Origin of the sequence: Pigmentiphaga sp. NML080357 (genome assembly GCF_002188465.1) — a bacterium.
Lineage (GTDB): Bacteria > Pseudomonadota > Gammaproteobacteria > Burkholderiales > Burkholderiaceae_B > Pigmentiphaga.
On sequence record NZ_NINW01000058.1, the window covers coordinates 55,934 to 160,365 of the forward strand.

General features: G+C 66.5%; 89 protein-coding genes, 1 tRNA gene and 1 pseudogene (1 of these 91 cut by a window edge). 34 read left to right on the plus strand and 57 right to left on the minus strand.

The annotated features are described in order from the left end of the window. Positions 1 to 629, plus strand: the final stretch of a protein-coding gene (locus CDO44_RS26490) for an alpha-hydroxy acid oxidase (RefSeq protein ID WP_087783271.1). Its footprint begins 634 nt before the window's first position; 629 of the gene's 1,263 nt are visible here — the last part of the coding sequence; its start codon lies beyond the left edge, outside the window; its stop codon occupies positions 627 to 629. Between the two features lie 125 nt (positions 630 to 754). Beyond that, positions 755 to 1,432, plus strand: a complete 678-nt coding sequence (locus CDO44_RS26495; protein ID WP_087783272.1) for an SDR family NAD(P)-dependent oxidoreductase — start codon at positions 755 to 757, stop codon at positions 1,430 to 1,432. Between the two features lie 11 nt (positions 1,433 to 1,443). Here the strand turns inward: CDO44_RS26495 and lon are convergent, their stop codons facing one another. The 7 genes from lon to CDO44_RS26530 all read right to left on the minus strand — a co-directional run bounded on the left by lon (position 1,444) and on the right by CDO44_RS26530 (position 11,068). Next, positions 1,444 to 3,876, minus strand: a complete 2,433-nt coding sequence (gene lon, locus CDO44_RS26500; protein ID WP_087783273.1) for an endopeptidase La — start codon at positions 3,874 to 3,876, stop codon at positions 1,444 to 1,446. Positions 3,877 to 3,908: 32 nt separating this feature from the next. Further along, positions 3,909 to 4,313, minus strand: a complete 405-nt coding sequence (locus CDO44_RS26505) for an Hsp20/alpha crystallin family protein (protein ID WP_087783274.1) — start codon at positions 4,311 to 4,313, stop codon at positions 3,909 to 3,911. A gap of 174 nt (positions 4,314 to 4,487) precedes the next feature. Next, entirely contained in the window at positions 4,488 to 6,023 is a 1,536-nt protein-coding gene (locus CDO44_RS26510; RefSeq protein ID WP_087783275.1) for an efflux transporter outer membrane subunit, read from the minus strand. Positions 6,024 to 6,036: 13 nt separating this feature from the next. Beyond that, positions 6,037 to 7,152: an ABC transporter permease gene (locus CDO44_RS26515; RefSeq protein WP_087783276.1), complete on the minus strand. Its 1,116-nt coding sequence runs from the start codon at positions 7,150 to 7,152 to the stop codon at positions 6,037 to 6,039. Between the two features lie 3 nt (positions 7,153 to 7,155). After that, a complete protein-coding gene (locus tag CDO44_RS26520) occupies positions 7,156 to 8,307 on the minus strand; it encodes an ABC transporter permease (RefSeq protein WP_087783277.1) in 1,152 nt (383 codons plus the stop codon). Further along, positions 8,304 to 10,055, minus strand: a complete 1,752-nt coding sequence (locus CDO44_RS26525; RefSeq protein WP_087783278.1) for an ATP-binding cassette domain-containing protein — start codon at positions 10,053 to 10,055, stop codon at positions 8,304 to 8,306. Before CDO44_RS26525 ends, CDO44_RS26520 begins: the two co-directional genes overlap by 4 nt. Next, entirely contained in the window at positions 10,052 to 11,068 is a 1,017-nt protein-coding gene (locus tag CDO44_RS26530) for an HlyD family efflux transporter periplasmic adaptor subunit (RefSeq protein WP_087783279.1), read from the minus strand. Before CDO44_RS26530 ends, CDO44_RS26525 begins: the two co-directional genes overlap by 4 nt. Before the next feature lie 156 nt (positions 11,069 to 11,224). Here CDO44_RS26530 and CDO44_RS26535 point away from each other — a divergent pair, with 156 nt between their 5' ends. Continuing rightward, a complete protein-coding gene (locus CDO44_RS26535; RefSeq protein WP_233146379.1) occupies positions 11,225 to 11,869 on the plus strand; it encodes a TetR/AcrR family transcriptional regulator in 645 nt (214 codons plus the stop codon). A gap of 18 nt (positions 11,870 to 11,887) precedes the next feature. Here the strand turns inward: CDO44_RS26535 and CDO44_RS26540 are convergent, their stop codons facing one another. Beyond that, the gene (locus CDO44_RS26540; protein ID WP_158213451.1) at positions 11,888 to 12,880 is read right to left on the minus strand and encodes a tripartite tricarboxylate transporter substrate binding protein; all 993 of its coding nucleotides are present in this window, start codon (positions 12,878 to 12,880) and stop codon (positions 11,888 to 11,890) included. A gap of 252 nt (positions 12,881 to 13,132) precedes the next feature. On the opposite strand from CDO44_RS26540, the gene CDO44_RS26545 reads away from it, so the two are divergent. The 4 genes from CDO44_RS26545 to CDO44_RS26560 all read left to right on the plus strand — a co-directional run bounded on the left by CDO44_RS26545 (position 13,133) and on the right by CDO44_RS26560 (position 20,790). Next, complete coding sequence (locus tag CDO44_RS26545) at positions 13,133 to 17,470, plus strand: DEAD/DEAH box helicase (RefSeq protein ID WP_087783282.1); 4,338 nt, start codon at positions 13,133 to 13,135, stop codon at positions 17,468 to 17,470. Positions 17,471 to 17,660: 190 nt separating this feature from the next. Continuing rightward, on the plus strand, positions 17,661 to 18,683 hold the full coding sequence (locus CDO44_RS26550) for an amidohydrolase family protein (RefSeq protein ID WP_087783283.1): 1,023 nt from the start codon (positions 17,661 to 17,663) through the stop codon (positions 18,681 to 18,683). A gap of 290 nt (positions 18,684 to 18,973) precedes the next feature. After that, the gene (locus CDO44_RS26555; RefSeq protein WP_087783284.1) at positions 18,974 to 19,810 is read left to right on the plus strand and encodes a fumarylacetoacetate hydrolase family protein; all 837 of its coding nucleotides are present in this window, start codon (positions 18,974 to 18,976) and stop codon (positions 19,808 to 19,810) included. A gap of 38 nt (positions 19,811 to 19,848) precedes the next feature. Then, the gene (locus CDO44_RS26560; RefSeq protein WP_087783285.1) at positions 19,849 to 20,790 is read left to right on the plus strand and encodes a VOC family protein; all 942 of its coding nucleotides are present in this window, start codon (positions 19,849 to 19,851) and stop codon (positions 20,788 to 20,790) included. 71 nt (positions 20,791 to 20,861) lie between these two features. Here the strand turns inward: CDO44_RS26560 and CDO44_RS26565 are convergent, their stop codons facing one another. Both CDO44_RS26565 and CDO44_RS26570 read right to left on the minus strand, forming a co-directional pair. Beyond that, on the minus strand, positions 20,862 to 22,550 hold the full coding sequence (locus CDO44_RS26565) for an FAD-dependent monooxygenase (RefSeq protein WP_233146380.1): 1,689 nt from the start codon (positions 22,548 to 22,550) through the stop codon (positions 20,862 to 20,864). A gap of 13 nt (positions 22,551 to 22,563) precedes the next feature. Beyond that, positions 22,564 to 23,550, minus strand: coding sequence for a tripartite tricarboxylate transporter substrate binding protein (locus CDO44_RS26570; RefSeq protein WP_087783286.1), 987 nt, complete (start codon positions 23,548 to 23,550; stop codon positions 22,564 to 22,566). Between the two features lie 106 nt (positions 23,551 to 23,656). Here CDO44_RS26570 and CDO44_RS26575 point away from each other — a divergent pair, with 106 nt between their 5' ends. After that, complete coding sequence (locus tag CDO44_RS26575; protein WP_087783287.1) at positions 23,657 to 24,562, plus strand: LysR substrate-binding domain-containing protein; 906 nt, start codon at positions 23,657 to 23,659, stop codon at positions 24,560 to 24,562. 10 nt (positions 24,563 to 24,572) lie between these two features. On the opposite strand, the gene gtdA is transcribed toward CDO44_RS26575, so the two are convergent. The 3 genes from gtdA to CDO44_RS26590 are packed head-to-tail and all read right to left on the minus strand — an operon-like array spanning position 24,573 to position 27,657. After that, positions 24,573 to 25,598 carry a gentisate 1,2-dioxygenase gene (gene gtdA, locus CDO44_RS26580; RefSeq protein ID WP_087783288.1) on the minus strand — a complete coding sequence of 342 codons (1,026 nt, stop codon included), beginning with the start codon at positions 25,596 to 25,598 and terminating at the stop codon, positions 24,573 to 24,575. Continuing rightward, positions 25,598 to 26,788: a 3-hydroxybenzoate 6-monooxygenase gene (locus CDO44_RS26585; RefSeq protein ID WP_087783289.1), complete on the minus strand. Its 1,191-nt coding sequence runs from the start codon at positions 26,786 to 26,788 to the stop codon at positions 25,598 to 25,600. Before CDO44_RS26585 ends, gtdA begins: the two co-directional genes overlap by 1 nt. Beyond that, positions 26,785 to 27,657, minus strand: coding sequence for a fumarylacetoacetate hydrolase family protein (locus CDO44_RS26590; protein WP_087783290.1), 873 nt, complete (start codon positions 27,655 to 27,657; stop codon positions 26,785 to 26,787). The genes CDO44_RS26585 and CDO44_RS26590 overlap by 4 nt, the downstream gene beginning before the upstream one ends. 140 nt (positions 27,658 to 27,797) lie before the next feature. Here CDO44_RS26590 and CDO44_RS26595 point away from each other — a divergent pair, with 140 nt between their 5' ends. The 3 genes from CDO44_RS26595 (at position 27,798) to CDO44_RS26605 (ending at position 29,887) form a co-directional block, all read left to right on the plus strand. After that, positions 27,798 to 28,697, plus strand: coding sequence for a LysR family transcriptional regulator (locus CDO44_RS26595; RefSeq protein WP_087783291.1), 900 nt, complete (start codon positions 27,798 to 27,800; stop codon positions 28,695 to 28,697). A gap of 85 nt (positions 28,698 to 28,782) precedes the next feature. Further along, positions 28,783 to 29,259 (plus strand): hemerythrin domain-containing protein, encoded by a 477-nt coding sequence (locus CDO44_RS26600; protein WP_087783292.1) that lies wholly within the window; start codon positions 28,783 to 28,785, stop codon positions 29,257 to 29,259. Positions 29,260 to 29,407: 148 nt separating this feature from the next. Beyond that, positions 29,408 to 29,887, plus strand: a complete 480-nt coding sequence (locus tag CDO44_RS26605; protein WP_087783293.1) for a bacteriohemerythrin — start codon at positions 29,408 to 29,410, stop codon at positions 29,885 to 29,887. Between the two features lie 27 nt (positions 29,888 to 29,914). Here CDO44_RS26605 and CDO44_RS27910 read toward each other — a convergent pair whose 3' ends face one another. Together CDO44_RS27910 and CDO44_RS27915 are read right to left on the minus strand one after the other, a co-directional pair. After that, positions 29,915 to 30,283, minus strand: coding sequence for a hypothetical protein (locus tag CDO44_RS27910; protein WP_198951460.1), 369 nt, complete (start codon positions 30,281 to 30,283; stop codon positions 29,915 to 29,917). Then, positions 30,238 to 30,744 carry an SRPBCC domain-containing protein gene (locus CDO44_RS27915; RefSeq protein WP_198951461.1) on the minus strand — a complete coding sequence of 169 codons (507 nt, stop codon included), beginning with the start codon at positions 30,742 to 30,744 and terminating at the stop codon, positions 30,238 to 30,240. The genes CDO44_RS27910 and CDO44_RS27915 overlap by 46 nt, the downstream gene beginning before the upstream one ends. A gap of 98 nt (positions 30,745 to 30,842) precedes the next feature. On the opposite strand from CDO44_RS27915, the gene CDO44_RS26615 reads away from it, so the two are divergent. Next, positions 30,843 to 32,786: an FAD-binding monooxygenase gene (locus CDO44_RS26615; RefSeq protein ID WP_087783294.1), complete on the plus strand. Its 1,944-nt coding sequence runs from the start codon at positions 30,843 to 30,845 to the stop codon at positions 32,784 to 32,786. On the opposite strand, the gene CDO44_RS26620 is transcribed toward CDO44_RS26615, so the two are convergent. The 5 genes from CDO44_RS26620 to CDO44_RS26640 are packed head-to-tail and all read right to left on the minus strand — an operon-like array spanning position 32,767 to position 38,539. Beyond that, the gene (locus CDO44_RS26620; RefSeq protein ID WP_158213452.1) at positions 32,767 to 33,930 is read right to left on the minus strand and encodes an acyl-CoA dehydrogenase family protein; all 1,164 of its coding nucleotides are present in this window, start codon (positions 33,928 to 33,930) and stop codon (positions 32,767 to 32,769) included. The two genes, CDO44_RS26615 and CDO44_RS26620, sit on opposite strands and share 20 nt — an antisense overlap. A gap of 13 nt (positions 33,931 to 33,943) precedes the next feature. Further along, positions 33,944 to 35,137, minus strand: coding sequence for an acyl-CoA dehydrogenase family protein (locus CDO44_RS26625; protein WP_087783359.1), 1,194 nt, complete (start codon positions 35,135 to 35,137; stop codon positions 33,944 to 33,946). Positions 35,138 to 35,142: 5 nt separating this feature from the next. Beyond that, positions 35,143 to 35,850, minus strand: a complete 708-nt coding sequence (locus CDO44_RS26630; RefSeq protein WP_087783296.1) for an alpha/beta fold hydrolase — start codon at positions 35,848 to 35,850, stop codon at positions 35,143 to 35,145. 27 nt (positions 35,851 to 35,877) lie between these two features. Next, positions 35,878 to 37,533, minus strand: a complete 1,656-nt coding sequence (locus CDO44_RS26635) for a long-chain-fatty-acid--CoA ligase (protein WP_087783297.1) — start codon at positions 37,531 to 37,533, stop codon at positions 35,878 to 35,880. 22 nt (positions 37,534 to 37,555) lie between these two features. Further along, positions 37,556 to 38,539, minus strand: a complete 984-nt coding sequence (locus tag CDO44_RS26640) for a tripartite tricarboxylate transporter substrate binding protein (RefSeq protein WP_158213453.1) — start codon at positions 38,537 to 38,539, stop codon at positions 37,556 to 37,558. 259 nt (positions 38,540 to 38,798) lie between these two features. Between CDO44_RS26640 and CDO44_RS26645 the strand changes: the two genes are divergently transcribed. From CDO44_RS26645 to CDO44_RS26680, 8 genes are all read left to right on the plus strand, one after another. Beyond that, on the plus strand, positions 38,799 to 39,305 hold the full coding sequence (locus CDO44_RS26645; protein WP_158213454.1) for a flavin reductase family protein: 507 nt from the start codon (positions 38,799 to 38,801) through the stop codon (positions 39,303 to 39,305). 26 nt (positions 39,306 to 39,331) lie between these two features. Further along, positions 39,332 to 40,816: a 4-hydroxyphenylacetate 3-hydroxylase family protein gene (locus tag CDO44_RS26650; protein ID WP_087783300.1), complete on the plus strand. Its 1,485-nt coding sequence runs from the start codon at positions 39,332 to 39,334 to the stop codon at positions 40,814 to 40,816. 47 nt (positions 40,817 to 40,863) lie between these two features. After that, positions 40,864 to 41,739 carry a branched-chain amino acid ABC transporter permease gene (locus CDO44_RS26655; protein ID WP_087783301.1) on the plus strand — a complete coding sequence of 292 codons (876 nt, stop codon included), beginning with the start codon at positions 40,864 to 40,866 and terminating at the stop codon, positions 41,737 to 41,739. Continuing rightward, positions 41,739 to 42,581: a branched-chain amino acid ABC transporter permease gene (locus CDO44_RS26660; protein WP_087783302.1), complete on the plus strand. Its 843-nt coding sequence runs from the start codon at positions 41,739 to 41,741 to the stop codon at positions 42,579 to 42,581. The genes CDO44_RS26655 and CDO44_RS26660 overlap by 1 nt, the downstream gene beginning before the upstream one ends. Further along, on the plus strand, positions 42,578 to 43,342 hold the full coding sequence (locus tag CDO44_RS26665) for an ABC transporter ATP-binding protein (protein ID WP_087783303.1): 765 nt from the start codon (positions 42,578 to 42,580) through the stop codon (positions 43,340 to 43,342). Before CDO44_RS26660 ends, CDO44_RS26665 begins: the two co-directional genes overlap by 4 nt. Beyond that, positions 43,339 to 44,067 (plus strand): ABC transporter ATP-binding protein, encoded by a 729-nt coding sequence (locus tag CDO44_RS26670; RefSeq protein WP_233146381.1) that lies wholly within the window; start codon positions 43,339 to 43,341, stop codon positions 44,065 to 44,067. The genes CDO44_RS26665 and CDO44_RS26670 overlap by 4 nt, the downstream gene beginning before the upstream one ends. A 32-nt stretch (positions 44,068 to 44,099) precedes the next feature. Then, the gene (locus CDO44_RS26675) at positions 44,100 to 45,296 is read left to right on the plus strand and encodes an ABC transporter substrate-binding protein (RefSeq protein WP_087783304.1); all 1,197 of its coding nucleotides are present in this window, start codon (positions 44,100 to 44,102) and stop codon (positions 45,294 to 45,296) included. Between the two features lie 125 nt (positions 45,297 to 45,421). Next, positions 45,422 to 46,468 carry a tripartite tricarboxylate transporter substrate binding protein gene (locus CDO44_RS26680; protein ID WP_087783305.1) on the plus strand — a complete coding sequence of 349 codons (1,047 nt, stop codon included), beginning with the start codon at positions 45,422 to 45,424 and terminating at the stop codon, positions 46,466 to 46,468. 129 nt (positions 46,469 to 46,597) lie between these two features. Here the strand turns inward: CDO44_RS26680 and CDO44_RS26685 are convergent. Further along, positions 46,598 to 46,687, minus strand: a tRNA-Ser gene (locus CDO44_RS26685). A gap of 438 nt (positions 46,688 to 47,125) precedes the next feature. After that, positions 47,126 to 49,105, minus strand: a complete 1,980-nt coding sequence (gene acs / locus CDO44_RS26690) for an acetate--CoA ligase (protein ID WP_087783306.1) — start codon at positions 49,103 to 49,105, stop codon at positions 47,126 to 47,128. Between the two features lie 305 nt (positions 49,106 to 49,410). Between acs and CDO44_RS26695 the strand changes: the two genes are divergently transcribed. Continuing rightward, on the plus strand, positions 49,411 to 50,049 hold the full coding sequence (locus CDO44_RS26695; protein WP_087783307.1) for a YqhA family protein: 639 nt from the start codon (positions 49,411 to 49,413) through the stop codon (positions 50,047 to 50,049). 69 nt (positions 50,050 to 50,118) lie between these two features. Then, positions 50,119 to 51,630, plus strand: coding sequence for a fumarate hydratase (locus CDO44_RS26700; protein WP_087783308.1), 1,512 nt, complete (start codon positions 50,119 to 50,121; stop codon positions 51,628 to 51,630). A 104-nt stretch (positions 51,631 to 51,734) separates the two neighbouring features. Here the strand turns inward: CDO44_RS26700 and CDO44_RS26705 are convergent, their stop codons facing one another. Together CDO44_RS26705 and CDO44_RS26710 are read right to left on the minus strand one after the other, a co-directional pair. Next, a complete protein-coding gene (locus CDO44_RS26705) occupies positions 51,735 to 53,060 on the minus strand; it encodes an MFS transporter (protein WP_369824716.1) in 1,326 nt (441 codons plus the stop codon). Positions 53,061 to 53,085: 25 nt separating this feature from the next. Further along, positions 53,086 to 53,493 carry a heme-binding protein gene (locus tag CDO44_RS26710; RefSeq protein WP_087783309.1) on the minus strand — a complete coding sequence of 136 codons (408 nt, stop codon included), beginning with the start codon at positions 53,491 to 53,493 and terminating at the stop codon, positions 53,086 to 53,088. A 158-nt stretch (positions 53,494 to 53,651) separates the two neighbouring features. Here CDO44_RS26710 and CDO44_RS26715 point away from each other — a divergent pair, with 158 nt between their 5' ends. Further along, positions 53,652 to 54,386 (plus strand): C40 family peptidase, encoded by a 735-nt coding sequence (locus CDO44_RS26715; protein ID WP_233146382.1) that lies wholly within the window; start codon positions 53,652 to 53,654, stop codon positions 54,384 to 54,386. Here CDO44_RS26715 and CDO44_RS26720 read toward each other — a convergent pair. The 3 genes from CDO44_RS26720 to lptF form a co-directional block, all read right to left on the minus strand. Continuing rightward, positions 54,340 to 54,729, minus strand: coding sequence for a DUF2325 domain-containing protein (locus CDO44_RS26720; protein WP_087783363.1), 390 nt, complete (start codon positions 54,727 to 54,729; stop codon positions 54,340 to 54,342). The two genes, CDO44_RS26715 and CDO44_RS26720, sit on opposite strands and share 47 nt — an antisense overlap. Positions 54,730 to 54,900: 171 nt before the next feature. Next, positions 54,901 to 55,848: a CysB family HTH-type transcriptional regulator gene (locus CDO44_RS26725; RefSeq protein ID WP_087783310.1), complete on the minus strand. Its 948-nt coding sequence runs from the start codon at positions 55,846 to 55,848 to the stop codon at positions 54,901 to 54,903. Between the two features lie 160 nt (positions 55,849 to 56,008). Continuing rightward, complete coding sequence (gene lptF / locus CDO44_RS26730; protein ID WP_087783311.1) at positions 56,009 to 57,088, minus strand: LPS export ABC transporter permease LptF; 1,080 nt, start codon at positions 57,086 to 57,088, stop codon at positions 56,009 to 56,011. A gap of 76 nt (positions 57,089 to 57,164) precedes the next feature. On the opposite strand from lptF, the gene CDO44_RS26735 reads away from it, so the two are divergent. The 4 genes from CDO44_RS26735 to CDO44_RS26750 all read left to right on the plus strand — a co-directional run bounded on the left by CDO44_RS26735 (position 57,165) and on the right by CDO44_RS26750 (position 62,575). After that, complete coding sequence (locus CDO44_RS26735; RefSeq protein ID WP_087783312.1) at positions 57,165 to 58,676, plus strand: leucyl aminopeptidase; 1,512 nt, start codon at positions 57,165 to 57,167, stop codon at positions 58,674 to 58,676. A gap of 13 nt (positions 58,677 to 58,689) precedes the next feature. Continuing rightward, positions 58,690 to 59,121, plus strand: a complete 432-nt coding sequence (locus CDO44_RS26740) for a DNA polymerase III subunit chi (RefSeq protein WP_087783313.1) — start codon at positions 58,690 to 58,692, stop codon at positions 59,119 to 59,121. Between the two features lie 19 nt (positions 59,122 to 59,140). Then, the gene (locus CDO44_RS26745) at positions 59,141 to 59,578 is read left to right on the plus strand and encodes a hypothetical protein (RefSeq protein ID WP_087783314.1); all 438 of its coding nucleotides are present in this window, start codon (positions 59,141 to 59,143) and stop codon (positions 59,576 to 59,578) included. A 147-nt stretch (positions 59,579 to 59,725) separates the two neighbouring features. Further along, positions 59,726 to 62,575, plus strand: a complete 2,850-nt coding sequence (locus CDO44_RS26750) for a valine--tRNA ligase (RefSeq protein ID WP_087783315.1) — start codon at positions 59,726 to 59,728, stop codon at positions 62,573 to 62,575. 78 nt (positions 62,576 to 62,653) lie between these two features. Here the strand turns inward: CDO44_RS26750 and CDO44_RS26755 are convergent, their stop codons facing one another. The 4 genes from CDO44_RS26755 to CDO44_RS26770 form a co-directional block, all read right to left on the minus strand. Next, on the minus strand, positions 62,654 to 63,766 hold the full coding sequence (locus CDO44_RS26755) for an SGNH/GDSL hydrolase family protein (RefSeq protein ID WP_158213455.1): 1,113 nt from the start codon (positions 63,764 to 63,766) through the stop codon (positions 62,654 to 62,656). Between the two features lie 135 nt (positions 63,767 to 63,901). Continuing rightward, the gene (locus CDO44_RS26760) at positions 63,902 to 64,144 is read right to left on the minus strand and encodes a sulfurtransferase TusA family protein (RefSeq protein ID WP_087783317.1); all 243 of its coding nucleotides are present in this window, start codon (positions 64,142 to 64,144) and stop codon (positions 63,902 to 63,904) included. Positions 64,145 to 64,166: 22 nt separating this feature from the next. Then, the gene (alaS, locus tag CDO44_RS26765) at positions 64,167 to 66,782 is read right to left on the minus strand and encodes an alanine--tRNA ligase (protein WP_087783318.1); all 2,616 of its coding nucleotides are present in this window, start codon (positions 66,780 to 66,782) and stop codon (positions 64,167 to 64,169) included. A gap of 205 nt (positions 66,783 to 66,987) precedes the next feature. Further along, positions 66,988 to 67,179 (minus strand): YqaE/Pmp3 family membrane protein, encoded by a 192-nt coding sequence (locus CDO44_RS26770; protein WP_087783319.1) that lies wholly within the window; start codon positions 67,177 to 67,179, stop codon positions 66,988 to 66,990. A gap of 216 nt (positions 67,180 to 67,395) precedes the next feature. On the opposite strand from CDO44_RS26770, the gene CDO44_RS26775 reads away from it, so the two are divergent. Beyond that, entirely contained in the window at positions 67,396 to 68,436 is a 1,041-nt protein-coding gene (locus tag CDO44_RS26775; RefSeq protein WP_087783320.1) for a CAP domain-containing protein, read from the plus strand. A 696-nt stretch (positions 68,437 to 69,132) separates the two neighbouring features. On the opposite strand, the gene CDO44_RS26780 is transcribed toward CDO44_RS26775, so the two are convergent. The 8 genes from CDO44_RS26780 to CDO44_RS26815 are packed head-to-tail and all read right to left on the minus strand — an operon-like array spanning position 69,133 to position 78,557. Then, complete coding sequence (locus CDO44_RS26780; protein WP_087783321.1) at positions 69,133 to 70,698, minus strand: type II secretion system protein; 1,566 nt, start codon at positions 70,696 to 70,698, stop codon at positions 69,133 to 69,135. Positions 70,699 to 70,705: 7 nt separating this feature from the next. Beyond that, the gene (locus CDO44_RS26785; protein WP_087783322.1) at positions 70,706 to 71,290 is read right to left on the minus strand and encodes a type 4 pilus major pilin; all 585 of its coding nucleotides are present in this window, start codon (positions 71,288 to 71,290) and stop codon (positions 70,706 to 70,708) included. 10 nt (positions 71,291 to 71,300) lie between these two features. Next, a complete protein-coding gene (locus CDO44_RS26790; protein WP_087783323.1) occupies positions 71,301 to 72,404 on the minus strand; it encodes a general secretion pathway protein in 1,104 nt (367 codons plus the stop codon). Then, positions 72,401 to 74,284, minus strand: coding sequence for a GspE/PulE family protein (locus tag CDO44_RS26795; protein WP_233146383.1), 1,884 nt, complete (start codon positions 74,282 to 74,284; stop codon positions 72,401 to 72,403). The genes CDO44_RS26790 and CDO44_RS26795 overlap by 4 nt, the downstream gene beginning before the upstream one ends. A 30-nt stretch (positions 74,285 to 74,314) precedes the next feature. Further along, a complete protein-coding gene (locus CDO44_RS26800) occupies positions 74,315 to 74,836 on the minus strand; it encodes a hypothetical protein (RefSeq protein ID WP_144389602.1) in 522 nt (173 codons plus the stop codon). Beyond that, positions 74,829 to 76,139: a type 4b pilus protein PilO2 gene (locus tag CDO44_RS26805; RefSeq protein WP_087783325.1), complete on the minus strand. Its 1,311-nt coding sequence runs from the start codon at positions 76,137 to 76,139 to the stop codon at positions 74,829 to 74,831. Before CDO44_RS26805 ends, CDO44_RS26800 begins: the two co-directional genes overlap by 8 nt. Before the next feature lie 9 nt (positions 76,140 to 76,148). Next, on the minus strand, positions 76,149 to 77,756 hold the full coding sequence (locus CDO44_RS26810; RefSeq protein WP_233146384.1) for a hypothetical protein: 1,608 nt from the start codon (positions 77,754 to 77,756) through the stop codon (positions 76,149 to 76,151). A gap of 3 nt (positions 77,757 to 77,759) precedes the next feature. Then, the gene (locus tag CDO44_RS26815) at positions 77,760 to 78,557 is read right to left on the minus strand and encodes a TcpQ domain-containing protein (protein ID WP_158213456.1); all 798 of its coding nucleotides are present in this window, start codon (positions 78,555 to 78,557) and stop codon (positions 77,760 to 77,762) included. A 159-nt stretch (positions 78,558 to 78,716) separates the two neighbouring features. On the opposite strand from CDO44_RS26815, the gene CDO44_RS26820 reads away from it, so the two are divergent. Continuing rightward, positions 78,717 to 79,460, plus strand: coding sequence for a metallophosphoesterase (locus CDO44_RS26820; RefSeq protein ID WP_087783328.1), 744 nt, complete (start codon positions 78,717 to 78,719; stop codon positions 79,458 to 79,460). A 7-nt stretch (positions 79,461 to 79,467) separates the two neighbouring features. Here CDO44_RS26820 and ugpQ read toward each other — a convergent pair whose 3' ends face one another. From ugpQ to CDO44_RS26880, 12 genes are all read right to left on the minus strand, one after another. Further along, on the minus strand, positions 79,468 to 80,244 hold the full coding sequence (gene ugpQ / locus CDO44_RS26825) for a glycerophosphodiester phosphodiesterase (protein WP_087783329.1): 777 nt from the start codon (positions 80,242 to 80,244) through the stop codon (positions 79,468 to 79,470). Beyond that, the gene (locus tag CDO44_RS26830; protein ID WP_144389603.1) at positions 80,241 to 81,689 is read right to left on the minus strand and encodes an extracellular solute-binding protein; all 1,449 of its coding nucleotides are present in this window, start codon (positions 81,687 to 81,689) and stop codon (positions 80,241 to 80,243) included. Before CDO44_RS26830 ends, ugpQ begins: the two co-directional genes overlap by 4 nt. A 42-nt stretch (positions 81,690 to 81,731) precedes the next feature. Continuing rightward, positions 81,732 to 82,982 carry a D-amino acid dehydrogenase gene (locus CDO44_RS26835; protein ID WP_087783331.1) on the minus strand — a complete coding sequence of 417 codons (1,251 nt, stop codon included), beginning with the start codon at positions 82,980 to 82,982 and terminating at the stop codon, positions 81,732 to 81,734. 195 nt (positions 82,983 to 83,177) lie between these two features. Beyond that, positions 83,178 to 84,392: an NAD(P)/FAD-dependent oxidoreductase gene (locus tag CDO44_RS26840; RefSeq protein ID WP_087783332.1), complete on the minus strand. Its 1,215-nt coding sequence runs from the start codon at positions 84,390 to 84,392 to the stop codon at positions 83,178 to 83,180. Further along, positions 84,389 to 84,961: a MarR family winged helix-turn-helix transcriptional regulator gene (locus tag CDO44_RS26845; RefSeq protein ID WP_087783333.1), complete on the minus strand. Its 573-nt coding sequence runs from the start codon at positions 84,959 to 84,961 to the stop codon at positions 84,389 to 84,391. Before CDO44_RS26845 ends, CDO44_RS26840 begins: the two co-directional genes overlap by 4 nt. Before the next feature lie 33 nt (positions 84,962 to 84,994). Beyond that, positions 84,995 to 85,315 (minus strand): 2Fe-2S iron-sulfur cluster-binding protein, encoded by a 321-nt coding sequence (locus tag CDO44_RS26850; RefSeq protein WP_087783334.1) that lies wholly within the window; start codon positions 85,313 to 85,315, stop codon positions 84,995 to 84,997. Between the two features lie 11 nt (positions 85,316 to 85,326). Further along, entirely contained in the window at positions 85,327 to 86,526 is a 1,200-nt protein-coding gene (locus CDO44_RS26855) for a cytochrome P450 (protein ID WP_087783335.1), read from the minus strand. 33 nt (positions 86,527 to 86,559) lie between these two features. After that, positions 86,560 to 87,261: an ABC transporter ATP-binding protein gene (locus CDO44_RS26860; protein WP_087783336.1), complete on the minus strand. Its 702-nt coding sequence runs from the start codon at positions 87,259 to 87,261 to the stop codon at positions 86,560 to 86,562. 251 nt (positions 87,262 to 87,512) lie between these two features. After that, on the minus strand, positions 87,513 to 88,253 hold the full coding sequence (locus CDO44_RS26865) for an ABC transporter ATP-binding protein (RefSeq protein WP_087783337.1): 741 nt from the start codon (positions 88,251 to 88,253) through the stop codon (positions 87,513 to 87,515). Further along, a complete protein-coding gene (locus CDO44_RS26870; RefSeq protein WP_087783338.1) occupies positions 88,250 to 89,248 on the minus strand; it encodes a branched-chain amino acid ABC transporter permease in 999 nt (332 codons plus the stop codon). The genes CDO44_RS26865 and CDO44_RS26870 overlap by 4 nt, the downstream gene beginning before the upstream one ends. Continuing rightward, positions 89,245 to 90,108 carry a branched-chain amino acid ABC transporter permease gene (locus CDO44_RS26875; protein WP_087783339.1) on the minus strand — a complete coding sequence of 288 codons (864 nt, stop codon included), beginning with the start codon at positions 90,106 to 90,108 and terminating at the stop codon, positions 89,245 to 89,247. The genes CDO44_RS26870 and CDO44_RS26875 overlap by 4 nt, the downstream gene beginning before the upstream one ends. A gap of 82 nt (positions 90,109 to 90,190) precedes the next feature. Then, positions 90,191 to 91,354 carry an ABC transporter substrate-binding protein gene (locus CDO44_RS26880; RefSeq protein ID WP_087783340.1) on the minus strand — a complete coding sequence of 388 codons (1,164 nt, stop codon included), beginning with the start codon at positions 91,352 to 91,354 and terminating at the stop codon, positions 90,191 to 90,193. A gap of 298 nt (positions 91,355 to 91,652) precedes the next feature. Here CDO44_RS26880 and CDO44_RS26885 point away from each other — a divergent pair, with 298 nt between their 5' ends. From CDO44_RS26885 to CDO44_RS26900, 4 genes are read left to right on the plus strand one after another with little or no spacing between them, the layout of a single operon-like run. Then, positions 91,653 to 94,793: a response regulator gene (locus CDO44_RS26885; protein WP_087783341.1), complete on the plus strand. Its 3,141-nt coding sequence runs from the start codon at positions 91,653 to 91,655 to the stop codon at positions 94,791 to 94,793. Positions 94,794 to 94,811: 18 nt separating this feature from the next. Next, the gene (locus CDO44_RS26890; RefSeq protein ID WP_087783342.1) at positions 94,812 to 95,633 is read left to right on the plus strand and encodes a protein-glutamate O-methyltransferase CheR; all 822 of its coding nucleotides are present in this window, start codon (positions 94,812 to 94,814) and stop codon (positions 95,631 to 95,633) included. A gap of 1 nt (position 95,634) precedes the next feature. After that, positions 95,635 to 96,261: a chemotaxis protein CheB gene (locus tag CDO44_RS26895; RefSeq protein ID WP_087783343.1), complete on the plus strand. Its 627-nt coding sequence runs from the start codon at positions 95,635 to 95,637 to the stop codon at positions 96,259 to 96,261. Then, entirely contained in the window at positions 96,262 to 97,416 is a 1,155-nt protein-coding gene (locus CDO44_RS26900; RefSeq protein ID WP_087783344.1) for a hybrid sensor histidine kinase/response regulator, read from the plus strand. A 20-nt stretch (positions 97,417 to 97,436) separates the two neighbouring features. On the opposite strand, the gene CDO44_RS26905 is transcribed toward CDO44_RS26900, so the two are convergent. The 3 genes from CDO44_RS26905 to CDO44_RS26915 form a co-directional block, all read right to left on the minus strand. Next, positions 97,437 to 99,761, minus strand: a complete 2,325-nt coding sequence (locus CDO44_RS26905) for an ATP-dependent DNA helicase (RefSeq protein ID WP_087783345.1) — start codon at positions 99,759 to 99,761, stop codon at positions 97,437 to 97,439. 133 nt (positions 99,762 to 99,894) lie between these two features. Continuing rightward, complete coding sequence (locus CDO44_RS26910; protein WP_087783346.1) at positions 99,895 to 101,085, minus strand: acetylornithine transaminase; 1,191 nt, start codon at positions 101,083 to 101,085, stop codon at positions 99,895 to 99,897. 68 nt (positions 101,086 to 101,153) lie between these two features. Beyond that, positions 101,154 to 102,200, minus strand: a complete 1,047-nt coding sequence (locus CDO44_RS26915; protein ID WP_087783347.1) for a CDP-6-deoxy-delta-3,4-glucoseen reductase — start codon at positions 102,198 to 102,200, stop codon at positions 101,154 to 101,156. Between the two features lie 32 nt (positions 102,201 to 102,232). Between CDO44_RS26915 and CDO44_RS26920 the strand changes: the two genes are divergently transcribed. Further along, a complete protein-coding gene (locus CDO44_RS26920; RefSeq protein ID WP_087783348.1) occupies positions 102,233 to 103,276 on the plus strand; it encodes an NAD(P)-dependent oxidoreductase in 1,044 nt (347 codons plus the stop codon). A gap of 19 nt (positions 103,277 to 103,295) precedes the next feature. Here CDO44_RS26920 and CDO44_RS26925 read toward each other — a convergent pair whose 3' ends face one another. The 3 genes and pseudogenes from CDO44_RS26925 to CDO44_RS26935 form a co-directional block, all read right to left on the minus strand. Next, positions 103,296 to 103,910: a LysE family translocator gene (locus tag CDO44_RS26925; protein WP_087783349.1), complete on the minus strand. Its 615-nt coding sequence runs from the start codon at positions 103,908 to 103,910 to the stop codon at positions 103,296 to 103,298. A 16-nt stretch (positions 103,911 to 103,926) separates the two neighbouring features. Continuing rightward, complete coding sequence (panD, locus tag CDO44_RS26930) at positions 103,927 to 104,292, minus strand: aspartate 1-decarboxylase (protein WP_087783350.1); 366 nt, start codon at positions 104,290 to 104,292, stop codon at positions 103,927 to 103,929. Between the two features lie 28 nt (positions 104,293 to 104,320). After that, positions 104,321 to 104,432 (minus strand): annotated as a pseudogene (locus CDO44_RS26935) (IS5/IS1182 family transposase); the annotation flags it as partial.

Sequence of the window (104,432 nt, forward strand, 5' to 3'; positions counted from 1 at the left end):
TGGCCTGGGACGGCTTGAGCCATCCGCGCTGGCTGTGCGGCACGTTCCTGCGAACGCTGGTACGGCACGGCCTGCCTCATTTCGAGAATTCGTTCGCCACGCGCGGCGCTCCTATTCTTTCGTCGAGCGTCCTGCGCGACTTCACGGCGCGCGATCACCTGAACTGGGAGCACGTGGCCCGCATTCGCCGCCGTTGGCAAGGCACGCTGGTCCTGAAGGGCGTGCTGCATCCGGGCGACGCCGCGCTGGCGAAAAAGCACGGCGTGGACGGCCTCATCGTCTCCAATCACGGGGGACGCCAGTTGGACGGCGCCGTTTCCGCCCTGCGCGTATTGCCGTCCATCGTCGATGCCGCCCAGGGCATGACGGTCATGATGGACGGCGGCGTCCGGCGCGGCACCGATGTACTGAAGGCGCTGGCACTGGGCGCCGCATGCGTCTTCATCGGACGCCCGTTCAACTACGCCATGGCCGCGGCAGGCGCCGCCGGCGTGAAACACGCGATCCGCCTGCTTGCGGACGAGGTGGACCGCGGCATGGCCATGCTCGGCATCAATACCCTGGCCGAGCTGGACGCCGGCCTGCTCATGCCGCTGCGCGCAGGGCGGCACGCCGCCGGGGCGCCATAGCGCCAGCCGCCGGACTGCCTGCCCGCGCCCGGCCTCCCCCCTTATCCACCACTCTCACCAACAGCGAGGTCCTCCCATGACCAAGAGCGTCATCTACAGCCCCAAAGTCACCCGCACGAAGGCCCCTGGCCCAGGCTGGAGCCAACGTGGCCTTGCTCGCCCGTACCGCGCGGGATCTCGAGTCGGTCCGCGGCGAAATCGAGGCTCTCGGCGGCGCTGCGTCGGCGGTGGCCGCCGATGTCACTGATTCCGCCGAGGTCGACCGCGCCGTCGCCGCCGTCCAGGAGCGTTTCGGCACCGTTGACATCCTCGTGCATTCGGCCGGCGGCAGCCAGCGCAAGCCCGTGCTGGAGCTGGCCGACGACGAGTGGAAGCGGCTGGTGGGCGTCAACCTCGACTCCACCTTCTACGTTTGCCGCGCGGCCGGCCGGCTCATGCATGCGCAGGGCCGGGGCTCGATCATCAACATCGCCTCCGCGGCCGGATTGCGCGGGCGCCCCAACAATGCCCCTTACAGCGCCGCCAAGGCCGCCATGATCAACTTTTCGCGCGCGCTGGCCATGGAATGGGCGCCGCGAGGCATACGGGTGAATACGCTGGCGCCGGGGCGCTTCCTGACGCCGCTGACAGAAACGGAAATGAGCGTTCCCGAGAAATACGCCGCGTTCGTCAAGAACGTGCCGCTCGGACGGATCGGCCGACCGGAGGAACTGAAGGAAATCGCCGTCTGGCTGGCCTCCGACGCGTCGGCCTTCGTCACGGGAGCCACCATCGTGATAGATGGTGGCCAGACGCTGCTCTAGGGCGCCCGCCGTCAGCTGACGGCGGCTGCCCCTTGCCGCTCCGCCGGCGCCACCGCGCGGATCGCGTCCTCCACCGTCTCGAGGAAGATGAACTGGAGCTGCTTGCGCGATTCCTCGGGAATGTCGTCGATGTCCTTCCGGTTGCGGGCGGGCAGCATGACGGTCTTGATGCCCGCCCGCAGCGCGGCCAGCACCTTCTCCTTGATGCCGCCTACGGGCAAGACCAGGCCACGCAGGCTGATCTCGCCCGTCATCGCGCGGTCGGAAGGGACAGGGGTGTCGGTCATCAGCGAAGTCAGCGCCACGAACATGGCCACCCCCGCGCTGGGGCCGTCCTTGGGAATCGCGCCGGCAGGCACGTGGACGTGGATGTCGTTGCGCTCGAACAGCGCGGGGTCGACATTCAGCGAGGCCGCCCGCGCCTTGAGCAGCGTCAGCGCCGCCTGCACGCTTTCGCGCATGACCTCGCCCAGCTGCCCGGTCAGGATCAGCTTGCCGTTGCCCGGCGTGCGGCTGGCTTCGATGAACAGGATGTCGCCGCCGACCGGCGTCCAGGCAAGGCCGGTCGCCACGCCCGGCAGGCCGGTGCGCATCGCGATCTCGCTTTCGAAGCGCGGCGCGCCCAGCACCGTATGCACGTCGCCCACATCGATGCGCACGTGCTGGGCGGTTCCCTCGGCAATGCTCATGGCCGCATGGCGGAAGGCGCTGCCGATCTCCCGCTCGAGGTTGCGCACGCCGGCCTCGCGGGTATAGCCGTTGATCACTTCGCGGATGGCCGCGTCCGTGATTTCGCACTGGTCCGGCCTCAGGCCATTGGCTTCGAGCTGCCGCGGCACCAGGTAGCGGCGCGCGATTTGCGCCTTCTCTTCCTCGGTATAGCCGGGCAGCGAGATGACTTCCATGCGGTCCCGCAACGGGCCCGGGATGGAATCGAGCACGTTGGCCGTCGCGATGAACAGCACCTTGGAGAGGTCGAACGGCACGCCCAGGTAATTGTCGCGGAAGGTGTCGTGCTGCTCGGGATCGAGCACCTCCAGCAGCGCGGCGGCCGGATCACCCTGCACGCTCGCGCCCAGCTTGTCGACCTCGTCCAGCATCATCACGCAGTTGTTGGAACCGGCCTTGTGGATGGCCTGGATCACGTTGCCCGGCAGGGCCCCGATATAGGTGCGGCGGTGCCCGCGGATCTCGGCCTCGTCGTGCACGCCCCCCAGGCTCAGGCGCACGAACTTGCGTCCCGTGGCCTTGGCGATGCTTTGCCCCAGCGAAGTCTTGCCCACCCCGGGTGGCCCGGAAAAGCACAGCACCGGGCTCTTGCCGCCCGGATTGAGCTTGCGCACGGCCAGGTATTCCAGGATGCGGCGCTTGATCTTGTCCAGCCCGTAGTGATCCTCGTCCAGAATGCGCCGGGCCTCGGCGATGTCGATGCGGTCCTCGGTGGACACCGACCAAGGCAGCTCGATCAGCCAGTCCAGGTAGGTGCGTATCATCGAGTATTCGGCCGAAGCCTCGGGAATGCTCTCCAGGCGCTTGAGCTCCTTGCGCGCCTGCTTCTCGGCCTCTTCGGGCATCTTCGCCTTGGCGATCCGTTCGCCCAGTTCGGCCAGTTCGGCGCTGTTGCCTTCGGCTTCGCCCAGCTCCTGCTGGATGGTCTTGAGCTGCTCTCGCAGCATGACCTCGCGCTGGCGGTCCTCGAAGCGCGCCTTGGTCTGCTGGTCGATGTCGCGGCTGATCCGCAACACCTCGATCTGGTGCGCCATCAGCGCCAGCACCTTGTCGGCGCGTGCGATGACGTCCACGGTCTCGAGCACGCCCTGCTTTTCCTCGGGCTTGATCTCCATCAGGCCGGCGATGAAGTCGGACAGCAGCGGCGTGGAGGTCATGTTCTGGATGGAAGCGGCCAGCTCGGCCGGCGCCTGCGGCAGCAACTGGAGGATTTCCTGGGACCTCGTCTTGAGCTGGATCAGGCGGGCCTCGATCTCGGAGGTCATGATCTCGGGGTCTTCGAAGCGCTGCACCCGCGCCACCATGAAGGGGAAGCCCTGGAGCACCTCCACGATGCGAAAGCGCTGCACGCCCTGGCAGATCACATGATGCGCGCCGTCGGGCGTGGTGACGTAGCGCAGGACGTTGGACACCGTCCCGATCGCATGCAGGTCTCCGGCCTGCGGCTCTTCCACTTCCGGATTGCGCTGCAGGACGACGCCGACCTGGCGATTGGCCCGCGCGGCGTCCTGGGCGCCACGCACCGAGCTCTCGCGGCCGATGGAAATGGGCGCCACCAGGCCCGGAAAAAGCACGAGGTTGCGTACCGGTATCAGCGTGAGGGCATCGCTGGGAAGCGCGATCGATGGCGACGCGCCTTGCGCCGCGGACTGCGCGCCCTCCTGTTGTCCCGGCGCTTCCTGGCCCGGCTGTCGGTCCCGAAATTCGTTTTCCATGGCTTCTTACCTGTCCCGTTTCGAGTTGTGGCCTATCCCAGCTTGAGCAAGGTCAACAGCAGACATCCGTCCACCATCCTGGATTCGCGGATCTCGAATGCGCCCGGCGGCAGCGCGATACGCCGCTCGAAGCGGCCGTAGGGAATTTCGATGCGGCGGATGTGGGCCTCGGCCGGCGCGGGCAGCAGGCGTTCGCCGACCACCGACAGGGTGGCGCCTTCGATCAGGACCTGGACCTGGTCCGGCGACACGCCGGGCAGCGCCACCAATACCGAAAGCGCCCGGCCGGTTTCGAAAATGTCGATGGGAGGTTCCCAGGTCGGCCCCTGGGGGCTGCCCTGACTCAGGCGGAAGAACTGCCGGTGCAGGTTATCCGCCTGCTCCAGCAGTTTGACCGCATCGATCCACATGGCGTTGGACGGTTTGCGATGAATCATGGTCCTTGTCCTTGCACGAGCCTGGCCCGATGGCTCCAAGTTAAGGCGACGGCCCGCATCTGGCAATAGGGGGCGGAAGGGCCGCGCCCCGCCGCGGCGCCGGAAGGCGCGCCAGGCGTGGCGTGGCGGATTCGTAACAGATGTAGCGGAAAGACGGCGACGCCGGAACCGGGCTCAGGAGCCCGGGACCTGCGCCGGGGAAGGCGCCGCCTCGTCCCCGCCGCCGATGGCCTTGTAGATTGCGACCAGGCCGATCCGAAGCTGGCTGTCGCTTTGCGCCAGCTCCCGCCGCGCCTGCAGCAGCGTACGGCGGGCGTCGAGCTCCGTCAGGAAATCGGTCAGCCCGCCCGCGTAGCGCGCCTGCGCCAGCTCGTGGGCGTCGCGGCTGGCGCGCAGTTTATCCAGCAAGTCCAGGTTGCGTCGGCGCTCGGCGCTGTAGCCGGTCAAGGCATCGTCGATTTCCTGCCAGGCCCGGAGCACCGTCTGCTGGTAGGACACCGCCGCCTCCTGCTGCTCCAGTTCCCGCAGGGCCACGGTGGTTCGCCTGCGCCCCTGGTCGAACAGCGGCAAGGCCAGGCTCGGCCCTACCGACCAGCGCCGGCTGCCCCACTCGCCGAATTTGCCGTCCTTGAACGACTCGTAGCCGAAGCTCGCTCCCAGGACGATGCGCGGATAGAGATCGGCCGTCGCGATCCCTATGCCGGCCGTCGCCGCATGCAGCCGCGCCTCCGCGGCCTCGATGTCCGGCCGGCGCCGCGCCACCTGCGAGGGCAGGCCCAGCGCCAGGTCGGGCAAGGCGGCCAGCGCCGCATCCGGCGTATCGGCCAGCATGTCCCGCAGCGCCCCCGGCGTCTGCCCGATCAACAGTCCGATGCGATTGGCCGCGGCCGCCTCTTGCGCCTGCAGTGGCGGCATGCGTCCGTTCAAATCCGCCAGCAGCGCGTGCTGCCGGGACACGTCCAGCTCGTCGATCTGCCCGCCGTCCCGGCGCGCCTGCAGGAGTTCCAAGGCGGCCTTGGCGGCGTCGATGTCTTCCCTCAGCAAGCGCAACTGCCGCTGGGTGCCGCGCAGCTCGAAATAATTCCGGGCGATTTCGCTCGACACCGCCAGCCGCGCCTGCTCCAGCAACGCTCCCGATGCCGACACATCGGCATCGGCCGCTTCGATCGAGCGTGCCACCCGGCCCCAGAGATCGAGCTCCCAGGAAGCGTCGAACCCCGCCTGGTGGAGCGTAAAGGGATCGCTCAGCACCGACACCAGTTGCTCGCGGTTATTGGGCGCGATGGCATCGAGCATGCGCGTGCCGGCGCCGTACTCGCTCTGGCGCTGGCGCGACACGCCCGCCGAAGCGTCCACCCGCGGCCCGCGCTGCGCGGCCGCCGTCTGCCGCTGCACGCGGCTCTGCGCGAACCGCAGCGCCGCCGTGCGCAAGTCCGGACTCGCCTCGCGCGCCCGGGCCAGCAGTGCATCGAGCCTCGCATCGCCGAAGGCTTCCCACCATTTCGAGGATGGCGCCGCGGTGAACACGGGATCCCGCAGCGTTTCGGGGCCGCTGCGCCAACTCGCCCAGTCCGCGGGCGCGGGAGCCTGCGGCGCCGAGAAATCGGGTCCCACGGCTGCGCAGCCACCGAGAACCAGCGACAGCAACGCCGCGGGCAGGGGCCGCGGGAACGGACCGGCCGCGCGCCGGCGGAGGGGATCGAATGCCATGGTCGCCTCCCGGTCAGACCAAACGATGGCGGAACAGCCACGCCGCCAACGGCAGCGTGATCGTTCCGACAATGAACATCGGCACGAGATTGCGCCAGAGCGAAAGCAATCCCGCGCCTTCCAGGTAGACGCGCTGTACCAGGTCGATGGCGAAGCGCAGCGGATTCGCCAAGGTGGCAAGCTGCAAGGGCTCGGGCATGTTGCGCACCGGCGTGGCCAGGCCGGACAACAGCATCAGCGGCATGATCAGCACGAAGGTATAAAGCATGGCCTGCTGCATGTTGACCGACACGGCGGAGATCGACAGCCCTATTCCCACGCAGGCCGTCGTGAAAATGGCCAGGCCCGCATACAGCGCCAACAGCGATCCGGCCATGGGGATGCGGAACCAGAACAGCGCGACGCACAGAATGATCGAGGACTGCACGAGCCCGATGAGGACCGGCGGAATGGCCTTGCCGATCATGATCTCCATGGGCGTATAGGGCGTCACCAGCAGCTGGTCGAACGTGCCCTGCTCGCGCTCGCGCGCGACGGACAGCGCGGTGAGCATCAGCGTCTGCATCATGCTGAGCGCGGCGATCAAGGCCGGCATGATGTTCCAGCGCGTCTCGAGGTTGGGGTTGTACCAGACGCGGGACACGGCCGTGACCGGCATCCCGTCGCCGCGCCGCTCGGCGTTGTAGGCGGACACGATCTCGGCGACGTGGGCAGACGCCTGGCCGGCCGTGGTCGAGTTGCGGCCATCGAGAATGACCTGCAAGGGCGCGGCCTGCCCCTGGGCCAGGCGGGCGTCGAAATCCGCTCCGAACTGCAGGACCACCAGCGCATCGCCGCGGTCCACCGCCCGCGCGATGTCCCGAGGCGAGTCGAGCGTGGCGATCCGGTGGAAGACTCCCGTGCCGTCGAGCCGGGCGAGCAGCCTGGCCGATGCCTCGCCCCGGCTCTGATTGAGCACCGCATACGGCACGTCGGTCAGGTTGTACGTGGCGGCATAACCGAACACCAAGCTCTGCACCAGCGCCGGCACGACGAGTATGGCCCGGTTGGCGGGATCCTTCAGTATGGCCAGCAATTCCTTGCGGCATAGCTGGAGCAGGCGGCGCCAGAAGTCGATGAAGGCATCCATGCGTCAATCCAGTTTCTTGCGCGTGACAAATCGCGCCACGCCCAGCAGCACGATGGCGTAGCCCGCCAGGATGGCGCAATTCCTGCCGATCAGCGGCCAGTTGTTGCCGGCCAGGAACAAGGACTTGATCAGCTCCATGAAATAGGTGGCGGGCAGTATCTGGCCGATGACGCGTATGGCCACCGGCACGTTGCGCAGGTCGAACATGAAGCCGGAGAGCATCAGCGCCGGCAGGAAGCTCGCGATCAGGGCCACCTGGCTGGCCAGGAACTGGTTCTTGGTGATAGAGGAAATCACCAGGCCGATGCCGAGCGCCACGAGCAGGTAAAGCATGGCGGCGAAGAGCAGAACCGGCAGCGAACCGTACATGGGCACGTGGAACAGAAAGGCCGCGGCGGCCAGGCAGAGCGCCAGCCCGATCAGTCCCACGCAGAAATAGGGAACGATCTTGGACAGCAGCACTTCCACCGGCCGCACCGGCGTGACGAACAACGCCTCCAGCGTTCCCCTCTCCCACTCTCTCGCCATGACGAGCGCGGTCAGGAACGCGCCCACCAGCGTCATGATGAGCACGATCAGCCCGGGCACCAGGTACCAGGTGCTGGTGTTGGCGGCGTTGAACCACATGCGGTCGACCACCTCGACGCGGCCCGCGGCGGACAGTCCGGCTTCGCCGCGATCGGCCCGCTTCTGGTTCCAGAGGCCCAGCGCACCGGCGACGTAGCCACGTATCATCGTCGCGCGGCTGGCGTCGGCGCCCTGCAGCAAGACCTGCACCTGCGCATCGCCGGCCGCCAGGCGACGCGAAAAATCGGCCGGAACCAATACCGCTGCGTCCACGTCCCGATCGCGCATCAAGGCATAGGCCTCATGCGCCGATCCCACCACCCGCGGCGCCAGATAGCCGGGCATCGCGAGGCCGGCCACCACGTCGTGCGCAGCCGGCGAAGCGTCGTCGAGAACGACCGCCACGGGCGCGTTCTTCACGTCCAGCGAAAGTCCATAGCCGAAAATCAGGATCAGGACGATGGGCAGTGCGATGCCCATCATCAGATTGGCGCGATCGCGCAGCAACTGGCGTACTTCCTTGCGCGTCAGCGAGACCAGGCGGCGCCAGAAGCCTGCGGAGGTGGCAATGCGCGTGCCTTCGTTCATGCCGCGCCCTCCGCAAGGGACTCGCGCCGCCCCCGCTCGACGATGCCGATGAAGGCCTGTTCCATGTCCAGGCGCCGCGCCTCGGTCTCGCCCGCCAACTGCCGAACCTGCGCCGGCGTGCCCAGGGCCAGCAGCCTGCCGGCATCCTGGATGACGATGCGGTCGCAGTACTCGGCTTCTTCCATGAAGTGCGTCGTCACGACGATGGTCGTGCCGCCTTGGGCGAGCGCCGTAATGCGGCGCCAGAAATCGCGGCGGGCGAGCGCATCGGCGCCACTCGTGGGCTCGTCCAGGAACAGGATCTCCGGCTCGTGCAGCAGGGCGACCGCCATCGCGAGACGCTGCTTGTAGCCGCCCGGCAGCCGCCCGCTGGCCGCATGCGCCTCGCCCTCGAGGTCGAACTGTGCCATGACGGCCCCGATGCGCGCACGCAAGCGCTCGCCATGCAGTCCATAGGCATGGCCGAAGAACACGAGGTTCTCCATGACCGTCAGATTCCCGTACAGCGCGAACTTCTGCGATACATAGCCGATGCGGCGCCGCGCCTGCGCCGGGGCCGTCCTCAGGTCGACGCCCGCCACTCGCAGGAAACCGCTGCTCGCGGGCAGCAGTCCGCACAGCATGCGAAATGTCGTGGTCTTGCCTGCGCCATTCGGTCCGAGCAGGCCGAAGATCTCGCCTTTGTTCACGGTGAAGCTGGTACGGTCCACGGCGGTGAAATCGCCGAACTTGCGAACCAGGTCGCGGACCTCGATGACCGGGCCGCCCCGGGCCGGCTCCGTCGGCAATGCCGCGCCGTGTCCGGGCAGCGGCGCGGCGGCGCCCGCTCCGCGCTTGTGCTCGCGCAACAGCACCATGAAGCCATCTTCCAGCCGGGCATCGGCGGGCCGCCACGCGGGGGACTCCTGGGCCGATGGCCGCCGGATCACTCGCACCTGCCCGCCTTGCGGCACGGCATCAATGACCCTGTCCGCGTCGTCGAGCAGGCGAGCCTGAAGCACCCGGGCCGGCTCGCCCGGCGACGGGACGGCGATAAAGCAAAGGCCACGCGCATGGCGGCGTATGTCCTCCGGGCGGCCCTGCGCCAGCAATTTGCCCTCGTGCAGCACGAACACGCTGGCGCAGCGTTCGGCCTCGTCGAGATACGTCGTGCTGACCACCACCGACAAGCGCTCGTCGTCGACCAGCTGCTGGACGATCTGCCAGAGCTCGCGGCGCGAAAGCGGGTCCACCCCCACGGTAGGTTCATCCAGCAGCAACAGTTCGGGAGAACGGACCAGCGTGCAGGCCAGTCCGAGCTTCTGCTTCATGCCGCCGGACAGCTTGCCCGCCGGCCGCGCCGTGAAACGTCCCAGATCGGTCATTTCCAACAGCCGCTGGTACCTGCGCTGGCGCTGAACCATCGGCACGCCGTGCAGGTCGGCGTACAGATCCAGGTTCTCCTGCACGCTCAGGTCCTCGTACAGGCCGAAACGCTGCGGCATGTAGCTGATGCGGTTCTGCACGTCCTGCGGGTGGGCCGCCACATCGATGTCCAGCACCCGCAGCGCGCCCTCCGGCTTCATCAGGCCGGCGATCAGCCGAAGCAGCGTGGTCTTGCCCGCTCCGTCGGGCCCCACCAGCGCGGTCAAGGCACCGGCGGGCGCCTCGAGCGATATGCCGTCCAGCGCCATGGTCTCGCGCCCCCCGTGCCCGGCCGGGAAGCGCTTGCGCACGTCGCGCGCCGCGACGACGGCCGCGGCGCTCATCGGGCCGATACCTTGTCGCCCTGCCGATCGAGGGCAATGCGCACCGTGGCCGGCATGCCCAGGCGCAGCCGGTCTTGCGGGTCGTCCACGATTACGCGCATTTCGTAGACCAGGCTGGTGCGCAACTCTTCGGTCTGCACGTTCTTGGGCGTGAACTCCGCCACCGACGAGATATAGCCAATTCGCCCTGCGATCGGCTGGTCGGGATGGCTGTCGGTAACGACCTGGGCCGCCATGCCGGGCCGCACCTGCCCCAGCCGAGGCTCGGGCACATAGGTTCGGACCCATTTGGGATCGGTCAGCGCAAGCGCATAGGCCGGACGCTGGGGCGTGGCCATGTCGCCCGGCTCGAGCAGTCTTGCCCGCACCACCGCGTCGGTAGGCGCCTTGAGCTCGGATTGTTCCAGCCGGTATGCGATCAGCGCCAGCTCCGCGCGGGACACGTCGAGCTGCGCCTGGGCCTGGGCAATGTCTTCCTTGCGCGGCCCGACCCGGGCCAATTGCAAGGCCTTGCCGCGATCCTCCCATTGCGCGCGCGCCACCCGCAGCCGAGATTCGGCATTATCGAGATCCTGCCGGCTCACGCCGCGCCCCCCGGTGTTCGCCGCAATCCCTTTCAAGCGCTCGAGCTGCTGCGCGGCCAGCTCGACCTCCGCCCGGGCTGCCGCCACCTGCGCCTGGGCCTGGGCGATCTCTTCGGGCCGCGTCCCGTTGCGCAACCGCAGCAGCGCCTGCTCCTGCACGGCGATCCGGGCGCGGGCCTGGGCTTCCTGCAATTGCAAGGCACGACGGTCCAGCACCGCAAGCACCTCTCCCGCCTTGACCCGGTCCCCCTCCTCCACGCGCATCTCGGCCACCCGGTCGCTGCCGTCGAACGCCAGCGATATCTGGCGGATGTCGACGTTGCCATAGAGCGTCAGGCCGTCCTCGGCAGGAGCCGGACGCCATGCATACCATGCCGCGCCCGCCACGGCGGCGGCCACCACCACGCCCGCAATCACCACTTTCTTCATCGCCGGACCCCAAGCTGTCGGTGTCCGGATTATATAACTCAAATTTCAATTTGGAATATGATGTTTTACACTTCCCCCTGCATTCTTCAAGGAACCGGCCTCTTCCGAATGGCAGCCAGAGCAACAAGACCTTCGACTCCCGCGCGTTCGCCCCGCATGGACGGTGAAGCCACCCGCGCCCGCATCCTCGAAACGGCCGGGCAGCTTTTTGCCGAGCGCGGCTACGCCGACACCACCAGCAAGGCCATCTGCGAACGGGCGCAATGCAACATGGCCGCGGTCAACTACCACTTCGGCAGCCGCGACGGCCTTTATCTCTCCCTATTGAAGGAAGTGCACAAGCACCTGATCAGCCTGGACTATCTGGCGCGGCTGGCGCACAGCGCCCAGCCTCCGCGGCAGAAACTGGAGGCGTTCCTGGACGGGCTCACCGCCAGCCTGCTGAATTCGGAGGGCTGGCACATTCGCCTGTGGGCACGCGAGGTGCTGGCGCCCTCGCCGCACCTGGCCGGCATCATCGAAGCCGAAGCCCTGCCCAAATTCGGGCTTATCAGCGCCATCATCGGCGAGATCACCGGCATCCCCCCGGGGGATCCGGCGCTCACCCGCTGTGTCCTGAGCGTAATGGCGCCGTGCATGATGCTGCTGGTCATCCACCGGGACATGAACAGCCCCATCCAGGCCATCTTCGAACAGCCGGCCGAAGTCCTGGCCTCTCACCTGAAGACCTATGCGCTGGCGGGACTGGATGCGATCGTGGCGGCGCGCGCGGCTCCGGTGCGCAGCAAACGCGCGCGATAAGGGCGGGAAGAGACCGCCCTACTCTCCTTGCAAGCCGTGGCGGGCGACCACGTCCTTCCACCGGGCGAACTCCTTGCGGTTCAACTCGGCGAACTCCTCGGGCGACGTCAGCACGACGTCATAGCCCTTCTCGAGAAGATCCTGGCGCATCTGCGGCGCGCCCATGATGGCGCCGACCTCGTCGTGGATGCGCTGGACGATGGCCTTGGGCGTGCCGGCCGGCGCGTACATGCCGACCCAGATCGACAAGTCGTATTCGGGATAGCCCGACTCCGCGACGGTGGGAAGGTCGGGCACCAGCCGCGACCGGACCTTGCCGGTCTGCGCCACCGGCTTGAGCTTGCCCGACGCCACGTTCGCGCGCGACGCCTCCACCGTGCTGATCAGCATGGTGGAGCTGTTCTGCATCACGTCCATCGCCGCCACGCCCATGCCGTTGGCCGGGATGTGCCGCATTTTCGTATCCAGCATGTCTTGCAGCACCAGGGAATACAAATGCGTGGTCGAGCCCGGGCCGGGCGAACTGTAGCTGGCGTTATCGCCCATCTTCTTCAGGTAGGACACGAACTCGGGAAAGGTCTTGGCCGGTACCGAGGGATGGGTCAGCACCAGCATCTGCCCGGAAGCGATCTGCCCGATAGGCGCGAAATCCTTGACGGGATCGTAAGGCGTCTTGCGCGACGCGGGCGTAATGACATGGGTATTGAGCGACATCATCAGCGTATAGCCATCCGGCGCCGCCTTGGCCACGTACGCGGTGCCGATGGCCGCGGCCGCGCCGGGCTTGTTCTCGACCACCACGCTCTGTCCCAGCCGGGCAGCCAGCTTGTCCGACAGCAGCCGGGCCAGGGTATCGGCGCTGGTGCCCGGCGTATACGGCACGACGATCTTGATCAACCGTGACGGGTAGTTTCCCTCGGGCTTGGCTGCCGGCTGTCCATGGACGGCCGTACAGGCCAGGCCCAGCGCCGCGGCGAGCGGAAGCTGCAAAGGGAAAAGAACGCGTTTCATGCTTGTCTCCTGACGATGTCCTGGTCGTCCGCCTTGAAAGTACGGACGAATGCTCGCTTCGGCTCTGCGGCCGATGAAGATCCGGCGCCGGGCGGTTCCCCGGTGAATCCGCCGCACTCGCATCACTCTAACACACATACTATATGTATTTTTAAGTGTTAGCGACTAAGGGAAGTCACGGGGCGGTGGCCGGCGAACCGCCGCCCGCCGGCCACGGTTGCGATCCTCCGGGTCGCCCTCATATAGTCAGGCATGACCATCGCCCTCCACCCCGTCGATACCCTGCAGGGGTTCCATCCCGCGGTCGCCGCCTGGTTCCGCCGTGCATTCGGGTCGGCCACGCAGGCCCAGCGCCTGGCCTGGCCGCATATCCGGGCCGGCCGCTCGACGCTCGTGGCCGCCCCTACGGGCTCCGGCAAGACGTTGACCGCCTTCCTCGCTGCCATCGACGAGTTGGTGCGCATGGGCGTGGACGCAGGCGGCGAACTGCCCGACGCCACGATGGTGGTGTACGTATCCCCCCTGAAGGCGCTCTCCAACGACATCCGCGTCAACCTGCAGGCGCCCCTCGAGGGCATTGCCGAGGAACTGGAACGCCTGGGCCTGCCCGATCCAGGCATCCGCACGGCGGTACGCACCGGCGACACCGAGGCCCAGGCCAGGCAGGCCATGCGCAAGCGGCCTCCGCACATCCTCGTGACCACGCCCGAATCGCTGTACGTCCTCCTGGGCTCGGACAGCGGGCGGCGCATGCTGGCGGACGTGCGCAGCGTGATCGTCGACGAAATCCACGCCATGGCGGGCAACAAGCGAGGCAGCCACCTGGCGCTCAGCCTGGAACGGCTGGATGCGCTCTGCGGCCGCCGCCCGACCCGGATCGGGCTCTCGGCCACCCAGAAACCGCTTTCCGCCGTCGCCCGCTTCCTGGTCGGCCGCGAGCGCGCCGGCGCCTGCGAGATCGTGGATATCGGCCACGTGCGGCGCCGCGACCTGGACCTGGAGCTGCCGCCCGTTCCGCTGGAAGCCGTCATGGCCAACGACGTCTGGGAACGGGTATACGACCGCATGGCGGAACTGGCGTCGCAACATCGCACCACCCTGGTTTTCGTCAATACCCGCCGCATGGCGGAGCGGGCAGCTCGGCACCTGGCCGAACGCCTGGGCGAAGAGGCGGTGGCGGCGCACCACGGGAGCCTTGCCAAGGAGCATCGGCTCGACGCCGAGCAGCGGCTCAAGCGCGGCGAACTGCGGGTGCTGATCGCCACCGCCTCGCTGGAACTTGGCATAGACATCGGCGACGTGGACCTGGTCTGCCAGGTGGGCTCGCCGCGCGCCATTTCCGCCTTTTTGCAACGCGTCGGGCGTTCGGGCCACCACGTGGGCGGGATACCGAAGGGCCGCCTCTTTCCCACCTCGCGCGACGACTTGATCGAATGCGCGGCGCTGCTGGACTGCGTGCGCCGGGACGAACTGGATGCCCTGCACATCCCCGCCGCGCCGCTGGACGTGCTGGCCCAGCAACTGGTGGCCGAGGTGGCCTGCCAGGAATGGAGCGAGGACGCGCTCTACGACCTGGTCCGGCGCGCCGAACCGTATGCCGGCCTGGAGCGGCCGGTGTTCGATGCCGTGCTGCGCATGCTGGCAGAGGGTTATACCGGCCGCCAGGGCGTGCGGGCCGCCTATCTCCACCGCGACCCGGTGGCGGGCGTGCTGCGCGGGCGGCGCGGCAGCAAGCTCACCGCCGTCACCTCCGGCGGCACCATCCCGGACAACGCCGACTACACCGTGCTGCTCGAACCGCAGGGCTTGATGGTCGGCACCGTCAATGAAGACTTCGCTGTGGAAAGCCTGGCCGGGGACGTCTTCCAGCTGGGCAACACGTCCTACCGCATCCTGCGGGTGGAGGCCGGCCGGGTGCGCGTCGAGGACGCGCACGGCGCCGCGCCGAGCATTCCGTTCTGGCTAGGCGAGGCGCCTGGCCGCAGCGACGAACTGTCGGCCGGCGTGTCCCGGCTGCGCGCCGAGGTCGAGCGCCTGCTCGGCGATACCCCGGGCGCCGCGCCCGACATCGAGGGCGCCATCCAAGCGCTGATGGACGAGATCGGCCTGAACGCGGCGGCCGCCCGCCAGATCGTCGAATACCTGGCTCGCGCCCGCGCGGCGCTGGGCCGGCTCCCCACCCAGGACACCCTGGTAATGGAACGTTTCTTCGACGAATCGGGCGGCATGCAGCTGGTGGTGCATTCGCCCTTCGGCAGCCGGCTCAACCGCGCCTGGGGACTGGCCCTGCGCAAGCGTTTCTGCCGCAGCTTCAACTTCGAGTTGCAGGCCGCCGCCACGGAAGATGCCATCGTGCTGTCGCTCTCGACCAGCCACAGTTTTCCGCTGGACGAAGTCTGGCGCTACCTGCGTTCGGCCACGGCCGAGCATCTGCTGGTGCAGGCGCTGCTCGATGCGCCGCTGTTCAACGTCCGGTGGCGCTGGAACGCCACCACCGCGCTCGCGCTGCCGCGCTACGTGGGGGGACGCAAGGTGGCGCCGCAGTTGCAGCGCATGAAAAGCGACGACCTGCTGGCCGCGGTGTTTCCCGACCAGGCGGCGTGCCTGGAGAACGTGGCGGGAGAACGGGAAATCCCCGATCACCCGCTGGTTGCCCAGACGATCGACGACTGCCTGCACGAGGCGATGGATGCCCAAGGGTGGCTGGCCTTGCTGCGCCGGATCGAACAGGGCAAGGTCGAACTGGTGGCCCGAGACCTCCCGACCCCGTCGCCCCTGGCCATGGAGATCCTGAGCGCGCGGCCCTATGCCTTCCTGGACGACGCGCCGCTGGAAGAACGCCGCACGCAAGCCGTGCTGGCGCGGCGCTGGACCGATCCGGAATCGGCCGACGACCTCGGCGCCCTGGATGCCGGCGCCATCGAGGCGGTAGCCGCCGAAGCCTGGCCGCAGGCGCGCAACGCCGACGAGATGCAGGAAGCCTTGATGAGCCTGGCCTGCATTGCCGAGGCGGAAGCGGAATCCAACGAAGGTTGGCCGGACTGGCTTGAAGCGCTGGCGCGCGCAGGCCGGGCGACCCGGCTCATCGTGCGGCCGGGCGCCATCCTGTGGACGCCGGTCGAACGCCTGGCCTGCGTGCGCGCCCTTTACCCGGCCGCCGATGCCAATCCGCCCATCGCCATCCCCGCGGGCTACGACGAACCATGGGAAGCCGATGCCGCCTTGGTCGAAGTCGTCCGTGCGCGGTTGACCGGGTTCGGCCCTCGCACCTTGCCTCGCATCGCTGCCGACCTGTTTCTGCCCGAACCGGCCGTGGCAGCCGCCCTTGCCCAGCTCGAGAGCGAGGGCTACGTCATGCGCGGCCGCTTCGATCCGGAGGCGCGCGAGGAAGAATGGTGCGAGCGCCATCTGCTCGCGCGCATCCACCGCTACACCATCAAGCGGCTGCGGCGCGAAATCGAGCCGGTCGAGCGCCAGGACTTCATGCGGTTCCTGCTCGAATGGCAGCACGTCGCCACGGACGCCCGCCTGCACGGCCCCAGTGCGCTGCCACAGGTCATCGACCAGCTGGAAGGCTACGAGGCAGCCGCCGGCGCCTGGGAATCGGATCTCCTGCCGGCGCGGCTCGAGGGCTACAGTCCCGGCTGGCTGGATGAGCTGAGCCAGGCCGGCAAGATCGTCTGGATGCGCCTGGCGGGCCAGGGCCGCTCCGCCACCGGCCCCGTTCGCGCCACGCCCATGGTGCTGCTGCCGCGGCGCCACCTGGGCAGGTGGCAGGCCTTGGTCCCGCCGGATTGGCAGCCCGAGCTGTCCCTACGCGCGCAACGCGTCCATGAAGTCCTGGCCGGCCAGGGAGCCATGTTCTTCGACGAACTGCTGGCGGAAACCCGGCTGCTGCCCAACGAACTGGAAACCGCGCTGGGCGAACTGGTCGCCGCGGGCGTGGCCAATGCCGACAGCTTCGCCGGCCTGCGCGCGCTGCTCATACCCGCCTCCCAGCGCACCGCCCGCGAGCGGCGCCGTGCGCGCCATGGCACGACACTGCACGACATGGACCAGGCCGGTCGCTGGGCGCTGCTGCGCCGCGCCGCCGCGCCACCGCCGGCCGCACCCGGCAGGCGCCTCCGAACCGACCCGCAGGTCCTGGAACACATCGCGCTGGTGCTGCTGCGCCGCTACGGCGTGGTCTTCTGGCGATTGCTGGAACGCGAGGCGCGCTGGCTGCCTCCCTGGCGCGAGCTGTTGCCCGTCTTGCACCGCCTCGAAGCCCGCGGGGACGTGCGAGGCGGCCGCTTCGTCGCGGGCCTGGCGGGCGAACAATTCGCGCTGCCCGAGGCCATCCCCCTGTTGCGCAGCATCCGGCGGCGCGAGGCCGGCGGTGAACTGGCCTGCGTATCGGCCGCCGACCCGCTCAACCTGGCGGGCACACTGCTGCCCGGCGAGAAGGTCCCAGCACTGGCGGGCAACCGCGTGCTCTACCGCGACGGCGCGCCCGTCGCCGCCGCCGTCGCCGGCGACATCCGCTATCTGGTCGAGGCCTCGCCCGGTGAACGAGAACGCCTGCGGACGGCGCTGGTGGCCCAGCGCTGAAGGCCGCGGCGAGTATCCGCGGCAGCCATGCAAACCGTGGAAATACGAAAAGCAGAAATGCGGAAAACAAAGGGTATCGCCATGCCCAAGACGCTACAATTGCCCGCTGCGCAGGCGGCCACGCCGCCCCGGCCGGACAGGCCGCAAGACCCGGCCCGACGCCCTCTTCGTCAAACAGGAATCGCCCAGCATGATCATCGATTGTCACGGTCACTACACCACCGCACCGGCCGCCCATAACCAATGGCGCGATCAGCAGAAGGCCAACTTCAAGGCCAGCGGCGACATCGACCCGGCTTATCCGAACATTTCCGACGACGAGATCCGCGAAACGATCGAGAAGAACCAGTTGCGCCTGCTGCGCGAACGGGGCGCGGACATGACCATCTTCTCGCCGCGCGCCTCGGCCATGGAACCCCACGTCGGCGACGAACGCGTCAGCCAGGTCTGGGCACGCCGCTCGAACGACCTCATCAAGCGGGTCGTCGACCTCTACCCCGAGACCTTCATCGGCGTTTGCCAGCTCCCGCAGTCGCCAGGCACCTCCATCGCCGGCTCCATCGCCGAACTCGAACGCTGCGTCAACGAGCTCGGCTTCGTCGGCTGCAATCTCAACCCCGACCCCTCGGGCGGCAGCTTCAGCGCCCCGCCGCTGACCGACCGTTCCTGGTATCCCTTCTTCGAGAAGATGGTCGAACTCGACGTGCCGGCCATGATCCACGTCTCGGGTTCCTGCAACTGCGCGATGCACGCCACCGGCGCCTACTACCTGGCCGCCGACACCATCGCCTTCATGCAGTTCATCGAGGGCGACCTGTTCCGGGACTTCCCCACGCTGCGCTTCATCATTCCCCATGGCGGCGGCGCCGTCCCCTACCACTGGGGCCGCTACCGCGGCCTGGCGGACATGCTCAAGCGTCCTCCGCTGGCCGAGCACGTGATGAAGAACGTCTACTTCGACACCTGCGTCTACCATCAGCCCGGCATCGACCTGCTGTTCGAGGTCATCGACGTCGACAACATCCTGTTCGGCTCGGAAATGGTCGGCGCGGTGCGCGGCATCGATCCGCAGACCGGCCATTACTTCGACGACACCAAGCGCTACATCGATGCGCTGGACATCTCGGCCGAGGACAAGCGCAAGGTGTTCGAGCTGAACGCGCGCCGGGTCTATCCGCGCCTGGATGCACAGCTGAAGGCGCGCGGCTTGTAATAAGCATCCCCGATCGTTTCGCGGCCCGTACGGGGCCTGCCGGCACTTTCCCACGATGCCGGCAGGCCCCGTACGCATTTCCGGGTGTCTCTCCGCCCTCCGATACCTGACCGTTATCGCTAGAGCAAACCAGACATCTTCCCGTTTTCCCCGCAAGCCTTTACCCTCTCCGTCAGGCCTCCGGCGCGGGTTGCCACCCTCCTGCCGTTCGCCCCACCCAGAACGAAGCGGCCGTCCGCGGCGTTGCCCATGCCGCTGGCCGCCCACATCCAACGAGACAGGAATTCCCGATGCGCTATCTCCGTTTCATCCATGACGGCACCAAATACCTGGGCACCCGCGACGGCGACAAGATCCGGATCCTCGGCGAGGCATCCATCGAATCCTTGCTGGCCGCAGGCACGGACCTGGAGACTTATGCCTCCACGCGCGGCGGCGGCAAGCTGGTGAACGAGGCCGATATCACCTATCTCCCCATCGTCGAACATCCTGCCAAGATCTTCTGCATCGGGCTCAACTACGCCGACCACACCAAGGAAAGCAAGTACGAACAGCCCGCGTATCCGACGATCTTCCCGCGCTACGACACCAGCCTCGTCGGCCACGGCCAGCCCATCATCCGTCCCCGCGTCTCCGACTCCCTGGATTTCGAAGGCGAACTGGCGGTCGTGCTCAAGCGCGGCGGGCGGCACATCAAGAAGGAGAACGCCCTGGACTGCGTCGCCGGCTATGCGTTGTTCAACGACGGCTCGGTGCGCGAGTACCAGTTCCTTTCCCCGCAATGGACGGTCGGCAAGAACTTCGATGCCACCGGCGCCTTCGGCCCCGAGCTGGTCACCGCCAGCGAAGTACCAAAAGCGGCGCGCGGCCTGCGGCTGGAAACCCGCCTGAACGGCGAAGTCGTACAGTCGGCCAGCACCGACGACATGATCTTCGACATCCCCACGCTGATCAGCGTCATCAGCGAAGCGATCACGCTCGAACCCAGCGACGTCATCGTCACCGGCACGCCTGCGGGCATAGGCTGGGCCCGCAACCCCAAGCTGCTGATGCGCGCCGGCGACGTCTGCGAAATTTCAGTTACGGGGTTCGCGCCGCTGCGCAATCCGATTGCCGACGAAGCCTGATACGGCGCGGCGCCCGACCGCATGACAGGAGGAGACAAATGACGACACGGACGACCGCCGGCGACGAATCCCGGCAAGCTTCGGTGCATTCCATCGACCACTACGCGCTGACGGTACCCGACCTCGGCCAGGCCGAGCATTTCCACAAAGCCTTCGGCTTGTCGGTGACACACGAAAACGGCGGACTGGCGATACGAGCCCAGGACGGGCACGTATCGGCGCGGATATACGAGGGCGAACGCAAGGCGCTGGCCTATCTCAGCTTCAACTGCTTCGCCGACGACCTGTCCGGCGTCCGCAGCCAGTTGGACAAGGCAGGCGTCGCACCGGCCAGCGGTGCGCCCTATGCCACGACGGAGGGGTTCTGGTTCCGGGATGTGGACGGCAACCTGATACAGGTAAAGGTCGGCCCCAAGACCACGCCGGACGCCAAGAGCCCGCTGCGCAACATCCATGCGCCGGCCGATGCGCGCGGCGCCAGCTTCCGCAGACAAGTGGCCCAGGTGCGCCCGCGGCGGCTCTCGCACGTGCTGCTGTTCACGCCCGACGTTTCCCGTGCGCTCGCCTTCTACGAGAAAACACTGGGCCTGCGGCTCTCGGACCGTTCCGGTGACGGCATCGCGTTCACCCATGCGCCGCACGGATGCGATCATCACCTGGTCGCGTTCGCGCGTAGTTCGGCGCGCGGCTGGCACCATGCGGCCTGGGACGTGGCCAGCATCGACGAGGTCGGCCAAGGCGCTGCCCAAATGGCGGCGGCGGGCTATGCGCGTGGATGGGGGACGGGGCGTCACGTGCTGGGATCGAACTTCTTCCATTACGTACGCGACCCCTGGGGTTCATACTGCGAATTCTCGGCGGACATCGATTACATATCCGCCGGGCACAAATGGCCCTCGGGCGATTTCGCGCCGGAAGACAGTCTGTATCAGTGGGGGCCCGATCTTCCCTCGGATTTCATCCAGAACACCGAGGCCTGATCGGCCTCCATGAATGGGAAGGGCCGCGCCCATCTTGGCGCGGCCCTTTTCCTTTTCTGCGCGGCAACACGTCAGGCCGCCATCGCCCTGCCCGTGGCAAGCGCGAGCAGCGGTCGCGCATCCGCCCCGGCCTTGCCGCGCCAGGCGATGTGGTGATCCGGGCGGATCAATACGCGGTCGGCGCCATAAAGGACGCGCGCAGCCTGGTCGTCGATCTCGAGGAAATCCAGGCGCATGCCGTACTCATCCGCCACGGCACGCCACGACGCGCGCTCGACATCGTTCATCCCCTGGAAGGCCAGCAGCGTGAAATCGCGCCCGAACAGATCGAACAACACCTTGCCGCGCACGACGGCATGCGGCGCGCGCGATCCGGGCAAGGCCAGGGGCACGTAGCGATTGGGATCGTCTTGAGGAGCGGGGCCGGGCTCGATGGCGACAATGGGGCTGTCCAGGTAGCGCACGCCCAGTTGCAGGCCCGGGATATTGAATTCGCTGGCCACGTGCGCGGCCAGCCTGCGTCCGAGCTCGGCTCGCGCGCGCTCGCCGGCCGCGCCGGCGGCGTCTATGTCTGCATCGGGGCGGATATTCCCGATGCTGTCCGCCATGCGGCGCGCGAATGCCGTGTTGCGCAGCGCCATGGGCCGGCGCTCGCGCTCGTAGCTTTCCAGCAGCGCAGGCGGCGCCGCGCCCTGCACCACGGCCGCGAGCTTCCAGCCCAGGTTCACCACGTCGTCGATCGACGTGTTGTAGCCCATTCCTCCGGTCGGGGTGAAAAGATGCGCCGCGTCCCCGGCCAGGAACATCCGGCCGCTCGCCATCTTGTCGGCCACCAGCGTATACCCCGCGACCCAGGGCATGCGGTCGATCAGCTCGAAGTCGAATTCGCTGCCTACCACCGCTCGCGCCACGGCCACGGGATCGATATCGGCGGGTTGCCGTCCCGGCGCCAGTTGCACGGCCAGGAGGAAGGTCTCGACGCCGTCGACGGCAATCAACAGGCCGCGCTGGTGCGCATTCACGGCCCAGTACTGCCAGGCGGGCTCCTTGCCCATCACCCCATAGAGCTGCCTGGAGCGGAAATAGATCGACAACATCTGGCCGCCGAAGAAATCCCGCTGTTCGCTGCCCTGTCCCGAGTACCCGATGCCCATGGACTTGCGCACCATGCTGCGGGGGCCATCGCATCCCACCAGGTAGCGGGCATCCAACCGCCACGGTTCGCCGCCCCCCTCCGGCTCGACGGTCACCGCCACGCCGTCGGCGTCCTGCTCGACCGCCACCGCCCGCTGGCCCAGGCATAGCCTGACGCTGGAATAGGCGGCGGCGCGCGTGCGCAGCACGGGCTCGATCAGCATCTGCTGCGCGCGGTGCGGGAGCTCGGGTGTGGGCCAGGCCTCGCTGCCGTAGTCGCCGGCGTTGCCCGCGGCGGGGTCGCCCGCCTGGCTGCGCCGCGCCGCATCGCCCCGGGAAGGGATCCGGAAACGCGCCAGTTCGTGGCCGGCCAGCTGGGTGCAATAGACCACGTCCTGCGGATAGTCCAGCGGCAGCCCCAGAGCCCGGATTTCATCGGAAAAGCCGCGCCGGCGATAGTGTTCCATCGTCCGGGACGAGGTGGCATTCGCCTTGGGAAACGCCGGCGGATCGGCATCCTCTTCCAGCAGGACGCACGGTATGTCGCGGCATCCCAGCTCGATCGCCAGCATCAGGCCGGCCGGACCGCCGCCCACGATGGCGATCTCCGTTCGCAGTGCTTTCACAGTGCATCTTCCCTCAATCGGTCGTCGCCCCCGTACGCCGGACCATCTCGGCGTAGCGAGGGGTATCCTTGCGCATCCATTCGGACACGATCGCCCCTGGGCTGCCCGCCGGCACGAAGCCGAAGGTCGCCATCTTGGCCTTGACCTCGTCGTTCTCGAGCGCGTCGCGCACGGCCTTGGCGATGGCGTTCACGCGCTCGGACGGCGTACCCGCGGGCGCCACGAGCGCCACCCAGGTGGACGCGTCCACGCCCTTGGGTCCGCCCGCCTCCTCCAGGGTAGGCACGTTGGGCAGCGCCACCGAACGTTTGTCGTCCGCCACCGCAAGCACCCGCAGCTTGCCGGCCTGCATCAAGCCGCCCGCAGTGGCGTACGAGCCCAGCGCCCACGTCACCTCGCCGTTCGCTACCGCGGAATACAACTGCGCGGTGTCCTTGAACGGCACGTGCAGCATCTGCGTACCGGTGGCGGCCTCCAGCTGCGCGGCGCCCAGGTGGCCGGGGCTGCCGACCGCCCATGAGCCATAGGTCACGCTTCCCGGCTTGGCGCGCGCCGCTGCGATCAGCTCGGGAATCGACTTGATGGGGCTGTCGCTCCCGACGACCACGAAAAAGGCGGTGCGATAGAGGCCGCTCACCGGGACGTAGTCCTTGACCGGGTCGTAGGGCAGTTTGCGGAACAGGCTCGGATTGATGGCCATGTGGCCGACGTCCACCACGCCCAGGTCATGCCCCGTGGCCGCCGCGCGGCGCACCGCCTCCATGGCGATGAAGCCGTTGCCGCCCGGCCGTGGCTCGACGACGACCGGCTGGCTCCACGCCTTCGAGAGGTGTTCGCCGAGCAGCCGCGCCACCGCGTCCGGGCCGCTGCCGGCGGGAAACGGGCTCAAGAGGCGCACCGGGCGGGAAGGAAAGGTCTCCGCCTGCGCAACCGGCGCGCCCAGCGGCTGCAGGGCTGCGGCGCACAGCGCCATCGCCGCCATGAGTTTGGGAAAGGCCATCGATCGTCTCCGTAGTCATGTGCTTGTTGTGGGGACGAGTCTAGTGAAGGGCACTGCCTACAGAAAGATGGCAAAATCCTCCCATCGATGCCTGGGTGTTATCGCCATGAAACTGCATCATCTGCGGGATTTCGTCGCCATAGCCGAAGCGCACAGTGTGCGCGGGGCGGCCCGGGCGCTCGGGCTGGCCCAGCCCGCCCTTACCCGCAGCCTGCGCGAACTCGAAGGCGAACTGGGCACGCCGCTGCTCGAGCGGCATGCGCGCGGGGTGGTGCTCACGCCCATAGGCGAAGCGTTCTACCGCCGCGCGCACGCCGCCATGGCCGAAATCCGGCGCGGACAGGACGAAGTCGCGCAGCTCCTGGGCACGCCCTCCGGATCCGTCACGGTGGGGCTGTCCAGCGCCGTCTGGCTGGCGATGGCGGCCGAGGCGCACGAGGCGTTCCGCCAGAAATATCCGGGCGTGCGGCTGCGCATGGTGGAAGGCTTCTTCTCCACGCTGGAAGGCCGGCTGCAGGACGGCACCCTCGACTTCTACATCGGCCCGCGCCCGGCCCGGCCGATAGGCGACAGCTACAAGGTGGAACTCCTGTTCCAGAACCAGCGCGTGGTCGTCGGGCGCAAGGGACATCCCAAGCGCAACGCCAAGAGGCTCGCCGAACTGGTTGGCGAGGACTGGATCCTGACAGGCGTGCAGGAACGCGTGGAAGCGGAATTCGAAGACGTCTTCGCCGCCCAAGGGCTGCCGCCGCCGGTGCCCATGACCCAGGCCGAATCCATGGTCGGCGTGGCGGCGCTCCTGTGTTCGACCAATGCACTGGCCATGCTGCCGAAGCAGTGGTTCCATTCGGAGCTGTTCGCGGGCGTGATCGAGCCCATTGCGCTGAAAGACGTGATCGACGGACCGGATATCGTGCAGATCTCGCGCGCCGGCGTGCCGTTGACGCCGGCGGCGACCTACCTTGCCACGCTGTTCGAACGCATCGCGGGAGCGCTGCGTTCCACTTCCTGAGGCCTGCGACTCAGCCGGCCTGTTCGCGCCAGATGTCGAGGCTCTGCTGGGCCGGACGATCCGAAAAACTGAACAGGATCGCGTCGGTATCGGCGTGCAGGGTGTACGGCATCCACGATGGGCAAACGAAAACGTCCCGCGGGCCGAAGCGCAGTTCCAGGCCGCCTATGCGGCATACGCCGCTGCCCTCCCGGACGGCGTAGACGGTGGCATCGGTGGATCGATACGGGGTTCCGTCGAAGCCCTGGGGCAGATACTGCAGGAAGGTGCCGATGGTCGGCATCGCCCAGCCGCCCGTGACCGGGTTCACGTACTGCAGCTTGTGTCCCCAGCACGGATGCGGAGCCTGCGAGCGGGCGAAGGCCAGCAGGGCCTCTCGGCTTCTGGCATAGGGATACCAGCACAGCGGCGACGTCTTGCTGGCCGGCTGGAAACCGACCGGTTTCATCGTGGCCCCGAACTCCGCCAGGTTCTCCTGGCCGTCGCCGCCGCGATACGAGACGGTATCGCCCTTCTCCATGAACTGCGCATCGAAGAGCTCCACGATGGGCACGTCCAGGCCATCCAGCCAGACCATGGGCTCGCTGGAAGGATTGCCGTGGTCATGGAACGCCCATGCCGGGGTAATGACGAAATCGCCCTCATTCATCGTGATGCGGCGCCCATCCACCGCGGTGAATGCCCCCTTCCCCTGCAACACGAACCGCATGGCCGACTGCGAATGGCGATGCGGGGGCGCCGCCTCGCCGGGGAGAATCAGCTGCAGGCCCGCGTAGAGGCTGTGTGTGATCCGGGACCGGCCGCGCAGGCCCGGGTTCTCCAGGACCAGGACCCGCCGCTCGGCTTCCTCCGCGCTGATGATGCGGCCCGAGTCCTGCAGATACGGCCACATCGTCGCCCACGGCCAGTGGCAGGGCTGGCAGGGCGTGGAAGGCGTGGGGGTGATCAACCCGTGCAGCACTTCCCACAGCGGCGCGCAGTGGCTGTCGTCGATCCGGCGATAGAACGCCTCGCGGCGCGCGCGTACGTCGTCCATTATTGCGGTATCTCCTTGGGGTCGTACATCCATGCCATGCTCTCCATGGTCTGCTGGGGCGAGCGCGACGCGAGGAAGGCATTGCGCAAATCGCGCGTGGCCCCGGCGGCATGGTAGGCATGGCCATAGAGGCGCGCGGTCAGCTGGGTCCGCGAGGTGCGCAGGTAGCGTGCCCGCTGGTAATCGAGAAACGCGGCGGCCGGATCGTCGCCCCGGTCCCGCATCTTGTTGGCCAGGCACACCGCGTCCTCCATGGCCATGCAGGCGCCTTGCGCCAGGTATTGCAGCATGGGATGCGCGGCATCGCCCAGCAACGTGACTCGCCCCTTGCTCCAGTTGGACACCGGCTCCCGGTCGCACAACACCCACATGCGCCAGGATTCGATCTTGTCCAGCATGCCCAGGACGAGCGGATGCGCGCCCTCGAAGCGCAGGTAGAGTTCTTCCGGGTCGCCGTAGGTATCCCAGCCGTCCTCGTAGCGGTCGCTGTGGAATACCGCCACCAGGTTGAACAATTCATTGGCGCGCAACGGATAGTGGACCAGGTGATACTTCGGGCCCATCCACACCACCATGGCGTTCAGGCGATTGCCCAGCGGCACCTCGTCGGCCCGCAATACCGCGCGATACGCGATGTGGCCCGACACCCTGGGCTTGCCGTCCCCGACGATCGCGCCGCGCAGCGACGACCACAACCCATCGGCACCGATCAATGCGGCGCCCTCGACCCGTTCGCCCCGCTCCGTGCGCACCACCACCCCGCCGGCCGTCTCGTCGTAGCCCTCGACCCGGGTCGCGGCACGCAGGTCCACGCATCCGCTGGCGCGGCAGGCATCCAGCAGCACCTTGTGCAGGTCGGCGCGATGGATCAACCCATAGGGTTTGCCGAATCGCTCCGGAAAGAGCTGGCCCACCGGCAGCTTCGTCAATTCCTCGCCGGACAGCGCGTCCATGGCAATGATGTCGTCCGGAAAGGACGCCAGTTCGCAGATCCGGTCGGTAATCCCCAGCGCGTCGAAGGTGTAGAAGGCATTCGGTCCGAGCTGGATGCCGGCGCCGATCTCCTTGAACGTTTCCGCCTGCTCGAAGACATGCGTCGGCCATCCCTCCCTGGACAAGGCGAGCGCGGCCGCAAGTCCGCCGATGCCGCCGCCCGCGATCAGCACCGGCCGTCGATTGGCGGCGCTCATGCCGGCTCTCCCGCCGCGGAACGGACGGACACGACCATCCTGCCCACCCGCTCCACCTCGACCTCGATGACGTCGCCGGGCTCGACCGGCCCCACTCCCTCGGGCGTACCGGTGAACAGCAGGTCGCCGGGGTGCAAGGTATAGAACGACGAGGCCAGTTCGATGAGCTGGGGAATGCCCAAGACGAGGTCCCGCGTGTTGGCCCGCTGGCGCGGCTGCCCGTTGACCGTCAGCCAGAACCCCAGGTTGCCCGGATCGCCCACCTCGTCGGGCGTCGCCAGCCAGGGACCGAGCACCGTATAGCTGTCGATCGACTTGCGCAGGCTGCGCTCTTCCGGCCCCCGGGTCGTCATGTCCAGGCCGACGCAGTAGCCGGCGATGTATTCGCCGGCGCGTGCGGCCGGAATGTCGCGGCCTCGCTTGCCGATGACCACGACGACTTCCGCCTCGTGGTCATTGCGGCGATCCGCATGCTTGACGGCGACGCCCTCGTCCTGGCCCACCAGCGAGCTGGTGGCCTTGAGGAACACGCCGACCCGCTGGATTTCCCCGACCTGGTTGCGATGATGGATCTGGGCGTCGTTCCTGGCTTCGTCCAGGTGCTTGAGATAGTTGACGGGCGCGGCGATGATCTTGCCAGGATTGGCAACCGGGCTGAGCAGGGACACGTCGGCAAGCGGTACGCTCGGCGCCCCGGGAAGCAGGTCGCGGATGCACCGCATGACCGCATCGAGATTGGCGATCAGCGGATCGAACCGCGGCAATGGATAGGTATGGGCGGGCAGGATGCCGAGGGCTGGCGTCACGTCCCTGACGCGATCGCCCTCCACCAGCCCCAGCCGATCCGCGTCGAAGCGGCAGAGCAACATGCATTCTCCTTGCTAGAGTCCTTGTCCATACGGCCGGCGCCTGGCGCGGCAGCGTTCTTGGGGGAACTTTATGGGGGACCCCTTTATTGCGTCAATCGATGTTCTACTATTGATCCAATTTAAAAACGCAATAATTCATCATGAGCAAGCTGGATCTGACTGACCTGCGCCTGCTGCAATCCCTCAACGAGACAGGCACCGTCTCGGCCACCGCGGACGAGCTGGGCCTGAGCCAGCCCTCCGTCAGCATCCGCCTCGGCAAGCTGCGCCGGCATTTCAAGGACCCGCTGTTCGTCCGCACTTCGGCCGGCATGGCGCCCACGCCTCGGGCCTCGTCGTTGACGCCGGCCGTGCAGACCGCGCTGGCGCTGTTCGACGGCAGCGAGGGCCGCGAGCCCACTTTCGACCCGGCCACCTCCGATCGCGTCTTCCGCATCTGCATGACCAACACCGGGCAGATGGTCGTCCTGGCCCGCCTGCTGAATCGCCTGAGCGAGGTCGCCCCCGGCGTGCGCATCGAAGTGCGGGACCTGGACCCGGACACGCCCCGCCGCCTGGAGACCGGGGAAGCCGACCTGGCGATGGGCTATACGTCCAGCATGCAAGCCGGCTTCCACCAGCAGAAGCTGTTCAGCGAGCACTATGTCTGCCTCGTTCGCGCCGGCCATCCGCGCATCGGGGCAAAACTCACGAAATCCCAGTTCCTGTCCGAATCCCACGTTGCCGTCGTCACGACCGGCACGGCTCACTGGCTGCTGGACAAGGCCATCGACGATGCCGGCATCACCCGGAAGACCGCCCTGTGGGTGCCGTCGTTCCTGGGGCTGGAGGAAATCGTCGCCAGGACCGACCTGCTGGCGCTCGCCCCCATCCACCTGGCGCGCATTCTCGCCGCGCACGGCACCGTCCGATATCTCAAGGTGCCGTTCGAACTCCCTTCCTACCTGGTGCGGCAATATTGGCACGAACGCTACCACCGCGACCCGGGATGCAAGTGGCTGCGCGCCGTCGCGGCCGACATATTCGCCGCGGAACGCTAGGGCGGCCGGGGAACTCACCGCGAGCCAGGCACGACGCTTGCTGAGGATCGCCCACCTCAGTGAGAGGGGCACTTTGGAGAGTTCCATGAACAAATCGACCATCCCGGCCATGCAAAAGGCCGCCCTGAGCCTCCTGCTCGACGACCATCGCAACGCGAAAAAGCTTTTCAAGCAATTCAAGGAAGCCGGGTCGGACGCGGAAAAGGAAGAAATCGCCCAGACGGTCTGTAAGGAATTGACCATCCACACCATGCTGGAAGAGGAGATTTTCTATCCCCTCATCCGCCGGGAAGGCGGCCAGCCGTTCGCCGACATGCTGGACGAGGCGGTCGTGGAGCACGCCAGCGCCAAGGACCTGATTTCGCAGGTGCAGGCGATGCGCCCCACGGACGACATGTACGACGCCAAGGTCACCGTCCTGGGCGAGTACATCAACCACCACGTCAAGGAAGAAGAAGAAGAAATGTTCCCCAAGATCGTGAGCAAGAAGATCGACCTTCGGGAAGCGGCGGAAATGATGGCTGCGCGCAAGGAAGAGCTGATGGGAACCGTGGCGGCCTGACGCCCCGGCGAGGCGGGACGGAGGCGGGAGGCCACGGCCTCCCGCCCCAGGCGCGCCGGGGCCCGGCGCAAACCTCATATACTTGCAATATACGGGGGGTTGCCTCCCCGGCAGGTGTACGTCCCTACCTCGCTGATGTCCAAGACCCATGAAGCAAGAACCCACGTTGCGCGACGAGAGCGCACCCCGTCCGGAAAGCGATACCAGCTTTCTCTGGTCCGATGCCCGGCTGCTCGGATTCAATCCCATGGACGATTCGCACAAGGAGTTCTATGACGTTGCGTTTCGCCTCCTGACCTGTACCCAGGACTCTGCCGCGGCCGCGCTCGATGCGTTCGAAGCGCACTTGAAGGAGCACTTCGGCCAGGAGGAGGAATGGATGCGCACCACGGGCTTCCCGCCCTCCGATTGCCACGTGCAGGAACACGAAGCGGTCATGAGTTCCACGCGCGAGGTCCGGGAACTGTTCCTCAGCGGCCAGGCGAACGTGGAGCTGGTCCACGATTTCGCCATCCACCTTTTCCAGTGGTTCCCCGGCCATGCCGACTACCTGGATGCGGCCCTGGCCGCCTGGATGAGCAAGCGAGCCTACGGGGGCAAACCGGTCGTCCTGCGGCGCAAGGTGTAGCAAGGTGAGCAAGCCGGCACCGGCTTACTACGAGGAGGGCGCCTTGCCCCCGCCTTGCAGCCCCTCGAACACCCGGCCCAGCCACTCCTGCCAGCGTGGCTCGCTGGCCGCGGCGTGCTGTCCGGCATCGTCGCCATACAGGTAGAGCGCCACGCTGGCGTTGGTGGCCTCGCCCATCCGATAGGTACCGATCAGGGCGACCCCGGGGCCGGGGCGGTCCAGGCGCAGCATGACATAACGTTGCGTACCGCTCTGCTCGATGCGCTCGACCACGCCCGATAGCGCCTCGGGTTGCGCCGGGGTCGTCCTTCGCTCCCCGACATTGGCGCCCGCAAGGCCCAGGCTTGCGGTCAGGCGTTTCCAGACTTCCAGGTGATCGGCCGGCACGCTTGCCATGACGAAGGCCGATGCCGCCTTTTCCCCCGCGAAATGCGCGAGATAGATGCGCAACACTTCGAAGAACGCCGGCCAGCCTTGCTCGAACCCCTCCAGATGGCATCCCAATCGTCCTCGGCGGCCGATAGCGCATGGGTCATCCGGACAAGGCAGCCATCGCCCGGACGCGCGGCCAAGGTGATCTCCGTGGCGACGGGCGGCGCACCCTCGAACCATTCCCGCTCCACATAGCCGAAGCGCGAAGGAGGCTCCCAGGCCGTCACTTCGCCGGCGGAACTGCCATTCGGCCCGAAATCGAACCGGATGGCGCCGCCCACGCGCTCCTCGATCCGGGTCTTGGTGAACCAGGCGGTATTGCCCGGGCCGGTAGCCAGGGCCCGCCACGCCTGCTCGGGCGTACCGGGTACGACCAGCGCCATCTCGACCCAACGCTTGCCGTGTTCGTCTTTCCTGATGGGCATGGAAACTCCTTTCTGGTTGGAGCAGCGGCGCCGGAGGGCGGACGAAGCGGCCCCGGCCTGAGATAATGACGTGTCCATTTTGCCAAATCCGACGTGCCATGCAATTCCATCTGAACGGGTTCAAGCCCGGCGACCCCGAAATCTCCGAGCCCGCCGCGCAAGCCGCGGGCGCGCGTGCCGACACCCTGCCCGAGGAAGTCGACGTCCTCATCGTGGGCAGCGGCCCCACCGGCCTGACCCTGGCGACGCAGCTGGCGGCCTTTCCCGACATCAAGACCTGCATCGTCGAGCAGAAGCCCGGACCGCTGAGGCTCGGCCAGGCCGACGGCATCGCCTGCCGCACGGTGGAGATGTTCGAGGCCTTCGGTTTCAGCCGGCGCGTGCTCAAGGAAGCCTACTGGGTCAACGAGACCACGTTCTGGAAGCCCGACGACACGCGGCGCGAGCACATCGTGCGCAGCGGCCGGATCCAGGACACCGAAGACGGCCTCTCCGAGTTCCCCCACGTCATCCTCAACCAGGCCCGCGTGCACGACTTCTACCTGGAGGTCATGCGGAACTCCCCGTCGCGGCTCGAGCCGGCCTATTCGCGCCGCCTGCTGGAACTCGCCGTTGCCGAATCCGCAGTGGGCGGCTCGGCCAGCCATCCGGTCACGGCGCGTTTCGAACGCGTCGACGACGCGCACCGGGGCCAGGTCGAAACCGTGCGCGCCCGCTTCGCCGTCGGCTGCGACGGCGCCCACAGCACCGTGCGCAAGTCGCTCGGCCGCGCCCTGCATGGCGAGTCGGCCAACCAGGCCTGGGGCGTGATGGACGTTCTGGCCATCACCGACTTTCCCGACATCCGCCTCAAATCGGCCATCCACTCCGCCAGCGAAGGCAGCGTGCTGATCATCCCTCGCGAGGGCGGTTACCTCGTGCGCCTGTACATCGAACTCGACAAGCTCAACGAGAACGAACGGGTCGCCAACCGGCAGATCACCGCCGACCGCCTGATCGCCGCCGCCCAGCGCATCCTGCGCCCCTATACGCTGGAGGTGAAGGAGGTCGCGTGGTGGTCCGTGTACGAGATCGGCCAGCGTCTGTGCGACAAGTTCGACGACGTGCCCGAGCAGGAGGAGCATGCCCGCCTGCCGCGCGTTTTCATCGCCGGCGACGCCTGTCACACGCACAGTCCCAAGGCGGGCCAGGGCATGAACGTCTCCATGCAGGACGGCTTCAACCTCGGCTGGAAGCTCGCCTCGGTCCTTCGCGGCCAGAGCAGCCCGCAGATCCTGCACACCTATTCCAAGGAACGCCAGACCGTCGCCAAGGAACTGATCGATTTCGATCGCGAGTTCGCCAAGATGTTCAGCGCGGCCCCCAAGGATCCCACCAAGGACGACGGCGAGGGCATCGACCCCGCCGAGTTCCAGCGCTACTTCGTCAAGCAGGGGCGCTTCACCGCCGGCACCGAGACCCGCTACTACCCGTCCATCATCAGCGCCGAACCCACCCACCAGGAACTGGCCCAGGGCCTGGTCATCGGCATGCGCTTCCATTCCGCGCCCGTCGTCCGGCTGGCCGACGCCAAGCCCATGCACCTGGGGCACACGGTCAAGGCCGACGGCCGCTGGCGCGTGTTCGCCTTCGCCGACGCCCAGGACCCGTCCTCCCCCGCGTCCCCCATCCATGCGCTGTGCGAGTTCCTCGCCGGCTCGCCGCTCTCGCCGGTCAGGAAATACACGCCCGCGGGCATGGACGTGGATAGCGTGATCGACGTCCGCGCCGTTTTCCAGCAAGGACACCGCGCGCTGGCGCTCAGCGCCATGCCGGCCTTCCTGCTGCCGCGCAAGGGCCGCTACGGGTTGATCGACTACGAGAAGATGTTCTGCCCCGACCTCAAGAGCGGCCAGGACATCTTCGATATGCGCGGCATCGACCGCCGGCGCGGCTGCATGGTAATCGTGCGGCCCGACCAGTATGTCGCGCATGTGCTGCCGCTGGACGCATACGGCGAACTCGCGGGGTTCTTCGACGGATTCATGGTGGAGGCGGGCTAGCGGCCTTGATCTCATCGCGCAACCCGGCGGCGACCCTGGACAGGTGATAGTCGGTGTCGCCCAGCGTGGCCTCGATCACGGTCAATCGCTTGAAGTAATGGCCGATATTCAGCTCCTCGGTAAGCCCCATGCCCCCATGCAGTTGCACGGCCTGCTGGCCGACGAACCTGGCGGCTTCCCCGATCACCGCCTTCGCTCCCGATACCGCACGGATCCGTACGCACGCATGATCGCTGTCCGCATACCTGGCGGCCAGAAGGGCCATGGACCGCGCCTTCTCCAGTTCGATGGCCATTTCGGCAACCCGGTGCCGAAGCGCTTGCTGTGCGCCCAGGCGGGCGCCGAACTGGTGGCGGGTCCGCAAATGCTCCATGGTCTGCCTAAGCAAGGCGCGCATGCAGCCGATGGCTTCGCCGCACAGGGCGGCCGTGCCCTGGTCCAGCACTTTATGGATGGCCGCCAGGGCCGGCGCCTTCAAGCGCAAGCGCGCCTCGTCGGGAACCATCGCACGATCGAGCCGGACCTCCGCGAAATTCGTTCCGTCATGGGCCTGCCGTGAATACCGGGTTACCCCGGGGGCTCCGGAGGCAACCAGGAACAATTGCTCGCGGTCCAGGCCGGCAGCGGGCTCTTCGATCCGCGCCGATACCAGCAGCCAATCGGCGTACCCGCCGCCCACGATGAAACTCTTGTCTCCCGTCAAAGTCCAGCCTTTGCCCGTGTGCGTCGCACGCGTCGCGAAACGCTCCGCGTCGTATCGGGAATCCGGCTCGAAATGGGCCAGCGCCATGGTGGCCCCTCCGGACATGAGCTCGCCCAGAAGATGGCGATGCGAACCGGAGTCGCTGCAAGCCAAGAGATTGCCGGCCAGCACGACCGCCCCCAGGTAGGGCTCGAGCATGAGCCCATCGCCGATTTCCTCCATGACCACCATGACGTCGCGGCTACTGCCCCCCAGTCCGCCCGCCTCTTCGGGCAAGGCCACGCCCAGGATGCCCATTTCGGCGAGGAACCGCCACGCCTCGGGGCAATATGCCCGCTCTCGTTCGAGGGCCCGGCGATGCTCGAAGCCGTAATGTCTACGTACATAGCGGACGAGGGCTTCCCGGACGCCCTCCTGCTCCTGCGTAAGGTTGAAATCCACAGTCTGCCCCTGCCTAGATATCCAGGACCTTCGCGATGATGTTCTTCTGGATCTCCGTGGATCCGCCGTAAATCGTCGTCTTGCGCATGTTGAAATAGGTAGGCGTGAAACCGTCATCGGAAGGCATGCGCCATCCCGGGGCGTCCCGCGCCTCGCTGTCGCGCCTGGAATCGAGCGCCCCATGAGGTCCGATAGCCAGCAGCGACACCTCGGACAGTTGCTGATGCACCTCCGAGCCCACCACCTTCAAGACGGATGCGCCGATATCCGAAACCGCCACGTCCCGATCTCCGGACAGCACCCGGAGGTTGAGCACTTCCAACGCCTGCAAGGCCAACTCTGCCCGTGCGAGCCTGGAGAGGAACAACGGATCGTCGACCAGCTTGCCGCCGTAATTGCCGGGATAGCGCCCCGCGGCCGATTTGAGCCGGCTCATCGCCGCCTGCGCCCTTCCCACCCGGGCGATGTCCGAGCGCTCATGCTGAAGCAGGTACTTGGCGTAGGTCCAGCCCTCGTTCTCTTCCCCGATAAGGTTCTCCCGGGGTACGCGCACATCGCGGAACCAGACCTCGTTCAACTCATGTTCGCCGTCTATCGTCGGAATGGGGCGGACCTCGATGCCCGGGCTTGCCATGTCTATCAGCAGGAACGAAATGCCTGCCTGGGGCTTGCCGGAGGTTCGGGTGCGGACCAGGCAGAAGATCCAGTTCGCATGGTGCGCCAGCGTCGTCCAGATCTTCTGTCCATTGACGACGTAGTGCTCGCCGTCCAGGACCGCGGATGTCTTGAGCGAAGCGAGGTCCGAACCGGCGCCCGGCTCCGAATACCCCTGCGCCCACCAGTGCTCCAGCGACAGGATCCTGGGCAGGAAGAAGGACTTCTGTTTCTCGGTGCCATAGCGCATGATGACCGGCGCGACCATGTTCAACCCGAACGGGATTTCCCGCGGTGTTCCCGCGAGCGCGCATTCGGTATCGAACAGGAAACGCCGGAGCGGATCCCAGCCGGTACCGCCATACTCCACCGGCCAGCCCGGGCCGCCCCAGCCATGGCGATGCAGGATGCGCTGCCAGCGCACATGGTCGTCCCGCTCCCAAGGCAGTCCCGCTTCCGCCTTGCGGCGCAGGTCCTCCGGGAAATTGCCCGCGATGAACGCCCTCACCTCGTCGCGGAAGGCGCGCAACTCGTCGCTCAACTCCAGGTCCATGTCCATCATCCCTCCAGACGGATTTCCGCCCAGGCCTGCAAGGCGATGTTGACGGCCTCGGGGCGCTCGAGCGTGCACAGATGGCCGCATTCGGGAATGACGACCAGCCGGCTATTGGGAATGGCCGAAGCCATCTCCCTGGCATGGGAGGGCGGCGTGATGGCGTCCGCATCGCCGACCACGATAAGTGTCGGGCAGGCGATCGCCCCCAGTCCGGGCCTGGCGTCGGGCCGTCCGCCAATTGCCTCTTGCTGGCGCAGATAGCCGGTCAGGCCGACCTCGTCGGTCATCGTCCGATGCGTGGCCCGCAACGCGTCGTCGGTTTGCCGGGACGGGTGCACGTTCTTGGCGTAGTGCAGAGGAGGAATCGCGACGTAGTCGCCTTCCCGCGCGACGGCAACCCGCGCATCGCGAATTTCCTTTTCCGCCGGCGTATCCGGGCGCGCGCTGGTAGCGAGCAACGCGACCTTCCCGATCCGTTCAGGCGCTCGTCTCAACATTTCCAGGGCCACGAAGCCGCCGAGCGACAGGCCGACCAGGGCAAAGATCGGCGGCGCGGTCTCGAGCATGGATTCGGCCAGGCCCTCGACGGAATTGCTGACCCTGTGGTCGCACACCGTGACCGGGCCGTACTTCCACAGCAGGGGCAGCTGATGCTGGAACAGCCTGGCTGAACAGTTCAGCCCGGGAATGAGCAGTATTGGCAAAGACATCGCGTACTCCGGAAGACAGCATTCAAATCAAGATGGGGTCGCGCGCCGCGCCTCGTCCTGCAGGACGCGCCACAGGATCTTGCCTACCGAGGATTTCGGAAGCGCGTTGACGAACTGGACCGACCGGGGACACTTGTACGCCGACATCCTCGCCCTCGCCCATTCCGCAAGCTCCTGCTCCGTCAGGGCATGGCCGTCAGCGCGTATGACCACGGCCTGGACGCTCTCGCCGCGATAGGCATCGGGGACGCCGATGACGCAGACCTCTTTCACGCCGGGATGCTGCAGCAGCACCTTTTCCACCTCCGCCGGCCATACCTTGTACCCGGAAGCGTTGATCATCCGCTTGGCACGGTCGGTCAGGAAAAAGTACCCTTCGTCGTCGACGTGCCCGATATCGCCCGTCCTCAGGAAACGGCGACCTTCGATGTCGATGAATGCCTCGCGCGTTGCTTCCGGATCATTCCAATAGCCGGAGAATAATTGAGGCCCTCGCACCACGATCTCGCCGGATTCGCCCGCGCCCGCGTACGCGCCGCCGTCGGGGTCGATGACCAGCGCCTCGGTGCCGAAGAAGGGAACGCCGATGCTCTGCCGCTTGGGCCGGACGACAGGATTCAAGTGCGTCGTCGCCGCGGTTTCCGTCAGGCCGTAGGCTTCGATGAATGTCACCCCCAACGTTTCCTCGACCCGGTTCGCAAGGGCGTCAGGCATGGCGGCTCCCCCCGAAGTCAGGCGCCGGAGACTGCTGAAGTCGAAGCCCGGCAGATCCGGCATGCCCAGCAGGTCCACAAGTGCGGTTGGCGGAATGCTCGCATGACCAATGCGCCGCCGCTCGATCAGCGCAGCGACGATCTCCCGGTCCCAACGCGGCACGACAACCGAGCTGCCTCCGACATACACCGGCAGATGAACGCCGTGATTCAGTCCGGAGACGTGGAACATCGGGGCAACGCCGAGCACCGGCGTTCCCGGGGCCACCCAATGCCACAGAGCCTGGCCGACAATATTGTGCATGTAGGCGCGATGCGTCAGGAGACATCCTTTGGACCTGCCCGTCGAGCCGGACGTATAGACGATGCCCGAGGGGTCATCGGCCGTGGCAAGGGACGCCGCGGGCGCCTCCATGGCGGCGAGCACGTCGTGCCAGGCCACAATGCCTTCGCACCGGCGGGACGGCTCGAGCACCCAGGCCGGCAGGGTGTAGTCATGCGATTGAAGCAGATAGTCGCGATACACGACGCCAATGATGACCGACAAGTCGGTGCCGCTCGATGCGGCACCGAGTTCGGGCAGGAGATCCTGCGCACATACCGCGACCCGGGCGCCGCTGTCCGACAAATAGTGCGCAAGCTCGGCCGCCCGGCTCATGGGGTTGACGGCGACGACCACCGCATCCGCCCGCAATACGGCATAGTAGGCAACGACCCACTGTGGGGAATTCTGCAGGTAGAGCAGCACCCTGTCTCCGCGCCGCACACCCGCCCGCCGGGTCAGCCACCCGGCCAGCCGTTCCACCTCGTCGTGCAAACGGCGATAGTCGATATCGGTGCCGAAAAAGTGCAGCGCCGTGGACGACGCGTAGCGACGCCGGGAAACCTCCAGCATGTCGTGTATGGTCGTTTCCGGCACGGCCAATTGCCGTGGCAGGTCCTTGGGCCAATAGAATCGACGCCCGGTCACTGAGGTTTCCATGGACGGGCGCTCAGTTCAGCGAGATATTCGCCGACTTGATGATTTTTGCCGTACTGGCGATCTCCGTTTCGATAATCTGCCTCATTTTTTCCGGCGAACTGGGAAAGGGGTCTCCTCCCGCGGCCAGGATCCGCCTTCTCATCTCCGGCTCGTTCAGGACTGCGACGAGCTCCTTGTTCATGCGATCCACGATTGCCGCCGGCGTGCCAGCAGGCATCACTATTCCGAACCAGGAAATGAAGTGGTAGCCCGCCACACCCGCCTCCGCCATGGTGGGCACGTCCGGTATCAATGAGGATCGCGTCGAACTGGTCTGGGCCAGTACGCGCAGCTTGCCCGCCTGGATGTGCGGCGTGGCGGTCGGCAGATCCGTGAACGCGGAATCAAGATGTCCCGCCACGACGTCCACCGTGGCGGGACCCGTTCCCTTGTAGGGCACGTGGATAAGCTCCGCTCCGGTCAGCTGGTTCAGCAGCTCGCCCGCCAGGTTGGTAGAACTTCCCGGGCCTGCCGAGCCGTAGCTGAAGCGCTTTCCCGCCTTGGCTCTCTCCAGCAATTGCGCCACGCTCTTGATGTCGCTGGATGCGTTCACCACGAACACCAGGGGATTGTTCACCACCATCGACACCGGCGCGAGATCCTTGAGCGGATGATAGGGCAGGTTCGGCATCAAGTTGACATTGGACGCCAGCGTACCGGCCGTCCCGAAACCCATGGTGTAGCCATCCGGTTTCGCCCGGGCCACCAGTTCGAGGCCAACCACCCCACCCGCGCCGGCGCGGTTGTCGAGGATGATGGACTGCCCCAGCCGCTTGCCCAGCTCGGGCAAGACTATGCGCCCCACGGTATCTGCCGACCCGCCAACGGCGTAGCCGACGTGGAACAGGATGGGCTTGCTCGGATAGTCGCCCGTGGCGCGATCCTGAGCATGAAGCGGCATGCACGTGAACAACACGGCAGCCGCCAGCGAACCACTTCCAACCACAGCCTTCATGATGCACCCCCGCACAAGGAAAGCGATCTCCGATCGCATTGGTTGAACATCCAGGACCTGCCTTCTTCGCCGCCATGCTATATCGCAATTAGGTAATTTTAGAAGTTTTCTATAAAAATAGAATCCATTTCAGATGGCTCCTCGGGCTTTCCCCTAGACGCCGGCCGCATCGATTTTTTTCTTTGCATTAGCTTTCTTTAGAAGCTAATATTCGAACCTCATCAGGCAAATGCGGCTGTCAGAACTGGAGGAGACTGTCATGGAAAACGCATTCTCTGCCCGCGAGTTCCGGAACGCGTTAGGTCTCTTCGCGACCGGCGTCGCCGTCGCAACCGCGTCGAACCATCGTCATCGAGCGGGCATCACGATCAATTCATTTGCGTCGGTCTCTCTGTCGCCTCCCCTCGTTCTATTCAGTGCCGCCAAGACGCTGAACTCCATCGATACGTTCAACGATGCCGCGGGGTTCACGATCAATGTCCTGAGTGCCGACCAGGCATCCCTCTCGGCGCAATTCGCCAAGGCGGGAGAAGACAAATGGCTCAACGTCGGCACTGCCGCCGGCAAGCACGGCGGGATCGTGATCACGCCCTGCCTGGTCAGCTTCGACTGCAAGCTGCACGCCAAATGCGATGGCGGCGACCACGTCATCTTCATCGGCGAAGTCACCGACATCATCGACGGAACGGGCGACCAGCCTCTGCTCTATTTCCGGGGAAGCTACCGCGACCTCGCACCGCGCTCCGGCGCCAGGCTTGCTGCCTGATCCGAATAACTTTCGCGAAGACAACCATGGCCCAAGACATCAAGAACGGATCTACGCATCTGGCCTCCCTTCGGGACGGCCGCTCGGTTTACATCAACGGCAAGCACGCGGGAGACGTCACCGAGCATGCGGCCTTCCGCAACGCTATCGCGTCCACCTGCGATCTGTACGACTTCCAGGCCGATCCCGACAGGGCGGAACTGATGACGTTCGAAACGGAGTCCGGCGCTCGCGTCAACCGCGCGTGGCAGGCGCCAGGCTCATACGAAGAGCTGGTGCGGCGGCGCGAGGCACTCACGACATGGGCGGAACTGCATGGCGGTTTCATGGGACGCTCTCCGGACCATGTCTCCAGCGCCTTGTTGGGGCAACTGATGGGGATCGAGGTCTTCGAGCGACACGACATCAAGCGCGCCAACGCGTTTCGCGAATACTTCAGGTATGCGCGCGACAAGGATCTGTTCCTGACCTACGTCATCATCAATCCGCAAGCAGATCGCTCGAAAGACTGGGGCGACCAGCCGGCGGAAGACCTGGTCGCCTCCATCGTCGACGAAGACAACGAGGGCATCACCATCCGCGGCGCGAAGATGCTGGGCACCAGTTCCATCATGGCCAATGAAGTCTTCGTCGCCAACCTGCAGCCGCTGCGCCCCGGCGAAGAGAATCTCGCTTTCGCTTGCGCGCTGCCCATGAATGCCAAGGGCCTGAAGGTCCTGTCCAGGAAGTCCTTCGAAGAACACGCGGTCTCCCATTTCGACAACCCATTGGCATCGCGCTTTGACGAAAACGACGCCTTGATGTACTTCGACGACGTCAAGGTTCCCTGGGACCGCGTCTTTGTCTACAAGGACACGGATACATGCCGGGCCCAGTTCCACGACACGCCGGGGCACACCATGCAGAACTACCAGGCGCAGATCCGCCTGATGGTGAAGACGCGCTTTCTTCTCGGCGTGGCAAGAAAGATCACCGAGACCATCGGTACCATCGCCCTGCCCCCCGTCCGCGAAAAGCTTGGCTGGCTGTCGGCCAAGGTCGCCATGGTGGAAGGCATGGTGTATGGCATGGAAGCGGCCGGTCACCTGCATAACGGCTTCTATGTACCCAACCGCAATCTCATGTATTCGGCTCAGGTCGTCACACAGGAGCTCTATCCACAACTGGTCAATGCGATACGCGAGCTTGCCGGAGGCGCGCTCATCATGCTGCCGTCCTCCGAGGACGACCTGAGAAACCCCGAGCTGCTTCCCATCATCCGCAAGACCCAGGTCTCGGGCCACATGAGCCCGGAAGAGCGCGTCAAATTCCTCAAGCTTGCCTGGGATGCGCTGGGCAGCGAGTTCGCCTCGCGCCACCTGCAGTACGAGATGTTCTATGCCGGAGCCCAGTTCGTTACTTGCGGCCATAGCTTCCGAACCCGCAATTGGGCCGAGTCGACGGGACTGGCCGAGCGAGTGCTGTCTGCCCGTGCCGCGCCTTCGCCTGCCGCCGCAAGGAACGCAGCCTGAGCACCTCATGAACCGGTGGCAACCACGTTGCGAGGGAGTTCGCATTCATGCTGCTTCAGCAAATTGTCAATGGCCTGCTCCTCGGCGGTGTCTACGTCCTGGTCGCGGTCGCGTTCTCCATCTGCTGGGGATTCCTGAACTTCGTTAACTTCTCGATCCCTGCGCTCTTTTCCCTCGGAGGATTCTGCATCTGGGTCTTCATGCAGTACGGGATAGGTTGGTGGCCCTCCGCCTTGCTGGCGGTTGTCCTGGCGGCAGCGGTCTCATGCATCGTGGAGCGCTTCACCTTCCGGTTCCAACGCAACGCCGGCCCCGTCGTCCCGCTGGTCAGCTCCCTGGGCTTTCTGATCCTGATCGAGAACGTCCTGCTCGCCCTTTATGGCTCCGAGGGCCGCGCGGTGCAACTTCCCTTGCAGGACGTGAACTGGCGCATCGACGGCCTGGTCATCAGCCTGCCCCAATTGGGAGGGTTGCTGCTGGCGATACTCCTGGTCGCGGGATTTTCCGTCGCGCTCAAGACGAGCAAGCTCGGGCGCGGAGTACGCGCGATTGCCGAAAGCCCGGATACCGCAGTCCTGCTTGGCGTACGGATCAACTCGCTCGTTCCCCTGGTTTTCCTGTTGGCCGGCGTGTTCTCCGGCCTGGCAGGCGTGCTGTTCGCCCTGGGATACCAGCAGGTATCGCCATTCATCGGCGACCAGGTGGCGCTCAAGGGCTTGTCCGCCATGGTCCTGGGCGGAATGGGCAGCATCTGGGGCGCGGTCTTGGGCGGGCTGGTCATCGGTATTGTCGAAGTACTGGCGATCCGCTTCTGGTCGGCCGATTTCGTCAAGATCGCGGTCTACGGGGTGTTGCTGCTCTTGCTGATCATCAAACCCTCCGGACTGCTCGGCAATGGCCAGACACGTCAGGAGAAATTCTGATGAGCGGCTACGTCGAGACCATCCTGGTCATGCTCAGCATCAATGTCATCCTCGCCTATGCGGCATTCCTGCCGCTCGCCGCTGGACAAGTCAACCTTGGCATAGCCGGCCTGATGGCAATTGGCGCATACGCGTCCTCGTACCTGGGTGCGGAGTATGCCGTACCCCCCGGCCCAGCCATCGCCATTGGCGTCTTGATCTCGGCGGCAGTGTCGATCGTGATCGCCTTTCCCATCCTGCGCACACGCGACATCTACCTGGCATTGGCGACCCTCGCCCTGGGCGAATGCATCAGCGGCATCATCATCAACACCGAGGCGCTCGGCGGTGCCGCCGGATACTCCGTCTCCGGTTACGTGGGCCTGCCGTGGATCGCCTCGTGCGCGATCGGCGTTTGCGTGCTGGTGTTCATCCTGTTTCGTACGCGCCTGGGGCTGTGCATCGTCTCGGTCGACGACGACGAGCGCGTGGCAGACCTGCTGGGTATCCATGTGCGCGCGGTGAAAGTAGCGGCATTCTCGATGGGCGGCGCGCTGGCCGGCCTGGCCGGCGGCCTGTACGCCCACTATTTCAGCTTCATCGAGGGCCAGCACTTCACCGTCCTGCTTTCCGTCTACGTCGTGCTGTATGTGCTGCTGGGCGGTGCCAAGACATTGATCGGCCCGCTTGCCGGCGCATTGATCTTCACGCTCATGCCCGAGCTCCTTCGCGCAGGCAACGAATGGCGCTACGCGCTGTTCGCGTTGTTCGTGATCGCCGTCATGGCGATACGTCCCCATGGGTTGTTCATGCCCGGCCAGCCTCCCTGGCGCCGGTTGGGCAGGTCGGGAGAAGCGAGATGAGCGATACCCTTCTCGCGCTGTCAGGCGTTTCGAAATCCTTCGGCGGGCTGAAGGTCATCGACGATGTCTCATTCACGATACCGCGGGGTTCGCGCAGTGCGATCATCGGCCCCAACGGCGCCGGCAAATCCACCTTGTTCAACCTGATCAGCGGCGCCTTCCCGACAGACCGGGGCAGCATTACCCTCGACGGCATCGAACTGACCGGCATGCCGGCACGCCATCGCGCCCGCCATGGCCTGACTCGCAACTTCCAGAACATCCGGCTGATGCCCACGCTGTCCACCTTCGACAATATGCTGCTGGGCCAGCATGCGCGCGCAGCAGGACTTGCCGAACTGTTGCGGCCGGTCCGGTCTCCGAGGGCGCGCAACATCTGGCGCGACGAGGTTCGCGAAGAACTCGACCTGGCAGGCCTGGGCGCCTATGTCGATAGCAGGGTCGAAGGCCTGCCCTACGGCATACGCAAGAAACTGGAAATCGTCCGCGCCTTGCTGGCCAGGCCCAAGCTGTTGCTCCTGGACGAACCTTGCGCCGGCCTGAACACCGCCGAGCGCGACCAGATCCTGCCGTTCCTGCGTTCGCTGGAGCGCCGCGGCATTACCCTGATGATCGTCGAACACGACATGCAGTTGATCGCCGATCTATGCGACCACGTGATCGTCCTGAACTTCGGGGTCAAGATCGCCGAAGGGGCGCCGGACTGCGTACGTGCCGACCCCCAGGTCATTACCGCCTATCTTGGCGCGGAGGATCAATGACCACGGCGCTGCTCGAGATCCAGGGCCTGAGCGTCCAGTATGGCCGCAACATGGCGCTCAAGGACTTTTCATTGCGTGTCGGCGCGGGCCAGTTGATTGCCGTGCTGGGGGCGAACGGAGCAGGCAAGAGCTCCCTGCTCAAGACCATCGCCGGCCTGGTCCGGCCTGCCTCCGGCTCCCTGGCGCTGGAAGGCAGGGACCTGCATCGCGCCAGCGCGTCGGAACGGGTCGCCCGTGGGATAGCCTTGGTTCCGGAAGGGCGCTGGATCCTGGTTTCCATGAGCGTGCATGAGAACTTGCTGATGGGAGCCTGGTGCAGGAAAGGCGCCGTTCCCGCCGGCGAGCTGGAGGCGATCTACGCCCGTTTCCCGAACCTGGCTTCGCGTCGACACATGCCGGCTGCCGTCCTGTCGGGCGGCGAACAGCAAATGCTGGCGATAGGCCGCGCGCTGCTGTCCCGTCCGCGGCTGTTGCTGCTGGACGAACCGTCCCTGGGCCTGTCGCCCCTGCTCGTCCAGCAACTGTTCACGCTGATTCGGGACCTGAACCAGGAAGGCCTGAGCATGATCCTCGTCGAACAGAACATCCGCAAGGCCCTGCAGGTGGCCCACCGCGTTCATGTGCTTGAACTGGGCAGGGAAGTCGCGCATGGGGAACCCCAAAGCCTGATGGCCAGCTCCGCGCTGCATGAAGCCTACCTCGGCCGCGCTCGTCCGGCGCCCTGATTCTTTCACGTCACCTACCTCGGGAGATCGTCATGAACAAGCTCTTGCCCGCATTCCTGCTGGCGCTCGGCATGACCGCCACAACGGCCCATGCGCAGACTCAAGGTGAAATCATTCTAGGCTTCACCACGGCCAAGTCCGGTCCTTTTGTCACGTTTACGCGGCGTAATGAGATCGCAGTGAACCTGGCCGTCGAAGCCGTCAACGCCGAAGGCGGCATCAACGGCAGGAAACTCACCGTCCGCCAATTCGACACCGCCGGCAAACCCGACCAGGCCGCCGCGGCCACCCGCTACTTCGCCAACGACGTGGGAGCGCTGGCCATCGTGGGCCCCTACACTTCCAGCGAAGCCCGTATCGCGTTTCCCGTGGGAGACCGGCTGGGCATTGCCCAGATGGCCATCGGATCGGCCGCCCCGGGGTTGGCAAAGCCATTCAAGTTCGCGTTCCGCAACACCTCCGACGAAGGCTATCTCTTCCAGCGCGTGCTGGCGGTCATGAAGGAGAAGAATATTGCGCCACGTTCCGCGGCGCTGGCCTACGCGACCGACGACGTGGGCGGCCGGACGATGGGCGAGGTGACCTTTCCCGGATTGCTGAAAAAGAACGGCGTCCAGATCACGCAGAGCATCTCCTTCCCCAGTGCGGTGTTCGACCTGTCGACCCAGGTCGCGCAATTGAAGAGCAACCCACCCGACATCATCGGGCTCGGTGCCTTTCCCGACCCGACGGTGGTGCTGCTGAAAGAGCTCAGGCGCCAAGGCCTCGCGAACGTGCGCGTGGTCGGCGGGACGCAGTCGGCAGACTGGAACCTGCTTCAACGCGCGGGCGCCGACGCCAACGGGACGATCGTCGCCTCCACCTACAATCCCGACGACGATCGCGCCATGAGCAAGGCCTTCAGCGACGAGTTCGTCAAGCGCGCCCAGAAGGCCGGCGAAAGCGGCGACCTGCGGCCCAACATGTACGACGCGGCAGCCTATACCATCGTGAAGCTCTACGCCGAGGCCATGCGCAACGGCAAGGTCACCGGTGAAAAGGGCAAGCTCGCGCAGGAACGCGATATTGTCCGCACCGAACTCATGAAACTGTCCGGCCTGGAAACCGTTGAAGGCCGGCACACGGGCTTCACCGAGGAAGGCGATGCTCTGAAGACCGCCTACGCTCTCGAGATCAAGGACGGCAAGTGGTCCTTGCTGGGCAGCAAAGGCCCCCAGGACGTCAAATGATGCGGGACCGCCATTCCGCCGTCTCACCAATCGAGACTTGAAATTGACTCAGGCCCCGGAATTCAGAATAGTCGGCCCGCTACCTCAAGCCGCGATGCAGGCGGCAAGACCAAAGCGGAGACATCATGAAACGCGTCGCTCCTCCCATCGAGGCGTCCGCCGGGTTCCCGGGCCACCCAAAGCCGCTTGACGCCAGGCTTCGCCGGATCGTACTGGGAGCCGGCATACTTGCGGCCGCGACCCCCCTATGGGCAGCCGCCCAAGGCGACTACCCCGCTCGCGTCATCAAGCTGGTCGTCCCTCTTCCACCCGGATCCCCCATCGACACCGCCGGCAGGCTGTTCGCGCGAAACCTCTCGCGCACTCTGGGCGCAACGGTCATCGTCGAAAACAAGCCGGGAGCGGGAGCCACCCTCGGCACCGCGGAGGTCGCACGCAGCAAGCCGGATGGTTACACGCTGCTCTTCACCGTTCCGGATCCCCTGGTGTCTGCTCCGTTCACGATGCAAGTTCCCTACGATCCGCAACGCGACTTCCGTCTCGTCAGCAAGGTGGCGGAATCCATTTCCGGCCCGGTGCTTCTCACCCAAAGCACCGCTTCCGTGAACGACCTCGCGGGCCTGATCAAGGACGCCAGATCGTCCTCGGCGCCTCGCACCTACGCCTCGTTCGGCCCGGCCTCATACCCTCAGCTGATCCTCGAATCCCTGGCCAGGCAGGCCGGCATCAAGCTCACCGAGGTACCCTACAGGGGTTCGCCCCCGGCCATGCAGGACCTGATCGCCGGCGAAGTCAACCTGGCGTTTGCGTCCGTGGAGAACGCCTTGCCGCACCTCGCCGCGGGAAAGATCAAACCCATTGCCATCGTTGACAAGTCTCCCAGGTTTCCTGGCGTTCAGACGTTTTCGGAAGCGGGATTCGATGGGTTCGTGTTTCGCAGCAAGCCTTGGCACGGGTTGCTTGCTCCGGCCGGCACGCCCGAGGCGGTCATTCAAAAACTGGCGCTTGCCGCCAAGGCTGCGGCCAACGACCCGGGATTCAGGAAATCGCTGGAGGATCTTGGGTTCCGGGCGATCGGGAGCTCCCCTGGCGAGTTTCTTGAAAGCTATCGCGCGGAGGCGTCGGCAATCCCGGCGTTGATCAAGAGCTTGGGGATTGGCTCGCGGCCGTGATTGAGCGGGTGTTCTATCCGGCTCTGTGACCCTCTTCGGCTCGACGACTACCGAACTTGGCAAAAAAAAGCCGCTTCCCGGAAGGAAACGGCTTTTTTTGGCAGCGGCGATAAGCCGTTGCAGTGTCCTTGGCGGACAGGGTGGGATTCGAACCCACGATACGCTTTCACATATACACGCGTTCCAGGCGTGCGCCTTCAACCACTCGGCCACCTGTCCGTACTGCGCGGAAAGCTTCCGAGCAGAGCCCGCTATATTATCAGATTGCCGTGCGGGCAGCCACTAGCGACCTCGCGGGCGGTCTCTGCCTGCACTGGAGTTTTTGCATCACGCAAGACCCGATGAGCCTTGGCAGTGCATTGCGCTGCACAAAGGGGATGTTTTTGGGGGAATCAAGGCACCAAACCGAACGGTTGGCGAGAATGGAGGAGACCGCTGCACCTTCTTGTTATAGCCGCGGCGGCCGGCACTCTCTGGCACCGGCCGCTCGGGCGTTTTGCTTTTCTAAAGACTGCAGGGGTTTTGTCTCCTCCACTGCATAACGATATTCTGCGCCCGCAATTGGACTGTGACACTAGGGATTGACCCCTATTATGGTGCGGTGCGCACCACCGCTTTCGCGGCCAGATGCACCAATTGCGTGCATATTATCGGAAATCACAGCGCCTTGCCGAGTTGCTCCAGGATGGCGGGGTTTTCCAGCGTGGAGACGTCTTGCGTGACGGACTCGCCCTTGGCGACCACGCGCAGCAGGCGACGCATGATCTTGCCGGAGCGGGTCTTGGGCAGGTTGTCGCCGAAGCGGATTTCCTTGGGCTTGGCGATGGGGCCGATTTCCTTGGCCACCCAGTTGCGCAGTTCCTTGGCGATTTCGGCGGCTTCCGCGTCGTCGGGCCGGGACCGTTTCAGCACGACGAACGCCACCACGGCCTCGCCCGTCAGGTCGTCGGGGCGCCCCACGACCGCGGCCTCGGCCACGAGCGGATGCGCCACCAGCGCGGACTCGACTTCCATGGTGCCCAGGCGGTGTCCCGATACGTTCAGCACGTCGTCGATACGGCCCATGATCCAGAAGTAGCCGTCGGTGTCGCGGTTGGCGCCGTCGCCGGCCAGGTAGTAGGCGCCACCGAGCTCCTCGGGGTAGTAGCTTTTCTTGAAGCGCTCGGGATCGCCCCAGATGGTCCGGATCATGGCCGGCCAGGGGCGCTTGACCACCAGGAAGCCGCCCTTGCCGAGCTCGACGTCGGCACCGGTCTCGTCGACGATGGCGGCGAAGATCCCAGGCAGCGGCAGCGTGCACGAACCGGGTTTCAGGCCGGTGGCGCCGGGCAACGGCGTGATCATGTGGCCGCCCGTCTCGGTTTGCCACCAGGTGTCGACGATGGGGCAGCGCTCTCCGCCCACATTGGTGTAGTACCACATCCACGCTTCGGGATTGATGGGCTCGCCCACCGAGCCGATGACGCGCAGCGTGGACAGGTCGTATTTCTTGGGATGGTGGTCGGGACTCGCCTCGGCCGCCTTGATCAGCGAGCGGATGGCGGTGGGTGCGGTATAGAAGATGGTGGCGCGGTGTTTCTGGATGATGTCCCAGAAGCGGCCGGCATTGGGATAGGTCGGCACCCCTTCGAACACGATCTGGGTCGCGCCCACGGCCAGCGGTCCGTAGGCGATGTAGGTATGGCCGGTCACCCAGCCGACGTCGGCCGTGCACCAATAGACGTCGGACGCCTTGAGGTCGAAGGTCCATTTCATGGTCAGCGCCGCCCACAGCAGGTAGCCCGCCGACGCGTGCTGGACGCCCTTGGGCTTGCCGGTGGAGCCGGAGGTATAGAGCACGAACAGCGGATGTTCCGCCTCGACCTGGACCGGCTCGCAGGTGTCGGCCTGGCCTTTTTCCACGTCGTGCATCCAGAGGTCGCGCCCTTCCGTCCAGGCGACCTTGCCGCCGGTGCGGCGATAGACGATGACCTTCTTCACCGCCTCGCAACCGCCCATGGCGAAGGCTTCCTCCACGGCCGGCTTGAGCGGAATGGTCTTGCCGCCGCGCACCTGCTCGTCCGCCGTAATGACGAAGGTCGCGCCCACGTCGACGATGCGCTCCTGCAGGCTCTTGGCGGAGAAACCGCCGAACACGACGGAGTGCGTGATGCCGAGCCGGGCGCAGGCCTGCATCGCCACCACGGCCTCGATCGACATCGGCATGTAGATGATGGAACGATCGCCTTTCTTGTAGCCCAGGGCCTTGATGCCGTTGGCGAAGCGGCATACCCGGGCGTGCAGTTCGCGATAGGTGACCTTGGTGGTGGCGCCGTCATCGCTTTCGAAAATGATGGCGACCTTGTCGGCGTTGCCGTTGGTAAGGTTCACGTCCAGGCAGTTGTACGAGACGTTCAGCTCGCCGTCGTCGAACCATTTGTAGAAAGGAGCATTGCTCTCGTCCAGCGTCCGCGTGAACGGCTTGCTCCAGTGCAGCGTTTCCCGCGCCAGTCGCGCCCAGAAGCCCTCGAAGTCGCGCTCCGCTTCCTCGCACAAGGCCTTGTAGGCCGCCATGCCCGGGATGTTCGCCTGCTTGACGAATTCCGCGGAGGGCTGGAACACACGTGTCTCGGTCAGAACTGAATCGATGGTAGACATCGCCTTACGTCCTCTGATGATAGTGATCGGTGCGGATACCCGTAGGTTACCGAAAGCCGGCCCCCCATACGCGCTGCACCGCAACAAAACCATCCAGGGCACCGCCGGTCCGCCTGTGCCGCCCCCTTGCGGGGCCCGGCGCCGGGCCGCCCCGAGGCGGACGCGCCCCCTTCTGGGGGACTGCCGCGTAGCGGCTGGGGGCTCACCCTGCTGGGCGTGCGAAGCGCGTAAGGGGGCGGGCTTCCCTCTTGGCTTACAATTCCCGCCGAACCGTTATTCTGCGCGCCGCAGCCTACCTGGAAAACATGTCTTCCCCATCCCCTGCCCCGGGTCTCTCCCGGACGGAACCCCTGCGCCCGCTGCCCAAGCTCATTTTCATGAGCCGCTGGCTGCAGCTCCCCCTCTATCTCGGACTGATCGTCGCCCAGGCGGTCTACGTCTATCATTTCTGGGTCGAGCTCGTCCATCTGATCGAGGCGGCCTTCGGCAACAAGGAAGCCATCGGCATGCTGGCCGAGGCCGTGATGCCGGTGGTGCCGGGCGCGGCTGCCGCGCCGGTTCCCGCCAAGCTCACGGAAACCACCATCATGCTCGTGGTGCTCGGCCTGATCGACGTGGTGATGATTTCCAACCTGCTCATCATGGTGATCGTGGGCGGGTACGAAACCTTCGTATCGAGGCTCCACCTTGAGGGCCATCCGGACCAGCCGGAGTGGCTGTCGCACGTCAACGCCTCGGTGCTGAAAGTGAAGCTGGGCACGGCCATCATCGGCATCTCGTCGATCCACCTGCTCAAGACCTTCATCAATGCCGCCCATTACGACGCCAAGACCATCCTGGCACAGGGCGGCATCCACCTGGCCTTCCTGCTGTCGGCGATGGCCATCGCCTACTGCGATCGACTGATGGCCCCCATGCTCAAGCAGGACCCGCACGGACACTGAACGGTCCCGGCCACAACCCTACGGCGCGGCGGCATGCCAGCGCCCCACCCTTCTCTTTTCGGAGCGCCCATGACTACCGTCATCAAAGAAGAAGACCTGATCCAGTCGATCGCCGATGCGATCCAGTTCATCAGCTACTACCACCCGGTCGATTACATCCGCCACCTGGCCCGCGCCTACGAGCGCGAGCAGAACCCGGCGGCCAAGGACGCGATCGCCCAGATCCTGACCAACTCGCGCATGTGCGCCGAAGGCAAGCGTCCCATCTGCCAGGACACGGGCATCGTCAACGTGTTCATGAAGATCGGCATGGACGTGCGCTTCGAGACCCGGCGCACCCTGCAGGAACTGTGCGACGAGGGCGTGCGCCGCGGCTACCTGAACCCGGACAACAAGCTGCGCGCCTCGGTGCTGGCCGACCCGCAGTTCGAGCGCAAGAACACCCGCGACAACACCCCCTGTGTGCTGAGCGTGGAACTGGTCCCGGGCAACACCGTGGACGTGCAGGTCGCGGCCAAGGGCGGCGGCTCCGAGAACAAGACCAAGTTCGTCATGCTCAACCCCAGCGACTCCCTGGTGGACTGGGTGCTCAAGACCGTGCCCACGATGGGTGCCGGCTGGTGCCCGCCCGGCATGCTGGGCATCGGCATCGGCGGCACCGCCGAGAAAGCCATGCTGATGGCCAAGCAGTCGCTGATGGAAGACATCGACATGTACGAGCTGCTCCAGCGCGGCCCCAGCAACAAGCTGGAAGAACTGCGCATCGAGCTGTACGAGAAGGTCAACGCCCTGGGCATCGGCGCCCAGGGCCTGGGCGGCCTGACGACCGTCCTGGACGTCAAGATCAGCATGTTCCCCACCCACGCCGCTTCCAAGCCCGTGGCCATGATTCCCAACTGCGCCGCCACCCGCCATGCGCATTTCGTGCTGGACGGCTCCGGCGTGGCGGTGCTGACCCCGCCCTCGCTGGATGAGTGGCCCGACGTGCACTGGGCGCCGGACTACAACAAGTCCAAGCGCGTGGACCTGAACACCCTGACCAAGGAAGAAGTCGCCTCGTGGCAACCCGGCCAGACGCTGCTGCTGTCCGGCAAGATGCTGACCGGCCGCGACGCCGCCCACAAGCGCATCCAGGACATGCTGGCCCGCGGCGAAAAACTGCCCGTGGACTTCACCAACCGCGTCATCTACTACGTCGGTCCCGTCGATCCGGTGCGCGATGAAGTGGTCGGCCCCGCCGGCCCCACCACCGCCACCCGCATGGACAAGTTCACCGACATGATGCTGGAGAAGACGGGCCTGATCTCCATGATCGGCAAGGCCGAACGCGGCCCCGTCGCCATCGAGGCCATCCGCAAGCACAAGTCGGCCTACCTGATGGCCGTGGGCGGTTCGGCCTACCTCGTATCGAAGGCAATACGCTCGGCCAGGGTCGTGGGCTTCGAAGATCTCGGCATGGAAGCCATCTACGAATTCGAAGTGGAAGACATGCCCGTGACCGTGGCCGTGGACGCGAGCGGCACGTCGGTGCACGAGACCGGTCCCAAGACCTGGAAGGTCAAGATCGCCGAGCTGGCGTGACCCCCCTACGCGCTTACGCGCGCCCCCCAGGCGGCGGTGCTGGCGGACCGGCGGAGCCGGATCCGCGGCACCCTGGCAGGGGGGTGGAATGGTACAGGGCCTGCTCAGCTACCTGAAGGCCTGAGCGCCTCGGCCGCCTGCCCCCGCGCCACGCCGCGCGCCATGTCGACCCGCCTCAGTATCGCCAGGCCGATCACGAAGAAAACGCCGGTCGACAAGATTCCCAGCCGATGATTGCCTGCCGTCGCCCAGGTCACCAGGCCATAGGTGAGCGGGCCGATGATCGATGCCAGGCGCGTCGCGAAGGTCCACAACGCGAAGAACTCCGCCAGCCGCGAAACCGGCGCCAGCGCCCCCGTCATGGCCCGCCCGGCGCTCTGGCTGGATCCCATGCACAGGCCGGCAATGGCGGCCGCCACCCAGAACCCCGCGGGGCTGCGAGCGAAAAACGCGATCAGCACCATCACGATCCAGCCCATCAGGGTCGCCGCGAGCGCCCGCCTGTGGCCGATGCGGTCCTCGACGAAACCGAACGTGAAAGCGCCAGCCGCCGCCGCGATATTGACCAGAAACACCAGCGTCATGATCTGTGTCTGGCTGAACTTCATGACCTGGTCGGCGTAGACCGCGGCCAGCGTTATGACCACGGCGATGCCCGCCTGGTAGAAAACCCCGCAGATCAGCAACAGGCGAAAATCGGGAAAAGCCCGCGAATCGCGCCACGATGCCGCAAGCTGGCGCATGACCGCCCCAAAATCCGGCGCGCCGCCGCCCAAGGCGGCCGGACGCGCGCGCTCTCGTAGGAAAAGGAACACCGGCATGGCGGCCACCGCGAACACGCCGGCCGTCACCAGCATGGTCCAGGGCACGAACTCCGTGGCCGGCCGGCCCGCCGCCTGCGCCCCGATGACGAGCGCCAGCGACAGGCCCAGGGTCAGCATGCCGCCCACGTAGCCGAAGCTCCAGCCCCATCCCGACACGCGGCCCAGGTACTGGGGCCGGGCCAGTTCCGGCAAGAACGCGGCAATGACCGACTCGCCGATGCTGAAACAGACGTTCGAGACGATGATGGCGGGAACCGCGATCCACAGGCCCCCCGGGCCGGCCAGCGCCAGCGCGGCCGTGGCCGCGACGCAGCCCACGGTGCTGGCCGCCAGCAGGCGCTTCTTGGCCGCGCGGGCGTCGGCCCAGGCGCCCAGGCCGGGCATGGCGAGCATCACGATCAGGTAGGACAAGGACAGCGCCGCCGTCCAGGCCAGCGTGGCCCAGGAGGCGTTGCCTGCCACCACGCCGACGAAATACGCATTGAAGACGGCCGTCAGCACGACCGTCGTATAGCCGGAATTGGCAAAGTCGTAGAGCGCCCACGCGAAGACCTCGCGCGGGCGCACGCCGGGGTTGAGCGCGCCGCGCATCGACGGCCCGGGCATGGCGGTCAACCCGGCCTGCCGATGCTCAGATCCCGAGCGCGGCAATGCCGGCGCGGGCGATTTGCGCATCCTCGTTCGACTTAACGCCGGAAACGCCGACCGCGGCGATGGTCTCGCCCTCGACCACGACGGGCACGCCGCCTTCGAGCATGCCATGAATGGTGGGAACCGACAGGAACGAGGTGCGGCCGTTGTTGATCACTTCCTCGTAGACCTTGGATTCGCGGCGCCCCAGCGCGGCGGTGTGGGCCTTGGCGGGAGCGATGTGCGAGGAAATGGCCGGCGCGCCGTCCAGGCGCAGCAGGCCCAGCAGATGGCCGCCGTCATCCACGACGGCGATCGTCACCGCCCACTTGTTGGCGAGGGCCTCGGCTTCGGCGGCGGCCAGGATCTTCTTGACGTCGTCGGCGGTCAGGACGTGCTTGGTCTTCATGGAACGGAATCCTCGTTGGGGGAAAACCTGCGATTTTAGGGTGTCCCCTTGCAGGATTTATATCGTTGCACGCACAAGTGCATTGACCTGGGCGCCGGCAAAGCGGTATCTTAGCGCCACTTTTGCATCATCCTACGCGTCCGCGTCCCGCTATACGAATGAAAAAGGCCCCCCAGCCCCTTCGCCTGCATGCATCCCGGCCGTTGTTCCCCGCCGGGCGGACGAAGGTCCGGACGGCTGGACGCAAACTGGCGGTCATCGTGGGATTCGCCACGCTGGCTGGCTGCGCCACCCAATCCCCCACGCCCGGCGGCGGCGCCACCATGGCCGGCGTGCCGGACACCGCCGGCAAACGCACGGCTCGCTACAGCCTGCCCACGCACCCCATTCCCTCCTGGCGCGACGGCCTCGTCACCCCGCCCCGCGCCGAGACGCCGGCGGATCCGGAGAAAATCCTTTCGGGGGAATGGCAGGACGATCCGTCCGAGACCGACTCGGCCAATGTGGCGGAATTGGCCACCTACGCCTTGAACTATCTCGGCGTTCCCTATCGCATGGGCGGCTCCTCGCCCGAGGCGGGCTTCGATTGCAGCGGACTGGTCGGCTATGTCAGCCGCGAAGTCCTGGGCCTGCAACTGCCGCGCCGGGCCGAGGAAATGAGTCGCATAGGCGAGCCGGTCAAGATAAGCGAACTGCAGCCGGGCGACCTGGTGTTCTACAACACCCTGCGCCGCAAGTTCTCGCACGTGGGCATCTATCTGGGCGACGGCCGCTTCGTGCACTCGCCCTCTTCCGGCGGCGTGGTCCGCATCGAAAGCATGGACCTGGCGTACTGGAAGAAGCGCTTCAATGGCGCGCGGCGCCTGGCTTCCGCCGAATCAGCTTCACGGTGACCTCTTCCGCCTCCCGCGCGCACGCCTCTCCGGCCTGGGCGCCGCACAGTCCACAGTTCTGAAGGGCTTGCTGCATCGAGCATACCGAGCGGCGGCAAGCGACGACCTGTATGCCGGAGCGCTGCGCAGCCTGCCTGAACGCTTTCATGACGTTGTGGCCGAGGAAATCGGTCAGCAGGATCAGCAACTCCGTTCCCGACGGCAGCTGCAGCGTTTTTTTCTGATGCGCCGGATCGCGGCCACTGATGTGATGCGTGATGGCGATGTTGTGCCCCTTCAGCAGGTCGGGAATGTTGCCTAGCCGGTCGGCCCCGACGACGACTGCGCTGACTGCCATGGTGATCTCCGTCATGTCGAATACATCGCCAAATGATAATCATTCTCGTTATAGAGTCAACAAGAATGAGATGGATTCTCATTTGATTAAACTAATCGACATCGCCCCGGAGATAGGGAACTCAAATGCATGCGGACGGGCCCCCTGCCCGTCCGTGCCATTGCGAGCAAAGGAAGGTCAGCCCTGCTCGGCCGGCTTGATGGCATTCTGCACCACCTCGCGGGTCAGGTTGGGCGCGAGCAGCTCGACGAAGGTATAGACATAGTCGCGCAGGAAGGTGCCGGACTTCATGCCGATGCGGCTGGTATGCATGCCGAACAACCGGCCCACGGGCAGCCCGACCAGCCCGCTGTCGCGCTTGGGATCGTAGGCCACGCCCGCGATGATGCCCACGCCCAGCCCCAGCTCCACGTACGTCTTGATGACGTCGGCGTCGATGGCCTCGAGCACGAAATCGGGATGGACTTCCTGCGAGCTGAAGGCCTGGTCGATGGCTCCCCGGCCCGCGAATGCGCGGTCGTAGGTGATAATGGGATACTGCGCGAGCTGCTCCAGCGTCAGCTTCTTGGCCTGGGAGGACGTGAGTTGCGCCAGCGGATGCTCCGGCGTGACTACCACCACGTGTTCCCAGGTATAGCATGGCAGCGTCACCATGCCGGGCGTCAGCGCCAGCGCCTCGGTCGCCACGGCCAGATCGGCCTGCTCGTTGAGCACCATGTCGGCCAGCTGGCCGGGGCTGCCCTGGATCAGCGACAAATGGACCTTGGGGAACAGCTTGCGGAACGCGGGAATCACCTGCGGCAGCGCATAGCGCGCCTGGGTATGCGTGCAGGCGATGGTCAGCCCGCCCTCGTCGCGCCGCGCGTATTCATCGCTGACCTTCTTGAGATTGTCCACCTCGCGCATGATGCGGTCGACGATCTGCGACACGGCCAGGCCGGGCTTGGTCAGGCCCTTGATGCGCTTGCCGTGGCGTTCGAAGATCTTCACGCCCAATTCGTCTTCCAGCTCGATAATGGCCTTGGAAACCCCCGGCTGCGACGTGTAGAGCATGCGCGCCGCTTCGGTCAGGTTGAAGTCGCGACGCACGGTTTCCCGGACGAATTTGAATTGCTGCAGGTTCATGGTGCGGTTCACTATGATCGGCCATCCAACCCGCTCCAGCAGGTTCTGGCAACCGATAGATCATAATGTAATATACGACCTGCTCTTAATGCTATTTAGTAATTAGCATAGTCGGTTTTTGCAGCATGGCGGCCGCACAACCGCCCGGCGCGCGGTCTCGTCACCCGCCCTTCGGCGCCTTCACCCTGAGCCGGAAGTACATCAGCGCCCCGGTCAGCAGCGCCACCGCGCCGTGCAAGGCCACCAGGGCGACGAAGAAATCGACCCGTCCGTTGTTCACCCATGCCTTGGCCAGGTTGACCATGTTCAGGTAGAACAAGGCCACCAGCAGCGCGATCACCACGTCGCCCGAGCGGCCGAGGCGGGGATTCACCGCCCCCAGGGGAATGGCCAGCAAAGCGAGGTTGATGGCCAGCAGCGGCATGCTGACGCGCCACAGCATCTCGCCCGCGGCGCCCGGTCCGCCATCGCGAAGCAGCTGCATGGTCGAGCGCGCCTTGGTGGAGAGATCGTCGGGCGAGACCGGGCCCTTGCTCTCCATGCGCACGCCGTATTTCTCGAAGCTCGTCAGCCGGAACTCCGGCGTGCCGGGCACGAACTCATAGCGGTGGCCCGACTCCAGGACCATGAAACGGTCGCCATTGGGCTGGTCTTCCTGCGCCCCCGCCCCGGACACCAGCACGTTGAGCCGGCCGTTCTCGATCCAGCGGGCGAATACGTTCTGGACGCGGTCGATCGTGTCGGTGGCCGACTCCACGTAGAACACGCGATCGATGCCGCTGGATTCGAGGAACTGGCCGGGGGTGACCTTGGAGACGTCGGAGCGCTGCTCGTAGCGCTGGCGATAGTCGGCGATCTGCCTTTGCGCCCACGGAGAGCCCGCGAGCGTCAGGAGGGCGACCAGCACGGCGGACGGAATGGCAAAGCGCAGGATGGGCTTGAACCAGTCGAACAGGCTCAGGCCGCTGGAGAACCAGACCACCATTTCCGACTCGCGGTAGTTGCGCGTCACGGTAGTGAGCGCGGCGATGAACACCGATACGGCGATGATGGTCGGAAGGGCATTGATGGACGAGAACGCCGCGATGCCCATGACCACGTCGGCCCCGATGCGCCCGGCCGCCGCCTCGCCCAGCAGGCGCACCAGCAAGACGCTGATCCACACGACCACCAGCGTGGAGAAGACCACGCTGGCATGGCTGACCAATTCGTCTTTGACGGAGCGCTGAAACAGGGACACGGTACTGGCCTGTGCGAGGGACCCGCATCTGCGGGATAATTGACGATCTCGCGACTACATACAGGAAGAATCGCGCATGGACTTTAGCACACAGACCTCCGCCCCCGAGAAAATCAAGACCGCCGCGCTGGTGGTCGGCGTCTTCGCCGAGGGCGTGCTCACGCCGGCCGCCGATGCCGTCGATCGCGCGGCGCAGGGCGCGGTGCGCGCCGCCGTCAAGACCGACTTCAAGGGCAAGGCGGGCGAAACGCTGGTGCTGAGGTCCCTGCCCGGCGTGGCGGCCCAGCGGGTCGTGCTGGCCGGGCTGGGCCCGCAAGATGCATTCTCTCCCAAAGTGCTGGCGGCCGCCTGCCGGGCTTCGTTGTCGGTCGCCGCCGCCCTGGGCGTGGCCGAGGCCGTGTCGGCACTGGCGGCCGTACCCATGCAGGCGGCCGACGTCCGCAGCCGGGCGCGCCTTGCGGCGATCGCCGCCGGAGATGTGACGTATCGTTTCGATGCCACTTTCGGCAAGCGCGAGGCCGTGGGCCGTCCCAAGCTCGCCCGACTGGCCCTGGCGGTCGAGCGCGCCGACGCCAAGGAGGCCGAGGCCGGCCTGCGCGAAGGCAGCGCCATCGCCAGCGGCATGTCGCTCGCGCGCGACCTCGGCAACCTGCCGGGCAACGTCTGCACGCCCACTTATCTGGGCGAGACCGCCAAGAAGCTGGGCCGCACGCACAAACTCAAGGTCGAGGTGCTGGACCGCAAGCAGATCGAGGCGCTCAAGATGGGCTCCTTCCTGTCGGTGGCGCGCGGCTCGGACGAACCGCCCAAGTTCATCGTGATGCGCTACGAAGGCGCGAGGCAGAAGCCCGCCGGCCGCGGCAAGGCGGCGGCTCCCGGCGGGCCCGTCGTGCTGGTCGGCAAGGGCATCACTTTCGATGCCGGCGGCATCTCGCTCAAGCCCGCCGCCGGCATGGACGAGATGAAATACGACATGTGCGGCGCCGCGAGCGTCTTCGGCACCCTGCGCGCCGTGGCCGAGCTGGGCCTGCCGCTGGACGTGATAGGCGTCGTGCCGACCTGCGAGAACCTGCCCAGCGGCCGCGCCAACAAGCCGGGCGACGTGGTCACCACCATGTCGGGCCAGACGGTCGAGATCCTCAACACCGATGCCGAGGGACGGCTGATCCTGTGCGATGCCCTGACCTACGTCGAACGTTTCAAGCCGGCGGCGGTGATCGACATCGCCACGCTCACCGGCGCATGCGTCACGGCCCTGGGCCACGTCAACACCGGCCTGTTCACCCATGACGACGCCCTGGCCGACACCCTGATCGGCGTGTCGCGCCAGGCGCTCGATCCGGTCTGGCGCCTGCCCCTGGACGACGAATACCAGGAACAGCTCAAGTCCAACTTCGCCGACATGGCCAACATCGGGGGGCCGCCCGCCGGCGCCGTCACCGCCGCGTGCTTCCTGTCGCGCTTCGCCAAGGGCTATCGCTGGGCCCACCTGGACATCGCCGGCACGGCATGGCGCAGCGGCAAGGACAAGGGAGCCACGGGCCGGCCCGTGCCGCTGCTGACGCAATACCTGTTGTCCCTGAGCTGAACCCCGCCCGCCCATGACGGAAATCGACTTCGCCTTCAGCGCGCCCGACCGGCTGCGCACCGCCTGCCAGATCGCCACCCGCCGCCACCAGGCGGGGCACCGGCTGGTGGTGTACTGCCGCGACAATGGCCGCCTGAACGCCTTCGACCAAATGCTCTGGGCGCTGGACGACATCTCCTTCGTTCCTCATGTGCGGATCAACGATCCGCTGGCCGCGGACACCCCCATCGTCCTCACCTCGTCCGACGCCCCCACGCCGCACCACGACTGGCTGCTGAACCTGGACGACGACTGGCCCCCCATCTACACCCGCTTCCAGCGGGTCATCGAAGTGGTCTCGAACGATCCGGCCGACCGCGAGGCGGCAAGGGCCCGGTGGCGGTTCTACCAGGAATGCGGCCACAACATCGTGCGGCACGACGTGTCGCGCCAACAAATCCCGTAGGAATGCAGGGGGTACCGACATGCAATCTCCGTTCTCCCCGCGCGACGACGCGGGCATCCCGGTCCTGACCGAAGTACTGGACATCCCGCTGCCGCCGTCCGCCCGGGCACCCCGTACCGCGCCGTCCGGCCCGGCTTCGCTCGCCGGGGAAGCAGGCCCCGCGGCCATGGCCCCCACCGGGCCTCACCCGGCGGCGCCCCGCGGACCGGACCTGGAAACGCAAATCGAGACCTTGCGCACGACCATCCTGCAAGACCTGCTCGACCGCGTCGATCCGCTGCTCAAGACCCGCATGCGGGCGGCGCTCGAGGTCGCGGCCGCCCGTGCGCTCGGCGACATCGCCGACCACCTGCGCGAGGAACTCGGACGCATGGTGGACGAAGCCGTACAGAAAGAACTGATCCGCCGCGAGGCCGCCGACATCCAGGCCCGCAGCCGCCCCCGGACCGAGGAATAGGCCTGCGCTGCCGCGCGGGCCTCCCCCCGCGAGCCGCGGAAGCCGGTCAGTCATCGGGCGCCTGGTTGCGCAATCCACTAAAATCACAGGTTTACCGCCCGCGGCCGCCATGCCGGGCGGCATATTCGACGTATTTCCGGAATTCCGATGACCCAAGCCTCCTCCCAGACTCAAAACGAGACCGACGAACTGCCCAAGAGCTTCGAGCCGGCCGCCATCGAGGCGCGCTGGTATCCGCTGTGGGAACAGCGGGGGGATTTCAAGGCCGGGGTACACGTGGAAGGCCCCCGCAACGGCGAGACCTTCGTCATCCAGTTGCCGCCGCCCAACGTAACCGGCACGCTGCACATGGGCCATGCCTTCAACCAGACCATCATGGACGGCCTGACGCGCTATCACCGCATGCGCGGATTCGACACGGCCTGGGTACCCGGCACCGATCACGCCGGCATCGCCACGCAGATCGTGGTCGAGCGCCAGCTCGATGCGCAGAAGGTCAGCCGCCACGACCTGGGCCGCGACAAATTCGTCGAGAAAGTCTGGGAATGGAAGCAGCAGTCGGGCGGAACCATCACCGGCCAGATGCGCCGGCTGGGCACCTCGCCCGACTGGACGCGCGAATACTTCACGATGAACGAAGACATGTCGCGCGGCGTGGCGGAAGTCTTCACCCGGCTTTATGAACAAGGCCTGATCTACCGCGGCAAGCGGCTGGTCAACTGGGATCCCAAGCTGCTGACCGCCGTCAGCGACCTGGAAGTGATCAGCGAGGAAGAAGACGGCCACCTGTGGCACATCCGCTATCCGGTGGAAGGCAGCGGCACCGCCATCACCGTGGCCACGACCCGGCCCGAGACCATGCTGGGCGACGTCGCCGTGATGGTGCACCCCGAGGACGAACGCTACCAGGCCCTGATCGGCAAGCAAGTCCGGCTGCCGCTCACCGGCCGCCTCATCCCGGTCATCGCCGACGACTATGTCGACCGCGAATTCGGCACGGGCGCGGTCAAGGTCACGCCGGCGCACGACTTCAACGACTACGCGGTGGGCCAGCGCCACGGCCTGCCCATGATCTCGGTATTGACGCTGGACGGCCGCATCAACGACGAAGCGCCCGAAGCCTACCGCGGCCTGGACCGCTTCGAGGCCCGCGCCCGCATCGTGGCCGACCTCGAGGCCCAGGGCCTGCTGGCCGAGGTCAAGAAGCACAAGCTCATGGTGCCGCGCGGCGACCGCACCAACGCCATCATCGAGCCCATGCTGACCGACCAGTGGTTCGTCGCGATGAGCAAGCCCGCCCCCGAAGGCACGTACCATCCCGGCAAGTCGATCACCGACGTGGCGCTGGAGGTGGTGGCCGACGGCCGGGTGAAGTTCTATCCCGAGAACTGGGCCACGACCTACAACCAGTGGCTCAACAACATCCAGGACTGGTGCATTTCGCGCCAGTTGTGGTGGGGCCACCAGATTCCCGCGTGGTACGCCGACGACGGCCGCATTTTCGTGGCCAGGAACGAGCAGGAAGCGCGCGACAAGGCCTCGGCCGCCGGCTACACCGGCACGCTCACGCGCGACCCGGACGTGCTGGACACCTGGTTCTCGTCGGCACTGGTGCCGTTCACCACGCTGGGCTGGCCCGAGCAGACGCCCGACCTGGCGCGCTACCTGCCCTCGTCGGTGCTGGTCACCGGCTTCGACATCATCTTCTTCTGGGTCGCCAGGATGGTCATGATGACCACCCACTTCACCGGCCAGGTCCCGTTCAGGCACGTCTACATGCACGGCCTGATCCGCGATGCCGAGGGCCAGAAGATGAGCAAATCCAAGGGCAACACCCTGGATCCCGTCGACCTGATCGACGGCATCGGCCTGGACGACCTCCTGGCCAAACGCACCACCGGCCTCATGAATCCCAAGCAGGCCGAAAGCATCGCCAAGAAGACGCGCAAGGAATTCCCCGAGGGCATCCCGGCATTCGGCGCCGACGCGCTGCGCTTCACGATGGCCGCCTATGCCACGCTGGGCCGCAACATCAACTTCGATCTCAAGCGCTGCGAAGGCTACCGCAACTTCTGCAACAAGCTCTGGAACGCCACGCGCTTCGTGCTGATGAACGTGGAAGGCAAGGACTGCGGCGTCGAGCCAGGCGCCAGGGTCGAACTGTCGGTGTTCGACAAGTGGATCGTCAGCCAGCTCCAGCGCACCGAGGCCGAGGTCGCCAAGGGCTTCGAAGACTACCGCTTCGACAACATCTCCACCGCGCTCTACCGCTTCGTCTGGGACGAATACTGCGACTGGTACCTGGAATTGGCGAAGGTCCAGCTGCAGACGGGCGGCGAGGCCCAGCAGCGTGGCACTCGCCAGACGCTGATCCGCGTGCTGGAAACCGTGCTGCGGCTCGCCCACCCGATCATCCCCTTCATCACCGAGGAGCTGTGGCAGAAAGTCTCGGTGGCGGCCGGCAAGCGCCGCGCCGACCAGTCCACCAGCGTGGGCGTGCAACCCTACCCCGCCGCCCAGCCCGAGAAGATCGACGAAGCGGCCGAGGCTGCCATGGCGGAGCTCAAGGCGCAGGTCGATGCCGTCCGCGCCCTGCGCGGCGAAATGAACGTGCCGCCCTCGCAAAAGGCGCCGCTCAACGCCACCGGCAACCGCGCCACGCTGGAGCGCAACGCGCCCTATCTCGCCGCGCTGGCGCGGCTGACCGAGGTCAAGGTGGTCGACACGCTGCCCGACGTCGTCGGCGCGCCGGTGCAGGTCGTCGGCGACGCCCGCCTGATGCTGCATATCGAGGTCGACGTGGCGGCCGAGAAAGTGCGCCTGGACAAGGAAATCGCCCGGCTGGAGGGCGAAATCGCCAAGGCCAACGGCAAGCTCGGCAATGCCAGCTTCGTCGATCGCGCCCCGGCCGCAGTGGTGGAGCAGGAGAAGGCTCGCCTGGCGCAATTCAGCGACACCCTGGGCAAGATCCGCGAGCAGCGGGCCAAGTTGGGCTAACTGCGGGCTCCGCAGGCGAGGAGCGGCCAGTGGGTCGCCCCCAAATCGGCAGCGCTCGACTCCGCGCCCGGAGCCGGCCTACCGCCTCGTCGTCAGGTGCGCGGCATCCTGCGCCGGCCGCAACGCAGTGCCGAAGCGATCATGGATGAATCCCGCCACCTTCTCCCCCCACAGCCGATGTCCGGCCGCCGTCGGGTGCATGGAGTCCGCGAACAGGTAGTGCCGGTCGGCATCGGGCTCCACCAGCGTGTCGCGGGCGCATAGCAGCGCATCGACCTCGCCCTGCGCCGCATCCGGGCTCCGGCAGGCGGGCTTGTCGGTCACGGTCAGGCCCGCGGCGGCCGGATCGTCCACCACATCGTCGATGAAGCCGGCCAAGTCGAACACCTGCACGTTGGTGCCCGCCAGGCCCGAAGCCACGAGTTCGTTGTAGCCCTCCGACACTTCGGTGGCCAGGTCCTCCAGCTCGGTATTGCGGATGAAAGGCAGCATGCCCAGGTCCGGGAGGTTGACGTAGACGATACGTTTTGCTCCCGCAGCGGCCAGGCGCTTGAGCTGCGTCACCATGGCTGCGGCCTTGGCCCTGACCAGCTCTTCCATCAGATCGTCGGCCGCGGAAGCCGATTCGGGGTCGCCGCCGGCCAGGTTCTGGAAAGCGTCCAGGAAATCGTTGCCGCCGCCTTGGACCAGCACCAATTCGGTGCCGTCGAAGCCCTTGTGCGCGGCCAGGTAACGATCGATCTGCGTCTTGATGGAAATCGCGGTCGCCCCTTGCAGGCTTTCGTCCGGAAGCTGCGCGCCTTCCGCTGGAACCGGCTCGCCATCGACGTCGATATGCGCGCCGCCCTGCGCGTAGCCGGTGCCGTCCAGCTCCACGATGCGGCCGCCATGGCCGCGCGGCCCGAAGTCGACCTGCTGGTTGGGCTTGACCGCCAATCCCAGTTCGTCGGCCACGACTTCCACCCATACCTCGCCGGGCTTGGTCGTAAAACGCTGGCCCGTGGCACTGCGCGCAGCGGGATCGGGATGGACGGCCGCCGGATTGTAGGTGCCGACATCGCTGAGGCTGTCGCCGAACGAGACGATGGAGCGTACGGGCCCCGTCACCACCGGGCGCGTGCCGCGCTCGCGCACCGCGATCGCGGCGATGCCGCACACGATGAGCAGCGCCAGGACCGAAAGCCAACGCAATGACGGTAGCCGCATGGGTACACCTTGGGGACGGGAAGAGACGCGCGCCGGCGGCCGGCCGGCCGGCTGCGGTATGACACGACTCGCGGCGACAGGTTCAGCGACTGCCGGCACCGAGCGGTGGCGGCCGCTTCCTCAGCGCCGCTTCATGTAGTGGACGAACACTTCGCCGTCGTCGGTTTGCGCCAGCAATTCGTTGCCGGTCTGCTTGGAGAAGGCCTGGAAGTCGCGCACCGACCCCTTGTCGGTGGACACGACCTTCAGCACCTGGCCGCTCTCGAGCGTAGCCAGCGCCTTTTTCGCGCGCAGGATGGGCAGGGGGCACTTGAGCCCCTTGGCATCCACTTCCAGATCGAACGCTACCGGTTCGGTACTCATCGAGCCTTCTCCCGCCAAACTGTCACAGACGGCCTTCGACCCAGCCCTGCACGCTGGCGAGCGCCTGCGGCAGGCCCGCGGGATCGGTACCGCCGGCCATGGCCATGTCCGGCCGGCCGCCGCCCTTGCCGCCCACCTGCTGGGCCACGAAATTGACCAGTTCGCCCGCCTTGACCTTGCCCGATACGTCGGCGGTGGCACCGGCGACCAGGCTGACCTTCCCGCCTTCGACGGTCGCCAGCACGATGGCGGCGGACTTCAGCTTGTTCTTGAGCTGGTCCACGGTCTCGCGCAGCGACTTGGGGTCGACGCCATCCAGCTTGGCGGCCAGCACCTTCACGCCCTTGACCTCGGTTGCCGAGGCGGCCAGGTCGTTGCCCGCGCTGCTCGCCAGCTTGCTCTTGAGCTGGGCGATTTCCTTCTCCAGGCCTTTCAACTGGTCCTGGACCTGCGCGATGCGCGCCGGCAGATCGCCCGGCTGCACCTTGAGCGCGCCGGCGGCCGAGGCCAGCGTGGCATTCAGGTTCTGCAGATAGGCCAGGGAGTTGTCGCCGGTAATGGCTTCGACCCGGCGCACGCCGGCCGCCACGCCGCCTTCGGCCACGATCTTGAACAGGCCGATGTCGCCGGTACGCGCCACGTGCGTGCCACCGCAAAGTTCGCGCGAGAAACCGATGTCGAGCACCCGGACCTCGTCGCCGTACTTCTCGCCGAACAGCGCCATGGCGCCGCCCTTGACCGCGTCGTCGTAGGCCATCAATTGAGCCTGCACCGGCGTATTGGCCAGCACCTCGCGGTTGACGATGGCCTCTACCTGGGCAACCTGCTCGGCGGTCATCGGCGCGTCATGCGCAAAGTCGAAGCGGGTCTTTTCCGGATCGACCAGCGAGCCCTTCTGCTGCACGTGCTCGCCCAGCACCTGGCGCAGCGCCTTGTGCATCAAGTGCGTGGCCGAGTGATTGCGCATGGTGCGCGCGCGGCGCACCTCGTCGACCTGGGCATCGACCGTGTCGCCCACCGCCAGCGCGCCGGACACCAGCTTGCCGTGATGGCCGAACACATCGGCCTGGATCTTCTGCGTGTCTTCCACGTCGAAACGCGCCTGGCCCTGCACCAGCACGCCGGCATCGCCCACCTGCCCGCCGGACTCGGCATAGAAAGGCGTCCGGTCCAGCACTACCACCGCGGCCTGTCCGGCTTCGATGCGCGGCACCGACACGCCGTCCACGTACAAGGCCGTGACCTTGCCTTGGGCGGCCAGATGCGTGTAGCCCTCGAACACCGTCTTGGCGCCCTCGTACGCCAGCCCGGCGGCCATCTTGAACTTGCCGGCGGCGCGGGCCTGCTCGCGCTGGCGAGTCATGGCGGCCTCGAATCCGTCCATGTCCACGTCCACGTTGCGCTCGCGGCAGATGTCGGCGGTCAGGTCGACCGGAAAGCCGTAGGTGTCGTACAGGTTGAACAGAGTATCGCCGTCCAGCGCGGCGCCCGGCTTGAGCGCGGCCAGCGCGTTGTCCAGGATCTTCATGCCATGCTCCAGCGTCTCGCCGAAGCGCTCTTCCTCCTGGCGCAGGACCTGCTCCACCCGGGACTCGGCCTTGGCCAGCTCCGGATAGGCATCGCCCATCTCCGCGACCAGGTCCTTTACCAGGCGGTAGAAGAAAGGCTTGGTCTGGCCCAGCTTGTAGCCGTGCCGCAGCGCGCGGCGGATGATACGGCGCAGCACGTAGCCACGGCCCTCGTTGCCGGGAATGACGCCGTCCACGATCAGGAACGAGCATGCGCGAATATGGTCCGCGATCACCTTCAGCGAGTTGTTCGCGAGGTCGGCACAGCCAGTCTCGCGCGCGGCCGCCTTGATCAGGTTCTGGAACAGGTCGATCTCATAGTTCGAGTGCACGTGCTGCAGCACCGCGGCGATGCGTTCCAGCCCCATGCCCGTATCCACGCAGGGCTTGGGCAGCGGCGTCATCCTGCCCGAGGCGTCGCGGTCGAACTGCATGAACACCAGGTTCCAGATCTCGATGTAGCGATCGCCGTCTTGCTCGGGCGATCCCGGCGGGCCGCCCCAGACCTCCGGTCCATGGTCGTAGAAGATCTCGGAACACGGGCCGCAGGGCCCGGTGTCCGCCATCTGCCAGAAGTTGTCCGACGCATAGCGTGCGCCCTTGTTGTCGCCGATGCGCACGATGCGTTCGGTGGGCACGCCGATTTCGTTCTGCCAGATGCCGTAGGCTTCGTCGTCCTCGTGGTAGACCGTCACCCACAGCTTTTCCTTGGGCAGCTTGTAGACCGTGGTCAGCAGCTCCCAGGCGTAGTGGATGGCGTCACGCTTGAAGTAGTCGCCAAAGCTGAAATTGCCCAGCATCTCGAAAAACGTGTGGTGCCGGGCCGTGTAGCCGACGTTTTCCAGGTCGTTGTGCTTGCCGCCGGCGCGCACGCTGCGCTGGGAAGACGTGGCGCGCTTGTAAGGACGCACTTCGTTGCCCAGGAATACGTCCTTGAACTGGACCATGCCCGAATTGGTGAAGAGCAGGGTCGGGTCGTTGGCAGGCACCAACGACGAGGACGGCACCACGGTGTGGCCCTTGGACTCGAAGAACTCGAGGAATTTCTGACGGATCTCGGCGGATTTCATCGCTGCACGCAGGTAGGGGGATGAATCGCCAACAGCGCCCGTTTACATCCCCGGATAAATATCGAATCTTCAATTATAGAGGGAGGCAGGCGCAAAGGCCCTCTTCCGGGCTGGGACCGGAAAACGGGGGAACAGCCGACCGGACCTTCCGCCAGCCGGAGCCCGAATAACGCCGGGCGTGCCCAGGCGCCTGGCGCGCGGCCGCTCAGCGGCCGGCCAGCGCCTTCTTGATCTTCTGGTCGGTCTTGTACTGGCTCAGCGCGTACACGGACCAGATCGCGGCGGGAATCCAGCCGATCAGCGTGATCTGGAGGATCAGGCAGAAGATGCCGGCGAAGGGGCGGCCGATGGTGAAGAACTGGAGCCAGGGGAGCAGGAGGGCGAGGAGCAGGCGCATAGGGAACGTGGAACCGGTAACGGCGGCATTTTACCCATGCCTGCCCGGGCGGCGCGAACCAGGCCGGAAAGCGACCGCGGCCACGTACGTGGAGCCCCGTATATCGAGAAGGGCAATGCGCCCGTTAGATCCAGGTAGCTCGACGCCCCTGGCCAGGCCGGCGCGCTTTCGCAGGAGCTCGAGGCGCCCTCCTCTTCCAACACATAAGAACATGCGATGAAAACGACTTCCACTCCCCCTCTTTCCCACTCCCTGCCCCGCCTCCTGCGCGCGCTTCCCTTGTCGGTGCTGCTTGCGGCCTGCGGCGGAGGAGGCGACGACGGCGGGCCGGGCCCGACGGGCCCTCAGGTTCCTCCGCCAGGCCCCGAGACCAGCCAGCCCATCACGGAAATGCCCTCCTCCAGCTACACCGGGGACAAGCTTGCCGCCTTCGTTCGGTTGAACGAAGCGCGCCTGGCGGCCGGAGTCAGCGCGGTGGAACAGAATGCCCAGCTCGACGCGGCGGCGCAGGCGCATGCGACGTATCAGGTCAGGAATTACGAGATCGGGCATGGGGAGGATCCTGGGAAGCCGTGGTTCACGGGTGTCAACCATGCCGCAAGAGCATTGGCCCAAGGGTACGCAGGGAACACTCTCAATGAGGTAATCACCCATGATCAGCCTGGGGTTGAAGCTATCGAGTCTCTTCTACTCTCTGTCTACCATTTGCATGGAATGTTAGATCCGCGAGCAACCCAAATGGGAATAGGTGTGGACAGCACAACCACGCCGGCTTTCCTTTTCAGCACTAGCATTACATTAGGGAACGCTGGCCAAGCACCGCTACCACTAAGAGCTGTGTGGCACTGGCCGACAGATCGCCAAACAAACGCCAATCCCAGTTTTATCCCAGAAAGCGAATTGCCTAATCCAGCCCCCGACCTTCCCGTAACGGGAACACCAATAATGTTTTGCGGAGCGGAGGGTAATTATGCGCCTTTGCACGTTTTCAACGTAACGCTCAAAGAAGCAAACGCAAAAGACGCTACTCCAATCCGGCTTCTGCGAAACACTGCCGTAGCAGTCGAAAGCCCTATCAATGCAGAGGTAGTGACGGACTCAAATTTGGCGCCGATTTCTGTATACCAAGGATGCATCTTCGTTCTTCCGACTGTAGTTTTACAAAACGACAAGACTTACTGGGTGACGATTGAGGCTTCTCAAGCGAACAAGAACGTCAACACTACATGGAGCTTTACAACGCGTAGTTCACACTAACATAGCGACATGCTCCACACTAACCTGGCATTTCGTAATAGCACGATGAATTAAAACTCCCATACTGAAAAAAATAACCCGAATATCCGTTACTAGCCGGTTGCTGATGCCGGTTCTGATTGGAAAAGGCACCACGCCGAGCGCTATAGTCTTCCCAGGAGTAAGAAGCCGTGGCATTCGCGTTGCCGTAGAACCCTGGCTGACAATATGCGTTAGAGACCAAGATATTCGAGCTACTAATACTCATAGATAAAATTGCTCCAACATAGGCACCAGCGTTAACGGAGCACTCTGTCGCCCACGGTGCTAAAGTGCAGAGTGTGTACCAACTGCCCTGCCATTGATTATGAGCTTGGATCTCCGCACCTGAACTTCTTACAACGACGCGAAGGGTTGATGGCAGATCTGCCCAGCCGCTTCTCCCATCCCACAACTCTCGGAAGTACAACTCTGCTCCGTTCATCCGATCAAGCAATTCCTGTATGGTTGACGGTACCGGAGGAGTAATAGGATCGGGAGTCTTGATAGGCGGCGACGTCGGCGCATCCGGCATGACCTTCTGCGCCACTCCCGTTATATGCGTCGAATCCGCCCAAGGCGTCCGCACCTGCGGCGCGGCCAATTGCGCGTTTGCTTGCACCGCCGCCGCCAGGCAGCCACTTATTCCCGCCACGAGCCTTCGCATCATTTCCTCCCTCAGTATTTGCAATAAACCTGGGCAATCGCCTTGGCTTGCCCGCCCAGCACCGCTCCGTCGAAGTCCAGCAGCTGCACTTGCCACGCCGCGCCTGCGTCGAGCGCCTTGCGGGTGAACGACGCCCCCTTCGAGGACTCGATCTGGGGCAGCAGGTAGATGAGCGGCGTGCCCGCGGCGGTGCCCATTTGGCCGCAGGCCGGTTTCTGCACCATGTCGCCCGATGCGACGACCTGGCTGCCGGTCATGACGTAGCTGGACAAGAGATCGTCGGCGCGCATCCAGACCCCCAGGCGGCACACCAGGCCGGTTCCTGTGCCGGTGTCGGTGGCGAAGGCGCCGTTGGGCGCGCAGGCGGCGCCGGCCACCGCCAGGGCTGCCAGTTCTCGCCACGAACCTCCGGCGCAAACGAGCAGGCCGCCCGCCGCGGTGCGGGCGAACTCGGCATTGACGCCCGCCGCGGACGATATCCGCGGGGAGCAGGCCGTGTTCGCAACCGCCACTTCCCTGACGCCCAGCCGGTCGGCCGAGATGCCGGCGTGGCCGATGAGATCGCGGCCGGCGACGGTCAGGGCCAGCCCCTCTCCCGTGGCGACGACCATCTGGCCCGCGGCCACGCGTAGGGTGGGCTGCGCGTCGGCGGCGTCGAAGATCGACCCTCTGTCGGTGGCCAGTCCGAGGGCGCCTTTGACCCGCTGGCTGGCAATGACGCCCGTGGCGGGATCGATGTGCACGACGGTGCCGTTGTCTGCCCGGAACAGGCCGGTCTTGGCCTGCAGCACGCCCGCGCACTGTATGGTGACGATGCCGGCGTTGCCGGCGGAGACGCAGTCTCCCGCCGCCCCGCGCAGCGTGAGCGAGTCGTGCAGCCGGACTGCCCCCTGCACGTCCAGCCCGCCTTGCAGGTCGGGATTGCGGGTGTCGCGCATGCGCACGAATTGCTGGAACATCGTGGTATCCAGGCTCGCCAGCGCCCCGACGATGCCGGCGGTGGCTCCGAGCGGATTGGCCACGGCATAGGTTGCGCCGCGCACTACCGATGGCTGGTTGACGTAGGCGGCGCCCCCGAAGCCTCCGCTCGCCATGACGACCTGGGCCATGAGATCGGCATTCGGCTCGGGCGAGCTCGGCGTCTTCAGCGGGGTGGTGGTATGGACCAGGGCGTCCATTCGGCACCCCGTGCCGGGACAGACGCCGCTGCGCTCGATGCGGACGGCGACGGCCTGGTTGAAAGGCGTCCGGTCGGGGAAAGCCGCCTGCAGGAAGCCGGCGGCGCGCAGCTCGCCCAGGGTGGGCGCGAGCGGTGTCGCCACCCCCGCTATGTCGTGCCCGCGCGCCAGCGCGTCGTAGTGCTGGACGAGATAGCCATCCATGGCGCCCTTGACCGTCAGCAGGTAGGTGCCGGTCGCCTGGGCCGCGGCATCGTCGACCTCCTGCATCAGGCGACCGGCTGCCAGCACGGCCACTACCATGGCGATGCTCGCCGCGATCGCCAGCTCGATCAGCGTCAGTCCCCGCTGCCCGGCATGGGCGCGGAAGCGGGCGCGAACGTTGGCCGAGGTGATCATGTCCGGCCTAGCGTGCGGTGAAGGAGAACGTATTCGTATCGCCGCTCGTGCAGGCGCCGTCCGCCCCTGCCGCGTTGTAGACTCCCGCGGCGCCCCCGGTTCCCGGCTGCTTGACCACCGTGCCGTTGATGACGATGCGCTCGGACACGCGCTGCATGACGGCGGCCAGGGCGGGACATGCCGCTTCGTTGACTTTGTCGAGCGTCAGCCCGAAGGCGTCTCCTGCCGTCGTGATGGTGTCGGCGGCCAGCGCGATGCGGCCATCGGTTGCGCCCAGTCCGTGGCGAACGGTGGCCGTCGCGCCCGTGCCGTTGACGGTGATGACGCTGCTGCTGCGCAGCGCGTTGGCCAGCTGGACGATGCCTATGCCGACATACGGCGTGGTGCCCAGCCCCTGGTTCGATACTTTGGTCCGGGCGATGAACCGCTGCAGTTCCTGGCCGACCGAGGGGACCTTGTTCTCGATGATGTAGCCGTTGATGGCCGGAATGCCGATGATGGCGGCGATCAGCACAATGGCGGCAACAATGGCGACCTCGACCAAGGTAAAGCCCTTCTGGCGGTCCGGCAAGGCGGGGGGATGACGGGACATGCGAAATACCTCATCGGCTGGAGTAATAATTGGTCAGGGCGGAGCGCATTTCGTTGACGACGCCCACATGCCAGAAAACGATGGCGAGCGCCACGCCCACGGATCCCAGGAGCAGGATCCAGCGCGCGGCCGTGGCCTTTCGCGCGACCTGCCGCAGGGAACGGCCCTCGAGGCGCAATCGCGTCTGCTGCAACGCGGCGTCCATGCCGCGCGCGGCGATCAGGTCGGCCAGGAACCACAGGGTTTCGGTCTCGATGATGCCGGTGTCGAAGGTCGAACTGCCGACACGGCCATCGTCGATGTTGGCGATCATCTGTTCCAGGTGCCAGCGGCGCCATGGCGTCGCGCCATCCACTTGCAGGTCGAGCGCCTCGCGCAATGCGGTGCTGACATTGCCGCGCCGCTTGACCATGGTCGCCAGCGCGGCCAGGAATCCTATGCCTTGCAAGTCCCGGTACAGGCGCCAGACGAAACAGCGATCCAGCAGGCGGCGGAACCGGCCTGTCAGATTCGGCATGGACCACGCCACGAAATAAATCGCCACGCCGAGCAGCAATACCGAGAGGAAGAGGTTCGCCTGGATGAACTCGGCAAACGCATAGAGCTTGCGCGTCAGGCCGCCTGTGAATTCATCCGGGACCATGCCGAACGCGCGCTTCAGGCGGGGAACGGTAAACAGCGGCACCGCCACGATCATCGCGAACGTGACCAGGACTGCCGCCAGAGCGACGGCGAGCGTGCCCGCCAGCGTCCGCCGGGTTTCCTCCACCAGGCGCGTCACCGCCGCGACGTCGCGCAGGGTCTGCTCGAGCGCGCCCGCCCCGCCGCGTTGCGCCATCCGGATCAGGACGAGATCGTCGTCGGGCAAGGTGGAGCGAAAGGTTTCGTACAGATCGCCGCCTCCTTCCTGGTAGCGCCTGGCCCAGTGCCCGGACAGCACGCCGCGCGGGTGTCGTCCATAGCGCCGCGCGTCGTCGAGGAAAATGTCGCGCAGCGTCTTGCGTCCGCTGCTGGCCTCCATGACGTCGGCAAGATAGTCGTAGTAATCCGCCCGCATCGGCCTGAACCGCCATGCGGCTCCCGCCACGCGCAGGCTCCCTGCGGAAAGGCTCATGAGCCGTCTCCGTTCAAGGCTTCGCGCCGGCGCGCGAGCAGCGCGGGTACCCGGCCAGAAGCCAGCCTGCGCCTTTGCGCGGGGCGCCGCCCTGCCGGAGCAAGGCGCTTGCCCCGCATCTGCAGGGTCTCGAAACTGACGAATCTGGGCTCGATGTCCCGAGGGTCGATCAAGCCCTGGGACGCCTTGTAGACAGCGCATTCCATGGCGGTCTTGCCCGTCATGTCCGGATGGTCGAACGCGGTGCGGCGCTGGAACCGGAAGTAGTCGCGCAAGGCCAGCGTATCGGCGTCGCGCACCAGGCGCAGGAATTCGTCGTCGACCGCCGGATCGATCATTTCGGCGGCCACGGTGCGGCCGGCATATCCTTGCAGCTCGACCAGGCCTCCCTGGCGGCACGCCGGGCAGCCTGCGGCGTTGCGCACCTTCAGGCGTCCGGCATCGAGGCCGTACAGCTCGTGCAAGCGGTCGGCGTAGGTCCGCCAATGGTCCCGGCTGGAGCCCCGTTCGGCGGTTCCGCCCCGATCGAACAGGGAGGAAAACGGCAGCGCGCAACGAGGGCACAGGGTGGGCAGCAAGGTCTGGTAGATCAGCAGCTTGAGGATGCCGGGCGTCGCCAGGAGGCGACGCGATACCCCGATGAAGTCGGAGGCCAGCCGGTCGGGAATCAGCGCCGCGCTCCCCGCGTGCGTCGTCGTATACAGATTGCTGCCCGAGCTCGCGAGATCCATGAAGGCCCGGCCCGTGGACCGGTCCCGTATTTCGCCTATCAACAGGTCATTCATGGCCGATCGCTTGATGGTCTTGAGCTTGGCATCGAACTCGTTCGACACGGCCCCGTCGAGCGACCGGCTCACGCTGTTCTGCAGCGCATTGGGAATCAGGTACTCGACCGGATCCTCCAGGGTGATGACCTTGCGCGTGGGCGGGATGGCGGACATCATCGAGGCGATGGTGGTCGATTTGCCGGATCCGACCACGCCGGCCAGCACGATCGCCCCGCCTTCCGCGGTCAATGCCCGTTCGATGGTGCGGATCTGCGACGGCAGGTAGCCCAGCCGGTCGAAGTCAAGCGGCCGTTCGCGCATGTCCATGCGCAAGAGACGCATGGTGACCGAGGCGCCGGCGTCCGTGGCCAACGACGCCCATCGGAGCATGAACGGTGCGCCGTCGACCTCATGCAGGATGCTGCCCTGCTGCTCGATCACCGGGTCGAACACCGCGCCGTTGCCACCCTGTATGTCCATGTAGGCCACGGCCAGGACCTCCATCAGCGTGGATGTCTGCATGCCCCGGAATCGCTCGGGCATGACGTAGCGGCCGCCGACCGTGTACCGGATCTCGGACTCGGGATGGGCCATGCGGACATTGATGTGGATATCGCTGGCGCCATGCCTGACGCCCCAGGCCACGATGTCGTGGAACGCCGCGGCCATCGAGCTCTTTACCGGGTCCAGCAGCACCCTGCGGCGCGAACGCAGGGTCTCGCCGGTGATCTGGCCCCGCACGATGGAAAGCAAGAGAGTCGCCGGCACCACCACCCGGGCGGGCCGCGCCAATACCCGTCCGCGCTCTCGCACCATGCGTTCGAATTCCTCGATCTGCTCGCTGCGGGCGTAATCCTCGACGGTGAACAGGGCCACCTCGCCATTGTCCAGCTCGACCGGGCAGAGCTTGTTGAGCAAATTGCCGAGGTCGAATTCCGTGCGCAAGGCCCGCTTGAACGCGGGAGTCATGCGGGCGAGCTGGTCCCGGCTGTCCATGCGGGCGATGGAAGCCGGCGCGTGGCCGTCTGCTTCGCAGGCGGGCTCGCTGGGCATCGGCGCGGACCAGGGCCTGGCGGTACGCGGCCGGCGCAGGCGACTACCGGGAATGAGCATGGGGGACTCCTGTCGAAAATGGCGGGCGGCTCATGGGCGCATCACAGGCGGCGGCGCCAGCACCGGGAAGGCGGGCGGGGGCGAGATCGGGGCCGCCACGGGCGAACCGGCAACGGGCGGCCGTGGAAGCGACGCCGATGGATCGAAACACGCGGAACGCTCTCCGGCAGAGCCCTTGCGCAGATAGACGCAGCCGTCTTCGATGCGCTGCAGCCGGTACTCGGCATTGGAAGAAGTGGCGCCGCGGGGCAAATCGCGCCCTTGGCGGTAGACCCTGGGTTCGCCGTTGACCAGCACGACCGCGGTCAGGGCTCCGCGCAACCCGTAGACGGATGCAAGCACGAGCTTGTCGCCTCGCCGTGCCGGCGCGGCCGGTGCTCCCCGCCCCGCAGCCCCCTGACGGGAACGTTCGGCAGCCAATGCACGCTCGGTGTCGAGCCTGAGCATCTCACGCACCTTCTCGAGCTCCGCCTCCTTCGCCAGCGCGGGCGGGAAAAGCAGCGACAGCGCCGCCACACCGGCGGCCAGCGCCCATGCGGTCCGCTTATTCATGCGCATAAAGCACTCCAGAGATGCCGGCCATGAGCCGGCTTCGGTTCAACGATGGCTCGGCGGCGGGGTCGACGGTGAGGAATACGGAACGCCACTCGACCTGGCTCGCGAGCGTGCCGGGCAAGAGGAACATCGAACGCAATGGCCCTTCTAGCGTCAGAGGCCGTTCGAGGATGACCGGCATGGACGCCGGTGGAGGAATGGCAAGCCCGTGTTCGTCACGCGGCGCCTCCAGCCTTACGGGAGAAGGCTCTCCCAGCGTGGCGGCGGACAGCAGCGGAAGAATGCGCTGCAGCGAGGTGATGGTCTCGTTCTCGTGCTCGACACTGGTCTTGAGCCGCGACATGTCCAGGGGGTGGCCGTCCCTCGCGACCGCGAACCGCGCGACCACCGCGTCCATGGGCTGCCATGTCTCGCTCCATCCGCGGGGGCGAGCCGCCAGGAAGCTGGCATTGGTGGCAAGGCGGTGCACGCGGTCGTACTTTGCCAGGCACGACCATCCCGCTTGGGAAACACGCTTGCATTGCGCCGATGCGAGGCGCCAGCCGCCCACCTCGGCCGGCAAATCGGCGAGCTGGCTCAACAGCGCGTTCCAGTCTTCCTCGGCATCGACCCGGACCCGGTTGCGGAATTCGCCCAGCACATGCGACCAAGCCGCGTCCGTATCGACCGGCGGCGCCGGGAGCGCCTGGTTGCCGCCGCTGCGGTACCAGTCCCAGGCGGCCCGCAGGAAGAAAGCCGCGGCGCATCCCAGCACCGCCACCGCAAGCGGCCGCGGCACGGAGGGCAAGGACCAGCCGCAAGGCTTGAGCAGGCACTGTGCCGAGGATTCGCCCATCATCGCGGCAAACGGCATGGCGTCGCCGTCGATGTCGGCGGCCGCCAGGACGGTCAGGTCGTCGCCATGGCGTTCGGCGAGCTCGTCCAGCGCCGCCTGCGCATCGGCCGCTGTATCGTAGACGCGATCGGATTGGGTGAGGACCTTGCCCGCCTGCGCCGCCACCACCCATGCCCTGCCATCGGGCAGCGCGGCCCGCAATGCGACGACTCCTTGCCGGTGCTCGGCGGCAAATGCCAGTGCACCGCTATAGAACCGCCCGGCTTGGCCACGGTCGGCGCGGTTCAGCCTCACCACGCCGACCGCCTCGGAGTTCTCGGCATGGGCGTAATGAGAGGCCCTGGCCTGCCGCGCCTTCTGCCTGGCGCGCTGATCGAGCCGGCTGCCCAGGATGGTATGCCAGCGCATGCCGAGGACCAGCACGCGCTCATCGTCGTCGAACCGGAGCAGGACGTAGTCGTTCATACCCTGCCCTCAGAACCCCTCTTCCACCTGGGCCGTGATCAGTACCACGGTATTGCGCCGCTCGCGCGCGGTCTTGCCCGACCCTCCGAGGATGAGCGGCGCGCCTTCGTCGAGCCGGCGCTTGTCGTACTGGTCTTGCGAACGCTCGAAACCGGAAATGAGAACGGGTTGGCCCGGGCGCAGCTCCACCTGCTGTACCGTGCCCATGCCGTCTATGGTCTTCTGCTGCAACTGCACCTGGTTGCCATTGGCGCCGAAGGTCAGCGTCTTGAGCGGTTGCGCAACGGTATTGTCGTAGGCGATGGTAAGCAGGATCTGGCCGTCGTCCTGCGCGTCCGGGATGACGGTCAGGAACGAGCCGACGGTTTCCTCTTTCTGCGTGACCGAAGGGGCGGTCGAGGTTCCCGCCGAGGATGCGACAGTCGTGACCTGCACCTGGTCTATGTAGGTGAAAGTGGTGCGGACGGCATGCGTGACCGGACGCCGATTCAAGGTCTGCAGCGGCACCGTGGTGCGCCGGGTGATGGTGCCGACCTCGCTCAGCGCTTTCAATACGAGGGCGGTGCCGTCCCAACGGCCTCCGGTGATGGACACGCCCACGCCGGTACCCGCGACGTCGGATACCAGCGACTCGGGCGCGCCGCCCTGCAAGGCCTCGCGGGTACGGCGGTAGACCAGGTTCCAGTCTATGCCCTGCTCGCTCTGGTTCCTGGCGACCAGTTCGATTTCCTCGAACATCAGGCGCACGCGCCGGGTCAGCGCCTTGTTCTCGCGCTCCAGGAAGGCGGCAACGCGATCGAGCGCTTCCGGGGTATCCGTCACGACAATGAGCCCGGACGCATCGCCGTTGGCGGCAATGATGCCGGCCCGCGTCAGGAAAGGCTCGACCTTGCTCTTGACGGCCGCCAGCGCATCGCTGCCGCCGGACTCGATGCGAGTGGACGACGCGCTTTCGAAGGCGCCCGCGCCGCCGCCTCCGGAGCGTCCGAGGCTGGCCGCCGCCGATGCCTTGAGAGTGAGTGCGCGAACGTTGAAAACCCGAGTCTCGGTGCGGTAGAAAACGATGGCGCCGGCCGTGTATTTCCAATAGACGCCCAGGCGGTTGGCGGCCAGGTCGAGCAGACGGGGCAAGGGATGCAAGCCGGTGGGCAGCGCCACCTGGCCGGCCGGGGGCGCCGCCGCGCCGGCCGCGGCAGGCGTGGCCAGGCGGGGCAGGAAAGCCTCGTGCGGCAAGAGGGCTTCGGGCCGGACACGAACCTGTATGCCGGTGGCGAGCGCCACCTGCTCGCCCAGCGTCTGCAAGTCCACCTTGCCGCCGGGAAACATCAGCGCCGTCTCGACCGAGGCGCGCAACGGCTCCGGCAGCGTGACTTCCCGGGCCAGCGGCTGCGGCCGCCCGGCCAGCCATGGCCGATCGACGTCCTGCGCCTGCAGGCGCTGGCGCGCGTTCACGACGGCCTGCTGGAATCCGATCTGCGCGCTGGCGATGCTCTGGGATGCCCGGGCCGCGCCATCGTCGATCTTGCGCATGGCCTCGATCTGTGCGCAGCCGCACGCCAGCGCGGCCGTCATCATGCCCCCGTACTTGAGGAGCCGCCGGGGAAGGATAGTCGGCATCGCCTACCCCTGTTGGCCCGAGACCTGTGCGGTACGGTCGCAGGACTCGGCAAAGGGAATGATGCGCAGCACGCGATTGGAATAGAAGCACGGCTGCAATGGACGCGACGACAGCTCGGTGGACGCCAGCAACGCGCGCACCGCCGTCTTGAAATCGCTGCCGAGACTGGCGGCCCCGGCCAGCGGGATATCCACGTCCACGGTCCAGTGCTCGGACTCGAACGTCCAGCCCGAGGCCTTGGCCCAGCGCGCCAAGGCCTGGCGCATCGTCCGGTCGGCCGGCGTGGCCTCGTAGGCCTGTGCCGGCCCGGCGGGCATGTGGCCGGAAAACATATCGCCGCGCGGCAGGCCGGCAGACGCGGCGTACGCGCGAGCGCCATGCGAGGGCGCCGCCCGCGTGTCGCCATACGCCGGCTGCGCGGCGGCCGCGCCCATGTCGGAACCGCCGTCCATACCGGCCTGGGACGCGCGCCCCTCGTAGCGGGCGCGGGCAACGACGTCGCCGATGCGCAGCGTGAATTCGCGCGCCGTACCGGCGACTACCGCATACCCCCCCTGCCAGGCCACCGCAGCCAGCCGTTCTTCCTGCGGACCGGCGGTGAAAATCGCGGGCAGGATCTGGCCCACCCGGAACTGCATGTAGGTCTGCCGCCCGTCGTCGAAAACCTGCACGGGGGCAACCCGCTTGTCGCCTTCGATGCGATAGGCGAAATCGTAGACGCCGCGGTTGGCAGCTCCGGGGGCCGGCGCGGCGGGTTGCGCCTGGGCGACGCCCCACGCCCACATGGCAAGAACGGACACGGCTGTTCGGCACGGATGCATAATGAACCCTTGGCAAAGCGACGCGGCCCCCGGCCGCGACCAGGGCTGCATCGTGCCGCAGGCGGCAAGGCGCGAGTAGCGTGTGAACTACGTACGTAAGGCCGCATTTGTCCTGCTTGCCCGACCTACAGGATCCGCATGCGCATCAGAATCCTCTCCGACCTCCACCATGAGCACTTCGGCGGCAACCGCCCGCTTCCCGCCATCGACGCCGATCTCGTCGTCCTGGCCGGCGACATCCATACGCACGATCTCGGCATCGAATGGGCCGGCCGCGCCTTCGGCAATACGCCGGTGGTCTACGTGCCCGGCAACCATGAGTTCTATTCGGCCCACATGGGCAGGCTGGACCGCAAGATGCGCGAGACGGCCCGCCGCCACGGCGTGCACCTGCTGCAGAACGAGGCGCTTGAATTGGACGGCGTGCGCTTCCTGGGCGCCACGTTGTGGGCGGATTTTGCGCTGTACGGATCGCCGGGCGACGAACTGGCGCAGGCCATGGCCCTGCGCGTCATGCCCGATTTCAGCTGCATCGATACCGACGAGGGGCGATTCACGCCTACGGCCTGCATCGCGTTGCACCAGGCGGCGCGCGACTGGCTGGCCCGGCAGCTCGATACGCCTTATGCGGGCCGCACGGTGGTCGTCACCCACCACGCGCCGAGCGAGCGCTCCGTGCCGCAACAGTACAAGGGCAACCAGCTTTCACCGGCGTTCTCGTCCAACCTCGACGAGCTCGTGGCCAAGGCCGATCTCTGGATACATGGCCATACGCATACCTGTTTCGACTATCGCATCGGCAAGGCGCGCGTCGTGGCCAACCCGGGCGGTTATCCGGGTGAGAACGAGGAGTTCGACCCGGAGCTTGTGGTGACGATCTGAAGTCGCGTCAACGCAGGTCGGCGCCGACCAGGTCGTAGCGATCGGTGCAGAGGGCGTCCACGCCCCACGAGAAAAGCTCGCGCCCGCGCGCGGGATCGTTGACGGTGTAGCACATCAGGCCGTAGCCGGCCGCCTTGATGCGATGAGCCACGCCCGCGTCCAGCCGATCGTGCCGGCAATGCAGCGACACGCACTCGAGCGCCGCGAGACGTGCCTCCCAGTCGGGCGGCACGCTCTCCACCAGCAGGCCGCGCGGAATGCCCGGCGCGACCTCGCGCGCCACGGCCAGGGCCTTGGCGGAAAAAGACGAGAACAGCGGCAGCCGTCCGGGATCGGCCGTATCCGCGAACAGGTCCTGCACCATCTGCCCCACCGCCTGTCCGGTGTCCACGTCGTGGCCCGGCATGGGCTTGATCTCGATGTTCATCCAGATCTCGTGCCGGCGCAGCCACTGCACCACGTCTTCCAGACGCGGCACGGGCTCGCCCTGGAAACGCGGATCGAACCACGCGCCGGCATCCATGCGCGCCAGTTCCTCGGAGTCGAACGCGCCGACGTCGCCCACGCCCGGTACGGTGCGCCCGAGCTGGGTGTCGTGCATGAGAATGGGGACGTCGTCGGCAGCGAGCATGACGTCGAACTCGACGCCGCGGATGCCTCGGGCATGGGCCTCGCGCATGCCCGCCAGGGTGTTCTCGGGAGCCAGCGCGCCGCCCCCGCGATGCGCCAGTATCCGTGGATACGGCCAGCGCGTTGCGGGAACGGCGTTGGCCCCGGTTTTCATCGTTTGGCGCTCATCACCGCCGACGAGCGGGCCACGGCGTCGTCCAGCCCCTGCTTGGGCGGCTTGACGCCGTTCCAGACGGCGTTCAGCTCGCTGTCGATGATCTCGCTGACACGGTCGTAGTTGTTCAGCCGGAAGCCGCGGGTGAACTTGGCCGGCGGGTTGGCCATGGCACGCACCACCGCCTCGGCGCCCGGAATGTTCTTGTAGAACGACACGTCCGAGGCGCGGTAGGCGGCTTCGGTCAACGGCAGGAAGCCGGTCTTCTGGTGCCATTCGCTCGCCACGACCGGCGAGGCCAGGTAGGCGATGAAGGTGGCCAAGGCCTTTTGCTCGGCCGTGGAATGGCCGCCCAGCGCCCAGAATGCGGATCCGCCGACGAAGGGGGTGCTCGGGTGCGTGGCTTCCTCTTCGTAGTAGGGCAGCGGCGCCACGCCGTACGAGAAGTTGGCCTTGCTCTGCACCAGCGACAGTGCGCTGCTGCCGCTGGTGAGCACCGCGCACTCGCCGGAGGCGAAAGAGGCGTCCGCCTGGTCGCGGTCGGACCGCACCGGGAACAGGTGGCTGCGCACCCAGCTCATCATGAGCGCCAGGTGGCGTACGTGCAGCAGGTCGTTGGCGAGCAGCTGCGCGCCGTTGGAACCGTCCAGGCCGTTATTGCGCGTGGCGTAGGCCGTATTGTGCATGGCCGAGAGGTTTTCCACGTGCACCCAGGTCTGCCAGCTCGTCGCATAGGGGCAGCTGACGCCGTTCTGCAGCAGCGCGATCAGGTGCGCCTGCATTTCGCGCCAGGTACGCGGCGGGGCGTCCGGGTTCAGGCCGGCGCGCCGGTACAGGTCACGGTTGTAGAGGTAGATGGGGATGTCGGCCATCCAGGGAAGCGCGAGCAGCCGGCCCTTGGCGTCGCGCATGGTGCTGGTGGTCTGCGGCAGGAACCAGCGCAGGTCCTTGATGGGATACTTGGCCAGCAGTTCGTACATGGGCAGGATGGCGCCCTGCCTGGCGATGAATTCCGGCGACCGGTTGTCGGGCAGTTCGACCAGGTGCGGCGCGCGCTTGGCGCGGACGGCCGCGATGCCGTCCTCGATCAGCGCCTCGGCCGACGGCTTTCCGGTCACCTTCACCGTGAAGCCGTGCTGCTGCTCGTTGAAGCGCTGTACCAGCGTATCGAACTCCGCGGCCTGCTGGGGATTCAGGGTATGCCACACCTGCAATTCGATGGGGCCCGAATGGGCCGCCGCGGCGCCGGCGGCTGCCGCGCCCGCCGCCCCGGCAGCGGCCTTCTTGGCCGTGGATGCCGGTTTCTTGGCAGCGGCCTTGGCGGCCGGCTTGGCGTTGCTCTTCTTGGCGTTCTGCGCCGTCGCGGCACCCAGGCCGCTCACGGCCAGGACGCCGGCGGCCAGAACCGACACACCCCATTTCAACCAGCGCTCAGTCGGCTGCATCGATCCGTTCTCCGAAAACATAGTCAAACTCAAGCGACATACTCACAAAAAGGGAAAGTCGACCTGCGGCCGGCGGCCGCAGACAAGATCGGCGAGAGCCTTCCCGGAACCGCAGCCCATGGTCCACCCCAACGTGCCGTGGCCGGTGTTCAGGTAGAGGTTGGGCAGGCGCGTGCGCCCGATCAGGGGCACGTTCGACGGCGTGGCGGGACGCAGCCCGGACCAGTATGCGACATTGTCCAGGTCCAGCGCCCCGGGAAACAGCTCCCGGGTCAGCGCCGTCAGCGCCTCGCAACGCGCAGTGTTCAGAGCGCGGGAATAGCCGCTCAGTTCCGCGGTGCCCGCCACCCTCAGCTTGTCTCCCAGACGCGAAAATACCACTTTATGGGCGCTGTCCGTCAGGCTGACCGTGGGGGCCCGGGCGGAATCGGTAACGGGGTATGTCGCGGAATAGCCCTTGGCGGGATAGACCATGCAGGAGACGCCCAGCGGCCGCACCAGTTCCGGGGTGAAACTGCCCAGCGCGGCCACGAACACATCGCCCTGGACCTTGGCGTAGCGGCCGTGCTCGTCGATGGTTTCCACCGCCTTGACCCACCCGCCTTCGGCCAGGAGGCGCGTGATCTGCGTGGAGAACCGGAATTCCACGCCGGCCGCCGCGGCCTTTTCGGCCAGCGCGGTGGTGAACAGATAGACGTCTCCGCTTTCGTCGGCGGCGGTGTAGTCGCCGCCGACGATGCGGTGGCTTTGCGGCGCCAGGGCCGGCTCCAGCGCCACCAGCTCTTCGGTGCTGAGGATCCGGCGGTCCACGCCGTGCTCGCGCATCAGGTCGGCCGCCTTTTGCGAAGCGTCGAACTCGGCGGCGTCGCGGTAGAAATTGATGATGCCTTTTTCGAGGTGGTCGTAGCGGATGTCCAGTTCGGCCCGCATGGCCTGCAGGGTCGCACGGCTGTAGGCCGCCATGTTGACCAAGGCCCGAATGTTGCGCGGCAGCCGGGCAGGCAGGCATTCGCGCAGGAAAGCCAGGCACCACAGCCACTGGTGCCAATCGGCGTGCAGCCGGAACAGGAGCGGCGCATCACCCTTCAGGAGCCAGCGCGCCAGTTTGAGCGGCGCCTGAGGATTGGCCCAGGGCTCGGCATAGGACACCGATATCTGGCCGCCGTTGGCGAAGCTGGTTTCCTGCGCCGCGCCGGGCTGGCGGTCGATCACCGTCACGTCATGGCCGGACTGGCGCAACCACCATGCGCTCGACGTGCCGATGATTCCGCTACCCAATACAACGACTTTCATTCTTGCTCCTCGGGCCCGGCGGATCCGGTCCGCCATGGCGCCGCCCCGGCAGGCGGCACAAAGCGTAAGTGTATCGTCCCGGGCGCGGCAGGATGCAAGCGTTCCCCATGCAGGAAAGGCGACCGCACGCAGGCGCCTTCGCTCGGGGCGGCCGAGGATAGGGAAAAGGCCCGTTGCAGCGGGCCTGCCGGCGAATCAGGCCGCTTTCAGGGGATGGGCCGGATCGGCGGCCATGGCCTTGTCCGGCGACTGGCCCGCCTGCATCAGGCGGCGGGCCGCCATCTGGTCGACCGGGGAATTGACCGACTCGATGGCGCGCAACTGCACGCCATCGAAATGCAGCACCGAGAACCCGTTGCCCCGCGACGCGGGTCGCAGGACGCTCTCATGGCCGGGGCGCCACAGGCCGGTGATCTGCAGCCGCGCCTCGCCCTGGTCGGACCAGAACCACGGCACGGCGGTGTAGGGCTGCGGCTCGCCGCACAGTCGCGCGGCCAGGGTCTTGGCCTGGTCGTTGGCGTTCTGGACGGACTCGAGCCTGAGCGGCTGCGGCCAGGCCGGATGGGGAAACGACGTGCAGTCGCCGATCGCCGAGATGGCCGGATCCCCGGTCGCCATGGTGGCATCCACCACGATGCCGTTGTCGCAGTCCAGGCCGGCATCGCGCGCCAGTTCGACGTCGGGCGTGGCGCCGATGCCGGCGATGATCAGGTCCGCCGGCACCGGTTCGCCGCCTGCGATCACGCCGATGGCCCGCCCTTGCGCCATATCGAGGCCGTCCACCATCGTGCCCAGCCGGATGTCGATGCCGGCCTGGCGGTGCGTCTCGAGCAGGAAGTCGGAGATGGCGGGCGAGACGGCTCGCGCCAGGAGGCGCGGCATGGCCTCGAACACCACCACTTCCTTGCCGAGCTGGCGCGCCGTGGCCGCGATCTCCAGGCCGATGAAGCCCCCGCCCAGCACCACGACGCGCCGGGCCTGGGGCAAGGCATCACGCAGCGCCTGCGCCTGGGCGTAGGTGCGTAGGTAGTGGACGCCCGGCGTGCCGATGGGCGCCTGCGGCAGTTCGCGCGCCTTGGCGCCTGTGGCCAGCACCAGGTGCTCGTATGCCAGCTCGCTCTCGCCCTCGGGCGACGACAGGCGCAACGCCTTGCGCGCGCGGTCGATGCTCAGCACCCGCGTGCCAAGCCGCAGTTCGATGCCGGCCTGCTCGTAGAATGCCGCGCCCCGCAGTTCGGGCAGCGGCGCCTCGGGATCCTTGATCAAGGTCTTGGACAAGGGAGGACGGTGGTAGGGAATCTGCGCCTCGTCGCTGACGAGGACGACCTGGCCGGAAAAGCGTTTTTCGGCCAGCGAGGCGGCCAGTTGGGCGGCGGCATGGCCGCCGCCCACGATCACGAGTCGGGTCATGGCTGGGAAGTCTTGCGTCTGCGCGGGCCGCGGGGCGGGACCCGCCCCAGGGCGCGCTGGGTTTCCATGAAGGCGTCGGACGTGGCGTCCACCATGGGAAGGTTCTCGTGCAGGCGGCGCAGGAGATCAATCAGCACTTCGACCTCCTCGGGCGCCAGCACCGAAAGGAAGGCCTGTTCGCGATTGAGCGCGAATTTCATGATGCTGTCGTGCATCTCCCGGCCCGCCGGCGTAAAGGTGGCATAGCGCAGCCGCCCGTCGTAGTCGTCGGAGCTGAACGAGATCAGCCCCTGCGCATGCATGCTCTTGAATGTGCGGCTGACCGAGGCCTTGTCCATCCCGATGAGCTGGCACACGCGCTGTGCGGTGACCTTGCCCTCGATCGCCAGCATGACCATGATGCGCCAGGTTTCGATGCCCACGCCATAGGTCTCGAGATAGTGCTTGGAAGCACCGCGCGCCAGCTTGTTGGCAATGAAGGTGAAATACGCAGGGGTATAGCGATCGAGATCGACAGCGGGGCCCTGCGCGGCGGCGCGCGCCGGACGTTCGCGGTGTTTGACGGTCATGCCTCGGACGACGGGTGGCGGTGCGTGGATCGGCTATTGGCTCTCCGGCAGCGTGAACGACAGCCCGGCCAACTCTTCGCTCATTTTAACTTGGCAGCTCAGGCGGCTATTGGGACGGCGCTCGCTGGCCGTGCACTCCAGCATTTCATGCTCGGTGGGCAGCATGGGCGGCAGCTTGCCCAGCGCGGCCTCGTCGGCGTAGACGTGGCAGGTCGCGCACATGCACGAGCCGCCGCATTCGGCCACGATGCCGGTCACGCCGGCCGACACGGCCGCCTGCATGATGCTGGTGCCGACCGGCACGTCGAGCGTGACGCGCCGGCCGTCGGGCTGGATCAGGTGTACTTCGGGCATACGGTTATCCTTCACGCTGCATGGAATTTCAACGGCAGGCTGGCGAGCGCCCGCAAGGTATTGTTCAGGCGACGCACCGGCGGCCCCAGCGGTTCGATGCGCTTGACTCGCCGGGCCAGCGTGGAGAGGATGAGTTCACCCTCCAGCCGGGCCACGACCTGGCCCACGCAACCGTGGATGCCCGAGCCGAAGGCCATGTGGCCGGTCGCCCGGCGCTCGATGTCGAATACGTCGGGGTTCTCCCAATGGCGGGGATCGCGGTTGGCCGAGGCAAGGAAGGTCAATACCTTGGTGTCCGAACGGACCGGTACGCCGGCCAGCTCGCAATCGCGGCTGGCCGTGCGGAAGAACGTCTGCACCGAAGACTCGAAGCGCAGCGACTCCTCGAAGGCCGGGCGCGCCAACGCCGGATTGGCGTGCAGCTTGTCCCATTGATCCGGGTGGTTGGCCAGGCACCACAGCGCATTGCCTATGCCGTTGACGGTGGTATCGACACCGGCGGACAGGAAGGAGCGCACCAGCATGGGCGCCTCGGCCTCGGTCAGCTCGCCGCTCTCGACCGCCTGGTAGATCTGGTCGCCGAAGCCGCCCGGGCGCAGGTTCCGGCGCTGGCAGTTGGTCATGATCCAGTCGGTCAGCGGCTCGACCCGCTTGGCGGCGTTGATCAGCAACTGATTGTTCGGACCGAAGGCGTTGAACACCATGTCGCCGTAGGCCAGCAGGTTCTCCCGCCCCTCCTCCGTCAGTCCCACGGCGTCGGGAAAGACCTTGAGCGGATACGCCTCGCTCAATTCCTTGACGCCGTCGATCGTGCCCTTCTCCAGCAACCGGTCGATCAGCGCTTCGGCCTCGGCCTGGAAGTGCGGCCGGATCTGCTGCACGGTCTTGGGCGACAGGATGCGGCCCAGCACCGTACGGGACCGGGTGTGCTGCGGCGGATCGGCCTCCAGGATCAGGCTGGGCGGACGGAACGGCTTTTCCTTGCGAAAGTTGGCCAGCCCGACGCCCGCCGAGGAAATGAACGTCTGCCAGTCGTTCAGCACGGCATGCACCTCGGCATGGCGCGCGACGGCGAGGATGCCGTACCTGGGAATGTGCACCACCGGACCGGCATCCCGCATCTGCCGGTGATAGTCGTAGGGATCGGTCAGGAACGCGTCGCTGAACGGGTCGAAATCGACCACGGGAACATCGGCGGCTATATCGGTCATGGTTCGCCTCTTACGGTTCGATGGGGCAGGCGCTCATTCGATGGCCATGCCCAGGTAACGATCGAGAATGTCGTCGCGGGTGCGCAGCATCGCGCAGTCGCTCTGGTGGACGACGCTGCCGCGTTCGAGGATCACGCCTCGTTGCGCGAAGGCCAGCACCTCTTGCACCTGTTGCTCGACGATCAGCATCGCCGGCCCGCCCTCGTTCGCCAATTGGCGGAAGGCTTCCAGCAATTCCTGGCAGATCACCGGAGCCAGGCCTTCCAGCGGTTCGTCCAGCAGCAGGAGACGCGGCCGGCCCAGCAGCGCGCGCGCCACCGACAGCATCTGCTGCTCGCCTCCGGACAACTGGTTGCCGCGGTTGCGCCGGCGTTCGCGCAGGCGCGGGAACAGCGCGTAGGCTTGCTCGAGATCGGCGGACGGAAACCGCTTCAGGCCGGCCACCAGGTTTTCCTCCACCGAAAGCGAAGGAAAGATGTCGCGGGTCTGGGGCACGTAGCCCAGTCCCAGCGCGGCCCGCTCGTCGGGACGGCAATGCGTGATGTCGCGCCCATCGAACAGGATGCGGCCGGACTTGACCTGGGCCAGGCCCATGACGGCTTTCATCGTGGTGGACTTGCCCACGCCATTGCGGCCCAGCAGCGCGGTCAGGCTGCCCGCCTGCACCTCCATGGACAGGCCATTGAGCACGGTCACCGGGCCATAGCCCGCCACCACGTCCTGCAGCTGCAGCATGGGCGCGCTCACTGGTGTGCCCTCCTGTCGCTGCGCGACATCCTCCCCAGGGGAGGGAGCGCGCCCTTCGGGCGGCCGGGCGGGCGCGCTAACTGGTGTGCCCTCCTGTCGCTGCGCGACATCCTCCCCAGGGGAGGGAGCGCGCCCTTCGGGCGGCCGGGCGGGCGCGCTCACTGATGTGCCCTCCTGTCGCTGCGCGACATCCTCCCCGGGGGAGGGAGCGCGACCTTCGGGCGGCCGGGCGGGCGCGCTCATGCCTTCGCTCCCAGATAGGCCGTGCGCACCTCGGGATGTCGGCGTATTTCCTCGGGCGTGCCCTCGGCCATGATGCGGCCCTCGGCCAGTACGATGATGCGCTGCGCGTAACTGAAGACCAGGTCCATGTCGTGTTCGATCATCAGGATGGACAGGCTGCCGGGCAATTCCTCCAGCGCGCGCAGCACGGTCCGGCTTTCCCCGCGCGGCACGCCCGCCATGGGCTCGTCCAGCATCAGCACCTCGGGCCGCAGCGCCAGCGCCAGGGCAATCTCCACCAGGCGCTGCTCGCCATAGGCCAGGTTGCTAGGCGCCAGTCCCGCGGCTTTCTCCAGCCCCAGGCGCTCCAGGACGGCCCAGGCCTCGTCGCGCACTTCCCGGCATGCGCTGAACGGCCGCCACCACCGGTGCTCCATGCCGAGACGGGCGTGTATCGCCATCTCGATCTGGTTCAGCACCGGCATGCGGGGCGGCAGCGTGGTGATCTGGAAAGTCCGCGCCAGGCCGCAGCGCACCCTGCGCGCCTGCGGCAGATGGGTCAGGCGCCGCTCGTCCAGGTAGACGTCGCCGCCGGTGGGCTTGAGCGTGCCGGAGATCAGGTTCACCAGCGTGGTCTTGCCCGCGCCGTTGGGCCCGATCAGCGCCAGCCGCTCGCCCCGTCCGAGTTCGAACGAGACGGACCGCGTCACGTGCAGGCCGCCGAAAGACTTGTCCAGCTTGCGTATGCTGAGCGTCATGCGGCCTCCCGCTTGCCCGCGCGCGGCGGGGCGGCCCAGGGCCGGGGCACCGCGCGGAACCAGGCCGCCAGTCTTGCCTGGGGGACCAGCACGATCAGCATCAGCAGGCCACCGATGACGAACAGCCAATGGTAGGGATTGATCGAGGACGCGGTATGGTGCAGCGCCATGAAGATCGCCGCGCCGACGAGCGCCCCGTACAGGCGCCCGGCGCCGCCCAGTATCAGCATTACGAGCGCCTCGGCCGACAGCGAGAAGCCGAAGCTGTCCAGCCCCACGATGCCGCTGATCTGCGCCGACACGGCCCCCGCCATGCCCGCGAACAGGCCGGCCGCGACGTACATCTTCCATAGCTGGCGGGCCACCGGCGTGCCCAGCGCCGACATGCGCGCGCGGCACTGGTGCACCCCCTGCACCGACAGGCCGAAGGGAGAATCGACGATGCGCTTGACGACGTAGTAGCTGGCCGCCAGCACCGCGAGCGCATACAGGTAGGCGACCTTGCCTTCCAGGTCGAAGGGGGCGATGCCGAGCACGGGGTCCACGGCGAAGCCGGACAGGCCATCGTCGCCGCCCGTCAAGCCGCGTAGCTTGTTGGCGAGGCTGTGCAATATCTGCGCCACGGCGACTGTCAGCATCAGGAAGGTGAAACCCTGGTAGCGCAGCACCAGCACGCCCGAGACCGCCGCAGTCAGCGCGCCGGCGGCGGCGCCGGCCGCCAGCCCGACGAGCGGATCGGCAGACCAGCGCAGCGCGACGATGCCCGCCGTGTAGGCGCCCATGCCGAAGAAGGCGACGTGGCCCAGCGTGGCCAGCCCGGCGATGCCCACCACCAGGTCCAGCGACAGGACGAACAGCGCCATGACGCCGATGCGCGCCAGGAGGGGCCACTGGTCCGGCAGCAGCAGGCCGCACAGGCCCACGGCCACGATGATGCCGACGTGCCGGGCCGGGGACGAAGGCGCGAGCGCCCGCTCGATGCCCGCGCGATTCATGCCGCCCTCCTGAGCAGGCCCTGGGGACGTACCGACAAGGCCACGATCATGGCGACGAAGAAGAACAGGCTGCCGTACTCGGAAGCGAGGTACTTGCTGGCGGTTTCGATCACGCCCAGCAATACCGCCGCGGCAAGCGTGCCGGTAATGCTGCCCATCCCTCCCACAGCCACGACGACCAGCACCAGCACGAGGTACTTGAGCGCGTAGTAGGGCTCCAGCGGCATCAGCTCCGCGCCCAGCACGCCGCCCAAGGCCGCCAGCCCGCAGCCGGCGGCGAAAGTCAGGCCGCTGACCAGCCGGATGTTGACGCCCAGCGTGGCCGCCGCATCCTTGTTGTCGACTGCGGCACGCAGCCATACGCCGAAGCGCGAACGCGTGACGACGAGCCCGCACAGCAGCGCCACGGCGGCCCCGGCGACGATGACCAGCACGCGCTGCGCCGGCAGGGTGCGCACGCCCAGATCGACCGAACCCGCCAGCCATGCCGGCAGCGGAATCATCTGGACCTGCGGCCCGAATGCGAGATTGGTGGCGGCCACGAAGACGAAGGCCAGGCCGATGGTGAACAGCACCTGGTCCAGCTCCGAGCGGCGATACAACTTTCGCAGGACGATGGCTTCGAGCGCCGCGCCGAGAACGGCGGTGAGCAGGACGGCGGCGCCGACGCTGGCGGCATAGCCCCAGCCTTCGACGCGCACCAGCCAGGCGGCGAGATAGCCGCCCGTCATGGCAAAGGCGCCATGAGCCAGGTTGATGAAGCGCATCAACCCCAGCGTGATGGACAACCCCACGGAGATGATGAACAACACCATCCCATAGGAAATCCCATCGATCAGGATGTTGGCGAGAATGTGCATGGCGGTCGCGGTTGCGGTTGGCGTCGGGCGCCCTGCCCGGCCGCTTGGCCGGGTCGAGCGGCATCGCGTAGAGATGGGACGCCTAGTTCTTGAGTCCGAAATCCGGCTGCGGGCCGAAGCTCTCGATTTCCTTGTTGACCAGGAGACCGCCGCTGCGCTCGACCTTGCGCAGGTAGACGTTCTGCGTGACATGGCGCGCCTGCGGATCGATCTTCACCGGCCCGCGCGGACTTTCCCACGACAGCTTGCGGGCGGCCTCGAGCGCCGCCGCGCCGTCGCGCTTGCCGCCGGTGGCCTCGATCATCTTCTGGATGACGTACATGCCGTCCCAGGCTCCCACCGACGCATAGTTGGCGATGGCATCCTTGCTCTGCTTCTGCAGCGCCGCCACGAACTTGCGGTTGGCGTCGGAATCGTGCGCCGCCGAATAATGGAAGACCGTGGTCAGGCCCATCGCGGCATCGCCGAATTTCTGCAGATCGAACTCATCGGTCTCGGCCGACCCGAGGAATTCGACGCCCGCCGCGCGCAGGCCGTTCTCGTTGTAGGCCTTGACGAAGCCGAGGTTGGGCGGCCCGCCCGGCAGGAACACATACACGCCCTCGGCCCCGCTGGCCTTGATCCGCTGCACGAACGGCGCGAAATCGGTGGTGCTGATGGGCATGCGGATGGATTCAACCACCGTGCCGCCGAGCTTGGCGAACTCCGTCTTGAATGCGGTCTCGGCATCGACGCCGGGCGCGTAGTCGGTCACGGCCGTGACGATCTTGCGCTTGCCCTGCTTGTAGGCCCAGCGCGCGGCCGGCACGGTGACCTGCCACAGCGTGTACGAAGTCCGCACGAAATACGGCGATTTTTCGGTGATGTCGGAAGTGGCCGCGTTGAAGATGACCGTCGGGGTCTTCGATTGGGTAATGAGCGGCGCCACCGACATGGCGTTGGGCGTGAAGACGAAGCCGCCGAGATAGTCGACTTTGTCCTTGACGATGAGCTCCTGCGCGAGGGCGCGGGTGCCGCTGGGATTCGGCCCGCCGTTGTCGCGATAGAGCACCTGCACCTCGTGCCCTGCGAGCTTGCCGCCCTGGGTGGCGAGATAGGCTTCGACGCTGTCCTTGTAGAGCTTGCCGTAGTGGGCGAAAGGCCCGGAGAACGGGCCGATGATCCCGACCTTGATCGTGGCCGCCTGCACCTGCGCGGCACAGAGCACGGCCGCGGCCACCATGGCCCGGCGGATGAGTGTCTTCATGTCTCCTGCTCCTCGTCTCGTGGCGATTTCTTGTTGCAGTGAGGCGATTCTGGAGGAAGAAAGTTGGTTAATCAACTAGTTGATTTCCCTAACGTCCGGGTGAGGGCATCGCGGGTTCGCCTGCCCGGGACTCCCCGGGAGGCGGGCCGTTTTGCGCCGAGCCACTCGGCGATATATGCTTGTGGCCGGCTTCCCGGCCGCGCTCCGCCTAGGCGAGCCCTCTTCGCTTCAGGCATTCCCTCTGAGTCGGGCTACACCGACGCAGGCACCGTCAGACCTCCGCGCAACAAAGACGCCCATGGCCCTGCCTCGCAATCTCTCTTCGTTCCATGTCTATTTGATGGCCGGCGTGATGGCCGCCCTTGTCTTCATTGCCGATATATTCACGCCCATCGGCTTCGTGGAATGGATTTTCTACATAGCGCCAGTGACATGCTGCCTGCTGTCGCGCAACCGCCTGGCCCCGTTTTTCGTGGCGATCGCGTCGACGGTGCTGCTTGCCGCCGGCTACATGCTGTCCCCCACGAGCGCCGAACTCGCGCTGATGGCCACGCTGAACCGCACCATAGGCGCGATCACCCTGTTTGCGCTGGCGGCCGTCGTGTCTCTCTACATCCAGTCGGGCGCGAATCTGCGGCGCATCGCCTGGATCCAGGAAGGCCGGATGCGGTTGACCGTACAGACGCAAGGGGAAAAAAGCGAAGCGGAATTCTCCGCCGGCGTGCTCCAAACGCTGGCCGGCTACCTCGATGCGAAGGTGGGCGTGCTGTACTCCCTCGATGGAGGCAGGCTGCGCCAGGTGGCGGCCTGGGCGCTGCCGGAAAAAGACCGGGCACCGATGGAAATCCCGTTGGGAGACGGCGCCATCGGCCAGGCCGTTCTCGAACGCCGGCCCCTGGTACTGGAAGGCGCCCCGTCCGACTACTTGAAAATAGGCTCGGCGCTCGGCAGCGCGCCCCCCGCCGGCATCATCGCGTCGCCACTCGTCGCCGACGGCGCGGTGGTCGGGGCGATCGAGCTCGGCTTTCTCGGCACCCACGGCATCACGCCCGATGCCATCGAGATGGTACGGGCGGCAAGCGAGGACATAGGCGAAGGCTTGCGATCAGCCCAATATCGGACGCGCCTCGAGACCCTTCTGGCCGAAACCAAGCGCCAGAGCGAGGAATTGCAGGTCCAGCAGGAAGAACTCCGGGTATCCAACGAAGAGCTGGAAGAGCGCAGCCGGGCGCTCATGGAATCCCAATCCCGGCTGGAAACCCAGCAGGCCGAACTCGAGCAGACCAACCGGCAGCTGGAGGAATACACCGACAGCCTGGAACGGCAGAAGAAGAACCTCATCACCACCCAGCGCGCCCTGGCCGAGAACACCCGCGCCCTGGAGCAGGCGAATCAATACAAGTCCGAATTCCTGGCGAACATGTCCCACGAGCTGCGCACGCCGCTCAACAGTTCACTGATCCTCGCCAAGCTGCTGGCGGAGAACAAGGACGGCAACCTGACCGACGAGCAGGTCCGCTACGCCCAGACGATTCATTCGTCCAATACCGACTTGCTGCTGTTGATCAACGACATTCTCGATCTGTCCAAGATCGAGGCCGGCCATATCGACATCCATGCCGAGCCGGTCACGGTCGCCGCCATCCTCGATACGATGCGGCGGTTTTTCGACCCGGTCGCCAGCCAGAAGCGGCTGCAATTCCGGATCGAGCAGGGACAGGAGGCGCCTGAAGTCCTGGTGACCGACAACCAGCGCCTGCAGCAAGTGCTGAAGAATCTTCTGTCGAACGCCTTCAAGTTCACCGATGCCGGCAGCGTAACCCTGCGGGTGCAGCCCGCGGGCGAAGAGCACGTCCGCTTCGACGTGGTGGACACGGGCATCGGGATCGACCCCTCCCAGCAGGAGGTGATCTTCGAGGCCTTCCGCCAGGCAGACGGGACGACCAGCCGCAAGTACGGCGGGAGCGGACTGGGACTGTCCATCTCGAAAGAATTCGCGCAACTGCTGGGCGGCGACATCACCGTCTCCAGCACGGTCGGCGGCGGCAGCACGTTCTCGCTCACCGTGGCCATCCACGCCTCGCAGGAAGGCGGCGCGCCTGGCCACGCCGCGTCCGCACAGCCTGCCGCCCCCCGTGCGGCGGAGAAAGTCGCCAGCGGATCCGACCCGGCCGCCAGCGCGGCGCCGGCGGCCGCCGTGGCACCTGCGCCCCAGCCGGTCCACCGCGCCGCCATGGTCGACGATCGCGCGAACCTTGCCCGCTCAGGCCGCCTTATCCTGGCCATCGAAGACGACCTGCCTTTTGCGCGAATACTGTACGACCTGGCCCACGAGCTCGACTTCGATTGCGTGGTGGCGACGACGGCCAATGAAGGCATGGAGCTGGCAAGGACCTTGCAACCCTGCGGCATCCTGCTGGACATCGGCCTGCCCGACGACTCCGGCCTGAGCGTGCTGGAACGCCTGAAACGCGATCCGGCCACGCGGCACATCCCGGTCCACGTCGCGTCGGCCTCGGACTATACCGAGACAGCCCTGCAGCTGGGCGCGATCGGCTATACGCTCAAGCCGTCGGCGCGCGACCGGCTCGCCGAAGCGCTCCAATCCCTGGAGGCCCGGCTCAAGCAGCGCCTGCGCCGCATCCTGGTGGTCGAAGACGACGAGACGCTGCGCGGCAACATCCAGCTGCTGCTGCAGTCGCCCGGCCTCGAGCAGATAGGCGTCGGAACGATGGCGGATGCGCTGGAGCAGCTGCGCACCACAAGCTTCGATTGCATGATCATGGACCTTGCCCTGCCGGATGGGTCGGGCTATGAACTGCTCGAGAAAATGGCCGGCGACGGGCCCTATGCATTCCCCCCCGTCATCGTCTACACCGGCCGCTCCCTCACCGCGGAAGAAGAGCAACGGCTTCGCCGCTATTCGAAATCCATCATCATCAAGGGCGCCAAGTCCCCCGAGCGCCTGCTGGACGAGGTCACGCTATTCCTGCACAGCGTCGAATCAGACCTGCCGCCCGAGCAGCAGCGCATGCTGAAGGAAGCGCGCAAGCGTGATTCGGCGTTCGAAGGACGGCGCATCCTGCTGGCCGAGGACGACATCCGGAACATTTTTGCGCTGTCGCAGGTCATCGAACCGCTGGGCGCGCAGCTGGAGATCGCCCGCAACGGCCGGGAAGCGCTGGAAGCACTCGACCGCTCGAACGACATCGATCTCGTGCTGATGGACATCATGATGCCCGAAATGGACGGACTGACGGCGATGCGCGAAATACGCGGCAAGCCGCAATTCGACAAGCTCCCGATCATCGCGCTGACGGCCAAGGCCATGCCCGCCGACCGGCAGCGGTGCCTGGACGCCGGCGCGAGCGACTACATCTCGAAACCGCTCGACGTGGACAAGCTGCTCTCGCTCTGCCGAGTATGGCTGCCGCAATAAGCGTGCAAGGAGCGGTCCGTGGCCTCGAACAAGGATTTCGACCTGGAACTCGGCCTGCTGCTCGAGGCCATCTACCTCAAGTATCAGCACGACTTCCGGGACTACTCGCCGACCTCGCTGCGTCGCCGCATCGCGCAGGCCCTGCCCGTGTTCGAGTGCCGGACGCTTTCGCAGCTCCAGGATCGCGTGTGGCACGAACCCGAGGTATTCCCGAAGCTGATGCAGTACCTGACGGTACAGGTCAGCGAGATGTTTCGCGACCCGGCGTATTTCAAGGCGCTGCGCGAGCATGTGGTGCCGGTGCTGCGGACCTACCCTTCCATCAAGGTCTGGGTGGCCGGCTGCAGCACGGGGGAAGAACTCTGGTCGCTCGCGATCCTGATGCACGAGGAAGGCCTGGGCGACCGCACGCTTTTCTACGCGACGGACATAAATCCCCAGGCCTTGCGGGCCGCGGAAGCCGCCATCTACTCCACGGACCGCATCGGCGAATTCAGCCGCAACTACCTCGCGGCGGGGGGCAAGGGCTCGCTGTCGGACTATTATCATGCCGCCTACGGCGCGGCGTCGTTCGCGCGCTTTTCCAAGTCGCAGGTGGTATTCGCCAACCACAGCCTCGCCACCGACAGCGTATTTTCGGAAGTGCACTTGGTATCCTGCCGCAACGTGCTGATCTACTTCAACCGTTCATTGCAGGACCGCGCCCTGGGCCTCTTCCGCGACGCGCTCGTCAGGCGCGGATTCCTGGGACTGGGCAGCAAGGAGAACATTCGTTTCACCGCCGCCAGCGAGTCATTCGAGGATTTCGCTCCGGCCGAGAAGATCTACCGGAAGCAATAGCATGGACAAGACACCTGCCCCCCGACGGCTCGAGGCCATTGCCATTGGCGCCTCGGCAGGCGGCATCGAGGCGCTCGGCGAATTGCTGCCCGCCTTGCCGGCGGGCCTGCCTGCCGCCATCGCCGTGGTGCTGCACATTGCGCCGTCACAACGCAGCATGCTTGCCGACATCTTTGCCGACCGCTGCGCGCTGCCGGTTCTCGAGGCCAGCGACAAGCAACCCATCGAGCCAGGGCATGTCTACTTCGCGCCTCCCGATTATCATCTCCTGGTCGAAAGCGACCGGACCTGGTCGCTTACGCAGGACGAGGCCGTGAATTTCTCCCGCCCGTCCATCGACGTGCTGTTCGATACCGCGGCCGATGTCTACGGCGAAGCGCTGCTCGGCATCGTCCTGAGCGGCTACAACAACGACGGGTCGGCCGGTGTGCACGCCATTCGGCGCGCGGGCGGCGTCAATTGGGCCCAGGACCCGGACACGGCTTTTGCGCCGGACATGCCGCGCAGCGCGATCGCCACCGGCGCGGTCGATGCCGTGCTGCCGCTGGCCCGGATGGCCGCGGCTATGGCTGCGCTGGGCCGGGCAAGCGCCGGCGAACCCGCAGACAAGATCCAGAAGGAACAATGAATGTCACGTTCGGTAAAAATCCTCGTGGTCGACGACATCGAAGAAAACATCGTCGCAATGGAAGCGCTGGTGCGGCGGCCCGATGTGGAGCTCCTGCGTGCGAACTCCGGCACCACGGCGCTGGAACTCCTGCTCGAGCATGACGTCGCCCTGGCGCTGCTGGACGTGCACATGCCCGGCATGGATGGCTACGAACTGGCCGAGCTGATGCGCGGCAGTCCTCGTACGCGCCACGTTCCCATCATCTTTCTGACGGCTGCGGATCGAAGCGCCCATCGCACGTTCCGCGGCTATGAAGCAGGCGCGGTGGATTTTCTCTACAAGCCGCTCGAACCGCATATCTTGCGCACCAAGATAGACGTATTCGTGGAACTGCAGCAGCAGCGGCTGCAGTTGGCCGAGCAGCTGGACAAGCTGACCCAATTGCTGCGCACCAACGAAATGTTCGTGGCCGTACTGGGGCACGACCTGCGAAATCCGCTGTCGGCCGTCGTAAACATATCCGACGTTCTGATCCAGACCGCTGCGGACGGCCAGACGCGCGACTGGGCCACCCGCATCAAGAACAGCGGGCACCGGATGGCACGCATGGTCGATCAACTACTGGACCTGGCGCACATGCGCACCGGCGCGATTGCGATCAGCAACCAACCGATCGACCTCGCCGAGTTGTGCGGCCACATCGTCCAGGAACTGGACCCGCTGGGCGACAAGCGATCGATCAAGCTGGAGCACTGGGGAAACACCCGGGGCACCTGGGATCGGGACCGCCTGCAGCAGGTCTTCTCGAATCTGGTCGGCAATGCGCTGCAGCACGGCATGCAGCATGCCCCGGTTTCCGTCAGCGTGGACGGGACGAAGGACGAGACCGTGACGGTCAAGGTATGCAATGCGGGCACTCTCGATCCCGAGGTCCGGACGCACCTGTTTCAACCCTTCGCCGCCGCGAAAATCCGTCCGCGCGCTTCCGGGGGCCTGGGACTGGGGCTCTACATAGCCAAGGAACTGGTCGCCGTCCACCAGGGACAGCTGACGGTGAATTGCGAAACCGAGGGCCTGACGATATTCGAAGTCGTCCTGCCTCGCCGTTGCGACGCCACCCGGGCCGGTATCGCGTCGCCGCTGCCCGCGCCGGCGGCGAACCCGCATCGCTGAAAAAGGGCCGCACCGGCCCGTCAAGCCACTTGCCACCACCCCGGCAGCAGCTTTCTCACCTCCTGCCGCCGGTACCGGTCGTCGATCAGCATCACCATTCCTTCGTCCTGCTCGGTCCGTATCACCCTTCCGGCCGCCTGCACCACTTTCCGCAGGCCCGGATACAGATAGGTGTACTCGTACCCGCGGCCGAAGCGCGCCTCCATGACTTCCCGCATCCGTTCGTTCACCTCGTTGACCTGCGGCAGGCCCAGGGTGGCGATGAACACGCCTATCAGCCGCGAACCGGGCAGATCCACGCCTTCGGAAAACGCCCCGCCGAGCACCGCGAAGCCTACTCCGCGCCCGCCTTCTGCAAAGCGGGCGAGGAAGTCCGCGCGCCCGGCTTCGTCCATGTCGGGCGTCTGTACCCATAGCGGCCACTCGCCTCCCTGCTCGCGCACGCCTTCCGACAGCCGACGCAGATAATCGAAACTGCTGGCGAACACCAGGTAGTTGCCCGGTCGCGCCGCATACTGCCTGGCGATGAGCGAAGCGATGGCCGGGACCGATCGTTCGCGGTCGTGGAAGCGCGTGGAGACATGTCCGGCGATACGCACGGACAGCTGCTCGGGCCGGAACGGCGCTCGTGCCTCGAGCCAGGCCGTATCCGCCGGCAGGCCCAGCGTGTCGCGATAGAAGTCGGCCGGTCCCAGCGTCCCGGAAAACAGGACTGTGGCGTGGGCAGCCGCGTGGCGCGGCGCAAGGAACGACGCCGGAACCACGTTGCGCAAGCTGAGCGTGGAGAGAGCGGGCCGCGCCAGCGTCACATCGAACAGCGAATGGGAGCCGAATTGTTCGGCCAGGCGGATGAAGTGCAGCGCGTCGAAGTAAAAGCGCTGCAAGGCCGGGTCCATGCCCACGGGCGCCTCGGCCAGGTGGTCGGTGATCGCGGCCGTGGCGTGCTGCAGCGAGGCGAGCCAAGCCGCGGGCACGGCGGGATGGCACTGGTAGGGCGCCGCCTGAAGCCGGTTCCAGGCGGCCCATTGTCGCTGGACCGCGTTCAGCGGCTTGCGCAGCGCCGCGGGCGCAACGGCGTGCGCTGCCTTCAGCGCGGCCTGTTCGAGCGAGACGCTGTACATGCCGCGCCCGCGTTCGACCAGGTTGTGGGCTTCGTCCACCAGCACCGCCACGCGCCAGCCGCTGGTCACGGTCAGGGCATACAAGAGGCCGCTGGTATCGTAATAGTAGTTGTAGTCGCCCACCACCACGTCGCTCCAGCGTGCCAGCTCCTGCGCCAGGAAATAAGGGCACAGGCCGTGAGCCAGCGCGAGGCGGCGGACGGCGGCGCGATCCCAGTTGCCGCCGGCCGCGGCGGCCTCGGCGCGCGCCGCGGCCAGTCGGTCGTAGAAACCGCGAGCCAAGGGACAGTCATCGCCATGGCAGGCGCGGCCGGGATTCTCGCAGGCCTTGTCGCGCGCCACCAGCTCCAAGGTGCGCAGCGGCAGCTTGGCCGCGGCGCCTCGCAGCGCGTCGACAGCTCCCAGGGCCAGCGCGCGCCCGGAACTCTTGGCCGCCAGGAAGAAAACCTTGTCGAGGCCGTCGGCGGCACAGGCCTTCAGAACGGGAAACAGCGTACCCAGCGTCTTGCCGATGCCCGTGGGCGCCTGGGCCATCAGGCAGCGGCCGTCGCGCGCCGCGCGGTAGGCCGCTACGGCAAGTTCGCGCTGGCCCGGGCGGAAGGCGCCGTGCGGAAACTCCAGCGCCGCCAGGGCGGCATCGCGGGCCTGCCGATGCGCCCGCTCGGCAAGCGCCCAGGCCAGGAAGCGTTCACATTGCTCGGTGAAAAAGGCGGCGAGTTCCGCCGCGGTATGCGTCTCGGTCAACACGGTCTCGCGCTGGCTGGCAACGTCGAGGTAGACCAAGGCCACTTCCAGGCCGGGCAGCCCGCGCGCCGCGCACAGCAGGTGGCCGTACATCCGCGCCTGTGCCCAGTGCAGCGCACGGCGATGCCCGGGAAGGGCATCCAGCCGGCCGCGATGGGTCTTGAATTCTTCGAGCCGATTGGCGGCCGGGTCGTACCCGTCGGCACGGCCGCGCACGCGCATCTCGCGATAGGTGCCGGCCAGCGCGATCTCGGTTTCGTAGTCCGCGCCGCGCCGCGTGGCGATCAAGGCATGGCCGGCCTGGCCTTCCTGGGCCGACGGCGCGGGGGTGAAGCGCAGGTCGAGATCGCCCTGGCGGGCGGTGAACTCGCACAGGGCGCGAACGGCGACGGTGTACGCGGGCAACCCGGCATCCCGCGGCACGGCGCCGGACCCGGAAGAGGCGTCGCGCCCTTCCCCTGCCCCGGGGCGCGCGCTCATTGGCCCCGCCCCCGCGCCTCCGCGCACCGATGCCCACCGCGCGACAAATACTGTATATCCATACAGTCATCATAGCAGGCGCACGGAAGGGAGGGCCGCCGCCGGCAGGAACGGCGGCCGGACGATGACAAGGCTATTTGCGCAGCGTCGCGATGATGCCGTCCAGGCGCTCGAGCATCTGGTCGATTTCGTCCTTGCCGACGTTCAAGGCGGGCATGAAACGCAGCAGGTTGCCGCGCGGCGCATTCAGCAGCAGGCCATCGGGTTCCAGCGTGCGGGCCCGCTCGACGATGGCGGGACCGTCCTCGCGGTCCATGACCAGGGCGCGCAAGAGGCCGTTGCCGCGCTCGCCCGGCATGCCCCACTTGCCGGCCAGCCTGGCCAGCCCTTGCGACAGATGCTCGGCACGCTCGCGCACGCCTTCCAGGAACCCGGGGGCGGCCAGCGTATCGAACACCGCCACGCCGATGGCCGTCATGAGCGGATTGCCGTTGTACGTGCCGCCCTGGTCGCCGTGCTTGAACACGCAGACTTCTTCCCGTGCCAGCAAGGCCGCGAGCGGAGCGCCGCCGCCTATGCCCTTGCCCAGGGTCATGATGTCGGGGCGGATGCCGGCCTGTTCGTACGCGAACATCGTGCCGGTGCGGCCCATGCCGGTCTGCACTTCGTCGACCATGAGCAGCAGCTTGCGCGCGTCGGCCAGCTTGCGCAGGTTCTGCAGGAACTCCGCGGTGGCCGGGATGACGCCGCCTTCGCCCTGCACGGGTTCCAGCATGATGCCGACGGTCTGGTCGTCGATCAGCGCTTCCACCGAGGCGAGGTCGTTGAGTTCCGCCTTGGGGAAGCCGTCGACCTGGGGCGCGAAGATCGTGCTCCAGCCCGGCTTGCCGGAGGCCGACATGGTCGCCAGCGTGCGGCCATGGAAGCTGTGGTTGAAGGTGATGATCTTGAAAGCGCCCTGCTTGTGCACCTGGCCCCATTTGCGCGCGAGCTTGATCGCGCCCTCGTTGGCCTCGGCGCCGCTGTTGGCGAAGAACACGCGGTCGAAGCAGGAGGCTTCGGTCAGGCGCGTGGCCAGCTCGATCGACGGCAGGTTGTAGAACGCTGGCGACGGGTTCAGGAGCAGGCGCGATTGCGCCTCCACCGCCTTGACGATTTCCGGCGGGCAATGCCCCAGGCAATTGACCGCCCACCCCTGGACGAAGTCGAGATAGCGCTTGCCGGCATGGTCCTCCAGCCACGACCCCTGCCCTCGGATGAACACGAGGTCCGGACGCTGCGTGATCTCCATGAGGGCGTTGACGTTGAACTGGCCGAATTCCATGACTCAAACTCCTTGCGTGCCCGGGGGGCGAAAATGGACGACCCGCCGAAGCGGCGGGTCGATAAACATTACACCGTGTTGCGCGCGATGTCTGCCTCGGACGTGAAAGAGTCCGCATAAAACTCGTCTTCAGGCAGTCCGCACTGTTGTACAAAATCCCTATGGGCCGATTCGACCACGATGGGCGCGCCGCAGGCATACACCTGGTAGCCGGAAAGATCGGGCAGATCCTCCATGACCGCCCGGTGCACGAAACCCGTCCGGCCGGTCCACGCGTCCTCGGGCAGTGCGTCGGAAACCACCGGCACGTACCGGAAGTCGGGATGCGAGCGCGCCCATTCGCGGGCCACCTCGTCCATGTACAGGTCGCGCGGGCGGCGCCCGCCCCAATACAGGCGGACCGGACGGCGGATGTCCTTGTGGATCATGTGCTCCACCATGGCCCGTATCGGCGCGAAGCCGGTGCCGCTGGCCACCATGACGATGGGCTTGTGGCTGTCCTCGCGCAGGAAGAACGAACCGAACGGCCCTTCGAAGCGCAGGATGTCGCGCTCCTTGAGCTGCGTCGCGCCGGCGCCGAACACGTGGTCGGTGAAAGCCCCGCCGGGCAGGTGGCGGATATGCAGCACCAGGGCGCCCTCTTCGTGCGGCGCGTTGGCCATGGAGTACGAGCGGCGGCGCCCGTCCTTCATGATGATCTCGACGTACTGGCCGGCGTTGAAACGCAGTTGCTCCGTGGCCGGCAACTGCAGCCGGACGATCCGCACGTCGGGTGCGGCCTCGGTCAGGCCTTGCACCCGGCACGGCATCTTGCGGATGGGAATGTCGCCGATGCCCTGGACTTCGCGCGCCTCGATGGTGAGGTCGGTAAGCGGCTTGGCGACGCAGAACAGGGTCAGCCCGAGCTCGGCCTCTTCCGGCGTCAGCGTCTGGGCCTGGTGGGGCCCCAGCTCGATCTGGCCGGCAACCAGCTTGCCCTTGCACGACGAGCACGCGCCATTCTTGCAGCTATAAGGCAACATTACGCCTGCCTGCAACGCGGCGTCGAGCACGGTCTGGCCTTCCTGGACCATGAATTGATGACCGCTGGGCAGAACGGTGACCTGATGACTCATCACCCGGATCCTATAAAAACGATGGAAATACGATGAATACCCCGCAGCCTGCGCAAGCCGCGCGCCTGCGCCGCCCGCGCCTACTGATCGTCGGCTGCGGCGACACGGGCATGCACGTCCTGGAACGGCTGGCCGGCCGGAAACGGGTCTTTGCGCTGACGTCCAGCCCCGAGCGGCTGTCCGAACTGCGCGCCGCGGGCGCCATCCCGCTGCTCGGCAACCTGGACTGCCTGCGGCAGCTCGGACGCCTGCGAGGCCTGGCCTCCGATGTCCTCATGCTGGCGCCTCCGCCCGGCCAGGGCGACGACGATCCGCGCTCGAGACGGCTGGCGGCCGTATTACGGCGGCCGGCCCGGAAAGCGCGCGCATTGCCGGCCCCGACGGGCCTCGGCACGCATCGTGTCCGGCATCCCGCCATTGTAGCCAAACGGCGGACCGGCGCCCTGGACCGGGCCGACCGGCCGGTGACGGTGGTCTACGCCAGCACGACGGGCGTCTACGGCAACGCGCAGGGACGCCGGCTGGCGGAGACGGCGCCCCTGCAACCCGCCTCCCCCCGCGGCCGGCGCCGGGTGGCGGCCGAGGCGGTCTGGCGCGCGGCCGGTCCTTCGCGCGCACGCCGGGCCGGCCTGGGGCTGCTGCCCTGGCGCGCCATCGTGCTGCGCATTCCCGGCATCTATGGCCGGGACAGGCTGCCGCTGGAGCGGCTGCGCGCCGGCCTGCCGCGCCTGGTAGCCGAGGACGACGTCTTCACGAACCATATCGAGATCGGCGACCTGGCGCGTGCGCTGGAAACCGCCCTGTATCGCGGCCGCCCCCAGCGGGTGGTCCATGCGGCCGATGGCCAGGACCTGAAGATGGGCGACTATTTCGACGCGGTCGCCGACGCTGCCGGCCTTCCCCGCCCGCCCCGGCTCCCGGCCGCCGAGGTGCGCGCGGCGGTCACTCCGGCCATGTGGTCCTTCATGCAGGAATCCCGCCGCCTGGACAACCGCCGCCTGTTGGCCGAGTTGCGCGTCCGCTTGCGCCACCCCTCGGTCCACCAGGCGCTGCGCGCCTGGTTTGGCGAAAAGTGACGCGGCCCGCCGGCGCGCACTACTCCCAGACGATGCGAACGGCCAGGAACAGAAAAATGAGCCCCGCGAGCCGGTCCAGCCAGGCGCCGATCTGAGGCCGGCGCCGCAGCAACCGCCCCACCAGCCCGGCGAACCAGGCGATGAGGCAGAACACGACCGCCGCCTGGACCATGAAGATAACCCCCAGCCACAGCATCTGCCAATCGGGATGGCCGACCCACGGATTCACGAACTGCGGCAGGAAAACCAGGAAAAACAGGGTGACCTTGGGATTGAGCATGTTCGCCAGCACGCTCTGCCCGAAGATGCGCGCGAGACCGAGCGGCGGCGGCCCGCCCGTAGGCGAGAAACCGCCCCGGTTGCGCAGCACCTGCACCGCCAGCCACAGCAGATAGGCGGCGCCCGCCAGCCGGATCGCGTCGAAGGCCATGGGTGAAGCCTTGAGCAGCGCCGCCACGCCCAGCACCGCCAGGGCGGTATGGAACAGGCAGCCCGCAGCGAAGCCCAGGGCGGCGGCGATGCCGGCCGAGCGGCCCTGGCTGAGCGAACGGGCGAGTACCTGGAGATTGTCCGGTCCCGGCGCGATGGTCACGCCGACGGAAAGGGAAAGGAAAAGCAGCAGATCGGCCTGCATCGGCGCACCGGCAGGCTCAGGACTTCCTGATGACTTCTTTGATGCGGTTGTTCTCGTCCACCAGCACCACGATGGGCTTGTGCTCGGCCGCTTCCTCGTCGGTCATCGGGCCGTAGGTGCAGATGATCATCAGGTCGCCCACGTGCGCCCGGCGGGCCGCCGCGCCGTTGAGCGAGATCTCGCCGCTGCCGCGCTTGCCCTTGATGATGTAGGTCGAGAAACGCTCGCCGTTGTTGATGTTGTAGAGCTCGATGCGCTCGTACTCTTTCATGCCGGCGGCATCGAGAAAATCTTCGTCGATCCCGCACGAGCCTTCGTAGTTCAGGTCGGCCTGAGTCACCGCCACACGGTGAATCTTGGCGCGAAGCATAATGCGTTGCATAACTCGGGTGTCCTAGGGCGTGTTCACACTATCTAAGCCCATCAACGATGAGCGCGAAATTGATGAAGGCAATGAACATCACATCCAGCTTGTCGAATCGCGAGAATATGCGCCGGAAGCCTTTGAGGCGCCGGAACAGT

Coding starts and splice junctions, on each gene's coding strand:
- CDO44_RS26820 (WP_087783328.1), top strand. CDS start 78,717: ATGCGCATCAGAATCCTCTCCGACCTCCACCATGAGCACTTCGGCGGC.
- CDO44_RS26920 (WP_087783348.1), top strand. CDS start 102,233: ATGAATACCCCGCAGCCTGCGCAAGCCGCGCGCCTGCGCCGCCCGCGC.
- CDO44_RS26675 (WP_087783304.1), top strand. CDS start 44,100: ATGAACAAGCTCTTGCCCGCATTCCTGCTGGCGCTCGGCATGACCGCC.
- CDO44_RS26725 (WP_087783310.1), bottom strand. CDS start 55,848: ATGAACCTGCAGCAATTCAAATTCGTCCGGGAAACCGTGCGTCGCGAC.
- CDO44_RS26535 (WP_233146379.1), top strand. CDS start 11,225: ATGGACGGTGAAGCCACCCGCGCCCGCATCCTCGAAACGGCCGGGCAG.
- CDO44_RS26645 (WP_158213454.1), top strand. CDS start 38,799: ATGGAAAACGCATTCTCTGCCCGCGAGTTCCGGAACGCGTTAGGTCTC.
- CDO44_RS26760 (WP_087783317.1), bottom strand. CDS start 64,144: ATGAGTACCGAACCGGTAGCGTTCGATCTGGAAGTGGATGCCAAGGGG.
- CDO44_RS26660 (WP_087783302.1), top strand. CDS start 41,739: ATGAGCGGCTACGTCGAGACCATCCTGGTCATGCTCAGCATCAATGTC.
- CDO44_RS26810 (WP_233146384.1), bottom strand. CDS start 77,756: ATGCCGACTATCCTTCCCCGGCGGCTCCTCAAGTACGGGGGCATGATG.
- CDO44_RS26805 (WP_087783325.1), bottom strand. CDS start 76,139: ATGAACGACTACGTCCTGCTCCGGTTCGACGACGATGAGCGCGTGCTG.
- CDO44_RS26630 (WP_087783296.1), bottom strand. CDS start 35,850: ATGTCTTTGCCAATACTGCTCATTCCCGGGCTGAACTGTTCAGCCAGG.
- CDO44_RS26790 (WP_087783323.1), bottom strand. CDS start 72,404: ATGAGCCTTTCCGCAGGGAGCCTGCGCGTGGCGGGAGCCGCATGGCGG.
- CDO44_RS26780 (WP_087783321.1), bottom strand. CDS start 70,698: ATGATCACCTCGGCCAACGTTCGCGCCCGCTTCCGCGCCCATGCCGGG.
- CDO44_RS26640 (WP_158213453.1), bottom strand. CDS start 38,539: ATGAAGGCTGTGGTTGGAAGTGGTTCGCTGGCGGCTGCCGTGTTGTTC.
- CDO44_RS26515 (WP_087783276.1), bottom strand. CDS start 7,152: ATGGATGCCTTCATCGACTTCTGGCGCCGCCTGCTCCAGCTATGCCGC.
- CDO44_RS26835 (WP_087783331.1), bottom strand. CDS start 82,982: ATGAAAGTCGTTGTATTGGGTAGCGGAATCATCGGCACGTCGAGCGCA.
- CDO44_RS27910 (WP_198951460.1), bottom strand. CDS start 30,283: ATGGCAAGCGTGCCGGCCGATCACCTGGAAGTCTGGAAACGCCTGACC.
- CDO44_RS26550 (WP_087783283.1), top strand. CDS start 17,661: ATGATCATCGATTGTCACGGTCACTACACCACCGCACCGGCCGCCCAT.
- CDO44_RS26575 (WP_087783287.1), top strand. CDS start 23,657: ATGAAACTGCATCATCTGCGGGATTTCGTCGCCATAGCCGAAGCGCAC.
- CDO44_RS26680 (WP_087783305.1), top strand. CDS start 45,422: ATGAAACGCGTCGCTCCTCCCATCGAGGCGTCCGCCGGGTTCCCGGGC.
- CDO44_RS26745 (WP_087783314.1), top strand. CDS start 59,141: ATGCAATCTCCGTTCTCCCCGCGCGACGACGCGGGCATCCCGGTCCTG.
- CDO44_RS26510 (WP_087783275.1), bottom strand. CDS start 6,023: ATGGCATTCGATCCCCTCCGCCGGCGCGCGGCCGGTCCGTTCCCGCGG.
- CDO44_RS26605 (WP_087783293.1), top strand. CDS start 29,408: ATGAAGCAAGAACCCACGTTGCGCGACGAGAGCGCACCCCGTCCGGAA.
- CDO44_RS26655 (WP_087783301.1), top strand. CDS start 40,864: ATGCTGCTTCAGCAAATTGTCAATGGCCTGCTCCTCGGCGGTGTCTAC.
- CDO44_RS26785 (WP_087783322.1), bottom strand. CDS start 71,290: ATGTCCCGTCATCCCCCCGCCTTGCCGGACCGCCAGAAGGGCTTTACC.
- CDO44_RS26750 (WP_087783315.1), top strand. CDS start 59,726: ATGACCCAAGCCTCCTCCCAGACTCAAAACGAGACCGACGAACTGCCC.
- CDO44_RS26625 (WP_087783359.1), bottom strand. CDS start 35,137: ATGGACCTGGAGTTGAGCGACGAGTTGCGCGCCTTCCGCGACGAGGTG.
- CDO44_RS26925 (WP_087783349.1), bottom strand. CDS start 103,910: ATGCAGGCCGATCTGCTGCTTTTCCTTTCCCTTTCCGTCGGCGTGACC.
- CDO44_RS26740 (WP_087783313.1), top strand. CDS start 58,690: ATGACGGAAATCGACTTCGCCTTCAGCGCGCCCGACCGGCTGCGCACC.
- CDO44_RS26670 (WP_233146381.1), top strand. CDS start 43,339: ATGACCACGGCGCTGCTCGAGATCCAGGGCCTGAGCGTCCAGTATGGC.
- CDO44_RS26900 (WP_087783344.1), top strand. CDS start 96,262: ATGTCACGTTCGGTAAAAATCCTCGTGGTCGACGACATCGAAGAAAAC.
- CDO44_RS26665 (WP_087783303.1), top strand. CDS start 42,578: ATGAGCGATACCCTTCTCGCGCTGTCAGGCGTTTCGAAATCCTTCGGC.
- CDO44_RS26600 (WP_087783292.1), top strand. CDS start 28,783: ATGAACAAATCGACCATCCCGGCCATGCAAAAGGCCGCCCTGAGCCTC.
- CDO44_RS26710 (WP_087783309.1), bottom strand. CDS start 53,493: ATGAAGACCAAGCACGTCCTGACCGCCGACGACGTCAAGAAGATCCTG.
- CDO44_RS26615 (WP_087783294.1), top strand. CDS start 30,843: ATGCAATTCCATCTGAACGGGTTCAAGCCCGGCGACCCCGAAATCTCC.
- CDO44_RS26895 (WP_087783343.1), top strand. CDS start 95,635: ATGGACAAGACACCTGCCCCCCGACGGCTCGAGGCCATTGCCATTGGC.
- CDO44_RS26520 (WP_087783277.1), bottom strand. CDS start 8,307: ATGAACGAAGGCACGCGCATTGCCACCTCCGCAGGCTTCTGGCGCCGC.
- CDO44_RS26860 (WP_087783336.1), bottom strand. CDS start 87,261: ATGCTGCAGCTGCAGGACGTGGTGGCGGGCTATGGCCCGGTGACCGTG.
- ugpQ (WP_087783329.1), bottom strand. CDS start 80,244: ATGAAAACCGGGGCCAACGCCGTTCCCGCAACGCGCTGGCCGTATCCA.
- CDO44_RS26855 (WP_087783335.1), bottom strand. CDS start 86,526: ATGACCGATATAGCCGCCGATGTTCCCGTGGTCGATTTCGACCCGTTC.
- gtdA (WP_087783288.1), bottom strand. CDS start 25,598: ATGGACGACGTACGCGCGCGCCGCGAGGCGTTCTATCGCCGGATCGAC.
- CDO44_RS26570 (WP_087783286.1), bottom strand. CDS start 23,550: ATGGCCTTTCCCAAACTCATGGCGGCGATGGCGCTGTGCGCCGCAGCC.
- CDO44_RS26770 (WP_087783319.1), bottom strand. CDS start 67,179: ATGCGCCTGCTCCTCGCCCTCCTGCTCCCCTGGCTCCAGTTCTTCACC.
- CDO44_RS26910 (WP_087783346.1), bottom strand. CDS start 101,085: ATGGAATTCGGCCAGTTCAACGTCAACGCCCTCATGGAGATCACGCAG.
- lon (WP_087783273.1), bottom strand. CDS start 3,876: ATGGAAAACGAATTTCGGGACCGACAGCCGGGCCAGGAAGCGCCGGGA.
- CDO44_RS26875 (WP_087783339.1), bottom strand. CDS start 90,108: ATGCACATTCTCGCCAACATCCTGATCGATGGGATTTCCTATGGGATG.
- CDO44_RS26795 (WP_233146383.1), bottom strand. CDS start 74,284: ATGCTCATTCCCGGTAGTCGCCTGCGCCGGCCGCGTACCGCCAGGCCC.
- CDO44_RS26705 (WP_369824716.1), bottom strand. CDS start 53,060: ATGCCCGGGCCGTCGATGCGCGGCGCGCTCAACCCCGGCGTGCGCCCG.
- CDO44_RS26650 (WP_087783300.1), top strand. CDS start 39,332: ATGGCCCAAGACATCAAGAACGGATCTACGCATCTGGCCTCCCTTCGG.
- CDO44_RS26585 (WP_087783289.1), bottom strand. CDS start 26,788: ATGAGCGCCGCCAATCGACGGCCGGTGCTGATCGCGGGCGGCGGCATC.
- CDO44_RS26505 (WP_087783274.1), bottom strand. CDS start 4,313: ATGATTCATCGCAAACCGTCCAACGCCATGTGGATCGATGCGGTCAAA.
- CDO44_RS26850 (WP_087783334.1), bottom strand. CDS start 85,315: ATGCCCGAAGTACACCTGATCCAGCCCGACGGCCGGCGCGTCACGCTC.
- CDO44_RS26870 (WP_087783338.1), bottom strand. CDS start 89,248: ATGAATCGCGCGGGCATCGAGCGGGCGCTCGCGCCTTCGTCCCCGGCC.
- CDO44_RS26525 (WP_087783278.1), bottom strand. CDS start 10,055: ATGAGCGCCGCGGCCGTCGTCGCGGCGCGCGACGTGCGCAAGCGCTTC.
- CDO44_RS26560 (WP_087783285.1), top strand. CDS start 19,849: ATGACGACACGGACGACCGCCGGCGACGAATCCCGGCAAGCTTCGGTG.
- CDO44_RS26555 (WP_087783284.1), top strand. CDS start 18,974: ATGCGCTATCTCCGTTTCATCCATGACGGCACCAAATACCTGGGCACC.
- CDO44_RS26800 (WP_144389602.1), bottom strand. CDS start 74,836: ATGAATAAGCGGACCGCATGGGCGCTGGCCGCCGGTGTGGCGGCGCTG.
- CDO44_RS26595 (WP_087783291.1), top strand. CDS start 27,798: ATGAGCAAGCTGGATCTGACTGACCTGCGCCTGCTGCAATCCCTCAAC.
- acs (WP_087783306.1), bottom strand. CDS start 49,105: ATGTCTACCATCGATTCAGTTCTGACCGAGACACGTGTGTTCCAGCCC.
- alaS (WP_087783318.1), bottom strand. CDS start 66,782: ATGAAATCCGCCGAGATCCGTCAGAAATTCCTCGAGTTCTTCGAGTCC.
- CDO44_RS26845 (WP_087783333.1), bottom strand. CDS start 84,961: ATGACCGTCAAACACCGCGAACGTCCGGCGCGCGCCGCCGCGCAGGGC.
- CDO44_RS26885 (WP_087783341.1), top strand. CDS start 91,653: ATGGCCCTGCCTCGCAATCTCTCTTCGTTCCATGTCTATTTGATGGCC.
- CDO44_RS26540 (WP_158213451.1), bottom strand. CDS start 12,880: ATGAAACGCGTTCTTTTCCCTTTGCAGCTTCCGCTCGCCGCGGCGCTG.
- CDO44_RS26530 (WP_087783279.1), bottom strand. CDS start 11,068: ATGAAGAAAGTGGTGATTGCGGGCGTGGTGGTGGCCGCCGCCGTGGCG.
- CDO44_RS26840 (WP_087783332.1), bottom strand. CDS start 84,392: ATGACCCGACTCGTGATCGTGGGCGGCGGCCATGCCGCCGCCCAACTG.
- CDO44_RS26905 (WP_087783345.1), bottom strand. CDS start 99,761: ATGAGCGCGCGCCCCGGGGCAGGGGAAGGGCGCGACGCCTCTTCCGGG.
- CDO44_RS26880 (WP_087783340.1), bottom strand. CDS start 91,354: ATGAAGACACTCATCCGCCGGGCCATGGTGGCCGCGGCCGTGCTCTGT.
- CDO44_RS26735 (WP_087783312.1), top strand. CDS start 57,165: ATGGACTTTAGCACACAGACCTCCGCCCCCGAGAAAATCAAGACCGCC.
- panD (WP_087783350.1), bottom strand. CDS start 104,292: ATGCAACGCATTATGCTTCGCGCCAAGATTCACCGTGTGGCGGTGACT.
- CDO44_RS26830 (WP_144389603.1), bottom strand. CDS start 81,689: ATGCAGCCGACTGAGCGCTGGTTGAAATGGGGTGTGTCGGTTCTGGCC.
- CDO44_RS26915 (WP_087783347.1), bottom strand. CDS start 102,200: ATGAGTCATCAGGTCACCGTTCTGCCCAGCGGTCATCAATTCATGGTC.
- CDO44_RS27915 (WP_198951461.1), bottom strand. CDS start 30,744: ATGCCCATCAGGAAAGACGAACACGGCAAGCGTTGGGTCGAGATGGCG.
- CDO44_RS26775 (WP_087783320.1), top strand. CDS start 67,396: ATGAAAACGACTTCCACTCCCCCTCTTTCCCACTCCCTGCCCCGCCTC.
- CDO44_RS26545 (WP_087783282.1), top strand. CDS start 13,133: ATGACCATCGCCCTCCACCCCGTCGATACCCTGCAGGGGTTCCATCCC.
- CDO44_RS26695 (WP_087783307.1), top strand. CDS start 49,411: ATGTCTTCCCCATCCCCTGCCCCGGGTCTCTCCCGGACGGAACCCCTG.
- CDO44_RS26700 (WP_087783308.1), top strand. CDS start 50,119: ATGACTACCGTCATCAAAGAAGAAGACCTGATCCAGTCGATCGCCGAT.
- CDO44_RS26590 (WP_087783290.1), bottom strand. CDS start 27,657: ATGTTGCTCTGCCGCTTCGACGCGGATCGGCTGGGGCTGGTGGAGGGC.
- CDO44_RS26865 (WP_087783337.1), bottom strand. CDS start 88,253: ATGACGCTCAGCATACGCAAGCTGGACAAGTCTTTCGGCGGCCTGCAC.
- CDO44_RS26715 (WP_233146382.1), top strand. CDS start 53,652: ATGAAAAAGGCCCCCCAGCCCCTTCGCCTGCATGCATCCCGGCCGTTG.